Raw genomic sequence first — 110,901 nt, forward strand, 5'->3', positions numbered from 1 at the left:
CCTGATCCACCGCCCAGAAATAGCGGTCACACCACGGCAGATAGCCCTGCCATTTGCCGTCGCTCATGAAATCCGCGCGCGAGGATTTACACTCCACCACCCACATCTCGCCTTTGGGGCCCAGCGCCATGACATCCACCCGCAGGCCCCGCTCGGGCACAAACTCTTCGATCACGGCAAAGCCATGCCCCGCCAGATGGCGGGACACGCCGCGCGCCAACAACTGGCCGGGCATCATCTCAGACTTCGGATCGGGTATCAGGCGAGGGGCAACAGGCAATTCCATGCCCAAATTCTTGAACATTCCGTGAACAAATGCAACCCCGCCGCGCGCTGCCTTTCCTCTGGCGGCGATTTGCCTACTGTCGCCAAAGCATCGTTTTCATGACTCTCAAGGTTGCCCATGTCCCAAGACGCCCCTCAGACCCGATTGACCCGCGAAGAGGCCCGTGGTGTGCGTGCCGCCCGCGAACTGGAAGGGCACCTGACATGGCTCGACACCTTTTCCGGCACAGCCCTTGGCGTGCTTTCTGTCGCTTCTGGCATCTACACCTATCTAGGTGTCTCGTCGCTGCTGGATGAAAACGGCGCCATGTCGGTCTTTGCCGCCATCGCCTATTCCACCGCCGTCTCTGTCGGGATCTTCGTGTTCTGGTCCTACATGCTGCGCCTGTTTCCCGCCGTCCGCACCGCCCGCGCCCGCGCTGGCCTGCTGGCCACCATGGGGCTGGGCAGCCTCGCCATCGTCGCCATGTCATCCTGGCTGAACGCCGCAGCCCTTGCCGGATCTGCGGCGGTTGAACAGCATCTGGCCGAAACGGTGCAGGACTATCAGGCCGCGCTGGAACGCGCGCATGAGATCGCCCTGACCGCTCAAGCGTTGGAACGGGACGTCGCCCGCACCCGCCAAAGCTTTGAAGATTTGTCAGAGCTCGAAGCGCAGGGCGCGCTCTCCGGTCTGGCCGGGCGCGGAGCAGTCTTTCGCGTGTTGCGTCAAAAGTCCGCAGAACTAACCGCGCTGGAGGCGCAGATCGCCGCCCAGACGCCACTGGTCGACACCGCCTTTACTGAGGGCAATACCATCCTGTCACGGATGCGCGCACTGACGGTAGAACCCGGCAACGTCGAGGCGCGATCAGTCGAGTTCTCAGAGGCGGCCGTACGCTTGCAAGGGTTGATCACCCAGTTGCGGCAACTGTCGGTCGCGCCACTGGTCGAACGCGCCGCGCAGGATCTGGCCGCCTCTGTGGTGCTGCCGGAACTCGACAGTGCCACAGCGCAGGGCCGCGCCGATCAGTCCGCCACCATCACCTCGGTGCTGGAGGTGCTGGCGCAGCGGGCCGCGACGCTGGAAAGGGCCGCGCAGGCCGTGCAATCGTTGCAGACCCCCACGGACGTGACCTATGCGCCGCTGTCCGCCGCCGATGCGGTCATCCTGTATGCCGGGAATTTCATTCCCTCCTGGGCCGGAGCCATCGCCATCGACCTGTTGCCCATGGTGCTGGTCTTTATCCTTGCCATCACCCACGGTGCCATTCGAGAGGGCCGCGAGGGCGCAGGGGTTGAGGACACGCTGACACTGGCCGAACTGCGCGCTGCCGTCACCGCCCTGCGTGAGGTCGAGGCCGTTGCAGGCCCGCCGCCCGCGCGCCCCGAAGCGCCGCCCGCGCCCAGCGACGACGTGACCCCGCTCAAAGGGAAATCCGCATGACCGGGCCGGCGCGACAAAACCCCCGGCGCAAGGCCGGGATAGTTGGCCGTACGTCCACATCGGAGCCGCCACGATGAACCGCAGTGTGGCCCGCACCCTGTCGGCCGTGCTGATCTTTCAGGTCGGCATTGGCGTTCTGCTGGTCCTTGGCGACATGCGGCAGGGCACCCTGTCCCTGCCAACCTTCAAACCGGACGCCCCGCGCCTGTCCGAACCAGTCCGCCCCGGAGATCAGCGCCGCATCTTCAAACCGGGCCGTGACCGCCCCGCCGTTTCACCCGAACGCGACCCCGGTGAACTGCCCGAACGGCTGACATTGACCCTGAATGACGGGGTCTGGCGGCTGGAAGGGGCGATTGCCGAGGGCGACGCCGAACGCCTGATCCCACAGATCGACCGCGCCGATCCACCAATCACAACGCTGGTGCTGCAATCCTCTGGCGGGTCGGTCCGCGACGCCCTTGACCTTGGCCGCCACCTGCGCGCCTCCGGCATCGCCACAGAGGTTCTATCGGGAGAGTTCTGCTATTCCGCCTGCCCCTACCTCTTTGCCGGCGGCAAGACCCGCAGCGCCGCCGCCGCTGCCTCTATCGGGGTGCACCAGCACTATTTCGGCGAAAGCACTCTGCTGCCCGCTTTTGTCGCGGTCGAGGACATCCAGCGCGGTCAGGCAGAGGTCATGGGCTTTCTCGACGACATGGGCATTGACCCGCTGGTGATGCGCCACGCGCTCGTCACGCCGCCGGATGAAATCTACATCCTGCTGCCCGAAGAATTGACCCGCTACGGGTTCGTCACAGACGAATCCTAACAGCAAGGATCACACCCCGTCCGTCCCGCGCGAAGGTTCTCGCTTGACAGGATACCATTTGGCACCCCATAAAGAGATACCAAACGGTATCTCAAATCACCAACCACCTCCGGAGTCGCCATGCCACCAAACCTACAACCCACCTTCCGCGCCCTCGCGGACCCGACACGACGCGACATCCTGCGCCGCCTGTCGGCCCGCGAAATGACCCTCGCCGAAGTGACCGAACATTGTGACATGACCCGCGCGGCGGTCAAAAAGCATCTTGTCGTGCTCGAAGATGGCAACCTGATCCACATGCGGCGGCAGGGTCGGGAAACGATCTCCACTCTCAACGCTGCCGCGCTGAAACCCGTCACCGACTGGTTGAGCTATTTCGACGCCTTCTGGGACGACAAGCTGTCCGCGCTCACGCAAACCCTCACCGATGAAAAGGACGCCCTATGACCCTCACCATCCGCAAATCCGTCTTCCTGCCCGCAGACCAAACCACCGTATGGGATCACCTGACGCGCGCCGACCTGCTGGGCAAATGGTTTCACCCCGCCTCGTCGGATCTGGTCGAAGGGCAACCCTACACCTTGCTGTCGCAAAAGGACGGCGACCGCATGTGCTGGGGCACGGTGGAAAAACTCTCGCCCAAGGATCACATGCGATGGTCGTTTACCGTCGGCCCGCTGAACGGGACCATGACCACCGTCGACTGGCACCTGACCACGGCCCCCGGCGGCACACAGCTGTCGCTGGAACATTCCGGCCTGCCCGAAGACGCGGAGGGCTATGGTCTTGTGCTTGCGCTGGACAAAGGTTGGCACGGATTTCTTGGCAATCTGCACGAAATCGAAACGATGGCCTTGTCATGACCCCTGCCGCGCCTTACCTCAGGCGCTGGCGGGTTCTGCCCTTCTCGTACACGGGTACATTCCGGTGGCCTTAAGCAAATCCGAGGGAGCTGGCTCTGGCGGGATCGTGGTCTCGTTACCTGGCGCCCACCTGTATATACAGGTCCTCGGGAATGCACTACCCACACGGTTGGCGCGGTTCCCGCCGCACACCCCACATAGCGTACAATCAGGTTTAGAATCCTGATAATCAGGCTGACCAAGACCGGAAGCGGGCTGGAGGGCGGGCCGCTGAGCCGCAGGCTCAGTCGGGGCGTCCGGAGGCCCGCTTTACACGCTCAGCGGTGGCCCAGAACCCGCAACGATCGCGCCTTAGGTGCTTTTGCCGCGACACGCACCCGCGCAGGCACTTGCGGAATAGCGCGCTGACGTTTGCCACCCGAGGTGTCGTCGTCCTCTGCCATGCGCATGATCGAAATGGCGAACTGCACCCCGGCGAACACCACACCGTTGAAGAACACCAGCATGATCACGGCCACCACCGCGACATCACTGGTTGAGATCAGGTGCCACAGGTTGGCGACGTTGAACCACAACAACGCGCCGACAAAGAGCGCTGAAAGGCCAAAACCTGTCAGGACCTGAAGGATGTAAAGACGGATGAGTTTGGGCATGGGCGGCTCCTTCGCATTCCATGAATAGAATACAAATGGAGGACATTGGCAATCGCGCAAGAGGTCACATGCCCGCCGCCGCCTCCAGAACCTGCGCGTTTCGACGCAGGTCGCCCTATTGGCCCCGCCTCGCCGAAATGCCGATCAGCCGGGCATCTGTCGTCGCAACCCCCTGCCGCACCAGAGCATCAAAATGCCTCGGGCTTGGCCTCGCGTGCCATGTGGTCCAGTACCGCGTTCACAAAACGCGCTTCTTTACCGTCCGGGAAAAAGGCCGACGCCACGTCCAGATATTCGACGATCACCACCTTAGGCGGCGTCTCAAATGCCAGCATCTCTGCCCCGGCCACGCGAAACAGCGCGCGCAGTGTCGGGTCGATCCGCGCTATGGGCCATTTCGCCACCAGCGCCCGGTCGGTCATCTGGTCGATCTTGACCTGCCAGTTCACCGCCTGCTCCAAGAGCTTGGCAAAGAATTCAACGTCGCCGTCGATCATCTCAGTGCCGTCGTCGATCTCGGCCCCAAAGCGGAACTCCAGAAACTCGCGCCGCACCTTGTCGATGCCCACGTCGGATTGTTCCATCTGGAACAGCGCCTGCACGGCATAAAACCGCGAGGCGCTCTTCATCTTGCGTTTCTGGTTGCCCGATAGCTGGGTCATGCGATGTCGGGGCCCTTGCTGCTGCCTGCGATCTGGATCTCTTCGCGGGCGGGGACGAATCCCACACCCTTGCGAGAGCCGCCCCACTTACGGGTCAGCGCCAGCAGATGCAAGGCCGCCGCCGCCGCGCCGCCGCCCTTGTTTTGACCGGCCGCCTCGGCCCGCACGCGGGCTTGTTCATAATTCTCGACCGTCAGGATTCCATTGCCAATGCACAGCCCCTGAAGGCCTAGCAGTGTCAGCGCCCGAGAACTGTCGTTGCAAACCGTGTCATAATGCGTCGTCTCGCCCCGGATCACGCAGCCCAGCGCCACATAGGCGTCAAAGTTCGACATACGCTCCGCGATGCCGATGGCGGTGGGCACCTCCAGCGCGCCGGGCACCTCGACGGTTTCATGCAAGCCGCCGCAGGCCTCGATCTCGGCTGCGGCACCTGCCACCAACTGGTCGGCGATATCTTTGTAGTAGGGCGCGACGACGATCAGAACCTTGACCGGCTTGTCAAACTCCGCGCGATCCAGCACATGATGCGTCTCACTCGATGCCATCAGCCCAACTCCGAGACTTTGCGCGTTCCGACGATTTCAAGGCCGTAGGCGTCCAGTCCCACAACCTTGGGCGTGGGGGAATTGGTCAACAGCACCAGCTTGGACAATCCGAGCGAGGACAGGATCTGTGCCCCCAGACCGTATTGCCGCAATGTCTTGGGCGACACACCTTCGGCGGCGTCCAGCTTCATCGAGGTGTCGCGCAGCAGCACGACCACGCCGCGCCCTTCGTCTGCAACCGCCTGCATCGCGTGCTGAAACTCATGCGCCCGCCCCTTTGGCCCGGTGCCGACAATGTCCAGCATCGGGTCCATGGCGTGCATCCGCACCAACACCGGATCGGAGGTGCCAAGGTCGCCTTTGGTCAGAACGATGTGTTCGTCGCCATGTGTTTCGTCGGTGTAGATGCGCATCCGCCACTCACCGCCGAACTCCGACGTGATGGTCTCTTCGGTGCGGATCTTGACCAGATTGTCGTTGCGCCGCCGGTACGAAATCAGGTCAGAAATTGTGCCGATCTTCAGCCCGTGACGCTGTGCAAAGGCCACCATTTCCGGCAACCGCGCCATGGTGCCGTCCTCGTTCATGATCTCGCAGATCACACCCGCCGCGTTCAGCCCAGCCAACCGCGCCACATCGACCGCCGCCTCTGTATGGCCGGCACGCACCAGCACGCCGCCCTTGCGGGCGCGCAGCGGGAACACATGGCCCGGTGTGGCAATATCCGCCGCCCCCTTGGAGGCATCGATGGCCACCGCGATGGTCCGCGCCCGGTCAGCGGCGGAAATGCCCGTCGTCACCCCCTCACGCGCCTCGATCGAGGTGGTAAAGGCCGTTTCGTGCCGGGACGAGTTGTTGGTCGACATCAGCGGCAGACCCAGTTCCTCGATTCGGTCCGAGGTCATCGCAAGGCAGATCAACCCGCGCCCGTACAGCGCCATGAAGTTGACCGCATCCGGCGTCGCCCATTGGGCGGGGATCACCAGATCGCCTTCGTTTTCACGGTCTTCGTGATCGACCAGAATGAACATGCGCCCGTTGCGCGCGTCCTCAATGATCTCTTCGACAGAAGAAATCGCATCGGACCAGACCTGTTCAACCGGTCCCGGAGTTTCAAAATCGGGCATGGGGCCTCTCTTTTGCCAGTCAGGTGCGGGATACTTGAGCGTTCCGCCAAAGACCAGAGGCAAGCGTACCCTACGCTGCACGGCGACCATGCAAAAAAACACAGGCGGTCGCATCCATGTTCTGCCCTTCGCCGTCCAGGACAGCCCACTCAGCGGCCCTTGGCGGATTTCAGGCGAACAGGATCTCAGTCAAAAATATCGTCCAGCAGATCGAACGCCTCATCGAAAAAGCGGTGCGCCAGACCCTTGCTCTTTTTCTTGCGCGGCTTCTGCCCGACCTTGCGGTCCGCTGTTTGGGCCGGTCTGGCTTTCTTGCGCGTGGCCTTGGTGTCCGCCTTAAAATCCGGGCGACCGGGGCGGGCCGCCTCGGCCTTCAGGTGTTTCATGTTGTGCAGTGGCGCCCCACAGGATGCACAGGACAATTCATGCCGGACGTCGCCGCGCAGAACGAGCGCGGCACGCGTGCCGCAATAACAACAAGTCGCAATCTTGGTCGTGGCCATAGGGCCGATCTAGGCACGCGCCGCGTAAAGCGCAACCGCCGCCGCGTTCGACACATTCAGCGACCCAAAAGCTCCGGCGAAATCGATCCGGACCAACGCGTCCACCGTTTCCTTGGTCTTGGGTCGCAGTCCCGGCCCCTCGGCCCCGAAAACCAGCGCCAGAGGGGCGTCGCGCCGTCCCTCAAGCGCTGCTTCGATGGTTTGCTCTGCCTCACCGTCAAGGCCCAGAACAAGATACCCCATGTCGCGCAGCGTCTGGATCGTCTCAGCCAGATTGCGCTCTCGCAGGTAGGGCTGGCGCTCCAACGCCCCGCTGGCGGTCTTGGCCAGTGCACCGGTTTCGGGGGCCGCGTGGTGGCGCGTACCGATCACCGCTTGCGCGCCGAACACCTCCGCCGAGCGCAGAATCGCGCCCACATTGTGTGGGTCCGTCACCCGGTCCAGCAGGACCAGCCGCAAGGCCCCCTGCCCGGCAAAGGCCACGTCTTCGAGCCGCCCCCAATCCAGCGGCTTAACCTCCAGCGCGGCCCCTTGGTGGACCGAATTGGGGTCCAGCGGCGCATCAAACCGGCGCGGATCCTGAATTTCGGGGGTCATGCCAGAGACCGCAACCGCCTCTGTCAGCTTTTCCGCCGCATTGGGCGTCAGGATCAGCCGCAGCCTGTCCCGGCGCGGATTCATCAGCGCGTCGCGGACCGCGTGCAGCCCGAACAGCCAGACGGTCTCATTGGCCGAGGCCTTGCGCGCCTGTTCCTTTTCGACCACCCATTTCGGTTTCTTTGCCATCGCCGATGCCCCTGCTTTCTGAGGACACAGGGTTTGCACCCTGCGCCGTGCTTTGCCAAGGGAATTTCCTGTTGACGCGGTTTTTGGGCGCATGTAGTCAGCCCCTCACACCGGGTACGCCCGGTGTCCGGTGGGCGACAGGCCGCAAGGTGTGGCAGGGGACTGTAACTCCCTCGAGGCGACTCACGCCTGGTTCGATTCCAGGGTCGCCCACCATTTCATATCTTCGACAATACGCGTTTCTGTGGATCAGGCTTTGGCCCGATCTGCCGATTCAGACCGGGCCGATTGGTTGGGCCGATTGACTGGCCCCTCAATCAGAATCACATACCTTGTTTTGCGGGATCATCCCCGAAGAGCGCGCGCCAGCGCGGCCACCGCAAACAGCACCGCCGCCGCGCAGACAACACTTGGCCCCGCCGGGGTGTCAAAGGTCCACGCCGCCCACAGCCCGCCCAGCGCCGACACAACACCTACCGCCGCCGTGCCCGCCAGCATGCCTTCGGGTGTTGTCGACAGGGGCCGCGCTGCTGCCGCCGGGATGATCAGCAATGCGCCGATCAACAGCGCACCGACCACCTTCAGCGCCACGGCTACCACCAGCGCCAGCGCCAGCATCAGCACCACACGCTCACGCTCTGGATTCAGGCCAGAGGCGGCAGCCAGATCGGGCGACACGGTCGCGGTCAACAGCGCCTGCCACCGCCAGCCGATCAATGCCGCAACCAGCGCCCCGCCGCCCCAGATCACCGCCAGATCGCTGCGGCTGACCGCAAGAATATCGCCGAACAGATAGGCCTCCAGGTTCAGGCGCGGACCGGGCAGCAGGCTGGCCGCGACAAGGCCCATCGCAAGTGCCGCATGGGCCACAACCCCCAGAACCATATCCGCGCCATAGCCTCGCCCCGACAACTGCGCGACGCCAAAAGCGACCAGCAGGGACACAATCAGCGTTCCGGCAAAGATCGGCACCGACAAGGCCAGCGCCAAGGCAACCCCAAGGATCGCTGCGTGTGAGGTCGCGTCGCCGAAATAGGCCATCCGCCGCCAGACAACGAAGACGCCCAAAGGGGCCGCCGCCAACGCCACCCCCACCGCCGCCAGTGCGGCGCGCACCAGAAAATCATCCAGCATCGCAGTTCTCTCCGGCGGCATGATCGTGAGTATGATCATGGGCGTGATCGTGATCGTGATGGTGGCTGTGTTCGTGGCGGTACAGTGCCAGTGCGCCCTTGGTGCCAGACCCGAACAGCGCGCGGTATTCCTCGGCCTGCGCGACCACCTCGGGGTGGCCTTCGCAGCAAACATGACCGTTCAGGCAAATCACCCGGTCAGAGGCGCTCATGACAACATGCAGCTCATGGCTGACCATCAGCACGGCACAGCCCAACCGGTCGCGCAGATCCTCGATCCGCAGGTAGAACTGTGCCTGCGCCGGTTGGTCCAGCCCGGTCGTTGGCTCATCCAGAATCAGGATCTGCGGCGTATTCAGCAACGCCCGCGCCAGCAAGACCCGTTGAAACTGCCCCCCAGATAGGGCCGACATCTGCCGTCCCGCAAGATCACCGGCCCCCGCCTCGTCCAGCGCCGTGGCGCGCGCCTCGGCGCTGTTGCGGTGCGGCAGGTCTAGAAAGCGGCTGACGGTGATTGGCAGGGTGGCGTCCATCCGCAACCCCTGCGGCACATATCCCAGCCGCAGCCCCCGCTGCCGCACCACGCTGCCGCGTGACGGTTTCAACGCCCCGACCAGTGCGCGCAACAGCGTCGACTTGCCCGATCCGTTGGGGCCAACCACGGTTACGATCTCTCCGGGCGCGATGCTGAAATCCACATCGCGCAAGACCTCACGCGGGCCTTGTCTCACGGCCAGCCCACGCGCCTCGACCAATGCGCTCATCTTGGGGTGTCCACACAGGCCGGGCACAGGCCCTCTGCTTCGATCGCGACCCGTTCAACCTGAAACCCCAGTTCTCCGGCCGCAGCACGCAGCACGTCAGAGGCGCGCCGTCCCGGCGTTTCGGCCACCGCAGAACAGTTGCGGCAAATCAGGAAACAGGGCGCGTGACGCTCTCCGGGTGCGGCGCAGGCAATAAAGGCGTTCAACCGTTCGATCCGATGGGCAAACCCATGCGCCACAAGGAAATCCAGCGCCCGGTAGGCCACGGGCGGCTGCGAACCGCGTCCCTCGTCGCGCAGCACGTCCAACACCTCATAGGCCCCCATCGCCCGATGCTGTGCCAGCAGAATCTCGAGCACGCGCCGCCGCACCGGCGTCAACTGCAGCCGCTGCTCATCACAAGTCTCTTCGACCGCCTGCAACGCCGTGGCGATACAGTGGCCGTGGTCGTGATGCTCAAACCCTTTGGCGTCCATGGTGCGTCTCTCCTGCAGATTTGGGGTTGATATGGTATAACATTCAGCCGTACAAGTCCGCATCGTTATGATATAACATACAAAGGTCTCCCCATGTTCCGCTCTCTCCTGCTTTCCGTCGGTCTTGCCTGCCCCGCCCTCCTATCAGCAGAGGTGCCAAGGGTCATCACGGACATCGGCCCGGTCGAAAGCCTGACAGCGATGGTCATGGGCGATCTGGGTACTCCCGACCGTTTGTTAGAGGCGGGCGCGTCGCCGCATCACATGGCGCTGAAACCCAGTCAGGCGCGCGGACTGTCCGACGCGGATGTGGTGATCTGGATCGGGCCGGACCTGACGCCGCAACTGGCCGGACAGCTACAGACTTTGGCCAGCTCTGCCCTATCCCTGCCTTTGGCCGAACAGGCCGGAACTCATCTGCTGCCAGCGCGCGACACCGGTCTCTTTCCGCATGACCACGCGGAAGATGACGATCACGAGGATCACGAAGATGATCACGACCATGATGACCATGATCACGACGACCATGCAGAAGACCATCACGACGATCACCATGATGACCACGACCATGATGACCACGCGCACGGCCTGCACGATCCGCATGTCTGGCTCTCACCCGAAAACGCAACCCACTGGCTGACCGACATCGCCGAAGCGCTGGCCGAAACAGACCCGGACAATGCTGAGACCTACCGCGCAAACGCCCGCACCGGGGCCGACACCATCGCAGAGGCAGCGGCAGAAGCACGCGCCACGCTTGCCCCCCTCAACGGACGCCCGCTGGCCGTGGCCCATGACGCCTATCAGTATTTCGAACACGATTTCGGCCTGACCGTACTTGGCGCGATCTCGGACGCCGAGGCAAACACCCCCGGACCGGCCCGCCTGGCGGCGCTGCGCGACGGGCTGGCCACCGACAAACCCGCCTGCCTGCTGATCGAGCCCGGCACAGACACGCGTCTGCTGGAAACCATCGAAAGCAGCGGTATCCCGACCGCGACTCTGGACCCGATGGGCACCGATCTGCCGCAGGGCGCGGCGCTGTATCCCGCGCTCATCCGCACCTACGCCCAACGCATCGCAACCTGCGCCGGCAACTAAGCACTGCAACTAAGCACTGCGCGCGGGGTCAAACCGCCCCGCGCCGCCCCTCGAATGCCTTGACCGTGATCCCCGCCGCCTCTAACCCCGCGCGCACCGCGCGGGCCATGGGCAGCGCCGTCGCCCCGTCGCCATGCAGGCAGATCGTGTCGATGGCCGCCGGGATCGGCGCGCCGTCTTCGGGCAGGATCGCCCCCGCCTGCACCATCTTGACGATACGTGGCGCAGCGGTCTCAGGATCATGCAGCACCGCCCCCGGCAACCGCCGATCCACCAAAGTCGCATCGGCGTTATAGGCCCGGTCGGCAAAAATCTCTCCGGCCCAGAGACACCCCAACCGCTCAACCACCCGCTGCTGAGCCGTGGCGGCCAGCACCATGACGATGATCTCGGGCGCGACCTCCAACGCCGCGCCATAGCAGGCCTCGGCCAGCGCCTCATCCTCGGAGGTCATGTTGGACAGCGCGCCGTGCAGCTTCAGGTGCCGCACCTGCGCGCCCCCGGCCCGCGCCATGCCCAGCGCCGCGCCCAACTGGTACTGCACCATATGGCGCAGGCTCTTCTCCGGCAGATGCATCCGCCGACGCCCGAACCCTTGCAGATCGGCAAAGCCGGGATGCGCGCCGATGCCCACGCCCCGCGCCTGCGCCGTGGCCATCGTATCGGCCATTACGTCCCAGTCGCCCGCATGGAAGCCGCAGGCCACATTGGCCGAACTCACAACCTCCAGCAAATCCGCATCCTGCCCCATCACCCACGGGCCAAAGCTTTCGCCCATGTCGGCATTCAGATCGACAGATGTCATGACAGCTCCTCTCCGGCGGTGACGCCGCTGATCAGGGAATAGGACAACAGGTCCGGCATCTGGGCCGGATCGCGGATCAGGGGGCGCACCGTGCCCGGCAATGCCTCCAGCCTCCGGCGATAGCCTGCCTCAGCCTCCAGCGCCTCATCCCGCGTCACGAAACGAAACCGCAATTCCGCCCCCGGCGCGGCCTGCGCCACGCGCGGCAGGTCGGCGGGAATGACCGTGCCGATCCGGGGATAGCCGCCGGTGGTCTGGCATTCGTACATCAGGATATAAGGCGCGCCATCGCCGGGGATCTGGATGTCGCCTGGCGTGATCACCTCGGACACGATGGACTGGCCAGAGGTCAGGCCATAGCCCTCCTCCGGTGGCAGAATGCGAATTCCCATCCGGTTGCCCCGGCTGTCACGGCGAAACACCTCCTGCGTGAACCGAGCGCGCATCTCTTCGGGGAACATCGTGGTTTGCAGACTGGGCAAAACGCGCAATTCGCCGCCATCAAACCGCGCCACCGGGTCCAAGACCTGACCCACCGTGCGGCCGCCATCCTGTGCCAAGGGCAACACATCGCCCGCCTGCAAAACCGCGCCCAGACCCGCGCTCAGATGCGCCGACCGCGCGCCCAGCGCCTCGGACAGGTCAAACCCGCCGCCAACCGTCAGATAGCCATAGACACCTGCCTGTGCGCCGCCAATGTCCAGCACCGCGCCTGCGGGCATCTGGTGGCTGGCGTTCCAGACCAGCGGCGCGCCGTCCAGCGTCGCCCGCATCGGCGCGCCACTTAGCGCAATCCGGCACGGCACATCCGCCCGAAACCGCCCGCCAAACCCCGCCAGTTCCAGCGCCGTCCCGACAGGTTGCCGCAACAGCGCCGCCCCCTCGGCCAGCGCGATCCGGTCCGCAGCCCCACCGCGAGACAGGCCCAACGCCAGATAGCCGGGCCGCCCCATGTCCTGCACCGTGACCCCCGGTCCGGCCTGCAAAACCTCAAGGCCGCTCATGCCAAAGGCTCCGTCACGATCCCGCCCTTGGGGTCCGCCGCCAGACGGTCCCAAGCCCCCGCCTCGACCGCGTCAAGAAACACCTCATCACCGGGGCGCAGCAAGAATGGCACTTCGCTTCCGGGCCGGAACAGGGGGGCTGCGGTACGTCCCACCTGTCGCCACCCGGTTGGCGCGGACACAGAAAACAGCACGAACTGTCGGATCGCGACGACCAGCGCCCCCTCGGGCACCCGCGGCGTCAATCCTGCCTGACGCGGAATGTCCCATGCCTCGGGCAGCGTCCCCAAATAGGGCTGACCGGGCGCAAAGCCGATGGCGTTCACCCGCACCCGCGCGCCCGACAGCGCCGCAATCGCCGCATCGGCGTCCATCCCCGCCGCCTGCGCAGCCTCCGCCAGTTGCGGGCCAAAATCCCCGCCGTAGACGGTCGGAATACGCAACAGCCGACGCCCCTCAGGCAGCGGTGCAGCATACCAGTCCTCTGCCGACAACCGCTCTGTCAGCAGCGCGGTCAGCCGGTCCAACGAGAGATGCAACGGATCAAACCGCAGATAGGTCGACACCAAAGAGGTCGAGCATTCCTCGACCCCCTCCGGCACATCCCGCTCGACCGCCGCCCGAAACGCCAAGGCCGCGCGGTTGGCAGGCTCTGACAGCGCCTCGCCAAAGCGGACGATCACCCCGTCGAGGCCAATCGGCTCGATCCTTGGGCAACCGGCAAGAATGTCATCGGGCATGGGTCTCTCCTGCGCCCCAGCCCATCACGGCCAGGGCGCAATGTCCAATCCCCAAAAACCTCAGCCCAGAATTTCGCGCATGGCCGTCAAAAAAGCGCGCACCTCGTCAAGACTGTTGTAATGCGCCAGCGACACACGGACACAATCGGCCTGCCCCAGCGGCGTCAGGATGTTGCCCGAATAGTGATCGGCCTTGCGCATATGCGTGAGAATGCCACGCGCGTTCAGCGCCGTCACCAGATCGGCAGAGCCGTGGCCGTCCGCCCAAAAGCCAACCAGCCCCTCACGCGCCGGGTTGTCCGCACCGCCGACAATGGCCACGCCCGGCAGATCGGCCAGGCCCGTCAAGTTGCCGGTTCCATGCACCATCGCGTCACACAGCGCTGCCTCATGGGCATGAATCGCCGTGCGTGCAGCACTCAGCCGTCCGGCGCGATCCTCGGCATCAGACACCTGCCCGCCCAGCCAGTCAAAGTAGGACACCACATCGGAGAACGTCGCATACGCGCCGGTATCGCGAGTCCCCAGTTCCCAATTGCCCGCAGGTCCGCCAACCAGCGAATCATGCGCCAGCGCCGTCAGCCGGTCCGAGGCCCAGGCAATGCCATAGCCGTGCCGCGAGAACATCTTGTAAGGCGAGACGACATAGCCATCGACACCCGTCGCGGCCACATCGATATGTCCGTGACAGGCGTGCTGGATGCCGTCCACGATGATGAAACACTCGGGCGCAACCGCGCGGATCGCCGCCACGATGCCCTCCAGATCCATGCCCATCCCCGTCACCGGAGAGGTATGCAGCACCGTCGCCACCGCCGTCTGCGGCGTCACATGCGCGGCATAGGCCTCTGGCGTGACCTGCCCCAGCGCGTCGTCATGCGGGATCAGCACATGTTCACGCCCCGCCTGCGCCGCCCAACGCGCCATCGCACTGCGCGACGCGGGATGTTCCACGGTCGAGCCCAGCGCCTCACCCGGTCCGGCCCCAAGGCACGCATCGCGGATCAACCGGAACAACAGCTCCGTGCCGCTTTCGCCCACGACCACAGCGCCACCCTTGGCCCCCAGAAACAGGCGCGCATCCTCCCGCGCCTTGTCGATCACATCGACCAGCGCCTTGGACGCCACGTTGTCGCGCCCCTGATTGTCCGGGATCGCGGCAAACCGTGCAGAGGTCTCAACGACCTTGTTCAAGGTCAGCGCGCCACCGGCGTTTTCAAAGAAAACGCGCTTGCCTGTAAAGGGGCAGTCCTCGACATGGGCAAAACGCCCGCGAATTTCACCCAAAAGTGCGTCATCAAACATCAGTGCGGTTTCCTGTCTTCTTCGACCACGGCGCGCGCGGCCTCTTCCATATCATCGGGATCATTTGAGGGGATGGCATAGCCACCGCCCAGCCACTTCGCCAGATCCACATCGGCGCAGCGTTTAGAACAAAAAGGCCGGTAGTCCGGGTCACTGACACGGGCGCAAATCGGACAGCTCATATCACCTCCGTCAGGGCCACGCGGTCTCGCTTGCGCTGCAACTCCAGCAGGCCCAGCGTGGTCCACCCGGCCACAACCGTCTCAATAGTCTCTGTCTTGATCGCCGCCTTGATGACGGCTTCGACCTGACGGCGGTCTTTTTTCACCATCGGCGCGGGATCAACCACAATCTGACCGCCCAAGCCGCGCAGCCGCAACTGCCGGGGCAGATCGCGCAACGCGGCAATATTCGCCTTCAACCCCGCCGCGGGCGAGGTATCGCCGCCGGTGTTCACATCCACCGCCACCAGAGCAGAGGTCCGCTCGATCATCATGCTGCCACCCGTGGGCAGCGCAACCTTCGGCTGGCGCAGCGCCTCGACCAACTCGCCGATCTCATGCCGGGCAAAGCTGCCCTCGGCGTCGTCCACCTCTGCCGGCTGCACCCATTCCCGCCACGCCAGCGCATGGGGGCCATCGCCCTCGACCAGCATTTCGGCCTCACCCTCGACATCCGCCATCACCGCCTTGGACAGGTCCAGCATGGCAAGAATGTCATCCATCACCGCATCCGCTGCATCGGGATGCGCCGAGGACCGCAGGATCAGACCAGCGCCCTCTGGCAGGCCCGCCTCTGCCAGCGTCTCGTGGGCGATTTCCAGCAGCGCATCGCGCACATCGTCGTCCCGGATCTGGCGCGAGACATTGATGCCCGGCGCGCCCGGCGTGACAATGGCATAGCGCGACTTGAACAACAGGCGCGCCGTCACCGGAATCGCCTTGCCCGGCTCCGCATAGCCCGTCACCTGCACCAGCAGCCGATCACCGGGGCTAAGGCCCTTGACCTGACGCAGAAACGCAGGCCCGTCCGGCGTGCGCAGGAACAGCCCGCCCTGCCCCTTCATGGGCCGCTCGACGATGCCGCGATAAATGGACCCCGGACGCGGCAGGTCACTGTCAATCAACAGATCCTCCAGCCGTCCGTCGACCAACAGCGCCGCCGCCTCGCGGGGGCCCCACTGGTCCAATGCAATTGTTCTGCCCTTCATGACGCCGGTTTGTAGAGCGGATATCCCGCCGCTTGAAGCAGATTCGCCGTCTCTGCCAACGGCAAACCCACAACAGCGGTGAAAGACCCGTTGATCCACGGAATGAACGCGCCGGCAGGCCCCTGAATGGCATAGCCACCGGCCTTGTCGCGCCAGTCTTCGCTGGCCAGATAGGCGTTCAGTTCCTCGTTGGACAGCATCTTCATCTTGACCTGCGTGACCACGTCCCGCTCCCAGATCTGATCGCCGCGCCGCACCGCCACCGCCGTCACGACCCGGTGCCGCCGCCCCGACAGCAGTGTCAGAAACTGCGCCGCTTCCTTTTCATCCGCAGGTTTGCCCAGAATGCGACGGCCCAGCGCCACGGTCGTATCCGCCGACAGCACGATCTCATCCGCGTCAGAGGGAATCGCCTGCGCCTTTTCACGCGCCAACCGCACGCAATAGGGGCGCGGCAGCTCACCCTTTTTGGGGTCTTCGTCGATGTCGGGCGAGCGGATATCGTCGGCGGTCACCCCCAGCTGCGCCAGCAATTCGCGGCGGCGTGGGCTACCAGAGCCAAGGATCAGTTTGGGACGGTCGGTCATGGCGGCGTGCCTTATAGCGAAACTCTGGCACGCGCCCTATCGCGCCCGGCGTCCGGACGCAAATTGTCTTGGCCGCGCGGCATCGCGCGCGTCCGGTCCGCAGCGGGCGCCAGATCGCGTCCGCCGCTGGAACGGCTTACTTAAAGCGGTAGTTGATGCGCCCCTTGGTCAGATCGTAGGGGGTCATCTCAACTTGTACCTTGTCGCCTGCGAGGACACGGATGCGGTTCTTGCGCATCTTTCCTGCCGTATGTGCGATGATCTCATGGCCGTTTTCTAGCTCGACCCGGAACGTCGCGTTCGGCAGGAGTTCCTTCACGACACCGGGAAATTCGAGCGTATCTTCCTTGGCCATGGTCTCTCCTGAATCGAAAACCGCGCTCTCGGCGCGGCGGGCGCAATATGAGCCTGTCGCGCGGGGTTTTCAAGTCACAAACTAGCGCAGGACTGTTACATCCACCGCGTCATCGCGTCCCAACTGGTCATTCCAGTGGGCTTTGTTCAGGGTGACACCCTCCTGCCGGACATGTGCGATGGCGTCAAGATCGACCTCGGCATAGGTCCAGCCCGGCACGTTCAACGCGCCCTCTGCCAGAATACCCGTGGCCGGAAATCCCACATCCGGCGGCCCAAACACGGCCCCCCGCCCGACGCTTTCGTCGATCGACTGGCTCCAGTCCGCGGTGCCCACAACAGAGGACATGATGGCCACGCATTGCGCCTCCAGCGCGCGGGCCTGCGCGCCAATCCTGACCCGCGAATGCCCTGACAAGGCCTCAGTGACCGATGGCACCAACAGAATATCTACGTCGCGCAACGCACGGCCCAACAAGGGAAATTCACTGTCGTAGCAGATCAGGATACCGATCTTGCCCAGCGCGGTTTCGAACAGCCGCAGAGGGCCACCGGAGGCAATATTCCACTCCTCCCGCTCGAACCGGGTCATGATCTGCTTGTCCTGCACGCCCATCCCCCCGGTCGGCGTGAACAACCGCGCGCGATTGACAGGCCGCGCCGCCACCGATGGGTCGATAACGGGCGCCGAAGCGGCAAGGATATGCACGCCGAACCGCCCCGCCAGATCCGAATGCAGCGCATCCACCGCCGGGATTCGCGCGGCCACCGCATGTATCGACGCCTCAAGATCCAGCGCCACATCGCGCCCGTCCAGCGTCGCCAGTTCCATCGCGCCATACTCTGGAAACACCAAAAGCTGCGCGCCCGACCCGGCCGCCTCGCTCACCCATTGCTTCAGCTTGGCGACATAAGCATCCCAATCCGCAAGAAAATCCGCCGGGTAAGACGCTGTTGCGACTTTCATCTCAAATCCCTCTCAAAGTGGCCGCATCCAGACCTGCAACGGCTTGGCGGTTTCTGCAACCTCACCAATGTCCTTCCACCGAAACGTCGCCACCGCCCCGGCCAAAGGCGCATAGCCCCGCTTGCGCCAGAACGGATCCAGCGGCGCATACCCCTCGGGCCGCAGCGGATGATCCACAGGCCGCACCACCCCGCAAAACGCACAGTACCGCCGGTTCAACGCCCGCCCATGCGCCTCTCGCAGATCAAAAAAGCGATGCCCGATCCCGCGCCCCCGGTATTCCGGCAACAGCACCGACTCGGCACAATAAAACACATCGCCCAGATCATACCCCGTGCCCGCAAAGGCTCCGGCAAAGTCATCAGCATGGTCCTCCATGGGCGTGCCCGTGGCCGCCCCAACCAACCGAGACCCGTCAAACGCCCCAACAAGAACCGCCCCCGGACTGTCCCGGTAGGTCTGCAAGTACCCGCGCTCATAGTCCAGATCCCCATCATACAGATAGGGAAAGGCGCGAAACACCGCGATTCGCAGCCGCGCCACGTCCTCCAGCGCCGCCTCCAGCGCGCGCCCGGTCAGCACCTTGACCCGCATCAGGACACCTGCTGCAACCAGTCCGCAAGGTTGTAGTACGTCACAACGCGGGTGATCTTGCCGCCCTCGACCGAGAAAAACGACCCCGCCGGCAGGCGGTACGTCTGCCCCTGCGCCTCGGGCAGCCCCTCATCGGTCGCCAGATAAGTGCCGTTGACGATATACTCTGCCGCCGCCCGCGCCCCGCCCTCTGCCTCAAAGATCACCATATCGGTCAGCTCTTCGCGGTAGCACCGGCTCATATGGTCACAAAACGCCGCGAACTTATCCTTGCCGACCCGCACCTGCCCCTCGTTGACGTGATGCGCCACATCATCGGACAGACAGGCCAACATCCCCGCCGTGTCCCCGGCGTTGAAGGCCGCAAAATACCCCGCCACCACGTCTTTCGCCGTTGCCATCCACACACCCCCTGTTTCTTCTCTGTAAAAATACCCAAGACTCCGACCTGCCTCAGGCCGTGTCCCATGCCCCGGTCAACCGCGACACCAGCTGGTCGCGCGTCTGCCGAAAGGCGTTCAGCTTTTGCTCACGCGTCTCGCCGATCCCCGTCGGGTCCATCACCGGCCAGTATTCCACCGTCAGATGGTAAAACCGCGTCAGATCCAGCGCCCGCCGCTGCGAGGCCGTCGACAGCGTGACGATCAGGTCAAAGCCGGACAGCATCTCGCCCATCTGCTCCATCTCCTCAAAGCTGCGCGAGCGGTGGCGTTCCAGCTCCACCTCGATCTCGCGACAGGCGGCGATGGCAAAGCCGTTGATTTCCAGATCGTTCATCACGCCGACGGACTGCACATAGGTCTCAGTGCCGTACAGCTTTTTCATGATCCCTTCGGCCATCGGCGACCGAACTGCATTGTGATCGCAGGCGAACAGCACCGACTGCGGCAACTCCGGCATCTCAGCCCCCGAAATGCAGCACGCAGACCAGGGTGAACAGCCGCCGCGCGGTATCGTCGTCGACCTCCACCTTGCCCTCCAGCCGCTCTTGCAGAATGCGCGCACCCTCATTGTGAATGCCGCGCCGCGCCATGTCGATGGTCTCGATCTGGCTGGGCGGCAGCGTTTTCACTGCGTCGAAATAGCTTTTGCAGATTTGAAAGTAGTCTTTGACCACCTGCCGAAACGGCGACAGCGACAGATGGAATTCCGCTGCCTTTTCATGGCTTTCCGCCGACACGTCAAAGACCAGCCGTTTGTCCCGGATCGACAGGCCAACATGGTACGGCCCCTGCGGCACCGGCCTGTCCTCCCGCGCGGGCAGGACAAAGGAGTTTTCCTCCATCAGATCGAACATCGCCACGCGACGCTCTTGTTCAATCTCCGGCGTTGGCGGCGGCAGATTGGCGTCGTCCAGTTCGATATGTGCGATGCGGGTCATGGGAGGGCATCCTGAAAGCTCAAATTCGGCTTAGCGCGGCCTGCGCGCGGGGGCAATGCTACGAACTGGCGATAGACATCACCGCCCCCAAGGTTTGCAACAAAGACGCAATAGCCGCCTTAGCCCTCTGCTCCGGGTAGCAGGTCCGACACCCGCTCTGGCGGACGGCACAGGCGCACGCCTTTGGGTGAGCAGACAATCGGCCGCTCCACCAGTTCCGGATGCGCCACCATCGCGTCAAGGATCGCGTCAGGCGATACCCCCGCATCGGTCAGCCCCAATTCCTTGGCCGCACCGCGCGCAGTGCGCAGCGCCTCGGAGGGCTCCAGCCCCGCGACCGCGAACAGCGCCTGCAACTGCGGCTTGGTCCAGCCGGTGGTCAGATAGGGCACCACAACCGGATCGACACCCGCTGCGCGGATCAGGTCCAGCGTCTCGCGCGACTTGGAACACTTGGGATTGTGAAAAATGACAACGGCCATGGCCCCCTCCTAACGGTTGAGCTTGTCCAGACGCGCGGTAACGCTCAACCCGTGCGCCTCTAGGCTTTCCGACCGCGCCAGCACCTCGGCCGCCGGGCCAATGGCGCGCAGCGCCTCGGGCGTCATCCGCGCCATCGTAGTGCGCTTGACGAAATCCATCACGCTCAGGCCGGACGAGAACCGGGCTGACCGTGCCGTGGGCAAGACGTGGTTCGGCCCGCCGACATAGTCGCCGATGGCCTCGGGCGTCCACTGGCCAAGAAAGATCGCCCCGGCGTGGACGCATTTGTCCGCCAGCGCCTCGGGTTCGGCCACACACAGCTCAAGGTGTTCCGGCGCAATCCGGTTCGACAGGCGCGCCGCCTCGTCCAGATCGGCCACGGTGATCACCGCGCCATAGTCACGCCATGACGCACCGGCGATGGCCCGTCGCTCCAGCGTTTGCAGGCGCTTGTCCACCGCCTCGGCCACCGCGCGGCCAAATTCGGCATCCGTGGTGATCAGCAGCGATTGCGCGCTTTCGTCGTGCTCCGCTTGGCTCATCAGGTCCAGCGCGATCCAGTCGGGATCGTTTTCACCGTCCGCAATGACCAAGATCTCTGACGGGCCGGCGATCATGTCGATGCCGACTTTGCCAAACACCCGCCGTTTCGCAGCGGCGACAAAGGCATTGCCCGGTCCGGTGATCTTGTCCACCGGCGGAATGCTCTGTGTTCCATAGGCCAGCGCCGCAATCGCCTGCGCGCCGCCGATGCGGTAAATCTCATCCACCCCGGCAATCCGCGCCGCCAATAGCACCGCCGGGTTCACCACCCCGTCCGGCGTCGGCACGCAGATGGCCAGCCGTTCGACCCCGGCCACCTTGGCAGGGATCGCATTCATCAGCACGGATGAGGGGTAGGACGCTAATCCGCCCGGCACATAAAGGCCCGCCGCCGAGACCGCCGACCAGCGCCAGCCCAGTGTCGCGCCCTCCGGGTCGGTCCAGCTTTGATCCTGCGGCATCTGGCGGACGTGATAGGCGCGGATGCGTTCGGCGGCGGTTTCCAGCGCCTGCCGCTCCGGGTCCGCCACCTGTCCGCAATAGTGTTCGATCTCGGCCTCAGAGAACCGCAGCCCCGCCGCGTCCAGTTCCAGCCGGTCGAATTTCGCCGTCAGCTCCAACACCGCCACGTCGCCGCGTGCGCGCACATCGGCGATGATGTCTGCCACGACGGCATCAACGTCCGGGCTGTCCTCACGTTTGGCCCCCAACAGCGCCTGAAAGGCGGCCTCAAAACCGTCCTGACGGCTGTCCAGAAATACGGGCATCGGCCCCTCCAAGAGTTCCCGGTCACATCGACGGCGTCTGCGCAAACCTTAACAGTAGGTAAAACCGTCTCTGTAACCCATTGATTTCAGGTGGGCGGGGATCTGTCCACGCGTGGACAGCCTGTGCGGCCTTCCGCTCAGGCCCCATGATCCGGCAGCTTGCGCGAGGGGGCCACATAGGGCCGCGTCACGTCCCGCAGCGACACCTCCAGCGCCTCCACCTTCGCCTGCATGGCCCCGTCCCCGGCCAGCGTCAGAACCACCGCCCCGTCCGCATCCTCGCCCGGTTCAAAACTGATCGCCAGCACCTGAAGGATCATGTCCTTGTCCGATCTGTCGACCCCCTGGCTCGCCACGCCCAAAACGTTGTCGATCACCAAAAGCGATTGCACCCGCTCCACCGGACGGCCCCGTTTCTTCGCGGCCTCCACATCCTCCCAACGGATGCGGTTCAACAACAGACCCAGCCGCCGCTTCGACGCCTGCCAACGAATCTCCGTCACCGGCAGGACCGCGTCCTGCACGAGGCTGGAGATCACCTGCAAATCCTCGACGTCCAAAGCACCCAGATTCAATGGCCGCTCACCACCATCCTCGAAACGCGCGTCCTCGGTCATATGCCCTTGATCCGTTCGATTTTGGCGCCCAGCGCCGACAGCTTGTCCTCGACGTTCTCATAGCCGCGATCCAGATGGTAGACCCGGTTCACCACCGTCTCACCCTCGGCCGCCAAACCGGCAAGGATCAGCGACACGCTGGCGCGCAGGTCCGTCGCCATCACGGGCGCACCTTTCAACCGCTCCACCCCAGACACCTTGGCGGTGCCGCCATGCACGTCGATCCGCGCGCCCATCCGGATCAGTTCGGGCGCATGCATGAAGCGGTTCTCAAAGATCTTTTCCTCCAGCAACGACTCGCCCTCGGCGGTGCACAGCAACGCCATCATCTGTGCCTGCAAATCCGTCGGAAAGCCCGGGAACGGCTCTGTCGTCACATCCACGGCGCGCACCCGGTCAGTCCTGCGCCGCACCTTTAGCCCGGCAGGCGTTTCTTCGACGTCGATACCGGCGGCATCCAGCTTTTCACAAAAGGCCGATACCAGATCGATCCGCCCGCCAAGGCAGGTCACCTCACCGCCGCAAATCGCCGGGACCAGCATGTAGGTCCCCAGTTCGATCCGGTCAGTCACAACCGCGTGCGTCGCCCCGCCCAGTCGGTCAACGCCCTGAATCGTGATGGTCGAGGTGCCCTCGCCGTCGATCTGCGCGCCCATCTGGCGCAGGCACTGCGCCAGATCGACGATCTCCGGCTCGCGGGCCGCATTCTTCAGCACTGTGGTGCCCTTGGCCAGCGTCGCCGCCATCAGCGCGTTTTCCGTGGCCCCCACCGACACAAACGGGAAATCGACCACACCGCCGCGCAACCCGCCCGCAGGCGCCTTGGCGTGCACATAGCCGTCGCGCAAGTCCAGTTCCGCGCCCATCGCCTCCAACGCCTTGAGGTGCAGATCGACCGGGCGCGCGCCAATCGCGCAGCCCCCCGGCAACGAGACCTCGGCATAGCCAAACCGCGCCAGCAGCGGTCCCAGCACAAGGATCGAGGCGCGCATCTTGCGCACAATGTCATATTCGGCGCGCTGCGTGGTCAACCCGTGCGACGACATCGCCAGCACCTTGCCATTCGCCAATGTCGAGACCTCGGCCCCGAGCGACTGCAGCAGCAACGTCATGGTGCGAATGTCCGAGAGGCGCGGCGCGTTTGTCAGCGTCAAAGGCTCTTCGCTGAGCAGGGTCGCTGGCATCAGCGTCAGGCAGGCATTCTTGGCCCCCGCGATGGGAATATCCCCGTTCAGCGGGCCATTCCCGGTCACAACAATCGAATCCATACCTGTCCTAGTCCTCGTTCGGCGGCGTGCTCTTGTCCTGAGACGTGGCGTCCGCCGGTGTCTTTCGGGCCCGGGCCTGCGCCTTGCGGCGCGCAAGATTGGCTTTCAGCGCCGCTTTCAGCCGCGCTTCCTTGTCGTCAGTCCCGCCCTGCCCGCGTTGTGTGCCCTGCCGCTTCATGGCGCGGGTGTACCGCAGCCGGGAAACCGGGTCCAGCCCGGGACACAGCCCACGATACGGAACCGGCTCGACATCGGTTGATTTTTCCAATCGACCTCTTGCGTGGTCCGAAAATTGGGTCTAAGAGGCCCGCCACACGCTGCTGTCGTCCAACGGCAAAGCCCCTCCTGATTGCGGGTCGGTCCTGCGGGCAAAGGCAGATGTATCCCAAGGGCTGTTCCAGAGCCCGCCTGCACCGGGGTAACGCCCGCGCTAGCGATCTGGAAAACAAGATGCTGTGGTAGCTCAGTGGTAGAGCACACCCTTGGTAAGGGTGAGGTCGAGAGTTCAATCCTCTCTCACAGCACCATCTTCTCCCCGACTGATCTGCCGAACGCCTGCATTCTGCGGGTTTTCATATCACGCTCTTTATGGCGCAGATCCGATGCGGCGTTATGTGGTCTGAGACTTTGGGCCCGCCGGAGCACATCGGGCGCACCAAGCGGCTTATCCGATCGCAATGGATCAAGACTGACTTTCAAGAGATTGATGCAAAACCGTTTTTGTAGATTTCCTTAAAACCTCAGAAAGATGCGGATATTGCGTCAAACATGCGGTTCCGGCGGTTGATTGCGGGCGATGCTTCATCCACAACCGGTTCGCACGCCAAGCTATTTGGTAGCAAACAACAAATCGTAACGATCCCCAGATCGCTCTGATCTTTCGGACCAGATCAGGGGCCCCGTGCTGTCCGGCGCAGGACGGCAGAGCCGGGTCGACCTTCGACTTTCTGGGGATAGATTAGAAAAAGACAACTAATCAGGTTAAAACCGCCGCTCTATCGCGTACTAAGTGCGATAAAGATAACACAGAAACCACTCTATCGGAAAAATACGACATTGCCGACCACCTGAGACCTGCAGGCTACGCCCTTCAACCACGCGGATATTTCCGGTCGGCCCCGGAAACTTCGCAGTGGCCCACGATCAATGCTGCCAACGCCCGTTCTTGCGGTTCCTGCCGCACGCCGGGGGCTTGCCAACGCCCTGCCGCAGGGCCTATCCGACAGTCCGGGGCTCCGGGCCCGCGCCTTTTGGAACGGATCGCCGTGCTTCTCTACCGTGTGCTCCTCAGCCTCTTCGCCGCCTACACGCTGGCCCGCACTGCGGCGCGGGACGGGCCAGGTGCCGCGCGCCGTCGCCTGTCGCCCGGCCCCGCCCCGGAGGGGCGTTTTGTCTGGCTGCACGGGGCCTCAAACGGCGAGCTGACTTCCGTCCGGCCGCTTCTGGAACGGCTGACCGCCCTGCGCCCGGATCTGCGCTGGCTGGTCACTGCCAATACACACACCGGCGTCGCCCTTGCAGACAGCTGGGCGTTGCCCGGTGTCGAGGCGCGTCTTGCGCCGTTGGACCTGCGACGTCCGACCGCGCGCCTGATGCGCGATTGGCGGGTTAGCGCCCATATTTCGCTGGAGTCTGAACTTTGGCCCAACCGCTTTGTGACTTGCCCGGGTCCGGTCCTGCTATTGGGCGCGCGGATGACAGAAGGCACAGCACGCACTTGGGGCCGCTTTCCGCGACTCGCACGGTCGGTGCTGTCCCGGGTCAGCTTTGCATCTGCGCAGGACAGCGGGTCTGCGGAGCGGCTGGTCGCGCTGGGTCTGCCGCCCTCGGCGCGCGGGCCGGTCACCGATCTCAAAGCGTTTTTCACAGCGTCACCACAACCCGACGATCCCCTGCTTGACGCAGCCTTTCCCAAGACGCGGACATGGCTTGCCGCCTCCACTCATGATGGCGACGACAGTGTCGTTCTGTCAGCCCACGCCCTTTGCCTGAAACAAACCCCGGATCTGCGCCTGATCATCGCGCCGCGCCACGCGCGCCGGGCCGAGTCAATTGCCGCTGAGGCCGAGGAGATGGGTCTTACCACCGCCCGGCGCAGCCTGAGCGAGGATCCCGGCACCGCACAGGTCTATATCGCTGACACCATGGGAGAGATGCCGCTTTGGTACGCCCGTACGGGGCGTGTGTTCATTGGCGGTACACTGAGCGACCGGGGCGGGCACACGCCCTATGAACCCGCCGCCTATGGTGCTGCCCTCTTGCACGGACCCGACACCCGCAACTTTGCCGCCGCCTTCACGCGCCTTGCGGCGGCGCAGGCAAGCGTCGAAATCCACGATGGCAAGGGGCTGGCGTTGGCCCTGATGTCTCTCGATGCGCCCGACGCGCAAGAAAACGCGGGCTATAGGGCGACAGCCGCGCTGCAGCAGGAAGCCAGCCTCGACAGCCTTGCCACAGCCCTGCTCAACCACCTGCCCCATCCCTGACGACGCTTGAACACCCGGCAGTTTCCCTTATCTTTCCAGTACCTGACAACCGGAGCCGGGACGTGATCCAGTACAGCCTCAAATGCGCAGAAGGGCATCAGTTCGACAGCTGGTTCCAGTCGGCGTCTGCCTACGACAAGTTGCGGGCCACAGGGCACGTCGCCTGCGCCGTTTGTGGGTCCGACAAGGTGGAAAAGGCGTTGATGGCTCCACGAGTCGGGCATGGAGAACAACCAGAGGCCAAGACCCTCACCGCCCCTAAATCACCCGCTGAACAGGCGTTGGCCGCCTTCAAGGCGCATGTCGAGGCAAATTCCGACTATGTCGGGGGACGCTTTGCGCAAGAAGCGCGGGCCATGCACGCAGGCGACGCACCCGAACGCCCGATCTGGGGAGAGGCGAAGCGGGAGGAGGCCAAGGCCCTGATTGACGATGGAATCAAGGTCGCCCCCTTGCCGTTCACGCCAACCCGCAAGAGCAACTGACACCACACACGTTCGAAAGGCCCTCCATGCAAGTCCTGATTACGGGGGCCAACCGGGGAATCGGCGCCGCCCTTGATAATGCCTTTGCCGCGCGCGGCGTGTCTGTTCTGGGCACAGCCCGCAATGACCCGAAATACCTGCCGCTGGAGGTCACCGACCCTGCGTCTCACAGTGCGCTTGCGCATCGGCTGGACGGACAGACCATCGACACGCTGGTTTGCAACGCCGGAGTTTATCCCGACAAAGGACAAACCTTGGATAACGGCTATCCGGCCGAGATGTGGGCGCACGGCTTTGCGGTAAATGTTTCCGGGGTCTTTCTGACGGTGCAGGCGCTGTTGCCCAATCTACTCCTGTCTGACAAACCCCGCATCGCCATCATTTCCTCGCAGATGGCGTCTCATGCTCGCGCGCCGGGCGGCAGTTACATCTACCGCGCCTCCAAGGCGGCAGTCCTGAATCTGGGGCGCAATCTGGCCACCGATCTAAAGCCGCGTGGCATAGCCGTCGGCATCTATCACCCCGGCTGGGTGCGGACAGACATGGGCAGCAGTTCAGCAGACATCAGCGTCGAGGAAGCGGCGCAGGGACTGAAGGCCCGCTTCGACGAACTGTCGCTGGACAAGACCGGCTGCTTCGAAACTTGGGACGGTCGTGCCCATCCCTTCTGACCCAATCGCAAAGCCGGATGAATTCCCGGCTGCTCTTGCGCGCGCGTGGAATCGCCATTGCGGGCAATCCATCGCCGCGCTTTTTACCGAAGACGCGGATTTCGTGAACGTTTCCGGTCTTTGGTGGCAGGGCCGTGAGGCCATTGCCAAGCCGCACGACAAACTCTTGCAGGCGGCGGCCTATGGCCAGACCACCCTGACGCCTGACAGGACCCGAACGCGATATCTGACCGAGTGTATGGCGCAAATCATGTGCCAGTTTACGCTGTCCGGGCGAATGCACATGGACGGGTCCCCCAGAGAAATCCAACTGTGGATGGTTACGGCGCTGTTGCAACGCCAAAAGGCGAAAGAATGGCTGGCGCTCAATGCCCAGTTCACGGGTATCACCGCCGGAAGTGAGGCCCTGATCGCCATGGGAAAGATCACGCGCCCTGACCATATCACTCCTCGCGATCTCTAGGAGTTCCTACGCGCGCGCAGCATCACCGACACACCGCTTGGCCTTCGGCCAAAGCGCCCTTGCACGCGTCTTAAACGCAGCGTAAACGCCCTCCGATCAAAAGGGGACCGTTCGATGCCCGTGCTCGTGATGAAATTCGGCGGCACCTCTGTCGCCACGCTGGACCGTATTCGCCGCGCCGCCAAGCGCGTGGGCGTCGAAGTGGCCAAGGGATATGACGTCATTGTCATCGTCTCTGCCATGTCGGGTGAGACCAACAAACTCGTCGGCTATGTCGAGGAAACCTCGCCGTTGTTCGATGCGCGTGAGTACGATGCGGTGGTATCGTCGGGCGAGAACGTGACCGCCGGTCTGATGGCGTTGACCTTGCAGGAAATGGACGTGCCCGCGCGCAGCTGGCAGGGCTGGCAGGTGCCGGTCATGACCACCGGTGCGCACGCCAATGCCCGGATTGAGGATATCCCGACCGACAATATCTCTGCCAAGTTCGGCGAAGGCATGAAAGTGGCCGTGGTCGCAGGGTTTCAGGGCATTTCCCCCGAGGGCCGCATCACCACGCTGGGCCGGGGCGGATCGGACACCACTGCCGTGGCCTTTGCCGCCGCCTTTGGCGCGGTGCGCTGTGATATCTACACCGATGTTGACGGTGTCTATACCACCGACCCGCGCATCTGCGAAAAAGCGCGCAAGCTGGACAAGATCGCCTTTGAAGAGATGCTGGAAATGGCCAGCCTTGGGGCCAAGGTCCTGCAAACTCGCTCTGTCGAGCTGGCGATGCGCTTTAAGGTGCCGCTGCGGGTACTGTCGAGCTTCGAGGAAATGGATGACACGGCGGGAACGCTGGTCTGCGACGAGGATGAGATCATGGAAAGCAATGTTGTGGCCGGTGTGGCCCATTCCCGCGACGAAGCCAAGATGACGCTGGTCTCGGTCGCTGACCGGCCGGGCATCGCCGCCGCGATCTTTACGCCGCTGGCAGAGGCTGGGGTGAATGTCGACATGATCGTGCAAAACATCTCGGAAGAGGGTCGTACCGACATGACCTTTTCCTGCCCCACAAATCAGGTGGCGCGCGCCGAAAAGGCGATGGAAGAGGCCAAGACCAAGGGCGAGATCAACTTTCACGGTATCGTCGCCGACACCAATGTGGCCAAGGTTTCGGTCGTGGGCATCGGCATGCGCAGCCACACAGGTGTGGCGGCCAAGATGTTCAAGGTACTGTCCAACGACGGCATCAACATCAAGGTGATCACCACCTCCGAGATCAAGATTTCGGTACTGATCGAACGCAAGTACATGGAACTTGCCGTTCAGGCCCTGCACGATGCGTTTGAATTGGACAAAAGCGCCTGAGAGCAGACCGACTATGCCGAAGCGCGCGTCGCCGCCAGTCATGAAGGCTGGCGGCCGTGTCGGCGACCTTTTCCGGTCTGATCCGACACATGACACCCTGTCTTTAGCTGCCTCTGTTTGCATCAACCCGCTTGTGACACCCGCATAGCGGGAAAATTCATCCCACCATGTCGAAAAGCGGTTTCCCTTGTGCGCCCGAATGCTCTATTCCTGCGGGTCGCATCCACTAGGGACGCGCGGGGGGCAAACCCATGCCGACAAACACCGAATCCGAAAGCCGCAAGCTGCTTGGCCGCTTGCGCGACACGATGGCAGAAGAGGCCGCCGGTCAGGAGCGGCTGGACAAGATCACCCATCTGACCGCAGATTCGATGGGCACAGAGGTCTGTTCGATCTACCTGTTCCGCGATCCTGAAACGTTGGAGCTTTGCGCCACGCAGGGTCTGAAAGCCGAAGCCGTCCACCAGACCCGCATGAAGCTGGGTGAAGGTCTCGTCGGTCGCGTTGCGCGCACCGGCAAGACGATCAACAGTGCCGATGCCCCGAAAGAGCGCGGCTTTCGCTACATGCCCGAAACCGGCGAAGAGATCTATTCCAGCTTTCTCGGCGTGCCGATCCAGCGACTTGGCTCCAAGCTGGGGGTGCTGGTGGTTCAATCGAAACAGCTCCGCCAGTTCACCTCCGATGAGGTTTACGCGCTGGAAGTCGTCGCCATGGTGCTGGCGGAAATGTCCGAACTTGGGGCCTTTGTCGGTGAGGGCGCGGCGCTCAAGGCGCGGCATACCCAGTCGATGCTGTTTCGTGGTGGCACCGGGCAAGAGGGCAGCGCCATGGGTCATGCCTGGCTGCACGAACCGCGCGTCGTGGTCACCAATTTGGTCTCGGATGATCCGGACACCGAACTCAAACGTCTGCATGAGGCTGTCGATCAGTTACGCGTGTCCGTAGATGAGATGCTGGCCGGCGCGGGTGGCAATAGTGAAGCGGGTGAAGGTGAACACACACAGGTGCTGGAAGCGTACCGCATGTTCGCCAATTCCAAGGGCTGGATGCGGCGCATGGAAGAGGACATCGCCCGTGGCCTGTCGGCCGAGGCGGCCGTGGAAAAAGAACAAAGCACGGCTCGCGCCCGCATGGCGCAGGTCAACGACGCCTACCTGCGCGAACGGTTGCACGACCTTGACGATCTATCGAACCGCCTGCTGCGCATCCTCACCGGGCAAGGCCGCCAAACCGGCGCCGAACTGCCCGAAAACCCGATCCTGATCGCCCGCAACATCGGCCCCGCCGAACTGCTGGAATACAACCGCAAGCTCAAGGGCGTGGTGCTTGAAGAGGGGTCCGTGGGCAGCCATGCCGTCATTGTGGCCCGCGCGCTGGCGATTCCGCTGGTCATCCACGCCGAACGCATCACCAACGAGGCGCTGAACGGCGACCAGATCCTTGTTGACGGCGATCAAGGGGTCGTCCACTTGCGCCCCGATGAGACAGTGGTCAGCGCCTTCCGCGACAAGATGGAAATGCAGGCCAAGGCGCAGGAGCGCTATGGCTCTATCCGCGACACCCCCTGCGTCAGCGCTGATGGCGTGCCGATAAGCCTGATGATGAACGCCGGTCTGATGGCCGATCTGCCCTCACTGGAGGATTCCGGTGCGGAAGGTGTCGGCCTGTTCCGCACCGAATTGCAGTTCCTGATCCGCAACCAGATGCCAAGGCGGACGGAACTCGCGGACCTGTATACCCGCGTGCTGGACGCCGCCAAAGGCAAGCGCGTGATCTTTCGCACCCTCGACATCGGGTCCGACAAGGTCCTGCCCTACATGAAGACTCTGGATGAGCCGAACCCTGCATTGGGATGGCGTGCGATCCGGGTGGCGCTGGATCGCCCCGGCGTCATGCGGATGCAGTTGCAAGCACTGGTGCGTGCTGCAAATGGCCGTCCGCTGACAATCATGTTCCCCTTTATTGCCCAGTATGAGGAATACGCCCGTGCCCGTGAGGAAGTAGACAAGGTTCTGGCTCGTGAGCGTAAACTGGGTCATGCAGTGCCGGAACAGCTGGAGGTCGGCACCATGCTGGAGACTCCCAGCCTTGCCTATGCCTCGAAGCGGTTTTTTGAAGAAGTAGAATTTCTGTCGATTGGCGGCAACGATCTCAAGCAGTTCTTCTTTGCCGCCGACCGCGAAAACGAACTGGTCCGCCGCCGCTATGATACGCTCAACGTCTCTTTCCTGAGCTTCATCGGCGACATCGTGGCGCGCTGCGAAAGCACCAACACCCCGCTAAGTTTCTGCGGCGAGGATGCCGGTCGCCCGATCGAGGCCCTGTGCCTTGCCGCCATCGGCCTTCGGTCGTTGTCGATGCGCCCTGCCTCTGTCGGCCCGGTCAAAAGCCTGCTGATGCGTTACTCGCTGAAAGAAGTGCGCGACGTGATCGAAGAGGCAAAGCTGCGCGGCGAACAATCTGTCCGGCAATCGGTCATGGATTACCTGCGCGACAACGCGTGATCGGACCGCTGGCAACCGCGCTAGCGCCCCGGCAACCGGGCACCGCCTGTGGCGCAGGCCACCGTGTTTCCCGCGCAGCCCCCAAAATGACCCGGTCCGAGCGGCCAGTGTCAAAAAGATCGCATGGCCCCCTGCGGGCGTTGGGCGAAAGGGATATTACTTTGGCGAAAGCCGACCGTGCTAGCCATGAAAAAACCCGGTCGCAGCCTTCGGCAAGCGACCGGGTTCAGGACTGTCTACACACATTCGCCCCTACCATTCTGGCCAGAGCGCCGCCCGTGCATTCTGCGCGAACAGATCCCCTGCCCCGATGCTGCTGGCCGGATCCAAATACGGACCGACACTCTCGTGGGGCGGGTGGTTTGCAACGAGGCTTTCCGCCTCGATGCGACTCAGATAGCACGGTTAAGCTTAATTCAGCGTTAACCGCGCCTTGGCCATTTCCTTTTTCAGCTCGGCCACCAGCACCTCGCGCGGGATGCCGGTTCGGCGTGACAGGGCCAGCAGCCCGAAATGCACCTGCGCCATCTGCTGATAATAGCTGGTATAGGCATAGTTGGTCGCAGCCCCCGCCACCGCACCCAGCACCGGCACAGTTTGAGTGGCCAACTTTTGCCCCATGGCGATCGACAGTTTTGGCGCGATCCGGGCAATCAGGCTGTAGATCGTCGATCCGGTCACAGCCACCCGTGCGGCCAAGAAACCCATTTCGGCGTCATCGTCCTCATCCATCGGTCCTGCGGCGGCAAAGACGCTCAGGCATTCGCGGGCGATCTCTGGCGTCGACGGATCAAAACCGTGGTCCGCCGCAACGCCTTGAATAGAGCGCAACAGCACAGTCACTGTGACCGGCAGTTCCGCCAGCGCCGAGGGCAATCCGCCCGATCCCCCCGCTGCACCCATTGCGGTAGCCACGGCCGTGTTGAGCCAGTGTTTCTGGTCCGGCACCACCCCACGCGACCGTTGCGCCGCGTGGAGCGCCGCCGTCAACGCGCGCCGCGTCGCCTCTTCCAGCCGGTCCTTGGCTGCATCCGGCAGCCGTTCCAACAGATTGCCAGCATGGCCGCCGATCAGCGACAACACCTGCATTCCCAGCGAGTCCGCCTCGCGATAGCGTTTGGCCAAAGCGGCGATTTCAGATTGATGCTGAACAACTGGCAATTTTGTATCGGACACGCGAAAACCCTCCCTGATCCAATCAAAGATGGGTTCCAAGTCCTGCGCGATCAAGCTGCGCGCGTCACCTCACCCGTCACACCATCCCATGCACCAAGATACAATGGCAGCCCCAGAATGCGGTCTGGGTTGGTAGGCGGCGGCATCTCGACCCCCTCAAGCCGCTCGAATCCAAAGCGTCCGTAATAAGGCGCATCGCCAACCAGCAGGATGCGTGCATGGCCCTGCTCGGCCGCGCGCGCAGTGGTGTCGCGGATCAGCGCCGCGCCCAATCCCTCGCCCTGTGCAATGGGATGCACCGCCACCGGACCCAGTAACAAGACGTCATGCGGCCCCACCCGCACCGGCCAATAGCGGATCGCTCCGCCCAGCGTGCCCGCCTCATCCCGCGCCAACCGGCACAGCGCGGCGACCGGGGCCACATCGTCGCGCAGACGGTACGACGACAGCGCGGACCGACCCGGCGCAAAGGCCAGATCGAACAGCGCTTCGACCTCCCACCAGTCGGATGGCGTTTCCTGTGCAAGTGTGAACACCGCGTCTGTGCCTCCAACCCCCGTGCGTTTCAGCGCAAACCCGCGTATCACGCGGAAAACGCCCGCGCAAACAGGAGATTGCACCTTGTTCTATCGCCCCGAAGACGGCCATGGCCTGCCCCACAACCCATTTAACGCCATCGTGACCCCGCGCCCCATCGGCTGGATCTCGACCCGGGGCAGCGACGGGCACGACAATCTGGCCCCCTACAGCTTTTTCAACGCGGTCGCCTATTTCCCGCCACAGGTGATGTTCTCCTCAACCAGCGCCAAGCCGGATCGGGGCGACACCAAGGACAGCGTCAGCCAGATCCGCGAGACCAGCGTCTTTTGCGTCAACATCGTGGAATACGCGATGAAAGACGTGATGAACCAGACGTCCGGCGCGTGGGACCGCGGCGTCGATGAATTTGAACTCGCCGGGATCGAAAAGGCCCAGTGCGACACTATCAACTGCGCCCGCGTGGCCGGCGCCCCCGCCAACCTGGAATGTAAGCTGACGCAGATCGTGCAACTGCCCGGCGAGGCGAATTTCGCCGTCTTCGGTGAGGTCACAGGCGTGCACATGCGCGACGATTGTCTGGTGGACGGTATCTTCGACGTGCTGCGTTTTAACCCGCTCAGCCGCATGGGCTATCGCGACTACACCGTTGTACGGGAAAAGTTCAGCCTGAACCGGCCCGGGGAATAAAGCTGTGCACATCCCTGAACGGATGACGGGCGGGCAAGGTCAAGAATGTGACCGCTCGCCCTCGCCCCTTGGGGAGCTCGGCCTGCTTCTGCATATCTCCCATACGTTTTGCCATGGTCCTTCCCTCTCGAAAACGACCGCCTGATGTGGTATCGCGCAGGCACACCAATGGAGGCACCGATGGACCAGCACCTTTGAACCCCTGACATTTCCCAGCGTTCAAAGGAGGCATCATGCCCGTCCCTTCCGTCCTGCCCGGGGCCGACACGGCCTATCCCATCACTCTGCCTGACGGCAGCCCACATCGCGGCACGGTCAATCTAAAAAACGTCATCAACCATCCGCGGTTCGAGGTCGGCGATTTCACTTATGCCTCGGACTTTGACCCACCCGACGATTGGGCGGGTCGTTTGGCGCCCTACCTGTTTCCCTTCAGTCAAGAGAAACTGACGATTGGCAAATACGGCCAGATCGCTAACGGAGTCCGCTTTATCGGCAGTTCCGCCAACCACGCAACCGACGGGATCAGCACGTTTCCCTTTGCGGTCTTTGACCCGGAAACCATGATGGGTTTTCAGCCGGACACCCGCGACACGACCGTCGGCCACGATGTCTGGATCGGCTACGGAGCGTTGATCCTGCCGGGTGCAACGATCGGCAACGGTGTGATTGTCGGCGCAGGATCGGTCGTGCGTGGCACTGTCCCCGACTACGCCATCGTCACCGGGAATCCGGCACAGATTGTCAGACTGCGTTTTACGCCGGACGAAATCGCCCTGCTAAACGCGCTGCGCTGGTGGGACTGGCCCCCCGAGAACGTCTCCGCCGCCCGTCCGGCGCTGGAGGCGGGCGACGTTGCTGCATTAGCCAATTTTGCGCCGACGTAAACGTATAATAAAATGAAAAGGGCGTCCCGCAGGGCGCCCTTTTCACTTCCCATACGGGATCGACCACATGGGCGCGCGTCAGTGCCCGCCCAAGATCCCTGTCCGCACATTGTAATCGACCGCGATCTCATAATCGGGGTCATCGTCACTATCGACCATCAGATGCCCCGCCTTTGTCAGCAACCTGTGACAGTCACGGCTCAGATGGCGCAGCTTGATCCGTTTGCCTGCGGCCTCATACTTCCCGGCGAGGGCCTCGATGGCCTGCAAGGCCGATTGGTCGACCACCCGACTTTCTTTGAAATCAACGATCACGGTTTCGGGGTCATTCTCGATATCGAACAGCTCTCCAAACCCTTCGGAAGAGCCAAAGAACAACGGGCCGCGAATCTCATAAACTTTTGCGCCAAGGTCGGTTTCCGACTCGCGCGTGTGGGCGTCAATCCGGCGCGCGTTGTTCCACGCATAGGCCAGAGCAGAGACGATCACCCCCACTACAACGGCAACGGCAAGGTCTTCCATCACCGTGACAACCGTCACCAACAGGATGACAAAGGCATCCATCAGCGGCACTTTTGTCAGGATGGTCAGAGAGTTCCACGCGAACGTCCCGATCACCACCATGAACATCACCCCGACCAATGCCGCCAGAGGAATGAGTTCGATCAACGGCGAGGCAAAGAGGATGAAGATCAGCAGGAACAGCGCCGCCGCGATACCCGCAACCCGCGTCCGCGCGCCCGATTTCACGTTGATCATCGACTGACCGATCATCGCGCACCCGCCCATACCGCCGAAAAACCCGGTCAACACATTGGCAGCGCCCTGCGCCATGCACTCTTGGCTGGCACCGCCACGCTTGCCCGTCATCTCGCCGACAAGGTTCAGCGTCAGCAGCGATTCAATCAACCCGATGGCTGCAAGGATCACCGCATAAGGCAGGATGATTTCAAGCGTTTCCAAATTCAAAGGGATAGCCGGCAAATGGAAGGACGGCAGCCCACCCTGGATCGAAGCAAGGTCACCAACGCGCGGCACCTCCAGCCCAAAGCCGATCACCAGCGCGGCGACGACAAAGATACCGACCAAGGGTGCTGGCACCACCTTGCTGATCTTGGGCATCACCCAGATGATAGCCATAGTCAGCGCGGTTAGGCCCAGCATCAGGTACAGGGGCATGCCCGACAGCCATTCGCCGCCGCCAACGCCGTGTCCGGTATTTTCCATTGATCCCGGCACTTTGAACTGGCCCAACTGGGCAAGAAAGATCACGATCGCCAGCCCGTTGACAAAGCCCAGCATGACCGGATGCGGCACCAGCCGGATGAACTTGCCCCATTGCAGCGCGCCCGCGATCAATTGCAGGATGCCCATCAGGACGACTGTGGCAAACAGGTATTCAACGCCGTGTTGCGCGACCAGCGCCACCATGACCACGGCCAGCGCACCCGTCGCACCAGAGATCATGCCCGGACGACCGCCGATCAGCGCCGTCACCAGACCGACAAGAAACGCCGCATACAATCCGACCAGCGGATGAACCCCCGCCACAAAGGCAAAGGCCACGGCCTCGGGCACCAGCGCTAGGGCCACAGTCAAACCTGCTAGCAGTTCGATCCGCCAACGCGCAGGCGTCAGCTTCTCGTCCGGCATCAACGACAGGTCAGGCATGGCAAGGCGATTGGCGAATGTCGCCAAAATGGCTTTTCTCATCGGGGCAGTCCTCATGTTCGCGCAAACGGCCCATACTGCAACGCAGCACGAAAGGCCACCCACAGGGCGATCCGGTTCGCAAGCCCGCCCTTTAGCGCGCTTCGCGGCCAAGTTCACGGTATTTCTGCGTACACCGTCGCGCCCCTCGCCACTCTGGCAAAGCCGGATAACCGCCCGGAACAACGGCACAGACACCACGCGTCTTTGCCAATCGCAGGACAAAATTGGCGATCAAGGCCCTTCGCGTCTTGCTCCGGCCTTGCCCGATCATCAATAACTGGTGCCCAAGGGCCACCTTTGCGAGGCCGCAGGACAGAAGGACATCAGCCATGACAGAGACCATGATCGCCGTGATCGGCGGGTCCGGCATCTACGACATCGAGGGGCTGGAAGGGGCCGAATGGCGTACAGTGGACAGCCCATGGGGCACCCCCTCCGACGAGATCCTGACCGGATCGCTGGACGGGGTAAAAATGGCCTTTTTGCCGCGCCACGGGCGCGGCCATGTGCATAGCCCAACCACCGTGCCCTACCGCGCCAATATCGACGCGCTGAAACGCATCGGCGTCACCGATGTCATCTCTGTCTCAGCCTGCGGGTCGTTCCGCGAAGAGATGGCACCGGGCGATTTTGTCGTGGTCGATCAGTTCATCGACCGCACGTTTGGCCGTGAGAAGTCCTTTTTCGGCACAGGCTGTGTGGCTCACGTCTCAGTCGCGCATCCGACCTGCCCCCGCCTTGGCGATGCCTGCTACACGGCCGCACAGGATGCCGGGATCACCGTACACCGGGGCGGCACCTATCTGGCCATGGAAGGCCCGCAGTTTTCGACCATGGCAGAATCCAAGATGTACCGCGACGTTTGGGGCTGCGACGTGATCGGCATGACCAACATGCCAGAGGCCAAGCTCGCCCGCGAGGCAGAGCTTTGCTATGCCTCCATCGCCATGGTCACCGACTACGACAGCTGGCACCCCGATCACGGCGCCGTGGACATCACCGACATCATCAAGACGCTGACCGGCAACGCTGACAAGGGCCGCGAGATGGTTCGCCGCCTGCCCGCTCTTTTGGGGGCAGACCGAGCCCCCTGTCCGCATGGCTGCGACCGTGCGCTTGAATATGCCCTGCTGACAGCTCCGGAGAAACGCGACCCTGACCTATTGGCCAGGCTGGACGCGGTGGCGGGCCGGATGTTGGGCGGCAACTGAGCGTTTCATCCCATGCTGCGTGCGCTTTTCCTTGGTTTAATGATGGGTTCGCTGCCCTACGCTGTGGCAAGCGCCGAAGACTATGTCGAGACCGAAGGCCTGCTCAGCGATGAGGATTTCTATCGCCTTGTCGCTTGCGCCGCCCCGCCCGGCACAGCGTGCCGCAAGACGTTGGTGCGCTGGCCGGTCGATCGCCCGTTGCGCGTGCAGTTGACGCAGGTTGATCCCGCCTTTCTGGGAGGCAAGCAGAACCGCGCGCGCGCCGCCCTTGTGCGGGCGATCAAGTTCATAAACAGGGCGGACACGGCGATCACCCTGCGGCAGGTCGACACCGACGCCAAGGCGGACATTCGCATCTATCTGATCGACACCGACGGCGACGCCCCCATACAGGGCACCGGCATCGAAGGAATTGATGGCGCCACGGTCACAGGCGCGCGCGTTATCGTCTGGTCGCGCAGCGGCTCCGGTGAGATCCAGCGAGCAAAGATCATCTTTGGCACCCGCCTGCACATCCGCCACTACGAATCTGCCATGATCGAGGAATTGACCCAGGCGCTTGGCCTGTTGACCGACATTCGGAACCCTGATTACCTCGGACGGTCTATCTTTTCGCAGGACGACAACGATTCCAAGGATCTGGGCCCACAAGACCTGATGGCCCTGCGACGCCACTATCCGCCACAGGAGTAAGACATGGACCTGAACCTATGGCTGGCGTTTGTCGCCGCATCAACCGCACTGTTGTTGATCCCCGGCCCCACCGTCCTACTGGTCCTGTCGTACGCCCTGAGCAAGGGCCGATCAGTGGCGGTCGCCTCTGCCGCCGGTGTCGCAAGCGGCGATTTCATCGCCATGAGCCTGTCTCTTGCGGGCTTGGGCGCATTGGTCGCCGCCTCGGCCACGCTGTTCACGATCCTGAAATGGGTGGGCGCCGCCTATTTGATCTGGCTAGGTGTCAAATTGATCCGCTCCGCGCCCAGCAAGGGACTAAGCCTGCCCGCGACAGAGGTCACGGCGCGCGGGGTCTTTGCACACAATCTTGCGGTGACCGTCCTCAACCCCAAAAGCATCGCCTTTTTCATTGCCTTCGTGCCGCAGTTTGTTGCGACCGATGCGCCGCTCCTGCCGCAGTTTGCCATTCTGGTGACAACCTTCGTCACCCTCGCCACGCTCAACGCGCTGGCCTATGCGCTGGCTGCTGACCGGCTGCGACAGATGATTTCGCGTCCCTCTGTCCTGACCGGCCTGACCCGCGCGGGCGGTGCCACCCTGATCGGCATGGGGGTGCTGACCGCTACGCTGCGCCGCGCCTGATCGGCCCGACGCGCCGCGCCCACTGCTGCGGACACCGTTCCGCCACTACCGCCTGAAGCCTTGCCAACGCGCCCCGTCCCGCGCTACCGCAAAACCCGCGTTTGTCTGAGGAGTGCCCATGCCGCGCAAGACCGAAATCAAGGACTACATCCGGACCATTGTCGACTTCCCGCACGAGGGGATCATGTTCCGCGATGTTACCACGCTGTTCGCTGACCCGCGCGGGTTCCGCATGGCGATCGACCAATTGCTGCATCCCTACGCGGGCGTGCGCTTTGACAAGGTCGTGGGGCTGGAAGCGCGCGGCTTTATCTTGGGCGGCGCGGTGGCGCACCAATTGTCCGCTGGTTTTGTGCCAATCCGCAAGAAAGGCAAACTGCCGGGTGCCGTGATCTCTGAAGAGTACCAGCTAGAGTATGGTGAGGCCGTTGTGGAAATCCACGATGACGCCATAGAGGCGGGCGAAAAGGTGCTGCTGGTCGACGATCTACTGGCCACGGGCGGCACGGCAGAGGCCGGGATCAAGCTGGTCGAACGGCTGGGGGGGCAGATCATAGGATGTGCCTTTGTCATCGATCTGCCCGAGCTGGGGGGCCGCAAGCGGCTGGAGGCCATGGATATGGACGTCCACGCCCTCTGCGCTTTTGAGGGTCTCTGACGGCGCGCACCGCCCCTCCATGTATAGCAAAAGGCCCGACATCATCAGATGCTGGCCCTTTTCATTGCAGGCTGATTTCCTGCGCCACATCGACAACAGCGCCAAACCGGAGGACGGCGCGCATCGCGCGCAAGGTCGACATAAACTGTGCGCGCCGTCTGGCGCGCACTTTGGGATCACAAGTGGTTCAGCGGTGATCGGCCAGATTGACGGCAACCGGACCGGGTTTCTCCTCCCCGGAATTGGCGTCAATGAACTCTAGCACCAGCGGTCGAATGTTGTTGCGCCAGCTTTTGCCCGCAAAGATACCGTAGTGTCCGGCACCCGGCTCCAGATGGCTGGCCTTTTTCTCATCCGGCAGGCCGGTGCACAGATCCAACGCCGCAACACATTGGCCCGGGGCCGAAATGTCATCTTTGGCGCCCTCAACAGTCTTTACCGCAACCTTCGTTATCGCCCCGATGTCCACCTTGTGGCCATCGACAACGAATTCGTTCTTGGCGATTTCGCCATTTTTGAAAATCCGCTCCACCGTTGACAGGTAAAATTCGGCGGGCATGTCCATCACGGCAAGGTATTCATCGTAGAATCGGTTGTGCGCGTCGTGATCCGAGGCTTCGCCTCTTGCGACGCGACCGATCTGGTCCTGAAACGCGGTGGAGTGACGCTCGGCGTTCATCGACATGAACGACGCCAGTTGCAACAGGCCCGGATAGACCATCCGGCCCACCCCCTTGCAGCTGAAGCCGACGCGCTGAATCATCGTCTCTTCCAGCTGGCCCATGGTGACGCGGCGGCCAAAGTCGGTCACGTCTGTCGGCGTCGCGTCCGGGTCGATCGGCCCACCGATCAGGGTCAAGGTACGCGGCTGCGCGTCGGGGTCCAGTTCCGCCAGATAGGCGGTCGCCGCCAGCGTCAAGGGTGCCGGTTGGCACACGGCGATCACATGCGTGTCCGGCCCCAGATGGCGCATGAAGTCCATCAGGTAGAGGGTATAATCCTCAATATCGAACTTGCCGCAGCTGACCGGAATGTCGCGCGCGTTGTGCCAGTCGGTGACGTAGACTTCGCAATTTACGATGAGCGACTTGACGGTTGAGCGCAAAAGCGTGGCATAGTGGCCTGACATAGGAGCCACCAGCAAGATCTTGCGTGGCTGCTCGGCCCGACCGGAGACGTTGAAATGTATAAGGTTGCCAAAGGGTTTTTCCACCACTGTGGCGATGTCGACAAGATGATCCTTGCCGTCTTCGCAGGTGAAGGTGTGGATACCCCAGTCAGGCTTGACCACCATGCGTTCAAAGGTCCGTTCGGTCACGGCCCCCCAAGCTGCCATCCAGGTCAACGCCGGATTTGGAATGGCCGAGAACATGGGGTAGGATGCAAGGGTGCGCGCGGTCGCGCCCATCCAGGCATTTGTGTTGCGGATGCTTTCCATCAGGTCGTAGGTGGCCATATAGCGCACGACGGCTGCTCCTTTTCGTTTCGCGGGGTCAGCGGGGATCCGCACACCCAAGCCCGAGCCAATTCGTCGCTTTGCCCCCCGAAACCCACGACGGTAGTTTCTGCAACTGCGAAGGATAGGGGGATTTAGTTCCAATGACAATCAACGAGGTTGCCGCAGGCGAAAGCCGTGCGCGGCTGGAGGAGAACCTTGATCGAGTGGAAGAGCTGAGCAAGCGACTCGTTTCCGCTCTGACCCGCCGCCATCCAACGCCACAGGCGCTGAGCGGGCCCGACAGCGCACTGTATGCCAAGGCCGCGCAGGCCTATGCACAGGAATGGGTCAACAATCCCGCCAAACTGATCGAACAACAGGTCAGCTTTTGGGGCAAGACCGTCACCACCTTTGTCGAGGCGCAGCAACAACTGGCCCGCGGCAAGTTGGAAGCGCCAGAAGATCCGGGGCCCAGCGACAAACGCTTCAAGAACCCGCTCTGGGACAGTCACCCCTACTTCAACTACGTCAAGCAACAGTATCTCATCAACGCCGATGCCATCCATCAGGCCGTCGACACGATCGAGGATATGGACGAAAAGGAAAAGCGTCGACTGCGGTATTTCAGCCAGCAGATCGTTGACATGTTCGCGCCGACAAACTTTCTGGCCACCAACCCCGATGCGCTGATGAAAGCGGTCGAGACCGAGGGCGAAAGCCTTGTGCGCGGGCTGGAAAACCTTGTCGCCGACCTAGAGGCCAACAACGGTGAACTGGTTGTGCGTCTGGCCGATGAGAGCGCCTTTGAGATTGGCGAGAACATCGCCACGGCCCAAGGCGAAGTGATCTATCGCAACCGCATGATGGAAGTGATCCAGTATAACCCCACCACCGAGCAGGTTCAGGAAACACCGGTGGTGTTGTTCCCTCCCTGGATCAACAAGTTTTACATTCTCGACCTCAAACCCCAGAACAGCATGATCCGCTGGGTTGTCGATCAGGGGTACACTCTTTTTGTTGTCAGCTGGATCAACCCCGACGCCAAGTATCGCGATGTCGGGTTGGAGGCCTATGTCGAAGAGGGGTTCCTGAAGGCGATCGAGATTGCCAAAGATGTTTGCGACGTCCCCAAGGTGAATGCCGTTGGCTACTGCATCGCCGGTACGACGCTGTGCCTGACGTTGTCTTTGATGAAAAAGCGCGGCGACAAATCCGTGCGGTCCGCCACTTTCTTCACCGCCCTCACCGACTTCAGCGATCAGGGTGAATTCACGCCGTTTCTGCAAGATGATTTTGCCGACGGGATCGAAGAAGAGATCAATCAAGAAGGTCTCTTGCCATCCTTCATCATGGCGCGCACCTTTTCGTTTCTGCGCTCCAACGACCTGATCTATGGACCTGCGATCAGGTCCTACATGATGGGTGAAACGCCACCTGCCTTTGACCTGCTGTACTGGAATGGTGACGGCGCCAACCTGCCCGGTCTGATGTTCACCCAGTATCTGCGCGGTCTGTGCCAGCGCAATGAATTTGCCAAAGGCACGTTCGAGATGTTCGGAGAAAAACTGAGCGTCAAAGATGTGGATGTTCCGGTGATGTCCATCGCGGCAGAGTCCGACCACATCGCCGCTGCGCGTGACGTATACCGGGGTGTGCAGCTGATGGGGTCGCGTTCCAAGCAGTTTGTCATGGGGCAGTCAGGACACATCGCCGGCATCGTCAACCCGCCGTCCAAGGGCAAGTACGGACATTTTGTCCACGACGACATGAGCCTGGATTTCGATGCCTGGAAGAAGGCCGCCGATTTTCAAGAAGGGTCATGGTGGCCGCACTGGGAAGACTGGTTGAAGAAGCGATCCGGCAAGAAAGTACCCGCCCGCATTCCGGGTGATTCGGCCTATGAACCGCTCTGCCCTGCCCCCGGCACCTATGTAAAGATCAAGGCAGCAAAACAAATTCAATAGCTTGCAGGCCACATGCTGCGACGCAGAATTTCACTTGAAATGCTGCGCCGCAGCATGCATATTCATGTCAGCTGCTAACGCCGGGGCGGGCCCGGATGAGCAAGAGACAAGGATTGATCACAATGGCACAGACCCAGGACTTCACAGCGATGATGAAAGACATGATGGGCGCATTCCCCGTCGACACGAAAGCCATGGAAGGCGCGTTCAAGACCACCGCAACCATGAACGAAAAGCTGTCCGCCGTCGCACTGGAAGCTGCCGAAAAGTCGACCGAACTGTCGGCAAACTGGACCAAAGGCACTCTGTCCAAGCTGGCAGACATGTCCAAAGCCAAATCCGAGCCGGCTGATTACGCCAAGGCCGTGACCGATTTTGCATCGGCTCAGGCCGAAGTTGCCGCCGAGAACATGGCCTCGTTCGCCGAGATCGCCAAGAAGGTCCAGATGGACACCGTCGAGCTGCTGATGGCTGCTGGCAAGGACTTCTCCGAAGATGCCTCCGCCGCCGTGAAAAAAGCCACCGATGAGATGACCGCGACCGCCAAGAAGGCAACCGCCACGGCCAAGTAATTTCGGTTTCGACCGAAACGGAAATTGCGCCCTCTCCTCCCAATCGAGGCGCAATGTCCTGGGGCAGGATCTTCGGATCCTGCCCCTTTTTGTTGGCTTGTGCCCATGCGTGGACCAACGGAAATCCGACGGAAATTCTGTTGACTCTTTGACGCACCGCCGAGGTTTCTCTTGAAATGCTGCACTGCAGCATACATGTATTCCTCAGTACAAAACGCCGCCCCGGCATCACAGAGACAAGGACCTGACAAATGACCAAGAACGATGATTTCGCCGCCATGATGAAAGACATGATGGGTGCATTCCCGATGGACACCAAAGCCATGGATGATGCGTTCAAAACAACCGCAACGCTGAGCGAAAAGCTGTCCAGCGTCGCGCTGGACGCTGCCAAGAAGTCGACCGAACTGTCGGCAAACTGGACCAAGGACACGCTGGCCAAGATGGCCGACATGTCCAAAGCCAAGGCAGAGCCTGCCGACTACGCCAAGGCGCTGTCCGACTTTGCAACCGCTCAGGCCGAGATCGCGTCCGCTAACGCGACCACCTTTGCCGAGATCGCCAAAAAGGTTCAGGCCGACACCGTCGAACTGCTGATGGCCGCTGGCAAAGATTACTCGCAGGACGCGTCCGCTGCCGTCAAGAAAGCGACAGGCGACGTGACAGCGACCGCCAAGAAGGCGACCTCGGCCGCCAAATAATCCGTCCACGGATTAAACGACAGTTGCGCTCTCTCCTCCCGAACAGGGCGCAATGAAACGGGGCAGGATCTTCGGATCCTGCCCCGTTTTCGTATTCAACCTGCGACTTTGCCGAACGGTTTCGACAGCCTACTGGCAGCCTCCGGTCACATAACGTCCCACCGCCTCATACAACTCATATGAGACCAGACCATCGAGCGGCCCTGCATAGCCACCCGCGTTGCGGAAATATTCTTGCCAAGTGTATGGGTCCAACCGAACAGCCGTCATAAGGTCTGCCACGATCTCTGTATCGGGCACAGACTGCCCACATCGGACGTAGGCGCGACTCCACAAACCCCAGGTCACGTCGTCCACAGAGGCCTCCGGGTGCGCGATCACGCGAGAGCAGCCAACCGCACGTTCCTGCAAGTCAGATGCATTGCCACATACGTCGCGCACATGATCCAGATCCCAGGGGTCCATCCCCGCCCCACCGTGGCCAGCGTCGGCCGCTCCGCCATAGTTGGTGGCCCAGGACGTGATCTGATCGCCGCAAAAGCCCAGATCAACTGCAAACACCAATCCCTCTTGATCGGAGTATCTGAGGTTGGTCCAGATAAGATCCCCGTACAGTTGATGATTGCGGCCCGCGTGATCGGGATAGACGCCATAGTCGCAGCGACGCCAGTTGCCGCTGGGGTCAGGATCCCATCCGATCCAATATCCGCTGAACGGAGTCTGCCCCCGGATGATTGGGTTGTTCGGATCCAACATCACATAGACGGCGTCCGGATCGACATAGAGCGACACGCGCAAAGACCTGATATCGAGGCGCGCATATGCGGTTCCTGTCTGATCAACGACATCTCCGACAATCTCGACATCGCCAAGGTAGGTGCCGTCTGCGTCATAAAGAGGGTCAACCCCGTCGGCTGTGGCAGGGCTGGCACAGACCAGCACCACCGCGATCGCGGCGTTTCGTAAAAAGCGCATCATGGGTTTCCTATCAACTAGAGCGTTTGAAATGACCTCTTCGCCGGGCTCGCCATTGCTGACGAGCCCCGGACAAGTCAGTTGCTTTAAGATGCGCGTGCTACTCGTCGCGCAGCTCGGCGCTTTCTGGGCAGTCATTGCCACTGTCGTAAGTCGGCAGGATGATGACGTAGGCATAGTCGCCTGAGCCACTGCCATCCGGGTTGGGGATGGCATAGGACATCCCCCATTGGGTCTCTGGCAGTCCCCTGCTGCCGCCGTCGGCGCCGGTAAACGCGCCCGAAGAGTTGTACCAGCAGGTCAGCGGACCTGCGGAGGCGGCAGAGGCACACAGGCTACAAACAAGCGCAATAACAATTGAACGCATCAGATATCCTTTCAAACTGTCAGTTCTGAAAAAACAGAGCAGGCAGACAACCGATGACAGATCAGTTGACCCGCCAACCAGTTTCCCGCCCCAACGTCAGCGCGCAACGATATTGTGTGAATGGTGATGCGTTTTTGCGATAATACAATCTATGCGATGCCACCATAGATTGGAGTCCACCTGTGCGCGCGCTACGATCCTGATCGTCGACTACAGCGGACGGTGTCTTCTTGATATCGGGATCAGCGCGCTGCGCTCCCTATCCGCGTATTATTGTGTCCCGAACCCGGCTGGGTTCGGGACACAAATGTCTCAGACGATGGTCGCCTGCGTCGCGGCGTGCAGTTCGTCTTCGGTCACGCCATCGGCGGTCTCGACGATCTTCAGGCCGCCCTCAACCACGTCCAGCACGCCAAGGTTGGTGATGATCCGGTCCACCACGCCAGTGCCGGTCAGCGGCAGGGTGCAGGCTTTGAGCACCTTGCTGTCGCCGTGCTTGTTGGTGTGATCCATGACCACGATGACCTTGCCGACACCGGCAACCAGATCCATCGCACCGCCCATGCCTTTGACCAGCTTGCCGGGGATCATCCAGTTCGCTAGATCGCCGTTTTCGGCCACTTCCATCGCGCCAAGGATCGCCGCCGCGATCTTGCCGCCGCGGATCATGCCAAACGACATGGCGCTGTCAAAATAGGACGTGCGCGCCAGTTCTGTGATCGTCTGTTTACCCGCATTGATCAGGTCGGGGTCTTCATCGCCTTCGAACGGAAACGGCCCCATGCCCAACATGCCGTTTTCCGACTGCAGGGTGATGTCCTTGTCACCGACATAGTTGGCCACCAGCGTCGGAATCCCGATGCCAAGGTTCACATACATGCCGTCTTCGAGTTCTTGTGCGGCACGCGCCGCCATCTGGTTCCGATCCCAGGGCATTATGCTTCCTCCCGCTTGCGCACGGTCCGCTGTTCGATCCGTTTTTCGTGATCCCCCTGAATGATCCGGTGAACATAGATCCCCGGCAGGTGGATGTGGTCGGGATCAAGTGAGCCGCGCTCGACGATCTCTTCGACTTCGACGACGCAGACCTTGCCGCACATGGCCGCCGGCGGGTTGAAGTTGCGGGCTGTCTTGCGGAACACAAGGTTGCCGGTGTCGTCGGCCTTCCAGGCTTTGACGATGGCGAGATCGGCAAAGATGCCTTCTTCGAGGATGTAATCCTCCCCGTTGAAGGTTTTGACTTCCTTGCCTTCGGCGATTTGAGTGCCAACGCCGGTCTTGGTATAAAAGCCCGGGATGCCGCACCCTGCAGCGCGCATCCGCTCGGCCAGCGTGCCCTGCGGGTTGAACTCCAGCTCCAGTTCCCCTGACAGGTACTGGCGCATAAATTCGGCGTTCTCACCAACATAAGAAGACATCATCTTCTTGACCTGCTTCGTCTCAAGCAGCTTGCCCAGGCCGAAACTGTCGACCCCGGCGTTGTTCGACGCGACGGTCAGGTCCTTGACGCCGCTTTCGACCAGCGCGTCGATCAGCAATTCCGGAATGCCGCAAAGGCCAAAGCCGCCCGAAGCGATGAGCATGCCGTCAAACAGCACCCCATCCAATGCCTCGGCGGCCGTGCCGTAGACCTTTTTCATAGAAAACTCCCCTATTTTCTGGATCAGGGGAGTTTTCGCCGCCCCGCAGCGAGATGTCAACGGACCTCCGGAATGAGAGCGCTCACATCAGATCAATCGCACCTGCGTGCCAATCGGCGTGATCTCGAACAATTCGGCGATCTTTTCATTGTACAGCCCGATGCACCCGTCCGAAGACGGACGACCGATCTTGCGCGTGTCATGAGTGCCGTGGATCAGATAGGCGGGCCAATCGAAATACAGCGCGTGGGTGCCCAGCGGATTGTCCGGTGCGCCGCCTTCGACGGGCCGCCAATCGGGGAACCGCTCCATTTGCGAGGCGGTCGGCGTCCACGATGGGCCCACCTTCTTGCGCACGATCTTGGTATAACCGCGTTTGGTCAACTCATCCGTCTTGGGCACAGATGTCGGATAGACGCGATAATCGCTGCCATCGGCGTTCCAGTAGTGCAACGCGCGGCTAGTGGTGTCGCAGACGATACAGCCCACGCCCAATTCATCAAAATGGTCCTGCCAGTCCTGACTAGCGAAGCTGGACACATTCCGGCGGGCGCCGGCCAATTCGGGACGTTCTTGCGCACGCACTTGCGCCGGAACGATCAGCGCCGCTGCCCCCGCAATCAGCAGGTCGCGCCTGGAAAATCTTCCTGTCATGATGCCCTCTTTGCCTGTTTCAGGCGAAAGATACATATTGCTGCGGCGCGGCACCAATCACATGTTATTTACAGGATGTGTTCGGAAAGTCAGTCCGCGTCACCCCCGGCCTTTTTCGGCGCGGCCTTCTTGGCCGCCGGTTTCTTGGCAGGCGCCTTCTTGGCTGGTGCTTTTTTGGCGGCAGGCTTCTTCGTGGCTTTGGCGGCCGGCTTCTTCTTGCCGCCCTTCGAGGCCTTTTCGTTGACCAACGCCACCGCCGCTTCTACCGTCAAGTCCTTTGGGTCCACATCCTTGGGCAGGGTCGCATTGACCTTTTCCCATTTGACGTAAGCACCATAGCGGCCTTCCATCACGGACATCTTGCCGCCATCGGGGTGGTCGCCCATTTCGCGCAGCGCCTTGGCGGCCTGACGTCCACGTCCCGGATTGGCGCGCTTATGCGCCAACAGCTCGACCGCGTGGTTCATGCCGATTTCGAAAACCTCCTGAAACTCCTTGAGGTTGACGTAGACAGGTTTTTCCTCATCCGGCATCTGATGCATGATATAGGGGCCAAATCGCCCAAGGTTGGCGCTGACCACGCCGCCGTCCGGGTGCATCCCGACCTCACGCGGCATGGTTAGCAGCGTCAGCGCCTTTTCCAGCGTCATATCCGCCGGATCCCAGCCGGGCAGATAGCTGCCCTTGGCCTTGGGCAGCGACGCGCGTGGCGGTTTCTTGTTCTCGGGCGTGGCTTCGCCGCGCTGGACATAGGGGCCAAAGCGTCCGGCCTTGAGCCAGATCTCATCGCCCGCATCCTCGCCCAACACCTTCTCTTCGCCATCGGCGCCCTCACCCGCAATCGGGCGGGTGTAGGTGCATTCAGGGTAGTTGCCGCAGCCGACAAAGCCGCCGGTGCGCGATGTCTTGAGGTGCAGTTGCCCCTGTCCGCATTTCGGACAGATACGCGGATCGCTGCCATCCTCACGCGGCGGGTACAGTTGCGGGGCCAGCGCCTCATCCAACACGTCCAACACTTCGGAGATGCGCAGATCAGAGGTTTCAGCAATCGCGGCGCTGAAATCGCGCCAGAATTTGGCCAACAGTTCCTTGTAGTCGCTGTCACCTGCGCTGACCTGATCCAGCTCATTTTCCAGCGCAGCCGTGAAATCATATTCCACATAGCGCTTGAAGAAGTTCAGCAGAAAGATCGTCACGATCCGGCCCTTGTCCTCGGGGAACAGACGGTTCTGTTCCTTGCGAACGTACTCGCGGTCCTGAATCGTGGTGATGACGCTGGCATAGGTCGAGGGGCGTCCTATGCCCAACTCTTCCATCTTTTTAACCAGCGTCGCCTCTGTGTAGCGTGGCGGCGGGTTGGTAAAGCTTTGCGTCGCCAGTGTTGCGCCGTCGCCGGACATTACGGCGGGCAGACCGCGCTCCGCGCCCTTTTCCATCGCCTTGGCGTGGTCGGATTTGAGGCTACCAACTGCGAATTTGGCGGGTTCACTTTGCATGATCTGCGGCAAACGCTTGTCGTCGTCTTCCGCCGGCTCATCACGACCTTCTTCGTAGACCTTGAGAAAGCCATCAAACAGGACCACCTGCCCGGTTGCGCGCAGGCCGACCTGACCGTCGTCGCTTCCAATCTCGACCGTGGTGCGTTCCAGCCGCGCGCCTTCCATCTGGGCCGCCAGCGTGCGTTTCCAGATCAGATCATACAGTTTACGCTGATCCGGTTCCGCCAGCCGCAGCGCCTCGGCGTCTTTGGCCATGTCAGTGGGGCGGATACACTCGTGCGCTTCCTGCGCGTTCTTGGCCTTGTTCTTGTAGATGCGCGGGCTGCCCGGCACATATTCCTTGCCAAAGCGATCCTGAATCGCAGCGCGGCATTCCTGCACCGCCTCCGGCGCCATGTCGATGCCGTCGGTCCGCATATAGGTGATGTGCCCGGCCTCATACAGACGCTGCGCGGTGTTCATCGTCGCCTTGGCGCCCATGCCGAACTTGCGGCTGGCCTCTTGCTGCAAAGTCGAGGTCATGAAGGGCGCGGAGGGGTTGCGTGAGGCGGGCTTTGCCTCAACGCTCATCACCTTTAGCGCACGTTTCTCGATTGCGCTGACCGCCATTTCGGCTTCGGTCACATTGGCAATGTCGTAGCGGTCCAGCTTTTTGCCAGCAAGGTTGACCAGCCGCGCCTCGAATTCCTGCCCGCGCGGCGTGGTCAGTGCAGCACGCACCTGCCAGTATTCGCGGGCATTGAACGCCTCGATCTCTTGCTCGCGCTCAACGATCAGACGCAGGCAGACCGACTGCACCCGTCCTGCCGACCGTGCGCCCGGCAGCTTGCGCCACAGAACCGGCGACAGGTTAAAGCCCACAAGATAGTCCAGCGCCCGCCGGGCCAGATAGGCCTCGACCAGCGGCGCGTCGATGTCTCGGGGGTTCTTCATCGCCTCGGTCACGGCGGCCTTGGTGATGGCGTTGAAGGTGACACGCTCCACCTTGGTGGTTTTCTTGATCGACCGGCGTTTGGTCAGCGCCTCCTTGAGATGCCAGCTGATCGCCTCCCCCTCGCGGTCGGGGTCAGTTGCCAGGATCAGTTCGTCATCGGTTTTGAGCGCTTCGGCGATGGCGGCAACGTGTTTACGCGAATCGTTGGCGATCTCCCACTTCATGGCGAAATCGTGCTCTGTATCGACCGATCCGTCCTTTGGAGGCAGGTCGCGGACATGCCCGTAAGACGCCAGAACCGTGTAATCGGACCCCAGATACTTGTTGATTGTCTTGGCCTTGGCCGGGGATTCGACGACAACGACGGGCATGGGGCTCTGCTTCCTCGCGAATAAATTCTATGGCCTGCTAGGGGCCTTGTCTGGTGCCGCGTATGGCGGCGCAACATGTGGGGTGCAAGGCCGATTTGTCAATCGACGGGTATGGGGCGCACCTGATCATGCTTCTCTACGGACGACTTCTACGCTTAGTATCAGGACATTCCGAGGAGGATTGCCATGTTCCGATTAGCCATGACGCTGGCTGCTGCCACCCTGACCATTGCGCCGTTTTCCGCCGCAGCGTGGGAGACGCCGCAGCGCGGGTCCGACCTGCGGACTCACCTGATGGATGCAATGCGGCCCCACGCCGAGTGGATCCTTGGCGCGCCGGTGTCCTTTGATGTGTCCGTCCTGCGGGTCGATGGCGACGTGGCTTTTGCTAGCCTGCATCCGATGCGGCCCGGCGGGCGCGAGATCACTGCCGGCGACATCCCGCAACGCCCTGGCTGGGACAATCCATTCGACTGGGGCGGTACCAATATACAGGCGCTTTACCAGCGATCCGGCAACACATGGGTTGCGGTGCATCATGCGACGGGCGCCACCGATGTCTGGTGGGCGGATCCCCAGTTCTGCCCGACATGGGGCACGGTGATCCCCGAGGTCTGCTGACCCTGGTTAGTTGCGCGGCACAAGTGATAACAACCCTCCGGGCTGGCGCTTGATCTGCCCGTCAAGTTCCAGATCGGTCAAGGCGGGCGACACCTTTCCGGCGGATGCGCCCAGATCCCGGATCAGTTGATCCTCGGCCAGGGGTGACGGCCCCAGCCGTTCAAGGATGCTCTGGTGCAAGGCAGCCGTTTCACGCAGCTTGCCCTTGGCTGAGGATTTAACCTGCCTTGCAGGGGGAGAAACGGATGGCACGGGGTCCGGCTCGGAGAGGTCAAATTGTGCCTGTTGAACCGCCGTCGAGGTGGCCTCAGCCGGGGGCAGCGCCTCAAGGATGTCTTCGACGTTGCGGATCAATCGCGCGCCGTCGCGGATCAGGAGATTGCACCCGCTGGCGCGCGCATCCATCGGATGGCCGGGCACGGCCAGCACCTCACGTCCCTGATCCAGCGCGGTGCGCGCAGTGATCAATGAGCCAGACTTGGCCGCGGCCTCAACAACCACGACCCCCCGCGACAGGCCGGAAACGATACGGTTGCGGGTAGGAAAGTGGCGTGCGACAGGCTGCATTCCGATGGGCTGCTCGCTGACACGGGCGCCGCCGTTGGCGGCTATGTCCTCGGCCAGTTTGGTGTTCTCCGAGGGGTAGAGCACGTCCACCCCGCCCGCCATGACTGCGATTGTTCCGGTCGGCAGCGCGCCCAAATGTGCGACCGTATCGATGCCGCGCGCCAATCCCGAGACAACCACATGGCCAGCAGCCCCTAGCCCTTCGGCCAGACGGCGGCCCATGCGTGTTCCCAGTGACGATGCGCTGCGTGCACCTACCAGCGCCACCTTGGCGCGGCGCAAGACGGTGCGATCCCCAACACCCCAGAGGATCGGGGGCGCATCAGAAATCTCTGCAAGCTCCTCCGGGTAATCAGACTCTCCACGGCAGACCATCCAAGCGCCAATACGTTGACCGGCGGCCAATTCCGCCTCAACCACACCCAGAGGACAGGATTCATAGCGGTCAACGCCAGCGGCCCGTGCGACACCGGGCAGCGCATCAAGCGCAGCCTCGGCACTGCCGTGTTCGGCGAGCAATCGCCAGAAGGTCGTCGGCCCGACGCGGCGCGAGCGCAAGAGACGGAGCCAAGCCACACGATGATCTTCCGTGGTGGGTGGGAGTGGGGGGTGAGTGGAAGAGTGAGTTTCGTCGCGCATCCTGACCCCGTCGTCTTGCTTAACGAGTCATAGCGGCAGGCTGGTTAACGGCAGGTAAATCGCGGCTCGAAATCCATGACTGCAAGGTCCAACCCACCGAATTATCCGAAAAACAGGTGAAAAGGCTGGCGCCTTGCAAAAACCGCCACACTACCCGCCGTCAAATCGCCGGTATGCACCGGCCTCAACCTGAGCGCCGAGTCGCCTCCGAAAGATTGTCGGGCTTTGATGGCGAACGCATATACGCCGCGCCAAAACCCTGAAACGGCCCAACCGGACCGTCAGGCCTGCGCGCCGCCCACGGTCAGGCCGCCGATCATGACCGTGGGCTGGCCTACACCAACCGGCACCCACTGGCCTTGCTTGCCGCAGTTTCCCATACCCGGATCAAGAGCCATATCGTTACCCAGTGCCCGGATTTGATTGAGCGCAGTCGCGCCGTCGCCGATCAGCGTGGCGCCCTTTACCGGCGCGCCAACCTTGCCGTCCTTGACCCGGTAGGCTTCTGTACAGCTGAATACGAACTTGCCGTTGGTAATGTCCACCTGACCGCCACCAAAGCCCACGGCCCAGATCCCGTCCTTGAGATCCGCGACAATATCCGCCGAATCGGCATCGCCGCCCAGCATGTAGGTATTAGTCATGCGCGGCATCGGAATATGGGCAAAGCTTTGTCTCCGTCCATTTCCCGTGGGCTGAACGCCCATCAAGCGAGCGTTCTGGCGGTCCTGCATATATCCCACCAACACGCCGTCCTCGATCAATACGTTCTTGCCAGAGGGCGTGCCCTCATCGTCGATAGTGATCGAACCGCGACGGTCGGGAATCGTGCCGTCATCCAGAACCGTGACACCTTTGGCCGCAACCCGCTGCCCCATCAGACCGGCAAAGGCCGAAGATCCCTTGCGGTTGAAATCGCCCTCTAGCCCGTGGCCGATCGCCTCGTGCAGCAGAATACCGGGCCAGCCGGGGCCAAGCACTATGTCCATGGCCCCTGCCGGGGCCGGTTCTGCCGTCAGATTCACCAGCGCGATGCGCAGCGCTTCGCGGGCCTTAGACTGCCAGTCCTGCGGGGCCAGCAATCCTTCGAGAGAGACCCTTCCGCCACCACCCGCAGTCCCGGACTCGCGGCGACCGTTGTGTTCGACGATGACTGAGACATTGACCCGGGTCATGGGGCGCGTGTCGCTGACCAGCGTGCCGTCGGCCCGCAGGATCGAAACCTCCTGCAAGGACGCCGCGATGGTTGCCGTAACTTGCACAACGCGCGGGTCCAGATCACGGGTATAGGCGTCGATCTCGCGCAGCACCTCCAGCTTGACCGGGAAACTGGCGCCGTCGATGGGGTCAGAATCGGTATAGAGCGTGCGGTTGGTGCCCGCCGGAGGCGGCGACATGACCCCGCCGCCGTCACCGATCGCCAGGCGCGCCGTATCCACCGCACGTTTCAGCGCATTCGCGCTGATTTCGGTCGCATGGGCATAGCCTGCCACCTCGCCTCGCACCGCACGCAGGCCGAATCCCTCGGACGAATCATAGCTGGCAGTTTTGACCCGCCCGTCGTCCAGCACCAATGATTCCGAGCGGGACCGTTCCAGAAACAGCTCGCCGTCCTCGGCACCGTTCAGTGCCGTACGCACCAGTTTGGTGGTATCCTCAAGGTCCAGATGGGTCTCGAACGGGCGAAAGGCAGAGGGGGTCATGTGCGTCTCCGGCTTGATCTGGATCAAAAAAGCGGCGGTTTGCCGCAAGGGCCGAGCTTTCCCGGCATACCGGAATATGATTTTAAGCAGGGCAGAACGCAATGGGAGGTGCGTGGACCATTCGGGTCCGCCGCCGTGGCCCTCCCGTGGACCACACTCGCAACCGATCAGGGTGAGACATGCAACGCAAATCGATGCTTCTGGGCCTTTTGAGTGCCTTCCTTGCTGCGCCGGCACTGGCGCAAGACCTTCCTGTGCTGGGCAAACCGCACGCCGGCGGAATGGGCTTTCAGCCCGCCGCGACCGAACTGGCCGCCGATCTTCAATGGCTGGACGGCATGGTGCTGGTGATCATCACCATCATCACCCTCTTCGTGACTGGTCTGCTGGCCTACGCCGCCGTCCGCTTCAACCGAAAGGCCAACCCAGTCCCCAAGGCCTTTACCCACAACTCGCCGCTTGAAGTGGCGTGGACCATTGGCCCGATTGTCATTCTGGTCTTTATCGGTGCCTTTTCGCTGCCGGTGCTGTTCAAGCAGCAGGAAATCCCTGAGGGCGACATCACTATCAAGGTGACCGGCTATCAGTGGTACTGGGGCTATGAATATGTCGGCACCGATCTGGCCTATGACGCCTACATGATCGGTTCCCCCGCCACTGGCGGTGACAACCGCATGTCCGCCGGGGTCGAAGAACAACTGGTCGATGCCGGTTATGACAAGAGCGACTTTTTGCTGGCCACCGATACCGCCATCGTCCTGCCCGTTGGCAAGACCATCGTGATGCAGGTCACCGGCGCGGACGTGATCCACTCCTGGACCATCCCGGCCTTTGGCGTGAAACAGGACGCCGTGCCCGGCCGTCTGGCAGAACTGTGGTTCACACCGCAAAAAGAAGGCGTGTACTATGGCCAGTGTTCGGAGCTGTGCGGCATCGCCCACGCCTACATGCCAATCACGGTCAAGGTTGTCAGCGAAGAAGCCTATGAGGCATGGCTGGCCGCGTCGATCGACGAAGGTGGCTACATCGACGTTCGGGCGGTACTGACCAACTGATTGCGGCGGGAGTTTCCCGCCCTACATCCAGAGCCATAAGGTGCGCCGCCTCGGCGCATCTTTTGCCAAGGAACCCATGATGAGCGACGCAAGCCTGCATTCCGACGCCTATGAGAACGAGGCCCAGTTCGGCGATTACTTCGCCCTGCTAAAGCCGCGCGTCATGACGCTGGTGGTGTTCACGGCCTTCGTGGGCCTGCTGGCGGCACCTGTCGCGGTGCATCCCTTTGTGGGCTTTTGCGCCGTTCTGTTCATCGCCGTCGGCGGCGGAGCCTCGGGCGCGCTGAATATGTGGTACGATTCGGACATCGACGCGGTGATGAAACGCACCGCCAAGCGCCCGATCCCCGCTGGCAAAGTCACCCGGGAAGAGGCACTGGCCATCGGGCTGACTCTGTCAGCCTTTGCCGTCATCTTTCTTGGTCTGGCGACCAACTGGGTTGCGGCGGGCCTGCTGGCCTTTACCATCTTCTTTTATGTCGTGATCTACACGATGTGGCTGAAACGTCTGACACCACAGAACATCGTGATCGGCGGCGCCGCCGGGGCCTTTCCCCCGATGATCGGCTGGGCCGCTGCAACGGGCGACATCTCCACCGCTTCGGTATTGATGTTCTGCCTGACCTTCCTTTGGACGCCGCCGCATTTCTGGGCGCTCGCCCTGTTTGTCCGTATGGACTATGACAACGCCACCGTGCCGATGCTGACCGTGACCCACGGTCGCCGCGCCACACGCCGCCATATCCTTGTCTACACCGTGCTATTGGCGGTCTTTGCTATCGGCCTTGGCTTTACTCAGGTGGGTGGGCCGGTCTATTTGGCGACGGCGCTCGTGTTGAATGCGCTGTTCCTGAAAGGGGCCGTGCAGATTGCCCGCCGTGACGAGGACGCAGCCGAGGCGGACAGCTACAAGACGGAAAGGAAGTTCTTCAAACTTTCGCTGCTCTACCTCTTCGCCCACTTCGGTGCGATACTGGTGGATGCAGGTCTTGATCGCGCGGGGGTTTGGGGATGAGCCTGAGCAAACAGCATGAACTGCACAAGCGCCGTCAGGGTCGCAACACCGGCGTCGGTCTGGTTCTCGCGGCTTTTGTCGTGATCATACTGGGATTGACCTATGTGAAGATCACGCAGGGCGGGCTTCAGATGCAGCCTGAACAGGGGGTGTCCGATGGCGGTTGACGGAAAACAGAAAACCCTTCTCCAAACGGTTGGCGTCGTGGTTCTCATGGGCGGCTTGGCCTGGGCCTCGGTGCCGTTTTACGACTGGTTCTGCAGGGTGACAGGCTTTGGCGGTACACCCAACGTGGCCACCGCTGCTGGCGACATTCTGGATCAGACGATCAAGGTCCGCTTTGACGCCTCCAAGGAACGCGGGATGCCGTGGGAGTTCAAACCCGTCGAACGGGAGATGACCATCCGCATCGGCGAACAAGGTCTGGCCTTTTATGAGGCGTATAACCCCACCAGCCGCCCGATCGCCGGGCAGGCCAGCTATAACGTGACCCCATACGAGGCGGGTGCCTTCTTTTCCAAGATCGACTGTTTCTGCTTCGAAGAGCAGGTGCTGATGCCCGGCGAACGGGTCATGATGCCGGTCAGCTTTTTCGTCGACCCGGGCATCGTGTCTGACCGCGACGCCAAACACACCGGCCACATTACGCTAAGCTATACTTTCTACGAGATCGACCTGCCCGAAGAGACGCAGGCCGCTCTTGACGCCAAAAGAGACGCAGACGCGTCCGTCAACTAACGCCAAACGAGGGAACGAACTGACATGGCGCATGCAAAGAACCACGACTACCACATTCTAAACCCCTCCATCTGGCCGCTTCTCGGCGCGGTCTTTGGCTTTGCCATGCTGTTCGGCGCAGTGGCCTGGATGTCTGGGGAAATGACAATCCTGTTCGAGGCGATCACGCTGAGCGGGCCTTGGCTGTTCCTGATCGGCTTTGTCGGCGTGCTGTACGTCATGTTCGGCTGGTGGTCTGAGACCGTCGTCGAAAACAAGGTTGGCGATCACACGCCTGTTGTGCTGATCGGCCTGCGCTACGGCTTTATCCTGTTCATCATGTCCGAGGTGATGTTCTTTTTCGCCTGGTTCTGGTCGTTTTTCAAACACGCCATGTACCCGATGGACCCCGATGGCAATTCGCCCGCCGTTGACGGTGTGTGGCCGCCTGCCGGGATCGAAACATTCGACCCGTGGCACCTGCCGCTGATCAACACGCTGATCCTGCTTTGCTCGGGTGCTGCCGCCACATGGGCGCACCACGCCCTAGTGCACGAGGACAACCGCAAGGACGTCAAGAACGGCCTGATCATCGCCATCCTGCTGGGCATGATCTTTACTGTGTTCCAGGCGTACGAGTACAGCCACGCGGCCTTTGGGTTCTCCGGCAACATCTATGGCGCCAACTTCTTCATGGCGACCGGGTTCCACGGCTTTCACGTTGTGGTCGGCACGATCTTTTTGTTCATCTGCCTGATGCGCATTCTGCGAGGCCACTTTACCGCCGACAACCATCTCGGGTTTGAGGCCGCCGCTTGGTACTGGCACTTTGTTGACGTGGTCTGGCTGTTCCTGTTCTGCGCCGTCTACATCTGGGGCGGCTAAGGACCGGCAGGCTGCAAACCATTCCTGTGTCCTAGGACAAGGATGGGTCTTGCACCCACGGCCTCACACGATAAACCAAGGCGCGCCCACATGGGCGCGCCTTTTCGTTTCGGAGCCCGCCTCTTGAACCGCTACATCGCCCCCCTTGTTCTTGGCCTGACCGGCATTGCCATCCTGCTGTGGCTGGGCACTTGGCAAATCCAGCGGTTGGCGTGGAAACAGGACATCCTGTCCGAGATCGAAACCACCATTGCGGATGCCCCCCAGCCCCTGCCCCGGCTTATCGACCCCGACGCGCAACGCTATCAGCCTGTCGAACTGACAGGAGAGATGGATGGCGATACCCTTGCGGTTCTAGTGTCTGTGAAACATCGCGGCGCGGGCTGGCGATTGATCTCGGCCTTCCATACCGACGACGGGCGGCGCATCCTGCTGGATCGCGGCTATGTTCCGGTCGACCAGAAAGACCTGCCGCTCTATGCAGGCCCCGCCACGATCCGGGGCAATCTGCACTGGACGGATGATCGCAATTCCTCCACCCCCGCCAACGATCCCGCCAAGAACATCTGGTACGCCCGCGACATCGGCCCGATGGCCGAAGCGCTGGACACTGAACCCCTGCTGGTCATCGTTCGTGACATGTCTCCCGCCGACTCCGGCGTGACGCCGTTGCCCGTCGACACCGACGGCATCCCGAATGATCACTTGCAATATGCCATCACGTGGTTTTCGCTCGCCGCGGTCTGGCTCATCATGACTGGCGTCTGGATGCGGCGTCTCAAGACAGGCAAGGAGTCCTGACATGCGTTACATTTCGACCCGGGGGCAGGCCCCCGCGCTGACATTCGAAGAGGCCATGCTGTCCGGTCTGGCCCGCGACGGTGGACTGTATGTCCCCGAAACCATCCCGCAGATGAGCGCCGATGACATCCGCGCCCTGCACGGTCTTAGCTATGAGGAAACCGCCTTTCGCGTGATGCGCCCCTTTGTGGGCGATGGGTTCACCGATGAGGTTTTTGCCGATCTGATCGCCAAGGCCTACGCCGGGTTCGAACACAACGCCCGCGCGCCAATGGTACAAATCGCGCCGGGGCATTTCCTGCTGGAACTGTTCCACGGCCCCACGCTGGCCTTCAAGGACTTCGCCATGCAGCTGATCGGCCAGCTGTTCCAAGAGGCGTTGGAACGACGTGGAGAGCGTGTGACCATCGTCGGCGCGACCTCTGGTGACACCGGCTCTGCTGCCATTGAGGCGTTCAAAGGGCTCGACAATGTCGACGTCTTTATCCTCTACCCGCATGGTCGCGTGTCAGAAGTGCAGCGCCGCCAAATGACCACGCCGGCCGAGGCCAATGTCCATGCGCTGGCGATGGATGGCCATTTCGACGATTGCCAAGCCCGCCTCAAAGACATGTTCAACCACTTTGAATTCCGCGACACGGTGCGGCTGGCGGGTGTGAACAGCATCAACTGGGCGCGCGTTCTGGCGCAGGTGGTCTACTACTTCTCCTCCGCTGTCAGCCTTGGCGCGCCGGACCGCAAGGTCAGCTTTACGGTGCCCACCGGCAACTTTGGCGATATCTTTGCAGGCTACATCGCCAAGCGTATGGGCCTGCCCATCGACCGGCTGGTGGTCGCCACAAACCAGAACGACATCCTGCACCGCTGTCTGTCGTCAGGTGAATATGCCACATCAGAGGTGCATCCCTCAATCAGCCCCTCGATGGACATTCAGGTCAGTAGCAACTTTGAGCGCGCGCTGTTCGACGCCTATGGCCGCGACGGCAATGCCGTGGCGCAGTTGATGGATGAACTCAAAACCGGTGGCTTTAACGTCAGCCAGGGTGCGCTGCAAACGCTACGCGAACATTTCGACTCTGGCCGGGTGTCCGAGGAACAGACGCTGGAAACCATCCGCAGCGCCAATGCCACGATGGGCGAACTGCTTTGTCCGCATTCCGCCATCGGCGTGCGCGTGGGTGAGGACATGCGCGACCCGGCAACGCCGATGATCACGCTGGCCACCGCCCATCCGGCCAAGTTCCCTGATGCGGTTGAAAAGGCCAGCGGCATTCGCCCCCCTCTTCCAAATCGCATGGCGGACCTTTATGAGCGTTCGGAACGAGTAACCCGGGTCGAAAACGACCTCACCGCCCTAGAGACCCTCATTCAGGAGCGTATTGCCAAGTGACCGTCAAACTCGCCACCCTCTCCAACGGATTGCGTATTGTGACCGAAAACATGCCGGGCCTTCAATCGGCGGCTGTTGGTCTCTGGGTCACGGCAGGCGGACGCCATGAGCGGGTCGAGCAGAACGGCATTGCACACTTTCTTGAGCATATGGCCTTTAAAGGGACCAAGCGGCGCAGCGCATTGCAGATCGCCGAGGCGATCGAGGATGTGGGCGGCTATATCAACGCCTATACCTCGCGTGAGGTGACGGCCTATTACGCCCGCGTTCTGAACGCGGACGTCGGTCTGGCGGTGGACGTGATCGCCGACATCCTGCGCAACCCGGTCTTCGACCCCGCAGAGATCGAGGTCGAGCGTCATGTGATCCTCCAGGAAATCGGTCAGGCGCATGACACGCCCGACGATGTGATCTTTGACTGGCTGCAGGAAAAGGCCTACCCGGATCAGCCCATCGGGCGCACCATTCTGGGCGAAACCGCACGCGTTGAGGCGTTCAACCGCGACGACCTCGCGGCTTTCGTCAATGAACACTACGGCCCGGACCAGATGATCCTGTCTGCCGCCGGCGGCGTCGATCACGACGCGCTGGTGAAACAGGCCGAAGATCTGTTTGGCGACATGATCCCGCGCAGCGCGCTGAGTGCCGACGCAGCCCGTTTTCACGGCGGCGAGGCGCGGCGCACCAAGGATCTGGAACAGGCACATCTGGCGCTGGCGTTTGAGGCCCCCGGCTATCGCGATCCGGCTTTCTATGCTGCGCAGATTTATTCTGTTGCTTTGGGTGGCGGCATGTCCTCGCGCCTGTTTCAGGAAATCCGCGAGAAACGCGGCCTCTGCTACACGATCTTTGCCCAAAACGGGGCCTATGCCGACACCGGCATGACCACGATCTACGCAGGCACCTCTGGCGCGGAAATGCCCGAACTCATCAACCTGACCATAGATGAGATGAAGCGCGCCACTGAGGACATGAGCGACGCCGAGGTTGAGCGCGCCCGCGCCCAGATGAAGGCAGGCCTGCTGATGGGTCTCGAAAGCCCCTCGTCCCGCGCCGAACGCAGCGCCCGCATGATCCAGATCTGGGGCGAAGTACCGGAAATCGAAAAGACCGTCGCCAAAATTGACGCGGTCAGCCGAGCTGACGTGCTGCGCTTTGCCGAAGAACAGGCCGCTCAGGCCGCCGCTGCGTTGGCACTGTATGGCCCGGTGGACAAGGCCCCTACCCTTGCGGACGTGCAGGCGCGCCGGGCGGCATGATGCTGGCGTTCCGGCGCAAGGTACGGCTAGAGACAGAGCGGCTGACCCTGCGCCCGCCGATCCACTCTGACTATACGCCCTGGTCGCTTCTGCGCCGCGAAAGCCAGGAGTTCCTGACCCCGTGGGAGCCGTCCTGGGCCCCGGATCACCTGACGCGCAAAGCCTTTACCAACCGCGTCTACTGGGCGTCACGGTCTATCGGCTCTGGCACCGCTCTGCCGATGTTTGTGATCCGCCGCGACGATCAGGCCTTGATGGGCGCGATCACGCTGGACAATATCCGTCGTGGCCCGGCGCAGGCGGGAACGCTGGGCTATTGGGTTGGCGAACGTTACACGCGGCAAGGTTACATGTCCGAGACCATCGCCGCCATGGTCCACTATGCCTTTGAACACATGGGGCTGAGCCGGCTTGAGGCCGCCTGTCTTCCCGAAAACGTCGCCTCACGCGGGTTGCTGGAACAGTCGGGTTTCAAATACGAAGGCGTCGCACAAAGCTATTTGCAGATCAACGGGCGCTGGCGGACCCATGTTCTGTACGCTGCGCTCCGGATTGACAGACGCGGACGCACCGACATCGGCTGATCCGTGCCGCGTGCATGATTTACCGGCAGCCGCTCTGCCCCTTCTCCGATCCACGCAGTTATGCATTTGGCAAATCGCGTCCGCGCGTTACCCTCCCGGCATTCATAGTGCCAGCCGTAGGAGTGTCCGATGATCCGCCTCGCCGCCGCCATGCTCTGCCTTCTTGCCAGCGCCCTCAACGCGCAGGAACAGCGCCGCCCCAGCCACTGCATCGCCATCGCCGACGCAGCACCCGGAATGAAATACCTGCACAAGGCCAGTTGGACAGATCCAATCCCCGACTACAGCGTGCGCATCCACTACATTGCCCACGCGTCCTTTATGATCCAGACCCGCGGCGGGCTGGAGGCGGTGACCGATTTCAACGGCTTCATTGGCAACACGCGGCTGATTCCCGACGTCGTGACCATGAACCACGCCCACAGCACCCACTGGACCAATGCATTGGACCCGGCGATTCCGCATGTGCTGCGCGGCTGGGGGGAGGAGTTTGGCAGTGGGATCGACCATCACCTCGATCTGGGCGAAATGCTGATCCGCAACGTCTCGACCGACATCCGCTCGGCCTATGGTGGCGATGAGCCAAACGGCAACTCGATCTTCATCTTCGAGGTCGAAGGCCTGTGCATCGCACATCTGGGCCATCTCCATCATGAACCCACCTCGCGGCAATACGCAGCCCTTGGGCGCGCGGACATCCTGATGGTGCCGGTGGACGGTGGGATGACAATTCCGCTTGCAACGGTGGAAAGGATCGTGGACCGGCTGAAAAGCTCAGTCGTGATCCCGATGCACTGGTTTTCGGGCTATGCGCTGGAACAGTTCCTCACCAGCGTCGACGACACCTTTGCCATCGACAAGCGCGATGGTGCCGCGCTGGAAATCTCTTTGCGCGATCTACCTTCGCGGCCCACGGTTATTGTCTTGCAACCCGCCTACCTAAGAGACCCGGACTGACGACCCACGCGCTTCTTTGCATTTCTTTTTGATGCAAATTCTCCGGGGCGTGTGTGGGTCTGGCCCCTCACGTCCGGCCATGCCACAAACGCATCCAACTTTGCCCGGAGACCTCCATGCCACTCGCCCCCGCCGATGACGCCTTTGCCAACCGATTGGGAAAGATCCTGCCCGCCGAGACGCTGCGCCCGGCAGAGCCGCGCTTCCTCGAAGAACCGCGTGGACGCTGGACCAGTACCGCAACTTGGGTCGCCCTGCCACGCGACGTCGATGAGGTCGCGGCAATCGTGACCTCCTGCGCCACCGAGCGGGTCGGCCTCGTCCCCTTTGGCGGCGGCACCGGCCTTGTGGGCGGGCAGTTACACCCCGATGGCCCGGCGCCTCTGGTGATTTCGCTGGAACGGATGTCCGCAATCCGCGCCGTCCATCCACAAGAAAGCGTCGCCGTGGTCGAGGCAGGGGCGATTTTGGCCGACGTGCAACGCGCCGCTGAAGAGGCCGACCGGCTTTTCCCTCTGTCGCTGGCCTCCGAAGGATCGGCGCAGATCGGCGGGCTGCTCGGCACCAACGCGGGCGGCGTCAACACGCTACGCTATGGCAATGCACGCGATCTGGTGCTGGGATTGGAGGCGGTCCTGCCCGACGGATCGATCTGGCACGGCCTGAAACGTCTGCGCAAGGACAACACCGGCTACGACCTGCGTCACCTGCTGATCGGCGCCGAAGGCACTCTGGGGATCATCACGGCCGCCAGCCTGAAACTCGTCCCGCGTCCCACCAACATCGGGACGGCGCTGATGACCGTGCCCTCCCCCGAGGCGGCGCTGGCGTTGTTGGCCTTGGCACGTGGACAACTGGGCGAGACGATAAGTGCGTTTGAGTTGCTGAACCGTACCGGGTTTGACTTTCTAGCCGAAACATTGCCCGACCTGCGCCAGCCTTGGAACACCGCGCCGGACTGGTCAGTGTTGATCGAGATCGGGCAAAGTGCGGGCTCTGACCCTGCCTCAGCCTTGGAAGACGTCTTTGCCGAGGCCTTTGAGGCCGGTCTGGTTTCGGACGGGATCGTCGCGCAGTCGGTTGGGCAGTCCCAAGATCTCTGGACCCTGCGCGAACACATCCCCGAGGCAAACCGGCGTATTGGGGCGGTGTCGAGCCATGACATTTCCGTCCCGCTGGGCTTGATTCCCGATTTCATCACCCGCGCCGGGGCCGCGCTTGCGGCCTTGGGCGACTGGCGGATCAACTGCTTCGGTCATGTGGGGGACGGCAACCTGCACTATAATGTCTTTCCTGCGGCGGGGCGCACCCCCGAGGATCACATCAATCAGCGCGACGCGATCAAGGCCTGCGTACACGACCTTGTGCATGAGCTTGGCGGGTCGATCAGCGCCGAACACGGCATCGGTCGGCTCAAGGTCGACGATCTGGAACGCTACGGCGACCCGGCCAAACTGGCAGCGATGCGGGCGATCAAGGCAGCGCTGGACCCCAAGGGTATCATGAACCCCGGCGCGGTCTTGCGGGCCTGAGTTAGGGCGAGGTCCCGGAACACGTCCGGGACGGTCGCGTTCTACGGCGACATCACCCGAAAGACGCAACCGTCAGAGATCAATTCCGGCGGTGTTATGCACAGGCCCCGCGCCACGCTGAAGGCGGCCAGCACCTTGGGAACATAGTCGCGGGTCTCGGCATAGGGCGGGACGCCGCTGTGCTTTCCTATAGAGTTCTCTCCGGCGTTGTACCCTGCCAGCACCAAGATCGGATCGCCATCGAACTTTTCCATCAGAAAATCGAGGAACGCGACACCGCCCCGGATGTTCTGCGTCGCGTCATATGCGTCCTTGACGCCGAAACGCTCTGCCGTGGCGGGCATCAACTGCATCAGCCCCTGTGCGCCTGCCTTGCTTTTTGCACGCGACTCTCCGGCTGATTCGACGGCAATCACCGCAAGCGCCAGCGCGGGCGACACCCGCGTCCCAACAGTCTCTCTCAGCAGATCGACACCATGCGCCTGCGCGATCTCCTGCAACCCCTGCAGGCGTGGCGCACCAACGCTTTGCCCCTCTGGGCCTTTGGTCAATGTGGCCAGCGCTGGCGACAGTCGGCCCGGCCCGGTCGACGTGACTTCGGGCGAGACCGTGTTCCAGAACCATGCATAACTGCCCAGCGGGACAGCGGGCGCACCGGCAATGACACCTGTCACCACGCCGGTCTGCGGCGCGGGGGTGGGCGCGGGCGCGGATGGCAACGGCGGAGCAACCGCAGGATTCGCGCGCGGCGCAATCTGTACGGTGATCCGCTTCTTGGTTCCGGATTCGGGCGGTTTGACCCGTTTGAAGGTGAAATCCTTGAATGCCGGGGGAGGACTGGCTGCCTCCTGCGCCTGTACACCCGACGCACAGATCAAATTGGCCGCAATTGCGGCGCTCAATAGCGTTCTGACGACCATGGGCCTGCTCGATCCCTGTTTTTCGGTCCTTGTTATTCTCATTCTCGCACAATCCGACTGAATTATCTATCAGTGTTGCGCTTTGGAAAACCATAACGGGCATTAGCAGGGGTCTCCAGGCCGCACCTTTGCCGGCCGGTCCACCTCGGAATAATTTTTCTTATTACAAAGCAGTCGCTTAACGAATTATCAGTCAAAAAAGTGCGACGCTCCAAAATCAAACCATTCGAGCCACACTCTCGCCCCAAACCACCGGCAATTTACAGTCATACCGACGACGGACAGGGCAAGTTGAGAGAGGCCCGCGACGATCCCGAGACGGTGAATGTGAAAAAGCACAGATCTACGGAGAGAGAACAATGATCAACTTCATCAAGAACTTCCGCAAGGACGAAGACGGCGCAGTTACGGTTGACTGGGTCGTCCTGACCGCAGCCGTTGTGGGTCTGGCCGTGGCCGCCTACTCGACCATCGAAACCAACTCGCAGGCGCTGATCGACGCAGCCGCTGCTCGTGTGGCTCTCGAAAACGACTTCTAAGTCGGCGGCGGCGTAACCGCCGCGCACCACAAGGCGCGCCCCTCAGGCGGCGCGCCACCTACCCAAACCCGCGACCACAACGGTCGCTTTACATAGCGACCGACAGGTCGAACCGGAGAAAACCACATGATCAACTTCATCAAAAACTTCCGCAAAGACGAAGACGGCGCAGTTACAGTTGACTGGGTCGTCCTGACCGCAGCCGTCGTGGGCCTGGCCGTGGCCGCCTACTCGACCATCGAAACCAACTCGCAGGCCCTGATCGACGCAGCCGCTGCTCGTGTGGCTCTCGAAAACGACTTCTAAGTCTTCTGATCGCGTGACGATCAGCTGAAGACCAGGCGCGTGCTGCGGTGCGCGCCTTTTTCACACCCGCATGTCTCGACGTGCGGCCCCCAGCCCCGGAGTTACACCATGCGCGTTCTGCTCAGTGCCTTTCTAAAAAAGGAAGATGGTGCCGTGACCGTGGATTGGGTCGTTCTGACTGCGGCCATCGTGGGTCTCTGCATCGCTGCCTATACCGCTGCGGAAACCGCCACGCTTGGCCTGCGCGACGGCGTGTCCGCCGAACTGGTGCGCCAGAACGATTTCTGACCCCTGCTGCCACGCAACCTTTGGGCGGCCCGGTATTCGGGCCGCCTATCGCTGTGCAACGGCCGCTTGGCGGGACAGGGGCAGGTCGCCAAAGCGCCCTGCCCCTGTCCCGTTCTTGCCGCAATTGGGGGGCAGTCTGATCCAAAGCCGGTCCGCCGGACAATGCAGTGACATTCCAAGTGAGGTAACCCATGCGACTCGTATTCGGACTTGTGCTCATCGCCGGCCTCGCCCTGGCGGGCTTTGCCGTCTACATGGCGCAGAATTACATCGGTGCATATGAAAGTGCGCTGGCGCAGGAACGCGCCAAATCCGGCACCTCTGTGCCCGTCAAAGAGGTCTACGTCACAACTCGCGCCATTAGCTACGGCGAGGAGATCACCAAAGAGGATGTGGTCCTGACACCCTGGCCGAAACAGGCCCTGCCAGAAACGTTCTTCGACGCGGAAAACCCGTTCTTCGTAGTCGGAGAGGGCGCGCGCCTTGCCATGCGGCCAATCGAAAAGGCCGAAGTCCTGATGGCCGTCAAGGTTTCAGAGCCCGGCGGCGATGCCGGTCTGACCTCACGTTTGGCGCGCGGACAGCGTGCCTTTGCCATCAAGGTCGATGTGGCCTCAGGCGTGTCCGGCTTTTTGCGCCCGGGTGACCGGGTTGACGTCTACTGGACAGGCCGCCTGCCGGGAGAAATCGGCGAACGGTCCTCTGGCGAAGTGACCAAACTGATCCAAACGGGTATCAATCTGATCGCCATCGACCAGACATCCGACACCGAATACAACACCGCCACCATCGCGCGCACCGTGACTGTCGCGGCCAGCCCGCAGCAGGTTGCCGCGCTGGCACAGGCCCAATCGACCGGAAAACTGTCTCTGTCGCTGATGTCCCAGCTGGACGATACAGTCGCCGAGGCCATTGAGGTCGATCAGCTATCCTTGCTGGGCATCACGACTGAAGAACGGGTTGAAAAAGCGATATCCAAGACCTGCACCACCCGGGTGCGCCGCGGCGCCGACGTGGTCGAGATCCCGATCCCCTGCACCAACTGAACGCCGTTTCAGTGGGCGAATTCAACCGCTTGCCTCACACAGGCCCCTGCTATCGCGGGGGCCTTTTGTGTGTGCCAAAAACCAGTCTGTTGCGGGTTATCCACATAAGTGCCCGCCCTGAACCCATTGATTCTTGCATAAAAACAAGAATTGCCGCATGTTTGGGAAAAGGCAGGCGCTAGACCTGCGACCGAGGCGTGATCGAGAGGCAGGTCACATGAAAATTGACAGATTCCTTAAGGCGGCTCTACTGGGCCTGTCGTTGACGGCTGCGCCGTTTGCGGGTGAGGTGCAGGCAGACACGCTGCGCATCCTGCGCAACGGTTCGCAACCGGTGTTGAATGTTCCGATGAACCGGGCGCTGGTCGTCGAAAGCGACCTGCCCTTTGCAGAGCTTTCCATCGCCAATCCCGCCATCGCCGACATTTCGTCGCTGAACGACCGAAACATCTATGTTCTGGGCAAATCGCCGGGGACAACGACGCTGACCATTCTGGATGCGGCGGGTGAGTTGATCACCAACGTCGATATCCGGGTCTCGCCCGATGTGTCCGAGTTCAAGGAACGTCTGCGGCAAATCCTGCCGCAGGAAAAAATCGAAGTGCGCACTGCAAACGACGGCATTGTCCTGTCGGGCACTGTCACCTCAACCGGGCGCATGCAGCGAGCGCTGGATCTTGCCGAACGGTACGCTCCTGAGCGTGTCTCGAACCTGATGTCAGTCGGTGGTGTTCAGCAGGTCATGCTGAAGGTCCGCTTTGCCGAAATGGAACGCACGGCGGCCAAGATGCTGCGCACCTCTCTGGCCACGGGCGGATCGGTTCTGAACGGCGATCTGGGACTTGAACTGGGCACCGGAAACGCCGCCTCGCTGGCCGATGTGGACGCGGTGGCCAACAAGCTGGCACCCAAAGGCATCGACGTCGAGGGCGCAGTGCTGTTCGGCTTCAACGCTGGCGGTCTCGAAGTGGGCATCATGCTCGAATCGCTGGAACGCAAAGGCGTTGTCCGCACACTGGCGGAACCGAACCTAACCGCCCTTTCGGGCCAAGAAGCGAAATTCCTGGCGGGTGGCGAGTACCCGATCCCGGTCAGCCAGCAAAACAACACGATCACCATCGAATACAAACCCTTTGGTGTTGAGCTGAACTTTATTCCTCGGGTGATCGACGGCGATCTGATCAATCTTGAACTTGAAGCAGCGGTTTCGTCCATCGACACCGGCAACGCCATTGTTCTGTCGGACATTTCCGTCAACGCCTTCAAGCGACGCGAGACCTCGACCACGGTGGAACTGCGCGATGGCGAGAGTTTTGCCATTGCCGGTCTGTTGATGGATGACTTCACAGACAGCAATTCCCAGCTTCCTTGGCTGGGCGATGTGCCGGTTCTGGGCGCGCTGTTCCGCAGTGCTGAATTTGAACGCTCACAATCCGAACTGGTGATCATCGTGACACCGCATCTGGTGACCCCGACGCGGGGCGAATACTTTGCCCTGCCCACCGACCGCGTTGTCCCACCGACCGAACGTGACCTGTTCCTGCGCGGCAAAGTGGCCGGCAAACCCGGCGGCAACATTCCGAAAACCGGGGCGGCGGGCGAAGTGGCCAAACAGGACTTCACCGGGTCTTATGGATATGTGATGGACTGATGCAGAGGCGCAAAATGACCAGGTTTCCGATAACCGCCGCCCTCGCAATGGGCCTTGTGATCGCCGGGTGCAGCAAGACACCGGAAGGGTTCGACCGTCCTGCGGGCGCGCTGATCGACACGGGCCATTTTGGCAATGCGACGATGAACAACCACCAGCTGATGACCGGCGAAAAGCAAATCATCTACGATATGTCGCAGCGGTTTGCCTCTGAGGTCATGACAACGGTCAACTTTGCCTTCAACAGCGCCGAGCTTGACCACGGCGCACGCGATACCCTGCGCGAACAGGCACAGTGGATTCGCCAATTCCCCGAGATTCGCTTTCGCGTCTACGGTCACACCGACAAGGTTGGCGGCGATGCGTTCAACAAGCGGCTGGGATTGCGCCGGGCGCATGCGGTTGTGAACTATCTTGCCAGCCAGGGCATCAGCAAGTCGCGGCTGGAGGCGGTTGTTTCATACGGTGAAACCCAACCCCTGATCGTGACAGAGGGGCGCGAGCGGCGCAACCGGCGCACGGTGACAGAGGTTTCAGGCTTTGTCGCGCGTCACCCGACGGTGATGGACGGCAAATATGCCGAAGTCATTTACCGCGAATATATCCGCAGCGCGGAACCTGTATCCGGTTTGACCGGACTTCAGGGACAGGATCTGGCTGTCACCCAGTAAGACGGCCAAGCAGACGACACCGCGACAAGGGGCCATTTGGCCCCTTTTTGCTGTCCGGTTAGCGCCGCGTGCACCTGCCGTTTTTTCGGCCAACGGCCAAGGACGGATAGGGTTTTTGCGCAGCCCGCAGCAACACACCTATAAATTGTTCGCGATTTTCGGTTGACCGCCAGGCGGGCGCGATGGCCCCGCAAGACCCCGCTTCGGTCCTCGTTCACCGCACAATTTCGGTTTTTTGGCCCAAATGTTGCCTCGTTTGTGGGGGAATGTCCCCTTGGAGAACCAGTGCGTGCCGCGACCCGAGTCGCGCACCGCGGGACCGGGGGACACCGCTGCGCCACGTCCACCCGATCCGGCAAACTTAGAGGACGACAGGCATGACGAACGCGACATCACAGCAAATGGAGCCAGCGCCGATCGTGGCCTGCACGATCAGCCGCGATGTCCAGAACTTCGACCTGCTGATCGACGACATGGAGGCCCTCCTGGGCGAAGGCTGGGGCGACCTTGGCTTTGACGAGGCCGCTGCGTTTCTGCGCCAGCCCGATGCCCAGTCGCTAGAGTTTGTCGCCATGGCGATCGACGCCATAGACGAACCTGACCTGCCCATGCTGACCAATGTGATCCGCGCGGCCAAGGAAAACGGCGTCAAGGTGATCCTGATCGCAGAGGACGTCACCCCCGCCTCGCTGCATCATCTGTTGCGTGACGGAGCGGATGAATTTGTGCCCTACCCCCTGCCCGAGGGCGAACTTGCGGGGGCGCTGGAGCGTCTGCGCCAACCTGCTCCTGCGGCTGCACCCGCCGCGCCTGCGCCCGGTGCCGGGTCCGAAGCGGTCAAACTTTCGGGCGGCGGCGACGGTGTTCTGATTGGCATACACGGATTGGCGGGCGGTGTCGGGGCGACCACGCTGGCGGTCAACCTCGCCTATGAACTGGCCGTCGGCGGCAAAGACAAACAGCCCAAAGTGTGCTTGATCGACCTTGGTCTGCAATTCGGATCGGTCGCCACCTATCTTGACCTGCCGCGCCGCGAGGCGGTCTTTGAAACCTTGTCCGACATCGAATCGATGGACGGTGACGCCTTTGCCCAGGCGCTGGTCAGCTTTGAAGACAAGATGCAGGTGTTTACCGCGCCCACCGATATCCTTCCGCTGGACATCATCGGCCCACCTGAAATCAAGAAACTACTGAACATAACGCGAGAGCATTTCGACTATGTCATTGTCGACATGCCGTCGACGTTAGTCCAGTGGACCGAAACCGTCCTAACGGAATCCCAGCTGTATTTTGCGCTGATCGAACTCGACATGCGGTCGGCGCAAAACACGCTGCGCCTGAAACGCGCACTGCAATCCGAAGAACTGCCGTTCGAAAAGATCCGGTTTGCACTCAACCGCGCACCGAAGTTCACCGATCTGCAAGGCAAGAGCCGAGTCAAACGCCTGGCCGACAGTCTGGCCATCGCGCTGGATGTGCAGCTGCCGGACGGCGGTCGCACCGTGATGCAGGCCTGCGACCATGGCATGCCGCTGGCCACCCATGCCGCCAAGAACCCGCTCCGCCGCGAGATCGTCAAGCTTGCACAACAGCTTAATGCCATCGGCGCCAGTGATGCCGAGGCCGCCTGATAACGAGGACCGTGATGTTTTCGCGCTATAAAAAACCTGCCGCGCCAGACGCGACACCTGTCAAACCTGCAGCCCCCGCCCCGACCCCAGCGGCGACCGCCGCCAAACCCGCCGCGTCACGACGCAAGGTGGCACCCACGGTCGCCGCTCAGGCCGGGCCAGTCGACAAAGAGAAAAAGCGCAAGGAGCGGTTGGGCGAAATCAAGCTGGAGTTGCACCGCGCCCTGCTGGAAAATCTCAATCTTGCTGCGCTGGACAAGGCATCCGAGGGCGATCTGCGCGAGGAAATCAGCTCAATCGCGCAGGAAACGCTGCAGGACAAAGGCGTGGTGCTGAACCGCGATGAGCGGCGCGCCATGATGGCCGACCTCTACGATGAGGTGAAGGGACTTGGCCCCCTCGAACCACTGCTCAAGGATGAGAATATCTCGGATATTCTGGTCAACGGTCCGCACCAGATCTTTATCGAACAAAACGGCAAACTGACACTGTCGGATGTGACGTTCAAAGATGAACGCCACCTGATGCGGATCATCGACAAGATCGTCTCTGCCGTCGGTCGCCGCGTCGATGAATCAAACCCCTATGTCGACGCCCGTCTGCAGGACGGATCACGTTTCAACGCCATGGTGCCACCCGTGGCCATCGACGGCAGCCTTGTGTCCATTCGTAAGTTCAAGAAGGACAAGCTGGGCATCGACGATCTGGTGAACTTCGGCGCCTTTACAGAGGAAATGGCCGTCTATCTTCAGGCCGCCGTGGCGACCCGTTTGAACATCATCGTCTCCGGCGGTACGGGTTCGGGCAAGACCACCACGCTCAACGCGCTGTCGTCCTTCATCGACGATGCCGAACGCATCCTGACCATCGAGGACACCGCCGAACTTCAGCTACAACAGTCCCATGTGGGCCGGATGGAAAGCCGCCCGCCCAACGTCGAGGGCAAAGGCGCCGTCACCCCGCGCGACTGCCTGAAGAACGCCCTGCGGATGCGTCCCGACCGGATCATCGTCGGCGAGACGCGCGGCGAGGAAGTCATCGACATGTTGCAGGCCATGAACACCGGCCACGACGGGTCCATGACCACGATCCACGCCAACAGCGCCCGCGACGGTGTCGCGCGTCTGGAAAACATGATCGCCATGGCGGGCATCGAAATGCCGCTCAAGGCGATGCGCAGCCAGATTTCCTCGGCTGTGAACCTGATCGTGCAGGCCAGCCGCCTGCAGGACGGCTCTCGCCGGATGACCTCAATCACCGAGATCACCGGCATGGAGGGCGACGTAATTTCCATGCAAGAATTGTTCCGCTTTCAGCGCGTCGGCCTGACCCCCGACAACAAGATCCTTGGCCATTTCACCGCCACCGGCGTGCGCAGCGCCTATGCGGAGCGCTTCCGCATGTGGGGCTATGACGTGCCCGCCTCGATCTACGAACCCTTCAGACCGGAGTAAGGCAGATGCTCAGCGCAGAACCGATCATTTACGGGGGGATCTTTCTCGGGGTCCTGATCCTGGTCAACGGCGTCTATCTTGTCGCCTTCGGCAAGTCGATCAGCCTGACCAGCCGGGTCAACCGCCGCCTTGAGATGCTCGACAAAGGCGAACGCCGCGAGGACGTTCTGGCCAAACTCCGCAAGGAGATGGACCAGCACATGCAAAGCCGCTCGCTGCCCATCTATTCGATGCTGGCAAGTCAGGCGCAAAAAGCGGCGCTCGCCTTCACGCCTCAACAGTTGATCATGGTGATGGCGGCGGCCTCGGTCTTCGCCTTCGTCGGTCTCAGCGTCGGCACAGAGGCGGGCGTGGCCGTGCGCGCGGTCATGTCGGTCTTCATGGGGGTCGGCGGCGTCTATTTCTGGGTCAACCACCGCGCCAAGAAACGCCTTGGCATGATCGAGGAACAACTGCCCGACGCCGTGGAACTGATGGTCCGCTCCCTGCGCGTCGGCCATCCGTTCTCATCGGCCATTTCCATCGTCGCCAAAGAGTTGAAAGACCCACTGGCCACCGAATTTGGCATCATCGCGGACGAATCCACCTATGGTCGCGATGTTGGTGAGGCGCTCAAACACATGGCCGAACGGTTGGACATGCAGGATTTGCGCTTTCTGGCCGTTGCCGTGGCGATCCAGCAGCAGGCCGGCGGCAACCTTGCCGAAATCCTCGAAGGCCTGTCCAAGGTGATCCGCGCCCGGTTCCGTCTGTTCCGCCGGGTCAAGGCCATCACCGCCGAGGCGCAATGGTCGGGCAAGTTCCTGTCGGGTTTCCCGATCGGCGCACTGATCTTCATCCAAGTCGCCAAGCCCGACTACTACGACGAGGTGCTGGATCACCCCTGGTTTATTCCTGCCTGCTTTATCGTGGGCATCATGCTGGTCGCGAACATGCTTGTCATGCGCTGGCTGGTGAACATCAAGGTCTGAGGGACGCTGCCAATGTTCGATAGTCTCAATACTGCGATCACCGATCTGTTGGGCCCTGCCGGGCCGCTGATCGTCGTCGCCGGGCTGGCCGCGCTGCTGATCGTCGCCACCATCCCGATGTTCCTGAACGCCAAGCCTGATCCGCTCGACAAGCTGAAAGAAAGCGGTCAGCGGAGGATCGACGCCGAAACGCGCGCCGTCCTGCGCGAAAAGAGCAAAAACGACAAGCTCAACAAATATGCCCAGTTCCTGGAACCGCAGGACGCCAAGGAACTGTCAGAGATCCGCACAAAGCTGATGCAGGCAGGCTATCGCTCCAAGGACGCGGTGCAGATCTACTACTTCTTGCAATTCGCACTGGGGATTGCCCTGCTCTGCGCTGGCGTCTTTTATTATCTGATGTTCGTCGATCCTGAAACGGCGACAATGCAGAACAAGATCATGTACATCCTCGGCCCAGGTGCTTTTGGCTACATGGGCCCCAAGTACTGGGTCAACAAGCGGGTCAAGAAACGTCAGGAACAGATCCAGCAGGGGTTTCCCGACAGTCTCGACATGATGCTGGTTTGCGTCGAGGCCGGGCAATCGATGGATCAATCCATCGTGCGCGTGGCCAAGGAACTGCGGACCTCGTTTCCCGATCTCGCCGACGAATACGAAATCATCAGCCACGAAATGAAGGCGGGCAAGGACCGGGGACAGGTTCTCAACGACATGTCTGATCGCTGCGGCCTGCCAGATATTTCGTCCTTTGTGACCGTGTTGAACCAGGCGACGTCCTTCGGCACCTCGATTTCCGACGCTTTGCGCGTCTACTCTGACGAAATGCGTGACAAAAGAGTCATGCGCGCCGAAGAAGCGGCCAACAAACTGCCGACAAAGATGACGCTGGTCACTATGATGCTGACAGTGCCGCCGCTGTTGATCATCCTCGTGGGCCCGTCCGCGGTTGGCATCACGCAAATGGGTTCGCTTGCCGTGGGTCAATGACCGAATGAAACAGGCTCTTTGGGCCATACTGATCCTGACGCAACTGGCCGCCTGCACCGCAGGCGGCCCGTCTGCGGTTGGGCCGGACCCGGACGCCTCGCCCTATGCGCCCGGCCTCGATCCGCGCGGCGACGCGGTCGACGGGCTGACGGTCGGCCACCGGTTGATGGCTGCCGGGCAATTCGAACTGGCGCTAGAGGCTTTTACCCGCGCCGCAGCGGAACAGGGTCTGAACGGAGAGGTTCTGATGGCGCTGGGGTCCGCAAATCTCGGGCTGGGACGGCTGCATCAATCCGAACCGATGTTGCGCCGCGCCGTCAAGGCAGAGCCGGACTGGGCCGAGGCGTGGAACAATCTGGGCATTGTGCTGATCGAAAAGGGTGAGACGGCAGAGGCGACAGAGGTATTCCGCCGCGCCTATGCGCTGGACAATGGCCAAAGTGACTCAATTCGCGACAATCTGCGCTTGGCGCTCGCAAAATTGGATAATTCCGTTTATGGTCCGGAAGTAGAGCAAGAATACAAGATCGTTCGCCGCGGGCACGGAGATTATCTTATCCGTAACACCGGCAGTTGACGATTACCCGCCTCGTAACATCGGGGCAAAAAAACAACCGCCAAAAAAGGCGGGACAGAGGCAGAGCAGCACAAGGACGCAGGCAAAATGCGCCATCCTATTCTCGTTTCCATTTGCGCGGCCGGCGTGGTCGCGCTTTCGGCCTGTGAAAAAGACATCAACAGCGCCGAAATGGACCGCAAGTTCCAGGGCGTGAACGTCGTCGACGAAAGCGATCTGAACGAGGTCATGCTGACCGTGGGCGACCCGAATGAGGCGGTCGCCTATTTCCAGCGCACCGCGTCCGAAAACCCCGACCGAATTGACGTCCTGCGCGGTCTGGCAATCTCTTTGGTGCGCGCCAAGCGCGTTCAAGAGGGCAAAGTGGCCTGGGCCAAGGTGGTCGCCCACGAGGACAGCAACGATGGGGACAAGGTCCAACTGGCCGATACACTGATCCGCGCCGGGGACTGGGAACAGGCCGAAAAGGTGCTCGACGCCATTCCGCCGACGTTCGAAACCTTCAAACGCTACCGGCTGGAGGCGATGATCGCCGACGGCAACGAAGAGTGGAAAAAGGCTGACAGTTTCTATGAGGTGGCGGTTGGCCTGACGACCAAACCCGCCTCTGTGCTGAACAACTGGGGCTACTCCAAACTGGCGCGCGGCGACCTGCCCGCCGCCGAAAAGCTGTTTGTCGAGGCGATCCGCCACGATGAAAAGCTGTTCACCGCCAAGAACAATCTGGTGATGGCGCGCGGCGCGCAGGGCAAATACGAACTGCCCGTGATTCCGATGACGCAGGTTGAACGCGCCGAACTGCTGCACACCCTTGGTCTGGCCGCCATCAAGAGCGGTGACGTCAAGACCGGCAAGGCGCTGTTGCGCGAGGCGCTGGAAACGCATCCCCAACACTTTGACGCCGCCGCTCGCGCGCTGGCCGCCCTCGAAGAGGCTTGATCCGGTGTCGCTGAGCGTCTTTGCGGCTGCGTGGTTCCTGCCGTTCGTCCTGCCGATCTGCGTCTACATCTGCTATACCGACATGAAGGGAATGCGCATTCCCAACCATGCGGTTGTGGCGCTGTTTGTCGTCTATCTCATTGTCGGCGCCATTGTGCTGCCGCTGGATGCCTATCTGTGGCGCTACCTGCATCTGGTGGTTGTTCTGGTGGCGGGGATTGCGCTGAACGCAGGCGGTGCCATGGGGGCCGGCGACGCCAAATTCGCCGCCGCTGCTGCGCCGTTTATCCACCTTGCCGATCTGCGCTTTCTCATGGCGCTGTTTGCCGCCAACCTGCTGGCGGCTTTCGTCTCGCACCGGCTGGCCAAACGGACGCCACTGCGTCAACTGGCGCCGGACTGGCACAGCTGGGAGGCGGGCTCCAGATTCCCGATGGGGCTGGCCCTTGGCGGGACGCTGGCGATCTACCTTGGGCTGGGGCTGTTCTACGGCCAATCCACCCCCACCCCCTGACCTTCTGCCAAGGCGGCATCGCGCGCCTTGGCCACCCGCAGGACCATCGGTCCGCGTGTTTCCTCACCTCTGCCGCCCTGCCGCCACAATCCCGCAGCAGTGTTGGCGCAACGCAGTTGAGGGCAGATCCGACATGAACATGGAGACCGGCGCCGTCATGGCCCCGCCGCTACCCAAGCGCATCGAAGAGATGCAGCTTCCGCTGGTGATGATGCGCGACATCATCCTGAAAACGATGTTCCGCAAGAACACCAACGTGGTGACCGATCTGGCCCGGACAGTCTGCCTGCCCGTGCCAGTCACCCAAGAACTGATCGACATGTGCCGCGGACAGGGTCTGATGGAGGCCATGGGCACCATGGGCCCCTCCGGCGAGGTGTCGTCAGAGATGCCCTATCAGCTGACCGATACCGGTAAGGCGCGGGCGCTGGATGCGCTGGCACAGTCAGAATACTTTGGCCCGATGCCCGTCCCGCTGGCTGTCTACGCCGAACAGGTCAAACGGCAGTCGATCCGCAATATCCAGATCACCCGCGACCAGTTGACAGGGGCCATGGGCCATCTTGTGCTTCCCGATGATCTGATCTCGAACCTTGGCCCTGCGGTGTCCTCGGGGCGGTCGATCCTGATGTATGGACCACCGGGCAACGGCAAATCCTCCATCTCGAACGGGATTCGCGACGCGATGGGCGACCGGATCTATGTCCCGCGCGCCATCGAATATTCCGGTCAGGTCATCACCGTCTACGACCCGATCGTGCATTCTCAGGCTGAAGGCGACGATGAGAACCCCAATGCGCTGCGCCGCACCGCCCGGTTCGACCGCCGCTATGTGCTGTGCCAGCGGCCCACGGTCATCACTGGGGGGGAGTTGTCGCTGAACATGCTCGACCTCGTCTACAACCCCACCGCGCGCACCTATCAGGCGCCGCTACAGCTAAAATCCACCGGCGGCATCTTTATCGTCGACGACCTTGGCCGTCAGGCCGAACCGCCGCAAAAACTGGTCAACCGCTGGATCGTGCCGTTGGAGGAATCCAAGGACATCCTCGCCCTGCAATCGGGTGAAAAGTTCGAGGTCCCCTTCGACACGCTGGTCATCTTCTCGACCAACTTCCACCCGAACGAGATTTTCGACCAGGCCGCGCTGCGCCGGATCTTTTTCAAGATCAAGATCGACGGACCGCACCAGCAGGACTTCCTCAAGATCTTCAGCCTCGTGGCGCGCAAGAAAAAGATGCAACTGGATGAGGCCAGCCTCGTCCACCTGCTGCGCAACAAGTATCCGACGATCAAAAACATCTACGCCAACTATCAGCCGATTTTCCTCATCGACCAGATGATTGCCGTCTGCGACTTTGAGGGCATCCCCTACAAGATGACGCCAGAGCTGATCGACCGCGCTTGGGACAACATGTTCGTCAAGGATGAGCATATCGTGAAATAACGGACGGGCGCGCGAAACCGCGCCCGCCCCCCCCTGCCAGACAGGGGCTGTGCGGCTTGCTCTGCGCCTATTGCGTCGCAATCAGCCCAATCACATAGTGACAACCACTGTAAATCACTCAGATGTCGACTTTGATTGATTTGTTCGGTTTCGATATGCGCCGATCTCAAATACACCTCCGCATAGGTGGTCTTTTTCGGAGAATGCCATGCGTGCAGTTGTTTTCCTTGGTCTTGCGCTCTCTGTCATAGCCAGTTCTGCGGTCGCAGAGGATATCCGGTGGAAGCCGGAAACCCTTAGGCCCGGTGATTATACCAGCATCAAGCAAAGCCAAGGCGGACTGATTCACCACGTTTTCCGGGGGAAATCGGGGCGCTTTTACATTCTGGATAGCTACCGCGGTGCCGCGCCTTCGGGAAAACCGGTCTTCTCCACCTACCTCGATAAGGACGGCAATCAGGTGCGCTGGGTCCGCAAGGACGGCTTTGAGCTTAAATTCATCCCCCATGATTGCACGCGTACGCTTGGGCGGTGCCAATATACTCAGGTCGGCTCCGACAAAAAGAAGGAAACCCGACTTCGGATAACAACGGCCACAGGGACCGGTTTCAAGTTCGATGAATACAAAGCAAGCGGACAGCGTCTATTTGGCGGTAAGATGGAATTGGACGCGCGCGGCAATGCTGGCAGCGGCTTGATTGCTGGCAATCAAGGCAAGCAAAGGTTTCGCCTTGTCGGACAAGCGTATCAATAGCCGCGCATACCATCGCAGACAGTCTGTCACCCTGTAAATTTCCAAAACACACGCCCCCACAACAACAACGCCCTCGCATCTATCTTTGCGAGGGCGTTAAGCTTTGATACAGCCGCTGCGCCATTGCTTTTTAACAGGCGCATGCGGCCCGCGCGCCGCGCCCTACCCGTCAGTCCAACCCCATGAACCCGGCGATTTCATCCAGCATGTGCAGATGAACCGCTTTGCGATCCGTCCCCTCGGGGTCGGTACAGATCGGGTCGTCCTGCTCATCTTCCAGCATTTCGGCAGCTTTGGGTTTGCACTCGGGCAACGCGGTGAAATGGATCGCCGGGGCAATCTCGGCATAAAGGGCCTGCGGCAGGCGCGCGGCGAACCCGCTGCCCTTTGACCCCATGTCCGATGCCGCCAGCCGATGCGCCTTGCCAAGGTTGATCAGCAGAGTCGGCAGATCCAGCGCCGCCACGCTTTCCTTGGTCGCAACATAGGTAAAGGCCGGGTCGATCGCCATCGCCCCCGTCACCCGCACATCCCGCATGTCGGCGGAAAACCCCGCGGGCAGATTACCGAAATCGACACCCCCCTTGTCGAAAAAGGCGCAATCGGCGCGGTTGGCCCCGTCCTGACAATAGGGCGCATAAGCCCCGGCATCGAACCGCAGCCCCGCAAGGCCAAGCGCCGTCGCCCCGCCCAGCGAAAAGCCCAGCGAATAGATCCGATCAGGGTCCACCGCCCCGGCAAACTCTGGCTCGGCCAGAAACTGGTCCAGCGCGGCGCTCAGATCCTGCGCCCGCGCGTCCAACCGCACAGAGCGGCGCGGGGAACTGTCGCCGCTGGTGCTGCCCGGATGGTTTACCGCCAGCACGATAGCCCCCCGCTCTGCCAGTCCGGCCATCAGCCACGCCATGCCGTCCATACTACCACCAGAACCATGCGAGAACAGCACCAGGGGATGCGTTCCTTTGGCAAACCGCGGCCCCATGTAGACGCGCATCCCGTCAAAGATCGGGTTGTCGCCGATGACGGTCATGTAAGTGCGATTGTCGGCCGGATAGTAAAAACTGGCATCCAGCGGGCGGGCACGGTGCGCGGACTGGACATCCATCCGGTCAAAGCCGGGTAGCATGGGTTGCGCCTGGGCAAGGCCGCCAAGAACGATTAGCGCGGGGGTCAACAGGTGTTTCATCGGGTCTCTCCGGGGTTGGGTTGCAATGTCGCCAACTTGCAGAATCCACCTGCCGCACACGTCCTGAATCCGGTTTTCGGACATACGGAACGGGTTTAAGGACGTCCTCACATTCGCCTGACCCGCCCGGTGCCCGACATGATTGCCCTACCGCTGCCGCTGATCTTTGCCCTGCTGATCCTGTTCCTGCTGGTGCATGCGCTGCGCCACGGCGACACCGGGCGTGAGGTGACCGCCCTGCTGGCGCTCTGCGCCTGGCAGAGCTTTGCCATCTCGATGGTCCACTACTATGGCCTGCGATGGCTGATGCCTGCTTTGCCGCTGGTGGCCTGTGCCTTGCCGCCGGTGGCGTGGTTTGCCTTTCGCGCGGCGCTGTTCGAACGCGTGACACTGGAACGGGCCGCGCCCCATGCGCTGGCCCCCGCCTTTGGCCTGTTTTGCCTGATCGCGGCGCCCGCGGCGCTGGACCTGACTGTCCCTGCGCTGTTCGTGGGCTACGGCGCGGCCATCCTCTGGGCGTTGCGCCCGGCCAACCCGCTGCCGCGTGCCCGGCTGGACGCGGGCCCCTGGCCCGCCCGCATCTGGCAGGCGCTGGCGGTGGCGCTGCTGCTGTCGGCTGTGGGCGATCTGATCATTGCCGTGGCCTTTCTGACCGGTCGGCCAGAGCTTCGCGGGCTGGTAGTCAGCCTTGTGTCCTCCGTCTCACTGGTGATGGTCGCTGTGTTGGCCCTGACCCGCGACGGCATGTCTTTGCCCGAGACCGACACCCCATTGCCCACATCGCCAGAGACCCAGGCCGGGGACCGCGCCGAAAACGCCAGCGATTCCGAATTGCTGACGCGACTAGACGGGTTGATGCAGAATGAACGCCTGTTTCTGGAACCCGACCTGACATTGGCCCGCATCGCGCGACGGCTGCGTGTCCCGGCCAAGCAACTGTCCGCCGCGATCAACCGGCAGACCGGCGAAAACGTGTCACGGCACGTCAACAGCTATAGGATTCGCCATGCCTGCGCCCTGCTCAAGGACGGAATGCCCGTCACAGAGGCGATTTACGCCTGTGGGTTCAACACCAAGTCCAATTTCAACCGTGAGTTCCTGCGCGTGACCGGTCGGTCGCCCTCGGCATGGCGGGACATGCCCGCTGACGCGATGTAACGCCCGCTCTCCCAAGACCTGCGCATTTGCCTGTGTGTTTTGACGAAATACGCCTTGACGCCAGCCCGCGCCTTTCGTATCCGACCACCCACTGAATGGCGCGGTAGCTCAGTTGGTTAGAGCGAACGACTCATAATCGTTAGGTCGGGGGTTCGAGTCCCCCCCACGCCACCAGTCATCCCCCCACGAAATGCAAAAGAACAAGACGCGGCCAAAGCCACGCTATTGTCCCCTTTTGCATGCGCCACGAAAAAGGGAGGCGTCGCCGCCTCCCTCAATTCGTTCGGTAATGCTGTGCCGCGTTCAGGCGGACAGATCCATGCCGTCCACTTCGGCCCAGATGTCGCCCCAGACTGCCTTGGCCTTGCCGCGATGCTTGACCTCTTTGGCAGCTTCCAGATTGTCCATCATGCCCTCGCCCTTGACGACCACAAGGCCGACCATGCCGATGGCGTAATGCGGCTGGCACTGGTAGCCGTAAAAGCCGGGTTTGTCGAAGGTGACTTCGATCTCTTCGTTGATCTTGCCTCTGAACTCGGCAGCGCCGTCTGGCGCCATGCCATCGGACGACTGGGCGTTGTGGCCCTTGTCGGTCGCCAGAAACTTGACCGTATCGCCCGGTTCGATCGTGATGATGCGCGGGAGAAAGATCTGGCGCAGCTTGCGATCCTCGGGGTGCTTGTTCAGCATTTGAATGTCATGCGTGGTGGCCGCCAGCACGCGAGCCGGCAGGCTCAGGGCCAGCGACGCAGTCGCGGCTGCCGAAAGCAGAGCGGTGCGGCGGGTGATGAATTGTGTCACGATTTCCTCCATCGGGTTTGCTGTCCGGCAGGAACCTAGGCCGGGGCGCGATGGCGCCAAGGTGCGGCATTTGACGGCGGCTTGTCCAGCGTGGCACAGGCCTGCAAACGCCATCTGCCCTTGTCATTTAGTCGCGGTTTAGCGCTAACTCTCTGGGAGCGGTCCCTTTGTCGCAGCTTGCGCCCAGAGGTGCCGGATCAGGCTCTGCGAAAAACCCGCAGCAGCACGAGCAGGGCGATCAGCGCAGCAATTGCCAGGATCACGCCCGGGGAAAACAACCAGCCCCGCGCGCCCAGCGTCAAAGGCTCCCCCGGAACCAGATGCAGGCGTTGCACCGTCCCGGCATGTCTCGGTCCGTACTCGCGCAACGTCACCGCCAGACTCTCGCCCGGGGCCTCAGGCAGGGTGAGCTGCAGCGACGCTTGCGCGTTCGGCGGATAGGCAACAAAGCCCGCATACAGATACAGATCGTCCAGCGTGGGCGGGGTTGCGGGTTGTGCCACGCCGCAGACAGATATCGCGGTCAGCCCGTCGATCGGCGTCTCGAACGGCAGGCGCTGCTCGTTGAGATGTACCATGAGTGAGGTCGCTTCAAACTCGGCGGCCGCCCGGCCGATCCGCACATCGACCCCCGCCAAAAGATGGTCGCCGATGTCCCAGGTGCCGCCGCCGAAGTCCGCAAAGTTCACCGCGCCGCCCGTCCCGGTCAGCAACGCCGGGTCCAGCCCGAACCGGGTGATGGCCGTGCGTGCCGGCATGCCAAGGAAAATCTCAATCCCGCGCGTTCCGCGATCCACGATCAGTTCGATCTGCTCTGTCGCGCCCGCAGACTGGCCAACACCGCAACAGGCCGCAGTCGCAAAGACCGCCGCACGCAACAGGTTCATGCAGGTGTGCGCCAGTCCGATCACAACGGTCCCTCCCCGGACGTGCCCAGCGTTCTAGCCGGCTTTTCCTCCAAAACAAGCCGCGACAGCGCCGCGCCCTGCACCAAAAACCCCGCGCGCCACCCGACTTGTCAGTCGTATCCCGTCATTTCCAGATAGCCGCGCCCCGAATGACTGCCATCGATGCGTACCGGCCCCTCCCAATAGGGGATCGACAGGCCCATCCACGCGCCGTGATTCACCGCCTCTACCGTCACCTCGACCCCCTTGTCGGGCAGGGACACCGCCCAGCGCACCGGGATCTGTCGCCCGGCGACCTCGGCCACCTCCAGCGGCGCGGCCGCAAAGGCGCCGTCGCCATAGGCCTGCGTGGCGCCGTCCGGGCCAATCCATGTGGCCGAGCTATAGCTGCTGCCATCGGTCTGCCGCAGCAAAAACCCCATCAGCTTTGCCCCATCGTCCAGCGACAGCGAAAACCAGTCCCAGCCCGATTGCGTCTCGGACAGCGGTTGTGACGACCATTCGCGATCCAGCCAAGCCGTGCCAGAGACCGCCACCGGCCCCTTTGGCAACTGCAGCGTTCCTTCGATGCGGTAGAACGGCTGCGAATAGTAGTAACTGGCTTGCCCTTCGGCGGATTTCACAGAGAACCCGCCGTCGCCGTGAAACACCAAAGGCCCCTCCGCCTCTAGCCGCATGTCATAGCGGAACGCGGGCCCGCTAGCGCTCAGGTCTAACGCGTTCAACGTCCCCCCGGCCATCCGCCAGTCGTCGATCCACGCCTCAAACGGTGCCGCCGTCACCCCTGCCTGCCCGATCCCGCCCCGCGCGAACCGCTCCGCCACATGATGCGCGTCAGGGGTTGTGACCGCCGCATGGGCAAACCAGACTTGGGGAGAGGACCAGCCCGCCGCCTCACCGGGGGCCAACGCCGACCGGAACAGCGTCCACTGTAACCCATAGTCGGTGCCGTCCGTCGCCGTCAGGTTGGCGGTCAGATACCACCACTCGATCCGGTAATCCGGGTGCGGTCCGTGGTCGGCGGGAAAGTCGAAAACGGGGTCGGGACGCGGCACAGCAAAGCCCTCGGCATCCGTGCCCAACCCGGCAAACCCCTGCGCCAGTGCGCCTTGCGCCCATAGCAGCAGGACCAACACTGCCCTAACGCTCATTGGCAAACACCCCCAGCAATTGCGACACCGGCGTGCGCGCCATCCGCAGCGCGGGCCACAGCGCCGCCAGCCCCGCCGCCGCCAGCGTGAACAGCCCCAGCCGCGCGTAATCCAGCGGGAACAAGTACATCGGCAACCGCCAGCCAAACGCCTCGACATTGACCACGGCCAGCAGCACCCACGCCAACGCCAGCCCCAAGGGCAGCGCCAGCACCGCCGTCAGCGCCGCCAGCACCAGCGCGCGCAGCAGGTCGACCCCCGCCAGCGTCCCGCGCGTCAGCCCCATCGCCCAGACTGGCGCAAGCTGCGGCAGACGGATCGCGGACAACGTCAGCAGACTCATCAGGATGGCAAAACCCGCCACCCCCAGCGTCAGCACATTCAACGCCGCCGTCACCGTGAACGTCCGCTCAAACACGCCCAAGGAGAACGCCTTGACCGCCGCCTGATCCACCACGTTGCTGGCTGGCACGTCAAATTCATCCCCCAGATCCGCGCGCAGATCCTCTGTCACGGCTCCCAGAACGCCGAATTGCCGGGGGCGTTCCTCTGGGAACAGCGCAACAAACCGCGCCTCTGACAGGATCGCCTGCCCGATCGGATTGCCATAATCGCCGTAGACCCCGACCAGCGGCAGGCGCAGCCCGCCGCCAACATCCAACACATCGCCCAGCCACATCCCGGCCCGCCGCACCAACTGCTCATTGGCGATGACCGCCTCACCCGCCGCGACCTTGTCCCACGCGTCCGGCAATGCATCCACAAAAGCCCAGTTGCCGACATAGGCGGGCCCCACGCGCGCGCCCATCAGATCCGACGGCACCCCTGCCAGCCGCGTATCCACCGACAGCAACGGCAGCACGTCATGGCCGCGCGCGGTCAGATACACCTCGATCGCGGGCATCTGATCCCCGTCGACACCGCGCACATAGGCATCCGCAAACAGCCGCTGATCAAGGAAATCGACAAAGGTCAGCCGAAAGCTCGACACCATGGTCGACACCCCCACATTCGCCGCCATCGCCAGCAGCAAGGCCATCAGCGCAAGGCTCAACCCCGGCAATTGCTGCCGCGTATCGGCCCAGAACCAGCCCGAAATCACCCCGCGTGCCCGCCTCTGTCCCAGCGCAAGCACCACACCCAGCAACAAAGGCAACGCCAGCGCCGCGCCAACCATCAGGCAACCGAGCAGGACAAAACTGGCCAGCAGGCCCAGATCCAGCGCTCCGATCAGCGCCGCCAGCGCCAACAGAACCACCGCCAGACCGCCCTGCACCTGCCGCCCGCGCCCCGCCACCATCGCCCATGCACGGGGCCGTGCGCTGGCCAGTATCGGCATCCGCGCGATCTTCCACAGCGCCCCCGCCCCGGCCAGACCCGCGCCAAGCACCGCAATCCCCAATCCCGACAGCCACCACACTGGGCGCAGTTGCAGCCCGCCCGCCACCTGCGCGCCGTACAGCCCCTCCAGCGTTGCGGCCACATCCGGCAGCAGCAGGGCGGCCACGATATAGCCCAACACCACGCCAATCATTCCGGCCACCAGCGACAGCGCCAACAGCTCTGCCGCCATCAGTGCCATCAGCCGCCGCAACGGCACGCCCAGCGTGCGCAGCGTCCGCACCATGCCGCGCCGTTGTTCGAACACCAGACCGATGGTGCCATGCACGATGAAGATACCGACGGCAAAACTCAGCAGCCCAAAAGCGGTCAGGTTCAGGTGAAAACTATCCGTCAACTGCCCCACGTCGCTGGAGCTTTGCGCCGCAATGCGCATCAGCCCCGGCGCAATATCATCCAGCGGCGGCACGCCAACCGGCTGCCCCGGTGCCACGATCAGACGACTCAACCGGTCGGGCCGCTCCAGCAATCGTTGCGCCACACCCACATCCGTCAGCACCGTATCCGGTGCCACCGATGTATCCACCACCACCTCTTGCGGCAGGTCCGCCAAGCGCCCCGCCGTCGCCGCATCGGCGAACAGCACGCCGACCGTCAGAAAGGCGTTCAGATCAATGTCCCGCGTCCCAGCCACCGGGCTGAGCGCGCCGGGCGTTGTCAGCGGGTCCAGACCGATCACCCGCACCGCGCCACCGTCCAGCCGCAAACGCCGCTCCACCACCGGTGACACCTGCCATCCGGCGCGGCGCAGCGCGATATAGGTGTCCTGCGCAAACCCCTCACCGGCCTTGGGAAGCAACTGGTCAAACCGCCCCTCGCCCAGCGTCGCCGCCGCCGCATCATAGCTGGCCCGCGCCTCGGCGTTGATCGCCTGCACGCCAGACCACAGCGCCGTGGCCAGAGCCAGACCTGCAAGAAAGGTGAACAACTGCAACGGATTGCGCCGCCAATGCGACCATAGCGCCTGCAAACAGGCCCGCGTCATGCCAACCGCCCGGCGCGCAGGTGCAACTGCCGGTCCATCCGCGCGGCCACGCCGGGCGAATGCGTGACAACCATCAGCGCCGCCCCGGTATCGGCCACCAGTGACAGCATCTCGTCCAGCACATCCGCCGCCGTCGCTTCATCCAGATTGCCGGTCGGTTCATCCGCCAAAATCAGCCGGGGCCGCACCGCCAGCGCCCGCGCGATGGCGACCCGCTGTTGCTGACCGCCCGACAGTTGCTCGGGGTATTTGCGCGCGTGCGGGCCAAGGCCCAAAACCTCGATCAGATGCGCAACCCCTGCCGGGTCTTCACGCCCTGCAAGCCGCGCCTGAAAGCGGATGTTTTCCGTCACATCCAGCGATGGGATCAGGTTGAACTGTTGAAAAATCACGCCAACCTCAGACCGGCGCAGCGCAGCCCGCCCGCCCTCGTCCAAGGCCGCGATGTCACGCCCATCAAACAGGATCTCACCACTGTCCGCCGTGTCCAGCGCGCCAACGATATGCATCAAGGTGCTCTTGCCCGACCCGGATTCGCCCTGCAATGACAGCGTCTGACCAAGGTCCAGCGCCATATCCACACCCGCCAGAACCGGCACCGGCCCATCCGCCCCGGCAAAGCTTTTGGTCACGTTCCTGACGTCGAGTAGCATTCCTCATCCTCCGTCGGGCATAGCTAGGTCTGCAATTCAGTTAGCAAACCTGCCCGCCCGGCAACAGATGGCCCGATCAAGACCCGCAACATATCAACCATCCTGCCCGCATATGCCGCACAGGAGTCGATCTGTGCTTTGTCAAAAGAAACGGCCCCGGCCTTTTGGACCGGGGCCGCGTCATTCAGATCAGCAAGGGCTCAGCCCGGCAGGACCTCACCCACCGCCTGCGCCACCTTGCCTGCGATCTCATCCGCCTCGGCGCGGGTCAGGCAGAAGGGCGGCGCAAAGCCAAGGATGTCGCCCTGCGGCATCGCCCGCGCAATCACACCCTTGGACAGCAGCGCCGCAGAGATGCGCGGCCCCACCTTGTCGCCCACGTCAAAGTAAGTGCGCGAGTCCCGGTCAGCGACAAATTCCACCGCCGCCATTAGCCCCTCGCCACGCACTTCGCCGACATTGGCATGATCGCCCAGCGCATCGCGCAGCGCACCTTGCAGATAGGCACCCACGTCCCCGGCGTTCTGGATCAGGTTCAGATCGTCCAGCAGCTTGAGGTTGGCCACCCCCGCCGCCGCCCCGATGGGATGCGCCGAATAGGTCCAGCCGTGTCCCATGGGGCCGTTCTCATCCGTGCCCTGCTCCAGCACCTTCCACATGCGGTCGCCGACGATGGACCCGGACAAAGGCGCATAGGCCGAGGTCAGACCCTTGGCGATGGTGATCAGATCCGGCGTCATACCATAGTGATCGGACCCGAACATGCTGCCCAGACGGCCAAAACCAGTGACGACCTCATCCGCAACCAACAGGATGTCATGCTTGCGCAGCACCTCCTGAATGGCGGCCCAATAGCCCGGCGGCGGCGGCACGATGCCCCCGGTGCCCAGCACCGGCTCGCCGATAAAGGCCGCGATGGTGTCCGCGCCCTCGCGCGCAATCAGCGCCTCCAATTCGGCCACACAATGCGCGGTAAACTGCTCCGGCGTCTGGTCCAGATTATCGCGGCGATAGTAATACGGCGCCTCGGTGTGGACCACCTGCGCCAGCGGCAGATCGAACTTCTTGTGAAACAGCTCCAGCCCGGTCAACGAGCCTGTCACCAAACCGGACCCGTGATACCCCCGCCAGCGAGAGATGATCTTTTTCTTCTCGGGCCGCCCAAGGATGTTGTTGTAATACCAGATCAGCTTGACGTTGGTCTCATTCGCGTCCGACCCGGACTGGCCGAAATAGACCTTGGACATGCCCGCAGGCGCACGGTCGAGGATCATCTTGGACAGGGTGATCGACGCTTCTGTCCCGTGGCCCACATAGGCGTGGTAATAGGCCAGTTCCCGCGCCTGTTCGGCAATCGCCTCGGCGATCTCTTGGCGTCCATAGCCCACGTTCACGCAATACAGCCCGGCAAAGGCATCCAACAGCCGGGTGCCGTCGCGGTCGGTGATGTGACAGCCCTCGCCGGTCTTGATCACACGGGTCGGCGTTTCGCCGCGCGCGTGCTGCGCCAGATGGGTCGAGGGGTGAAAGAAATTCTCGCGGTCCCATTCCGCCAGTTGGTCATTGGTCTTCATCCATGGCTCCTGTGTCGCGGCAGCGCGCCGCTGTTGTCTGGAAAGGAAGCCCCGGGTCACGCGCGGATCGGGTGCCAGAGGCTCCTCGCACCCCGGCAGCAGCGCGCAATGCCTTTATTGCAGGGGGTACGCCCTGCCTAACGGATTCCCGACGCCGCGACCAGTGGTCAAGGCAACGACAAAGCGTCGTTTTCCGCCGTTTGCCTGCCGGGAATCTCTCTGCACGAAAATCTTGCGCCGCGTAAAAGCTCAACCTGTTCCACTCCGAAATCTCTTGAAGTCCCCGCCCCCCCGCACCTAGGGCTGGTGGGATGAACACACAGGCACCAAACCCATGACCGCACCGCATCTCCCGTTTACGATGGCCGAATATGACCGCCGGTTGGCCTTGGTAGAGGCGCGGATGCAGACCCTCGGGCTGGACGCGCTTTATGTGCAGGACCCGTCGAACATGGCGTGGCTGACCGGCTATGACGGCTGGTCGTTTTACGTCCATCAGGGCGTGATCGTCATCCCCGGTGAGCCGCCGCTATGGTGGGGCCGCGCGATGGACGCCAATGGCGCGCTGCGCACCGTCTGGATGGAACCGGAGCGCGTGCTGGGCTACGCCGACGACTTTGTCCAATCGACAGAGGTGCATCCGATGCAGGACCTCGCTGCCCACCTGCGTGCACGCGGCGTCGGCACGGGCCGCATCGGCGTCGAGATGGACAATTACTACTATTCCGCCCGCGCGCACCAAACCCTGATGACCGAACTGCCCGACGCCACCTTCCACGACGCTACGGCGCTGGTGAACTGGCTGCGCGCCGTCAAATCCGGTGAGGAAATCACCTTTATGCGCCGCGCCGCGCGGATCTCGGAAAAGATGGTCGATGGCATTCTGGATCGGGTCGAACCGGGCCTGCCCAAGAACGAACTGGTGGCCGAAATCCTTGGCGACGCAGTACGCGGCGCGGATGGCCACTGGGGCGATTATGCCGCCATCGTGCCACTGCTGCCCTCGGGCGTCGACGCCTCTGCCCCGCACCTCACATGGGACGGCCGCCCGTTTGAGACCGGAGAGGCGACATTCTTCGAACTCGCTGGCTGCTACCGCCGCTATCACACGCCGTTTTGCCGGACCGTCTTTCTAGGCAAACCGCCGCAATACCTGCTCGACGCGGAAAAGGCACTGGTCGAGGGGCTAGAGGACGGATTGCAGGCCGCCCGCGCGGGCAACACGGCTGGCGACGTGGCCCGCGCGCTCTACGCGGCGCTGGCCAAGGGCGGCATCCAGCGCACCGGGCGCTGCGGCTATTCCATCGGCCTCAGCTATCCGCCCGACTGGGGCGAACGCACCATGTCGATCCGCACCAGTGACGAAACCGTGCTGCAACCCGGCATGTGTTTCCACTTCATGCCCGGCCTCTGGATGGATGACTGGGGGCTGGAAATTACCGAATCCATCCTGATCCGCGACACCGGGCCCGCCGAATGCCTCTGCGACCGGCCCCGCAAGATGTTCGTAAAGGACTGATATGGAACTGCTCTACCGGACCGAGGGCCTGCTGGGCGAGCTGATCGGGTTTCCCACCGTCTCGGCGGACGGCAACCTTGACCTGATCGGCTGGGCGTCGAACTACCTCAAGGGGCTGGGCGCGGTCTGTGACGTCTCGCTGGACGAATCCGGGACCAAGGCCAACCTTTTTGCCAGTTTCGGGCCAGAGGGCGACGGCGGATTGGTGCTGTCGGGCCATTCCGACGTGGTGCCCGTCGCCGATCAGGAGTGGTCCTCTGATCCCTTCGTCATGGAGGATCGTGAGGGGCGTCTGTACGGACGCGGGGCCTGTGACATGAAGGGCTTCATTGCCTGCGTGCTGGCAATTGCACCGCAGATCGCGCAATGGCCGCTGAAACGTCCCGTCCACATCGTCCTGACCTACGACGAAGAAGTCGGCTGTTTCGGCGCCCGCGCCCTGGTTGAGGAACTGCGCGCCCGCGAATTACGCCCCGCCACCGCCATCCTGGGGGAGCCGACAATGATGCGCGTCATCGATGGACATAAGGGCTGTTTCGAATACACCACCCGGATCACCGGCTGCGCGGGCCACGGCTCTACCCCGGATCACGGCGTGAACGCCGCCGTCTGTGCCACACGCTATGCCGGAAGGCTGATGGAGCTGGAACAGGATCTGCGCCGCCGCGCGCCCGTGGACAGCCCGTTTACCCCGCCGTGGACCACGCTCAACATTGGCCGTATCCAGTCGGGCCACGCGCACAACGTCATCCCCGACCATGCCGAGATCGACTGGGAAATGCGCCCGGTGCAACAGTCTGACGCCGACCATGTGCTGACCGAAATCGACCGCTACGCCGCCACCCTGCTGCCCGGAATGCGCGCCGTCCATCCCGAGGCGACCATCACCCGCGAGGTGATCGGAGAGGTCGCAGGCCTGCACCCGGTCCCGCACAACGCCATCGCCGAAATCGTGTCGGAACTGACCGGCGCCAACGGCGCGGATGTGGTGGCCTTCGGCACAGAGGCGGGGCTGTTCCAGTCGCTGGGCATGGATTGCGTGGTCTGCGGACCCGGCTCTATCGAGCAGGCTCACAAACCCGACGAATACGTCAGCCGCGACCAGCTTGCTGCCTGTCTGGAAATGCTCAAGGGTCTGGAACGGCACCTGACGTGAACGGCTTGACCGCCGGTTTCCCGATTTTCGGAACGGCTTAACAACGTTTAACACCCGCTTCAGGACCGCACCGGCCCCTGCGTGACAGGATCAATCCAACGATCCAGTCAAACGCAGGAGCACATCATGGCCTTTCTTCAGATCCAGACCCGCCCGACAACAACCGCCCCTTTCACCTTTTCCGGACTGATCTGCGCCATCCTGACCCGCCAATCCAACCGCCATACCAACCGCCCACACAAATCGCCCGAACAGATCCTCGCCGCCCAGACACGCCGCGCCGAGGCTCGCGCCGCCGTCGACCGCCTGCTGCGCTAAGGTGGAAAGCCGTTGCCCTCCAGCGCGGCGGCAATCGCCTCGATGTAGGCGGAATTGTCCTGTGGCCGGTTCTTGCGAAAATTGGAAATCGTCGTGTCCGGTGCCTTGCGGCGCAGGATCTCTGCCATCCGGGCCGACTCTTCTTTGCGGCCCAGCGCCCAGTAGATCCCCATCAAACCCAGATGAATGGTCGCAAACTCGGGGTATTCGCTCAACGCCTGTTCGTACTGCGCCGCCGCCTCGTCAATCTTGCCCATCTGGAACAACGCATTGCCGATGCCCGCCGTAATGACCCCGATATCCGGATGCAGCGGGCTGATCCGGCGGGCCCGGCGCAGTTCCGCAATCGCCGCCTCGTTTTCGCTGAGATAGTTGTGAACCCAACCCAGCAGCATCGCCACCGTGGCTGAATTGGGGTTCAGCACCTTGGCCCGCTGCAACGCCGTCAACCCGCGCCGCGTCTCGCCGCCCACATAGGCGATGTAATGCCCGCAATAGGCCAGCGCCAGCGGGTCTTCAGGGTTGGCGTCCAGCACCTCGTGCGCCAGCGGCAGCGCGGCCCGCGCCTGCTCAAACGTCCACCAGCGCGTCGCCACCGCCCCGGTATGGGCGTAACAAATCAGTGCCTTGGCCTGCAAATACTCCGGATCCAGCGCCAGCGCCTGCCGCAGCAGGTCCAGCCCTTCGATCAAGCTGTCCAGCGTATTCTGCCGGTAGACCAGCGGCGCGGCGCGCAGGCACAGATCATAGGCGGCAAGGCTGTCGGTCGGCTTGGCCTGTGCCCGCGCGGCCTCGGCCCAGATCAGCCGCGGTTGCAGCGCGGCGGCGACATGTTCCGCCACCCGGTCTTGCAACTCGAATATCTCGCTGGCCAACCCGTCAAAGCGGTCCCGCCACAGCGTATGCCCGGTTTCCGCCTCGACCAATTGAGTAAAGATGCGCATCTGGTCGCCCGCCTGCTGGATGCTGCCCTCCAGCACATAGCGCACGCCCAGTTCCCGCCCGACCTCTGACAGGTCGATACTGCGCCCCTTGTAGTTGAAACTCGACGTGCTGGAGATCACGAAAAAGCCCGACACCCGTGACAGCGCCATGATGACCTCGTTCACGATGCCATCGACAAGGTAGTCGCGGTCCTCCGATCCGGTCAGATTGGCAAAGGGCAGCACCGCCAGCGACGGAATGTCCGGCACCGGCAGTGTCTTGACCGGCTCGGGGGTGGCTTCGTCGGTTCCGCTGTCCGGAACGATGTAGCGGTATCCGATCCCCGGCACCGTCTTGATCGTTTCACGGCCCAGCGCCTTGCGCAGCCCGGCGATCTGCACGGTCAGGTTGCTTTCCTCGACCATCAGCCCCGCCCAGACCGCATCCAGCAGTTCGGCCTTGGACACCACCCTTTCGGCGTGTTCGACCAGATACGCCAGAACGTCAAAGGCCCGCGCGCCCAGCGTGATCTCCTCTCCGTCCAACAGGACGACCCGCTGATCGTGCAGAATGCTCAGTGTCACCGGATCAACCACCTTTGTCCGGGTCTGTCCCGGCTGGAGTTCCGGATGACTATGGGTCAACACCGGCCTGTCTCGCAAGTCCGCGCCGAGCCCCTTTTGTGACGGCAAAAGTTAAGAGTCCGTAAAAACGTCCTTGTAACCCCTTGATCTGGCATTCCCCCTAACCTGTCCACGCGTGGACACCCCCCTCGACAACACCCTGTCCCGGCCCCATCATGACTGCCAGACTCGCGGGAGGAGCCCACATGAAAACCATCGTCGCCCACGGCGCGCATGACCTCAGGATCGAAGAGAAAGACATGCCCACGCCCGGCCCCGGTCAGGTCCTGATCCGGCTCGAATCCGGGGGCATCTGCGGCTCTGACCTGCATTATTATCATCAAGGCGGCTTCGGCCCGGTTCGCCTGAAAGAGCCGATGATCCTCGGCCACGAAGTCGCGGGCAAGATCGAAACGCTAGGCCCAAACGTCACCTCGCTGGCCCTCGGCCAACGCGTCGCCGTCTCCCCCTCGCGCCCCTGCCATGCCTGCCGCTTTTGCCACGCAGGCCAACCCAATCACTGCCTCAACATGCGCTTTTACGGCTCCGCCATGCCCTTCCCCCATATTCAGGGTGCCTTTCGCGAATATCTCGTCGCCGACGTGGCCCAATGCGCCCCCGCCGATGACCTAACCGCCGGTGAGGCCGCGATGGCAGAACCCCTCGCGGTTGTCCTCCACGCCGCCAAACGGGCGGGCGATCTGCTGGGCAAACGGGTGCTGGTGACAGGCTGCGGCCCCATCGGCGCGCTGGCCGTGCTGGTCGCCCGCGCCGCAGGCGCGGCAGAGATCGTGGCGACAGACCTGACCGATTTCACGCTGAAGATGGCCACACAGGTCGGCGCGGACCGCGTGGTCAACATGGGCACAACCCCCGACGGATTGTCCGCCTATACCGCCGACAAAGGCCAGATCGACGTGTTGTTCGAATGCTCGGGCGCGGCACCAGCCTTGATCGCGGCGATCCCCGCGATGCGCCCCGGCGGGATCATCATGCAACTGGGTCTGGGCGGCGACATGACCCTGCCGGTGCAGGCGCTCACCGCCAAGGAATTGCAACTGCGCGGGTCGTTCCGCTTTCACGAAGAGTTCTTTACCGCCGTGGATCTGATGCGGTCGGGGCGGATCGACGTGAAACCGCTGATCACTCATGAGGTAGGTCTGGATCAGGCCGAAGACGGATTCAAACTGGCCTCTGATCGAACCCAGGCAATGAAGGCCCAAATCCGGTTTTCATGACAAGTGAAGGTCCCGGGGCAAGCCCGGGACGGGCATCCTGACTACAGCTTCAGCTTTTTGAACACAGCTTCGGGGATGTTGCGGATGATCGCCATGACCAGCCACCAGATACGGCGCACGTAGATCACGTTGCGCCCCTTCTGCACGGCCTTCAGCACCGCCGCGCCCACCTCTGACGGCTCGGCGGTCAGTTTCTCGGGCAGGTCCAGTCCTTCGGTCATGGCGGTGTTCACAAAGCCCGGCAGCACCGTGACCACATGCACGCCCTTTTTCGCCAGCCGGTTGCGCAACCCCGACAGAAAGGCGATGAACCCCGCCTTGGCGGAGCCGTAGACATAGTTCGTGGCCCGCCCCCGATCCCCGGCGACAGAGCTGACCCCGACAAGCGTGCCCGATCCGCGCGCCTCAAACCGATTGGCCAGCAGGGCAAGGATACCAGCGGGCCCCTCGTAGTTGGTGCGCATGACGAGGGCGGCCTGCGCCAGATCCTGCTCGTTCTCTGCCTGCTCCCCCATATAGCCGACAACGCTGACGGCGACCTCGGGCAGGTTGGGCAATCCGCCAAGGAAGCCATCGAACCCATCGCGGTCCAGCACGTCGAAGTCATGCAGCGTGACCTCTACCCCGTGACGAAGGGCAAGGTCGGTCCGCGCTGTTTCCAGCCCCGCAGACCCGCGCGCGGCAAGCTGGATCGGGTGACCCGCAGCGGCAAAGGCATGGGCAATGGCCAGCCCCATGTCCGAACGGGCACCAAGGATGAGGACGGGGAGTGCGGTCAAAGCGATAGCCTTTCGGATTGGGCAGAGGCGAAGTGATCCTTGAGGCCGCGCGCCTCGCGCAGCGCCTCAAATTCATCGGCGCGGCTGTCGGCCTCGCGCAGGGTATCGGGGCGCATCCGGCTGTCCTTGGCCAGATAGAACCGTCCTCCATGGGTGACGGCGATGGCATCCAGCAGGTCCAGCAGGGGCAGCGTATGCGGCTTCATCGGGAAATCGAGCGCCAGCGTATACCCCTCCATCGGGAAGGAAAACGCGCTGTCCTGCGGGCCAAAGCGTTTCAGGACGGCCAAAAAAGAGCCTGCCCCGGCCTCGGCAATCGCCTCCAGCAACTCCGTCAGTCCGGCGCGGGCGGTGTCCAGCGGCAGGACACATTGGAACTGGGCAAAACCCCGGCGGCCATAGATGCGGTTCCATTTCAAAACGGCGTCCAGCGGGTAGAAATAGGTATCCCAATCCACCAGCGCCTTGGTCGGTTTCCATGCGCCGACACGGTAGTACAGCTCGTTGAAGGCGCGCACCGACCAACGGTTCAGCGCGAAACCGGGAAAATCGAACGGGACCGAAAGCGCGCCCTTGTGTCCGGCATCCAGCGGCGTCCGAGCTTTCTTGGCGTCCAGATCGGCGCGCTTTGCATGGTCCCCCAACATCACCAAAGAGCGGCCAAGATGCGCGCCCCGGCTCATGCAGTCGATCCAGGCCACCGAATAGGGCACATGCGCGTGCTGCTCAAAGAGGTCCATCGCGGTCCCTAGGTCCGGCGCGGGCAATGTTGTCTGGTTGATCCAGGCCGTTTCGACCGGACGCAGGCGGATGGCGGTGCGGACAATCACCCCGGTCAGCCCCATGCCGCCCAACGTGTGGCGGAACAGATCGGCGTCGTCGTCGCGTGAGATCCGGCGGATCTGCCCGTCCGGTCCCATCAGGTCAATCCAGTCGACACAGGTCCCAAAACTGCCGTCGACATGGTGGTTCTTGCCGTGCACATCCGCGGCAATCGCCCCGCCCAGCGTGACAAATTTTGTGCCCGGCGTGACCATCGGAAACCAGCCGCGCGGCAAGAAGGCGTCGATCACATCCCCCAACAGCACACCGGCCTCAGCCACCAGCACGCCGGTTTCAGCGTCAAACGACAGCATGTGGTCAAAGTGGCGCATATCCAGCGTGGTATGCGTGCCCACAGCACTGTCACCATAGGACCGCCCATTGCCGCGCGCGATGACAGGCTCATCGCCGGTCACCATGGCCTGCAACGCCGCGACATCGCGCGGTGCGCGCAGCTGTGTTTCGACAACGGGAAAGCGGCCCCATCCGGTCAGTTTCATGGCGTGGCTCCTAGACGCGCGTTCGTAAAGACAAACCGCCGGTCCAGATTGTACTTGATGACGTAACCGACCATGAGGCCAATCACCGCGCCCGTCTCTCGCATGGCATCGGTGTGCCAGATCAGCCAAAAGGCGGTCTCGGTTCCCCAGAAGATCGCCGTCGTGACGATGCCCATGACGGTGTACAGCGTGAACTTGCGCCCATGCGCACGCAACCCGGTGGCGTCATCGAAAAAGATCCACCGCTTGTCGAGGACGTATTTCACCACCAAACCGGCCAATGTGCCAGTACCTACGGCCAGCGCGAAAACGATGCCACTGTCACCGCCCAACAGAACGAGGCGTTGCACGCCCAGATTTGCCAAGGTCGCCAGAACGGCAAACCCGGCGTAGCGCAGGATCAGGGCCTGTCGTGACATGTTACATTGTCCCCGCCATGGCGAACCCCAGGCTAAGCACCATGCAAATCTGACTGGTCCGGTCACGGGCCGCATAGACAAGCGGGTCGTCGTGCATGTGGCCCCGGTGCGCCGTCATGACGGTCCGGGTGATCCAGTACAACAGCACCGGACCGATGCCCCACAGCATGATCGGCGCCTTGTACAGCACGATGACATCCGGCGAGTCGAGATAAAGCACCAGCACCAGGATCGAGACATATCCGGCGGCAATGGCAATCATGGTGATGATCGGCAGATCGCCCACGTTGTAGCCGCGACCGCGCGCACGCAGCGTGCCTCGGCGGGCGCTGTCGACCAGTTCGGCCTGTCGTTTGACCGCCGCCAGCGACAGGAAGAAAAAGATGGCAAAGGCCAGCATCCAGACCGACAGCGGGATGCCGGTCGCCACGGCGCCTGCGACGATGCGCATGGTATACAGCCCCGCCAAAACGCAGATGTCGATCACCATCTTGCGTTTCAGGTGCAGTGAATAGGCTGTTGTCAGGACAAAGTAGCCGCAGACCACGGCAAAAAACGACAAGCCCACAGATAGTGATACTATGGCCCCCAACAGAAACAGCGCCGCCGCCATGATCATCCCGTGTGACAGCGGTACCGCACCAGAAGCAAAGGGGCGCTTTCGTTTGCGCGGGTGGGCCCGATCCGCGTTCAGGTCGGTCATGTCGTTGACCACATAGACGCTGGAGGCAATCAGGCTGTAGGCGATAAAGGCCGCAACCGCGAACGCCAGCGTCGCCGCATTGAACTGATGCCCCGCCAACATAGGCAGAAAGACAAGGATGTTCTTGAGCCACTGATGCGGGCGCAACGCCTTGACGTAAGGCCGTATACTCTGCGGCACGGTGGTCAGATGTTCGACCTCTGTCGAGACGGCCTCTGCCGCGACGCGCAGGCGGGCGGAGGCGTTGACGGTGACGGCCTTTGCGGCCTGCTGCCAGACCGGCAGGTCTGCGGCGCTGTCGCCCATGTAGACATACCCGCCCGCCCCGAAACGCCCGGTCAGAAAGTCGGCCTTGGTCTGCCCCTTAAGGTTACGGTTGCCGTCAGAGCCATGGACCTCGTCAAACACCTTGAGGTGATCGGCAATCACTTCTGCCAGCGATTGGTCCGAGGCGGTGACAAGGGCTGTGCGGCCACCTTTGGCGCGCCACGCCTCTATATAGCCCAACACCTGCTGGTCAAACGGCAGGGTCGCGGGTTCCAGACGCGCGGTTTCGGCGAGCCGCTGCTTGAGCGCCGCCCGCCCATGACCCAGCGTCCGGACAGCCGTCAACGCCACGGTCCAGTCTCGTCCAAACGCGGTCCAAAAACTTTCGTACAGCATGTCGCTGCGCAACAGAGTGCCGTCAAGATCGACAACAAGGATCGGCAAGTCTTGGGCATGATACGGGACGTCCCCTGCCCGGTCGGACTCTTCGTCCGGACCGCCTGCTGTCTCTTGCGTTAACATACTGCTGCCTGCTCAGGTGTCTGTTTTGCCGACAGTCTAAAAGAGCGGGTCTGTGCCGTCGAGGTAGGAATGCGGCGCTCTTGAGATGTGTCCGACGCGCCACAGACCCGCGCGGGTCAAGCCCTGCCCCCTATCGTTTGCATCCAGTCCAGCGATGCCTCTGTCGCCCCCTGTGGAATATACTCGGCGCCTATCGGGTGCGGCCAGCCCATTCGGTCGATGGCCTCAAATACCTCGGAGTAGGCGATTTCCCCGTGATCCGGCGCCCCCCGGTCCGGAACGGCAGCAAACTGGATATGGCCGATGATCGGCCAGAGATCGGTTGATCGCGTCAGCAGATCGCCTTCGGTCCGCGCCACATGGTAGCAATCGAACATCAACGCTGCGTTGGGCGCGCCCAACGTGGTCAGGATGTCCTGCGCCTGCCCGGTGTCGCGCAGGAAATACCCCGGCGCATCGTAGCGGTTCAACGGCTCTATCAGAACGGTGCGATCAGTTTGGGCGCAGGCATAGGCCAGCGTTTCCAGAAACGCCTCATGCGCCGCCGGACCTTGCGCCACCCCCGCCATGACATGTATCGCCCGCGCATCTGTCGCCTCGGCATAGGCGATGGCCTCATCGACAGAGGCCCGCGCGCGCGTCCCCTCCCCGGGCAGCGCGGATAGCCCAAACTCCCCCTCTCGTCCGCAGCTGGTGTTCACCCCCAGCATCGGCAGCCCTGTGTCGGACAACGCGGCCTGCACGTCAGCCACAGGGACCTCGTACGGCCAATGGCATTCGACCGCGTCAAATCCGGCGCGCGCTGCTGCGCGGATCGCATCTGGCAACGGAAGTTCTTGCCACAAGAACCCAAGATTGGCCGAAAAACGGGGCATCGTCACCTCCTATCACGCGCCGCAAACTCAGACGCCCGCCGGCATATAGTCATGGCATGCGCCCAATGAACAGCCGCCCGCACTGCATCGGCGCGATCGCCTTGACGTCACATGCACGCGCGCCCCAAACTCCGCCTGATGAGGACGGAGTGGCGTCACCGAAAAATCGGCGGCGTGGGGGAGACAAACATGATCAGCCAAGAGCTTAACGACCAATTGACCCGCGTGAACCCGGGTCAGCCGGCAGGGGAGGTGCTGCGCTGTTATTGGCAGCCCGCCGCTCTCAGCGACGAACTTGCCGGACCACGCCCCGTGGTGCCCGTCACTCTGCTTGGCGAACAACTGGTCCTGTTCCGCGACAACGACGGTGCGCTGGGGTTGATCGGGCGGCATTGCCCGCATCGGGGCGCAGACCTGTGTTACGGTCGGCGTGAGGACAACGGGCTGCGCTGTCCGTTTCACGGTTGGCACTTTGACCGCACCGGCCAATGCATCGAACAACCGGGCGAACCCGAAGGCAGCCGGATGCACGAACAGATCCGCACCGCCGCCTATCCGGTGGTCGAAAAGAATGGCATCATCTTTGCCTATCTCGGCCCAGGCGATCCGCCACCCTTTCCGAATTTCGACTGTTTTCGCGCACCCGGCACCCATGTCTTTGCCTTCAAGGGGCTGTGGGAGTGTAACTGGCTACAGGCAATGGAGGTCGGGATCGACCCGGCGCACGCCTCTTTCCTGCATCGCTTCCTACAGGACGAAGACCCCAAGGACAGCTATGGAAAGCAATTCCGCGACAGTGCTGCCGACACCAATATCCCGATGACAAAGCTGCTGCGCGATTATCCCCGCCCTGAGATCCGCGTGGATGAGACGGATTTTGGCCTCAAGCTGACCGCCCTGCGCGCCATGGAAAACGGGTTGACCCATGTCCGGGTGACCAACCAGATCTTTCCGCAGGCGATCTGCATTCCGATGAGCCGCGAAATGACGATCACCCAGTGGCATGTGCCGATCGATGACGAGACGTGTTACTGGTATTCGATGTTCACCAGCTTCACCCAGCCGGTGAACAAGGAACTGATGCGCGAACAACGCCTGAAAGAGCATCGCCTGCCAGATTACGCCCCACTAAAGAACAAGCGCAACGACTATGGCTATGACCCCGCCGAACAAGCGCGCGAGACCTATACCGGTATGGGGCTGGACATCAACGTCCATGACCAATGGGCGGTCGAAAGCATGGGGCGCATTCAGGATCGGACGCAGGAACATCTGGGCAAGACCGATGTCGGCATTATTCGTTATCGCCGGATGCTACGCGCCGCCATCGCAGCCTTGGAGGACGGTGATGAGGCGTCATTGCCGATGCGCGGCGCAGCGGACGTGGCGGCCCTCGCCGGGCCGCTGTCTAACGACGCCATTGCCGACAGCGCCGACTGGGAGGCCGCGAGCCTGCGCGCCGACGCCGAGCGCCGCGCCGCCTGCCCTTGGGACGCCAAGCTCTGATGCGGGCGCAGATTGCGGCGGGGCGGCTGGCCTGTGACGGCTTGATTGACCCATCGGCGGCGGTCGACGTGCTGGACCGCGTTGAGGCTGAGGGGATTGAGACGGTGCGCATGGTCTTTGCCGATGCGCATGGCATCCTGCGCGGCAAGACATTGACGCGGCGCGCTTTGGTCGGGGCGTTTTCCTCAGGGCTGCGCGCTCCGTCGACCTTGTTGCTGAAGGACATCTCACACCGCACCGTGTTTCCGATCTGGTCAGACACGGGCGATGCCCCGATGACCGGCGCCAGCGACGTGCTGCTTGTGCCGCGTCCAGAGACGTTTGCACCTCTGCCGCACGCGCCGCATTCCGCGATGATGCTGTGCCGCGTGCTACACCCTGACGGGGCGGCGATTCCCTTTGACACCCCCACAATCCTGCAAACTGCCGTGGACCGGCTGAGGGCCCGCGGCCTACGGGCGGTCATGGGGCTTGAGGTAGAGTTCCAGGTTTTTGAGCTGGTTGATGCGGCCCGCGAACATGTGGATGCAACAATGCCGCCGCGCCCGCCACGGACGCGCGGTGTCAACCAAGGATGGCAATATCTGACAGAGACCCGGTATGACGCCGCCGAACCTTTGCTCGACAAGGTGCGACGCGGGGCCGAATCCATAGGACTGCCGGTGCTCAGCGTCGAAATAGAGATGGGACCAAGTCAGTTCGAATTCACCTTCGAGGCCGCCGATCCCATCACGACGGCAGACCGCGCTGTGCTATTTCGGACGTTGGTCAAGGAGATTTGTGCACGCGACGGGTATCTTGCCTCCTTCATGGCCAAACCCCGGCTGGAAAATGCCGTAGCCAATGGCTGGCACATCCATCAAAGCGTGACGGATCTGGAGGGGCGCAACCTTTTTGCGCCCGAGAAAACTGACGCGCTGACAGGAACCGCGTCTGCATGGATTGGCGGCTTGTTGGCCCACGCGCAGGCCTCTTGCATTGCCACGACGCCCACAGTGAACGGGTACAAACGATTTACGCCCTTCCAACTGGCACCTTCCCGCGTGGGGTGGGGGCGGGATAACCGCGGCGCGATGCTGCGCGCGCTGGTGGTGTTTGGTGACGTCGCCAGCCGGGTCGAAAACCGGGTCGCCGACAGCACGGCCAATCCGTATCTCGCGCTGGCATTCCAGATCTTGTCCGGGCTTGACGGGATCACATCCGGGCGTCAAGCGCCACTGCCGTTGGTCAATCCTTATGACGAAACCGCAGGTGCATTGCCCCAAACGCTAGGGGCCGCAATCGAGGCATTTGCGACGTCCTCCATGTACCGGACTGCGCTTGGCACCGAGACGCAGGATTACCTGATCCGGTTGAAACAGGCTGAATGGGACCGCTATCTGGCCACAGTGTCCGAATGGGAGCAAGCGGAGTATTTCACCGCATTTTAGTGCTGAATTCCCATTACGGGATCAGCGAAACTTCATTGGTTCATCACCATCAAACAGATACGAAAAATTCAAATTTTCGGCGTCGGAAAAACTTCGCGCCGCGAGGGTATCGACAATTCGTTTGTCTATCGTATCAACAAAACGTCCAAATTCCATCTCATCCCGGATCACCTTGGCGACATCCTGCGCAATCTGAACTCTTTGTTGCGCCAGCAATTCTCCGATCCAGGGTCGGGATGTTTCGGCGAATATCTTGGCAGAGGCAATCATCAACTCGCGCGAGATATGCGCAGAAGTTGGTGACGCGTGATCAGGCGGCGTTTTGAAGTTGGCGGACGCCGTCGCGGAACTCAACCCCGCTGATGACCTCCGGGAGGCGATTCCGCCCGTCGAGTTTTCGCCATTTCGTCTGAGCAGACATCATCAGCCGGAAAGCCATGGCGAGCCCAGTCTTGCGGCTGAGGCAGCCCTTGGTGCGTTTCGTCCTGTGTCTGACGGTGGCGAACGTGCTCTCGATCGGATTTGACGTCCGGATGTGTTTCCAGTGTTCGGCCGGGTAGTCGTAGAAGGTCAGTAGTGCATCCCGATCCTTGACCAACTTGGCGACTGCCTTGTCCCATTTCACGCCGTAGGCATCGACGAAGAAGTCGAAGGCGGCCGACGCCGCGGCTCGGGTTTCGGCCTGCCAGATGTCGTGCAGGTGCGCCTTGGCCTTGGCTTGCACCGATTTCGGCAGCGCGTTGAGCACGTTCATGGTTTTGTGGAGCCAGCACCGCTGCTCCTGTGTCGAGGGGAAGACCTCGCGCAGTGCCGCCCAGAACCCCAGGGCGCCGTCGCCTATGGCGAGCTTGGGATCCTGCTTCAGTCCGCGGCGTTTGAGATCGAGCAGAACCTCGCGCCAACTCTGAGTGCTTTCGCGGAAGCCGTCGGTCATGGCCAGCAGCTCCTTGCGGCCGTATTCATCCGCACCCACGATCACCAAAACGCATTGTTTTTCCTCGGCCCTTCGCGGCTTGAAATAGACGCCGTCGGCCCAGATGTAGAGAAACCGCCGGGTGCCGAGGTCACGCTTTTCCCAGGCCTCGTACTCGGACCACCAGTCCGCTTTCAGCCGCGTGATCGTAGTGGCCGAGAGGCCCTTGGCGTGTGGCCCCAGCAGGGCGGCAAGCGCCTCACTGAAATCGCCGGTGGACACGCCCTTCAGGTAAAGCCAGGGCAGCAGCTCTTCGACCGACTTTGCCTTGCGCAGATACCGCGGCAGGATGCTGGGCGTGAACGCGATCTTGTCCGTGCCCGGCTTGCGGTCCCGCACACGCGGCACCGTCACGGCAACAGGCCCGACACCGGTCAAAATCTCACGCTCGGGCAGGTGCCCATGACGAACCAGTCTTGCGCGACCATCCTCAAGCTTGTGATCGGCAAAGGCGCCAAGCAGCGTGGACAGTTCCGCCTCAATCGCCTGCTCGATCAGCTTGCGCGCGCCGTCCCGGATGAGGTCGGTCAGCGGGTCCGGCGAAATCCCGGATGGATCAGATAGCTGGGTGATGGTATTCTCTTGCATGTGGCATATCCCTTTCTCGGTTGAGAATTGACGGCGCTTCGACACCGCCATGATATGTCGCCCCTCAGGGCATCACCAACTTTCGCGCATATCTCACTCGCGCAGTTTGTCGATACTCAGCGCATCCTTGTCGAGACAATCCAGAGAGTCCTTCTTCATCGACGCCACGGCGACATCCGTGCGCATCTCTGACGAGATCATGACAATCGCCGCGCCAAAGTTCATCGGGTGGTTCTGAACTATCCGCTGGGCGTGCAACCCGTTGCCATGCGGTAGCAGGTAATCGATAAAAACCACGTCATAGGCGCGTTCGTCCAACGCACTTTCAAACTCCGGAATATCCACGGCAGTCCATGACCTTACCGGCAACCCGGTCTTCTGGCAGTCGCGTATGATCCTGCTTTGGTCAAAACGGCTGTCGTCCAAGATCAGGATGTCAAACCCGTTGGTGCGTTCGTAAGCGGTCGAAGCCTCGTGATAGCGCGCCTTCTCCTCAGGCAAATCACCTAGGGCCGTCGGGCCAGCCGTCGGGCCGCTCGGTGTTTGGTGCATCGCTAGGCCGTGTTGCCAAAAGGGATTCACAGTGTGGCCCTGACGTGATTCAAGCTGGTATCTGCTATGGAGACCAGCTTGGCACGAGACCTGATGGCGGACGGCGAATGGGCGTTCTTTGAGCATTTCATCCTTGCTGCACGTGCCCCGAACGGACGTAAGCCAACCAATCATCGCATTGTTCTGGATGGGATTTTCTGGATCGCCCGGACCGGATCGCCGTGGCGGGACCTGCCGGAAGAATTCGGCAAATGGCCGAGCGTCTACAGGCAATTCCGACGTTGGACACTTTCAGGCCTGTGGGAGGACATTCTTGAGGGCCTGAACCATTGTGGAGCGGTGCCGGACGCCCTCCAAATGGTCGACAGCACCGTAATCCGCGCTCACCATTAGGCAGCGGGCGCTGAAGGGGGACTCCGCGACCGGGTTTTGGCCGCTCAAGAGGTGGGTTCACGACCAAAATCCACCTCCGCGTCCACGCGGCAGGACTGCCAATGAGGTCTGAAATAACACCGGGTCAAACATCCGATTATCTTGGCTTTGACATGGTCATGGCGGACAACCTGCCTGAGCCGGCGGCTCTTCTGGCGGATCGCGGCTATGACGCTGATCGCATTCGCAAAACTATGGAAAAGCGCAATATCCTGCCTCAGATCCCCATGCGGAAATCGCGCAGAATGCGGGTCGGAGTGGATCACTCGCTCTACCAGCTTCGCAACATGGTTGAACGGTGCTTCAATAAGATGAAGAACGCCCGCCGTGTCGCAACCCGTTGCGACAAAACCGCCGAGAGGTTCCTCGGCATCATCGACATAACGTCAATCCGGCTTTGGGTGCGTCATTTGTCAACATGACCTAGGCTTCCGGTCCATTGGACCGCGATGGCCGTCTGGAGAGGTACACAAGGGCGAATGCCATGCACCTCTTTGGGTCCAGGCCAAGAGCTTTCCGCTTACGCGATCGCATGCTTTTTGAATGGTTGATTGCAAACCCCAACGCTACTCGGGGCGCACTCGCACCGGAATCGGCTCTCTTGGCCTCGATCAACGTCAGGCTGATCTCTCGGTCACGGGCACCTTTAAAGTGAAGAAAGTTTGGTGAGAGTCCCGGCGATAGCAGAGCGAGACGGGTCACGAGATCATAACCCAAGGCGGCAAAATCGTCGGGGGAGGGGGTGGCGCCATCACGCAAGGGGAAAGTTACCTCCTGCTGGGGGGCGCAACTGAGCCAGCAAGTCGCCGCTGATCAAGACATTTTCCGGGGTCCACCGCCCCACTCGTTGGGAAAAAGAAATCGCATGACGGGCATCCGCCAGACCGGCACACTGAAACAGCCGAAAGGCGAACCCGCAGGGAGGCTATCGGATCGACCTCGGGGCGATCCGTACAAATGGAGACAATCTTGAGTATACGAATTGCCATCATCGGTGCAGGGTTGATGGGCGCGGACCATGCGAGGATCGTGGCCAAAGACATGCCCGGCGCGACACTGCAGGTCGTCTGCGATATGGACGCAGCCAGAGCAAAATCCGTGGCAGACGCCTGCGGTGCCAAAGACACGGAAAGTGATCCAGAGGGCGTCATCGCCCGCGCGGACGTAGACGCGGTGATCGTCGCCTCCCCAGATTTCACCCATGCCCCGCTGTCGCGGGCCTGTATCGCGGCGGGCAAACGCGTGCTGTGCGAAAAGCCATTGTCCCAAAGTTCTGCCGAATGTCTGGAGGTGATGCAGGCTGAACAGGCCGCTGGTGTGCGGCATGTGATGCTGGGCTTCATGCGGCGCTATGACCAGTCATATGTCGAGATGCGCGCCGCCCTCGCCAGCGGCGATCTGGGGCGCGCCTTGATGATGCACAACTTTCACCGCAACGTTGAAACACCCGCCGCGAATTTTACCGGGGCGATGGCGATCACCAATTCAGCCCCGCATGAATTTGACGTCGTTCGGCATGTTCTGGGCACCGAACTCACCTCGATCACTGCGCATCAGCCCCGGCGCTCTGACGACCGTGTCGCCCCTGTGGTGATGGTTTTGGACACGGCCGACGGCCAGCTTGTGACAATTGAGATCAACAACAACGCAGCCTATGGCTACGATGTCCGCGCCGAGCTTGTTGGAGAAGCGGGAAGCATCACGATGAACAACGTCGCCTACACCCGGACAGATATTCGTCTGGCGTCGTCCACGCGCTACGACGGCGATTGGCGAGGGCGGTATCATGAGGCCTATGTCCGTCAAAACCGTAGCTTTGCCGCCTTTGTCGAAACCGATGTTTTCCCTGAAATCGCTTCGGACTGTTGGGACGGCTATTGCGCCTCACTCATCGCAGAGGCAGGGGTAAAAGCGCTGAAGTCGGGCATGAAGCAGCCCATCGAAATGATCAACCAGCCGCTGTTCTACGCAACCGCCAAAGGAACCCTGGCGTAAAACCATACACCTTTAAGATATCGGCGCCTTACACAGGCTCCAAAGGACCGCCCGAGCAGCCTCGACCCGGCAGTCGCATCAGGCGCTACCGCTGCAACTGCCGGATCAAGCCTAGCGCTCTGTTCAGGTGAAGGTCCATAGCCTTGTCGGCGTCATCCGGTTTGCGGGCCGCAATCGCGTCCACGATTTTGCGATGTTCCTCGATCGACCTTTGCAGGTTGGCATCCCCGGTTTCAGAGGCTGACCCCGGCAGGGCCACGCGCATGCGCGGGATCAGCAACGGGCCCAGATGGTCAAGAAGATCCGACAGATAGGCATTGCCGCTGGCCGCCGCGATAGCATGGTGGAACCGAAAATCCGCCTGCGCCGCGCCCTGCCCTTCTGTCGCCGCTGCCTCATAGTCAGCCATGGCCTTGCGTATTTGTCCGAGTTGAGCCGCGGAATGGCGTTCAGCGGCAAGGGCGGCGGCAACTGTTTCCAGTCCCAAACGCATCTCCAGAATGGCCTGCACGTCTTCCAGCCTGTCCGCGGTGGGGATCTCGAACTGGCGTGACGGTTGCGGACCAGCTGTAACCACCAATGTCCCATCCGGACCCTGTTCAAGGTGCCCGGCAGCCGACAGGCTCTCCAGCGCAAGATCGACCACGGATCCGGATGTCACGAAATCCGCTGCCAACACGTCGCGCTTACCCGGCGAGGTTCCCGGGGCCAGTGTCCCGTCGGTGATACGCGCCAAGATGCTATGCTCGATCTGTTCGGCAATCTTGTGCATCCAAAGCGCGCGGCGGGTCATCGGTTGCACCATCTTCAGCCTCCCTTGACTGAACGTTCGTACCGGATTGACGCCAACAGCGACAGGCCGATCAAGCAGGCCCCGACAAGGCCGGTGATGACCTCCGGGATATGGACAAGCGCCTGTGTGAACATCACCAGCGACAACACAAGTACGGAGTAAAACGCCCCGTGTTCAAGGTAACGGAACTGGGCAAGCGTCTTGCGTTCGACCAGCATCAGAGTCATGGCGCGGACGTAAAACGCACCTATGCCAAGCCCGATGGCGATCAGGAACAGGTTCTGTGTCAGGGCAAAAGCGCCAATGACCCCATCAAAGGAAAAGCTGGCGTCCAGCACTTCGAGATACAAAAACGCCCCCAGCCCACCAGAGGCGGCGGCGGTGCGGGCATCCTCTGCGGAATCGAGGATATGGCCGACCAACTCGACTGCGAGGAAAGTCAGCAATCCGCAGACCGAAGCAAACAGGAACTCTGCGCCCTTGTGGCCCGGCAAGGCCAGCGAAAAGCCCAGCGCAATAGCCAGAACAAGCGCCACTTCCAGACCCCGGATCGCTGCCCAGTCCCGCAGGCGGCTCTCGACGGCGCGCAGCCAGTCCACGTCTTTGTCCTGATCAATGAAATAGTTCAGAGCCACCATCATCAGAAAGGTGCCGCCAAAAGCCGAGATCGACAGATGTGCCTCGTCCATGATGTGGGCGTATTCCTGTGGTTCACGCGCCGCCAGAAAAACAGCCTCTATCGGGCCCATCCGACCGGCGATGGCGACCACCGCCAGCGGAAAGACGATGCGCATCCCGAACACCGCAATCAGAATGCCCCATGTCAGGAAACGGCGCTGCCAGACCGGCGTCATGTCCTTGAGTTTGTTGGCATTCACAATGGCATTGTCGAAGCTGAGCGAGATTTCCAGAACCGCCAGAATTGCGCCGATCATGAAAAAGGACAGCGCCCCGCTTGCAGTGCCCGTCGTGCGCCAACCCAGCCAACCTGCAAGAACCAACCCGGCAAGCGTCAGCCCCACCGGCCAGCGGAAATAGGACATCAAGGGCGTCATGAAGCGCGTCCCGACCGTCCAAACACAGGCGTCACCAGAGGGTTGCCGGCATAATGCGCCGCCAGATTGTCGACCACCGTTTGCGCCATGGCATCGCGCGTCTCGACCGTTCCGCTGGCGTGATGCGGGTACAGGGTCACATTGGGCAGGCCCGTCAGTGCCGGATCGGGGTTGGGTTCATTCATATAAACGTCCAGCCCTGCACTGCCCAGACGGCCATCAGACAAGGCGGCGATCAAGGCGGCTTCGTCCACGACGCTGCCTCTGGCGACATTGATCAGCGTGCCCGTGGGGCCAAGCGCGTTCAGCACGGAGGCGTTGATCATTCCTTCGGTCTCTGGACCGCCGGGAACGACAACGATCAGGATGTCCGACCAAGCCGCCAGTGCAGTCGCGTTTTCGAAATACTGATAGGCCACAGGTTTGACGCTGCGCGCGGTATAGCCCAGCTCGACCTTTAGCGGCTCCAGCCGATCTGCGATGGCTTGCCCGATGGTACCTAAGCCGAGGATACCGGCCTTTTTACCCTTGATCGACGACAGCAAAGGGAACATGCCGTCGCGCCCCCAGTCACCCGTTTTGACATACGCATGGGCCGGCACCAACTGTCGGCGACAGGCCAGCGTCAATAGCAGCGCGACATCGGCCACATCGTCACAAAGCGCGTCGGAACTGTTTGTAAGGGCAATCCCCCGGTCACGCAGGGCCGCATCGTCAATGCTTTCGAAACCGGCAGAGGAACAGGCGACAATCTCAAGGTTTGGCAAATGCTCCAGATCGGCGCGGGTCAGGGCGGCATGCCCGTTGGTCACGACCCCGGTGCAGCGCGGTCCGTGTTCCTGCAAAAACGCCGCGCGGTCGTCCGCCTGATCCAGCCGGTGCAGAGTATAGGCGGCCTCCAACTGGGCCATGGCCTTGTCGCGCGGGGGGACGAAAATCATCACGTCAGGTCTGCTCATCACGATGCCTCTTGCATTGCCAGCCGCACACGGCGGCGTTCCGCCTGAACAGCCGGATCGGGGTGCAACGACGCGGCCATCAGGTTTCGGGTGTATTCCATTCGCGGCGCGTCAAAGATCTGCGCCACTGGCCCTTGTTCAACAATTCGCCCGCCCTGCATGACAACCACCCGATGCGCAAAATCCCGCACCAAAGGCAGATCATGGGCGATAAACAGATAGCTAAGGCCAAGCGCGTCCTGCAAACCGGTCAGCAGGTCGATCACCTGCGCCTGAATGGACACGTCCAGCGCCGAAACCGCCTCGTCGCAGACGATCAGCTTTGGCTCCAGCGCCAGCGCCCGGGCGATTGCAATGCGCTGTCGCTGACCGCCGGAAAACTGGTGCGGATAGCGGTGCATATGCCCCGCCTCAAGGCCGACTTGATCCAACAGATCGCGCACGCGGTCCTTCCACTGCGCTTTTGGCAGGATCTCGGGGTGGATGGCAAACCCCTCGGACACGATGTCATAGACCGTCATCCTCGGGTTCAACGATTGCGTAGGATCCTGAAACACCATCTGGATGTCGCGGCGCAGCGCGAACAGCTCTTTCGGCGGCATGGTCACCAGATCGCGTCCCTGCCACAGCGCCTCACCCGAGGTCGCGTCCTCTAGCCGCAACAGCGTCTTGGCCAGGGTC

At 62.2% G+C, this 110,901-nt stretch carries 116 protein-coding genes, 3 tRNA genes and 1 pseudogene (2 of these 120 running past the window's edge); 59 read left to right on the forward strand and 61 right to left on the reverse strand.

The features are described 5' to 3' along the window. Positions 1 to 286: the 5' portion of an MmcB family DNA repair protein gene (locus tag ANTHELSMS3_RS21405; RefSeq protein ID WP_254694806.1), read on the reverse strand. Its footprint begins 200 nt before the window's first position; the window shows 286 of its 486 coding nt (coding positions 1-286); the start codon lies at positions 284 to 286; its stop codon lies off the left edge, out of view. A gap of 117 nt (positions 287 to 403) precedes the next feature. On the opposite strand from ANTHELSMS3_RS21405, the gene ANTHELSMS3_RS21410 reads away from it, so the two are divergent. From ANTHELSMS3_RS21410 to ANTHELSMS3_RS21425, 4 genes are all read left to right on the forward strand, one after another. Then, entirely contained in the window at positions 404 to 1,711 is a 1,308-nt protein-coding gene (locus ANTHELSMS3_RS21410) for a hypothetical protein (protein ID WP_094036645.1), read from the forward strand. 73 nt (positions 1,712 to 1,784) lie between these two features. Then, on the forward strand, positions 1,785 to 2,522 hold the full coding sequence (locus ANTHELSMS3_RS21415; RefSeq protein WP_094036646.1) for a hypothetical protein: 738 nt from the start codon (positions 1,785 to 1,787) through the stop codon (positions 2,520 to 2,522). A 120-nt stretch (positions 2,523 to 2,642) separates the two neighbouring features. Further along, positions 2,643 to 2,969, forward strand: coding sequence for an ArsR/SmtB family transcription factor (locus ANTHELSMS3_RS21420; protein ID WP_094036647.1), 327 nt, complete (start codon positions 2,643 to 2,645; stop codon positions 2,967 to 2,969). After that, positions 2,966 to 3,385: an SRPBCC family protein gene (locus ANTHELSMS3_RS21425; RefSeq protein ID WP_094036648.1), complete on the forward strand. Its 420-nt coding sequence runs from the start codon at positions 2,966 to 2,968 to the stop codon at positions 3,383 to 3,385. Before ANTHELSMS3_RS21420 ends, ANTHELSMS3_RS21425 begins: the two co-directional genes overlap by 4 nt. A gap of 317 nt (positions 3,386 to 3,702) precedes the next feature. Here the strand turns inward: ANTHELSMS3_RS21425 and ANTHELSMS3_RS21430 are convergent, their stop codons facing one another. The 6 genes from ANTHELSMS3_RS21430 to rlmB all read right to left on the reverse strand — a co-directional run bounded on the left by ANTHELSMS3_RS21430 (position 3,703) and on the right by rlmB (position 7,664). After that, positions 3,703 to 4,038, reverse strand: coding sequence for a hypothetical protein (locus tag ANTHELSMS3_RS21430; protein WP_094036649.1), 336 nt, complete (start codon positions 4,036 to 4,038; stop codon positions 3,703 to 3,705). Between the two features lie 188 nt (positions 4,039 to 4,226). Then, a complete protein-coding gene (gene nusB, locus ANTHELSMS3_RS21435; protein WP_094036650.1) occupies positions 4,227 to 4,700 on the reverse strand; it encodes a transcription antitermination factor NusB in 474 nt (157 codons plus the stop codon). After that, on the reverse strand, positions 4,697 to 5,248 hold the full coding sequence (locus tag ANTHELSMS3_RS21440; RefSeq protein ID WP_094036651.1) for a 6,7-dimethyl-8-ribityllumazine synthase: 552 nt from the start codon (positions 5,246 to 5,248) through the stop codon (positions 4,697 to 4,699). The genes nusB and ANTHELSMS3_RS21440 overlap by 4 nt, the downstream gene beginning before the upstream one ends. Then, positions 5,248 to 6,375: a 3,4-dihydroxy-2-butanone-4-phosphate synthase gene (gene ribB, locus ANTHELSMS3_RS21445; RefSeq protein WP_094036652.1), complete on the reverse strand. Its 1,128-nt coding sequence runs from the start codon at positions 6,373 to 6,375 to the stop codon at positions 5,248 to 5,250. Before ribB ends, ANTHELSMS3_RS21440 begins: the two co-directional genes overlap by 1 nt. Positions 6,376 to 6,560: 185 nt before the next feature. Further along, complete coding sequence (locus ANTHELSMS3_RS26115; protein WP_254694807.1) at positions 6,561 to 6,761, reverse strand: hypothetical protein; 201 nt, start codon at positions 6,759 to 6,761, stop codon at positions 6,561 to 6,563. A gap of 126 nt (positions 6,762 to 6,887) precedes the next feature. Further along, entirely contained in the window at positions 6,888 to 7,664 is a 777-nt protein-coding gene (gene rlmB / locus ANTHELSMS3_RS21455; protein WP_094036654.1) for a 23S rRNA (guanosine(2251)-2'-O)-methyltransferase RlmB, read from the reverse strand. Between the two features lie 132 nt (positions 7,665 to 7,796). On the opposite strand from rlmB, the gene ANTHELSMS3_RS25670 reads away from it, so the two are divergent. After that, positions 7,797 to 7,880, forward strand: a tRNA-Tyr gene (locus ANTHELSMS3_RS25670). Between the two features lie 129 nt (positions 7,881 to 8,009). On the opposite strand, the gene ANTHELSMS3_RS21460 is transcribed toward ANTHELSMS3_RS25670, so the two are convergent. The 3 genes from ANTHELSMS3_RS21460 to ANTHELSMS3_RS21470 are packed head-to-tail and all read right to left on the reverse strand — an operon-like array spanning position 8,010 to position 10,037. Next, positions 8,010 to 8,798 carry a metal ABC transporter permease gene (locus tag ANTHELSMS3_RS21460; RefSeq protein WP_094036655.1) on the reverse strand — a complete coding sequence of 263 codons (789 nt, stop codon included), beginning with the start codon at positions 8,796 to 8,798 and terminating at the stop codon, positions 8,010 to 8,012. Further along, on the reverse strand, positions 8,788 to 9,561 hold the full coding sequence (locus ANTHELSMS3_RS21465; RefSeq protein ID WP_094036656.1) for a metal ABC transporter ATP-binding protein: 774 nt from the start codon (positions 9,559 to 9,561) through the stop codon (positions 8,788 to 8,790). Before ANTHELSMS3_RS21465 ends, ANTHELSMS3_RS21460 begins: the two co-directional genes overlap by 11 nt. Next, positions 9,558 to 10,037, reverse strand: coding sequence for a Fur family transcriptional regulator (locus ANTHELSMS3_RS21470; RefSeq protein ID WP_094036657.1), 480 nt, complete (start codon positions 10,035 to 10,037; stop codon positions 9,558 to 9,560). The genes ANTHELSMS3_RS21465 and ANTHELSMS3_RS21470 overlap by 4 nt, the downstream gene beginning before the upstream one ends. A gap of 93 nt (positions 10,038 to 10,130) precedes the next feature. Here ANTHELSMS3_RS21470 and ANTHELSMS3_RS21475 point away from each other — a divergent pair, with 93 nt between their 5' ends. Next, positions 10,131 to 11,138: a zinc ABC transporter substrate-binding protein gene (locus ANTHELSMS3_RS21475; RefSeq protein WP_094036658.1), complete on the forward strand. Its 1,008-nt coding sequence runs from the start codon at positions 10,131 to 10,133 to the stop codon at positions 11,136 to 11,138. A 28-nt stretch (positions 11,139 to 11,166) separates the two neighbouring features. On the opposite strand, the gene ANTHELSMS3_RS21480 is transcribed toward ANTHELSMS3_RS21475, so the two are convergent. The 18 genes from ANTHELSMS3_RS21480 to ANTHELSMS3_RS21565 all read right to left on the reverse strand — a co-directional run bounded on the left by ANTHELSMS3_RS21480 (position 11,167) and on the right by ANTHELSMS3_RS21565 (position 24,031). After that, on the reverse strand, positions 11,167 to 11,943 hold the full coding sequence (locus ANTHELSMS3_RS21480) for a LamB/YcsF family protein (RefSeq protein WP_094036659.1): 777 nt from the start codon (positions 11,941 to 11,943) through the stop codon (positions 11,167 to 11,169). Further along, positions 11,940 to 12,947, reverse strand: a complete 1,008-nt coding sequence (locus ANTHELSMS3_RS21485; RefSeq protein WP_094036660.1) for a biotin-dependent carboxyltransferase family protein — start codon at positions 12,945 to 12,947, stop codon at positions 11,940 to 11,942. The genes ANTHELSMS3_RS21480 and ANTHELSMS3_RS21485 overlap by 4 nt, the downstream gene beginning before the upstream one ends. Continuing rightward, complete coding sequence (locus ANTHELSMS3_RS21490) at positions 12,944 to 13,687, reverse strand: 5-oxoprolinase subunit B family protein (protein ID WP_094036661.1); 744 nt, start codon at positions 13,685 to 13,687, stop codon at positions 12,944 to 12,946. The genes ANTHELSMS3_RS21485 and ANTHELSMS3_RS21490 overlap by 4 nt, the downstream gene beginning before the upstream one ends. 60 nt (positions 13,688 to 13,747) lie before the next feature. Beyond that, the gene (locus ANTHELSMS3_RS21495; protein ID WP_094036662.1) at positions 13,748 to 14,992 is read right to left on the reverse strand and encodes an aminotransferase class V-fold PLP-dependent enzyme; all 1,245 of its coding nucleotides are present in this window, start codon (positions 14,990 to 14,992) and stop codon (positions 13,748 to 13,750) included. After that, complete coding sequence (locus ANTHELSMS3_RS21500; RefSeq protein ID WP_094036663.1) at positions 14,992 to 15,174, reverse strand: DNA gyrase inhibitor YacG; 183 nt, start codon at positions 15,172 to 15,174, stop codon at positions 14,992 to 14,994. The genes ANTHELSMS3_RS21495 and ANTHELSMS3_RS21500 overlap by 1 nt, the downstream gene beginning before the upstream one ends. Next, on the reverse strand, positions 15,171 to 16,202 hold the full coding sequence (locus tag ANTHELSMS3_RS21505) for a ribonuclease E/G (protein ID WP_094036664.1): 1,032 nt from the start codon (positions 16,200 to 16,202) through the stop codon (positions 15,171 to 15,173). The genes ANTHELSMS3_RS21500 and ANTHELSMS3_RS21505 overlap by 4 nt, the downstream gene beginning before the upstream one ends. Continuing rightward, a complete protein-coding gene (locus tag ANTHELSMS3_RS21510; RefSeq protein WP_094036665.1) occupies positions 16,199 to 16,789 on the reverse strand; it encodes a Maf family protein in 591 nt (196 codons plus the stop codon). Before ANTHELSMS3_RS21510 ends, ANTHELSMS3_RS21505 begins: the two co-directional genes overlap by 4 nt. Before the next feature lie 136 nt (positions 16,790 to 16,925). After that, entirely contained in the window at positions 16,926 to 17,144 is a 219-nt protein-coding gene (gene infA / locus ANTHELSMS3_RS21515) for a translation initiation factor IF-1 (protein WP_005978431.1), read from the reverse strand. A gap of 81 nt (positions 17,145 to 17,225) precedes the next feature. Next, complete coding sequence (locus tag ANTHELSMS3_RS21520; protein WP_094036666.1) at positions 17,226 to 18,110, reverse strand: carbon-nitrogen hydrolase family protein; 885 nt, start codon at positions 18,108 to 18,110, stop codon at positions 17,226 to 17,228. Between the two features lie 12 nt (positions 18,111 to 18,122). Continuing rightward, entirely contained in the window at positions 18,123 to 18,704 is a 582-nt protein-coding gene (locus ANTHELSMS3_RS21525; protein ID WP_094036667.1) for a GNAT family N-acetyltransferase, read from the reverse strand. Beyond that, positions 18,704 to 19,105, reverse strand: coding sequence for a ketosteroid isomerase-related protein (locus ANTHELSMS3_RS21530; protein ID WP_094036668.1), 402 nt, complete (start codon positions 19,103 to 19,105; stop codon positions 18,704 to 18,706). Before ANTHELSMS3_RS21530 ends, ANTHELSMS3_RS21525 begins: the two co-directional genes overlap by 1 nt. 52 nt (positions 19,106 to 19,157) lie before the next feature. Beyond that, positions 19,158 to 19,604 carry an arsenate-mycothiol transferase ArsC gene (locus ANTHELSMS3_RS21535; RefSeq protein ID WP_094036669.1) on the reverse strand — a complete coding sequence of 149 codons (447 nt, stop codon included), beginning with the start codon at positions 19,602 to 19,604 and terminating at the stop codon, positions 19,158 to 19,160. A 1-nt stretch (position 19,605) separates the two neighbouring features. Beyond that, entirely contained in the window at positions 19,606 to 20,085 is a 480-nt protein-coding gene (locus ANTHELSMS3_RS21540; protein ID WP_094036670.1) for a UPF0262 family protein, read from the reverse strand. Between the two features lie 119 nt (positions 20,086 to 20,204). Continuing rightward, positions 20,205 to 20,567 (reverse strand): arsenate reductase (glutaredoxin), encoded by a 363-nt coding sequence (gene arsC / locus ANTHELSMS3_RS21545; protein ID WP_094036671.1) that lies wholly within the window; start codon positions 20,565 to 20,567, stop codon positions 20,205 to 20,207. Between the two features lie 9 nt (positions 20,568 to 20,576). Further along, complete coding sequence (gene hisD, locus ANTHELSMS3_RS21550; RefSeq protein ID WP_094036672.1) at positions 20,577 to 21,878, reverse strand: histidinol dehydrogenase; 1,302 nt, start codon at positions 21,876 to 21,878, stop codon at positions 20,577 to 20,579. A 137-nt stretch (positions 21,879 to 22,015) separates the two neighbouring features. Next, on the reverse strand, positions 22,016 to 22,495 hold the full coding sequence (locus ANTHELSMS3_RS21555; protein ID WP_094036673.1) for a DUF2948 family protein: 480 nt from the start codon (positions 22,493 to 22,495) through the stop codon (positions 22,016 to 22,018). Continuing rightward, positions 22,492 to 23,763 (reverse strand): UDP-N-acetylglucosamine 1-carboxyvinyltransferase, encoded by a 1,272-nt coding sequence (gene murA, locus ANTHELSMS3_RS21560; RefSeq protein WP_094036674.1) that lies wholly within the window; start codon positions 23,761 to 23,763, stop codon positions 22,492 to 22,494. The genes ANTHELSMS3_RS21555 and murA overlap by 4 nt, the downstream gene beginning before the upstream one ends. A 7-nt stretch (positions 23,764 to 23,770) precedes the next feature. Further along, positions 23,771 to 24,031: a hypothetical protein gene (locus ANTHELSMS3_RS21565; RefSeq protein ID WP_094036675.1), complete on the reverse strand. Its 261-nt coding sequence runs from the start codon at positions 24,029 to 24,031 to the stop codon at positions 23,771 to 23,773. A 184-nt stretch (positions 24,032 to 24,215) separates the two neighbouring features. On the opposite strand from ANTHELSMS3_RS21565, the gene ANTHELSMS3_RS21570 reads away from it, so the two are divergent. The 7 genes from ANTHELSMS3_RS21570 to ptsP all read left to right on the forward strand — a co-directional run bounded on the left by ANTHELSMS3_RS21570 (position 24,216) and on the right by ptsP (position 31,728). Then, positions 24,216 to 24,290: transfer RNA gene (locus tag ANTHELSMS3_RS21570), tRNA-Thr, on the forward strand. Between the two features lie 738 nt (positions 24,291 to 25,028). After that, positions 25,029 to 26,249, forward strand: coding sequence for a 3-deoxy-D-manno-octulosonic acid transferase (locus tag ANTHELSMS3_RS21575; RefSeq protein ID WP_094036676.1), 1,221 nt, complete (start codon positions 25,029 to 25,031; stop codon positions 26,247 to 26,249). A 62-nt stretch (positions 26,250 to 26,311) separates the two neighbouring features. Then, positions 26,312 to 26,734, forward strand: a complete 423-nt coding sequence (locus ANTHELSMS3_RS21580) for a DUF1178 family protein (RefSeq protein ID WP_094036677.1) — start codon at positions 26,312 to 26,314, stop codon at positions 26,732 to 26,734. Positions 26,735 to 26,760: 26 nt separating this feature from the next. Next, on the forward strand, positions 26,761 to 27,405 hold the full coding sequence (locus ANTHELSMS3_RS21585; RefSeq protein WP_094036678.1) for an SDR family NAD(P)-dependent oxidoreductase: 645 nt from the start codon (positions 26,761 to 26,763) through the stop codon (positions 27,403 to 27,405). Further along, positions 27,389 to 27,868: an SgcJ/EcaC family oxidoreductase gene (locus tag ANTHELSMS3_RS21590; protein WP_094036679.1), complete on the forward strand. Its 480-nt coding sequence runs from the start codon at positions 27,389 to 27,391 to the stop codon at positions 27,866 to 27,868. Before ANTHELSMS3_RS21585 ends, ANTHELSMS3_RS21590 begins: the two co-directional genes overlap by 17 nt. Before the next feature lie 114 nt (positions 27,869 to 27,982). Continuing rightward, entirely contained in the window at positions 27,983 to 29,221 is a 1,239-nt protein-coding gene (locus ANTHELSMS3_RS21595) for an aspartate kinase (RefSeq protein ID WP_094036680.1), read from the forward strand. Positions 29,222 to 29,472: 251 nt separating this feature from the next. Beyond that, positions 29,473 to 31,728, forward strand: coding sequence for a phosphoenolpyruvate--protein phosphotransferase (ptsP, locus tag ANTHELSMS3_RS21600; protein WP_094036681.1), 2,256 nt, complete (start codon positions 29,473 to 29,475; stop codon positions 31,726 to 31,728). A gap of 411 nt (positions 31,729 to 32,139) precedes the next feature. On the opposite strand, the gene ANTHELSMS3_RS21605 is transcribed toward ptsP, so the two are convergent. Both ANTHELSMS3_RS21605 and ANTHELSMS3_RS21610 read right to left on the reverse strand, forming a co-directional pair. Then, positions 32,140 to 32,904, reverse strand: a complete 765-nt coding sequence (locus ANTHELSMS3_RS21605; RefSeq protein WP_254694808.1) for an EcsC family protein — start codon at positions 32,902 to 32,904, stop codon at positions 32,140 to 32,142. A 50-nt stretch (positions 32,905 to 32,954) separates the two neighbouring features. After that, the gene (locus tag ANTHELSMS3_RS21610) at positions 32,955 to 33,440 is read right to left on the reverse strand and encodes a GNAT family N-acetyltransferase (protein ID WP_094037290.1); all 486 of its coding nucleotides are present in this window, start codon (positions 33,438 to 33,440) and stop codon (positions 32,955 to 32,957) included. An 85-nt stretch (positions 33,441 to 33,525) separates the two neighbouring features. On the opposite strand from ANTHELSMS3_RS21610, the gene ANTHELSMS3_RS21615 reads away from it, so the two are divergent. Together ANTHELSMS3_RS21615 and ANTHELSMS3_RS21620 are read left to right on the forward strand one after the other, a co-directional pair. Further along, positions 33,526 to 34,131, forward strand: a complete 606-nt coding sequence (locus ANTHELSMS3_RS21615) for a flavin reductase family protein (protein WP_094036682.1) — start codon at positions 33,526 to 33,528, stop codon at positions 34,129 to 34,131. Between the two features lie 233 nt (positions 34,132 to 34,364). Next, on the forward strand, positions 34,365 to 35,018 hold the full coding sequence (locus tag ANTHELSMS3_RS21620; protein ID WP_094036683.1) for a CatB-related O-acetyltransferase: 654 nt from the start codon (positions 34,365 to 34,367) through the stop codon (positions 35,016 to 35,018). Between the two features lie 78 nt (positions 35,019 to 35,096). Here ANTHELSMS3_RS21620 and ANTHELSMS3_RS21625 read toward each other — a convergent pair whose 3' ends face one another. Beyond that, a complete protein-coding gene (locus ANTHELSMS3_RS21625; RefSeq protein ID WP_094036684.1) occupies positions 35,097 to 36,731 on the reverse strand; it encodes a SulP family inorganic anion transporter in 1,635 nt (544 codons plus the stop codon). A gap of 329 nt (positions 36,732 to 37,060) precedes the next feature. On the opposite strand from ANTHELSMS3_RS21625, the gene ANTHELSMS3_RS21635 reads away from it, so the two are divergent. The 4 genes from ANTHELSMS3_RS21635 (at position 37,061) to ANTHELSMS3_RS21650 (ending at position 39,917) form a co-directional block, all read left to right on the forward strand. After that, positions 37,061 to 37,942, forward strand: a complete 882-nt coding sequence (locus ANTHELSMS3_RS21635; RefSeq protein ID WP_094036686.1) for an S-methyl-5'-thioadenosine phosphorylase — start codon at positions 37,061 to 37,063, stop codon at positions 37,940 to 37,942. 12 nt (positions 37,943 to 37,954) lie between these two features. Beyond that, positions 37,955 to 38,635, forward strand: coding sequence for a DUF2927 domain-containing protein (locus tag ANTHELSMS3_RS21640; protein WP_094036687.1), 681 nt, complete (start codon positions 37,955 to 37,957; stop codon positions 38,633 to 38,635). A 3-nt stretch (positions 38,636 to 38,638) separates the two neighbouring features. Then, on the forward strand, positions 38,639 to 39,259 hold the full coding sequence (locus ANTHELSMS3_RS21645) for a LysE family translocator (protein ID WP_094036688.1): 621 nt from the start codon (positions 38,639 to 38,641) through the stop codon (positions 39,257 to 39,259). A gap of 118 nt (positions 39,260 to 39,377) precedes the next feature. Next, entirely contained in the window at positions 39,378 to 39,917 is a 540-nt protein-coding gene (locus tag ANTHELSMS3_RS21650) for an adenine phosphoribosyltransferase (RefSeq protein WP_094036689.1), read from the forward strand. Between the two features lie 187 nt (positions 39,918 to 40,104). Here the strand turns inward: ANTHELSMS3_RS21650 and phaZ are convergent, their stop codons facing one another. Further along, on the reverse strand, positions 40,105 to 41,382 hold the full coding sequence (gene phaZ / locus ANTHELSMS3_RS21655) for a polyhydroxyalkanoate depolymerase (protein WP_094036690.1): 1,278 nt from the start codon (positions 41,380 to 41,382) through the stop codon (positions 40,105 to 40,107). 134 nt (positions 41,383 to 41,516) lie between these two features. Between phaZ and ANTHELSMS3_RS21660 the strand changes: the two genes are divergently transcribed. The 3 genes from ANTHELSMS3_RS21660 to ANTHELSMS3_RS21670 all read left to right on the forward strand — a co-directional run bounded on the left by ANTHELSMS3_RS21660 (position 41,517) and on the right by ANTHELSMS3_RS21670 (position 44,592). Then, the gene (locus ANTHELSMS3_RS21660) at positions 41,517 to 43,319 is read left to right on the forward strand and encodes a PHA/PHB synthase family protein (protein WP_094036691.1); all 1,803 of its coding nucleotides are present in this window, start codon (positions 41,517 to 41,519) and stop codon (positions 43,317 to 43,319) included. A 122-nt stretch (positions 43,320 to 43,441) separates the two neighbouring features. Continuing rightward, positions 43,442 to 43,891 (forward strand): phasin, PhaP, encoded by a 450-nt coding sequence (locus ANTHELSMS3_RS21665; protein WP_094037291.1) that lies wholly within the window; start codon positions 43,442 to 43,444, stop codon positions 43,889 to 43,891. A 251-nt stretch (positions 43,892 to 44,142) separates the two neighbouring features. Further along, positions 44,143 to 44,592 (forward strand): phasin, PhaP, encoded by a 450-nt coding sequence (locus ANTHELSMS3_RS21670; RefSeq protein WP_094036692.1) that lies wholly within the window; start codon positions 44,143 to 44,145, stop codon positions 44,590 to 44,592. Between the two features lie 129 nt (positions 44,593 to 44,721). Here ANTHELSMS3_RS21670 and ANTHELSMS3_RS21675 read toward each other — a convergent pair whose 3' ends face one another. From ANTHELSMS3_RS21675 to topA, 6 genes are all read right to left on the reverse strand, one after another. After that, positions 44,722 to 45,567, reverse strand: a complete 846-nt coding sequence (locus ANTHELSMS3_RS21675; RefSeq protein WP_157733603.1) for a hypothetical protein — start codon at positions 45,565 to 45,567, stop codon at positions 44,722 to 44,724. 100 nt (positions 45,568 to 45,667) lie between these two features. Continuing rightward, positions 45,668 to 45,934, reverse strand: coding sequence for a hypothetical protein (locus ANTHELSMS3_RS21680; RefSeq protein WP_094036694.1), 267 nt, complete (start codon positions 45,932 to 45,934; stop codon positions 45,668 to 45,670). Positions 45,935 to 46,246: 312 nt separating this feature from the next. Continuing rightward, entirely contained in the window at positions 46,247 to 46,870 is a 624-nt protein-coding gene (locus ANTHELSMS3_RS21685) for a 3-oxoacid CoA-transferase subunit B (protein ID WP_094036695.1), read from the reverse strand. Then, the gene (locus ANTHELSMS3_RS21690) at positions 46,870 to 47,574 is read right to left on the reverse strand and encodes a CoA transferase subunit A (protein ID WP_094036696.1); all 705 of its coding nucleotides are present in this window, start codon (positions 47,572 to 47,574) and stop codon (positions 46,870 to 46,872) included. Before ANTHELSMS3_RS21690 ends, ANTHELSMS3_RS21685 begins: the two co-directional genes overlap by 1 nt. Positions 47,575 to 47,661: 87 nt before the next feature. Next, positions 47,662 to 48,228, reverse strand: coding sequence for a L,D-transpeptidase (locus tag ANTHELSMS3_RS21695; RefSeq protein WP_094037292.1), 567 nt, complete (start codon positions 48,226 to 48,228; stop codon positions 47,662 to 47,664). 89 nt (positions 48,229 to 48,317) lie between these two features. Continuing rightward, a complete protein-coding gene (topA, locus tag ANTHELSMS3_RS21700; protein WP_094036697.1) occupies positions 48,318 to 51,032 on the reverse strand; it encodes a type I DNA topoisomerase in 2,715 nt (904 codons plus the stop codon). A 186-nt stretch (positions 51,033 to 51,218) separates the two neighbouring features. Between topA and ANTHELSMS3_RS21705 the strand changes: the two genes are divergently transcribed. Further along, positions 51,219 to 51,653, forward strand: a complete 435-nt coding sequence (locus tag ANTHELSMS3_RS21705; protein WP_157733604.1) for a hypothetical protein — start codon at positions 51,219 to 51,221, stop codon at positions 51,651 to 51,653. A 6-nt stretch (positions 51,654 to 51,659) separates the two neighbouring features. Here the strand turns inward: ANTHELSMS3_RS21705 and dprA are convergent, their stop codons facing one another. After that, positions 51,660 to 52,859, reverse strand: a complete 1,200-nt coding sequence (gene dprA, locus ANTHELSMS3_RS21710) for a DNA-processing protein DprA (protein WP_094036699.1) — start codon at positions 52,857 to 52,859, stop codon at positions 51,660 to 51,662. Positions 52,860 to 53,140: 281 nt separating this feature from the next. Continuing rightward, on the reverse strand, positions 53,141 to 54,562 hold the full coding sequence (tldD, locus tag ANTHELSMS3_RS21715) for a metalloprotease TldD (protein ID WP_094037293.1): 1,422 nt from the start codon (positions 54,560 to 54,562) through the stop codon (positions 53,141 to 53,143). A 179-nt stretch (positions 54,563 to 54,741) separates the two neighbouring features. Between tldD and coxB the strand changes: the two genes are divergently transcribed. The 11 genes from coxB to ANTHELSMS3_RS21770 all read left to right on the forward strand — a co-directional run bounded on the left by coxB (position 54,742) and on the right by ANTHELSMS3_RS21770 (position 64,757). Beyond that, positions 54,742 to 55,617, forward strand: a complete 876-nt coding sequence (coxB, locus tag ANTHELSMS3_RS21720) for a cytochrome c oxidase subunit II (protein WP_094036700.1) — start codon at positions 54,742 to 54,744, stop codon at positions 55,615 to 55,617. 79 nt (positions 55,618 to 55,696) lie between these two features. Further along, the gene (cyoE, locus tag ANTHELSMS3_RS21725; protein WP_094037294.1) at positions 55,697 to 56,632 is read left to right on the forward strand and encodes a heme o synthase; all 936 of its coding nucleotides are present in this window, start codon (positions 55,697 to 55,699) and stop codon (positions 56,630 to 56,632) included. After that, positions 56,629 to 56,799, forward strand: a complete 171-nt coding sequence (locus ANTHELSMS3_RS21730; RefSeq protein WP_094036701.1) for a cytochrome C oxidase assembly protein — start codon at positions 56,629 to 56,631, stop codon at positions 56,797 to 56,799. The genes cyoE and ANTHELSMS3_RS21730 overlap by 4 nt, the downstream gene beginning before the upstream one ends. Continuing rightward, on the forward strand, positions 56,789 to 57,370 hold the full coding sequence (locus ANTHELSMS3_RS21735) for a cytochrome c oxidase assembly protein (protein WP_094036702.1): 582 nt from the start codon (positions 56,789 to 56,791) through the stop codon (positions 57,368 to 57,370). Before ANTHELSMS3_RS21730 ends, ANTHELSMS3_RS21735 begins: the two co-directional genes overlap by 11 nt. 24 nt (positions 57,371 to 57,394) lie before the next feature. Next, positions 57,395 to 58,234: a cytochrome c oxidase subunit 3 gene (locus ANTHELSMS3_RS21740; RefSeq protein WP_094036703.1), complete on the forward strand. Its 840-nt coding sequence runs from the start codon at positions 57,395 to 57,397 to the stop codon at positions 58,232 to 58,234. Between the two features lie 123 nt (positions 58,235 to 58,357). Next, positions 58,358 to 59,035 carry an SURF1 family protein gene (locus ANTHELSMS3_RS21745; protein ID WP_094036704.1) on the forward strand — a complete coding sequence of 226 codons (678 nt, stop codon included), beginning with the start codon at positions 58,358 to 58,360 and terminating at the stop codon, positions 59,033 to 59,035. A 1-nt stretch (position 59,036) separates the two neighbouring features. Further along, a complete protein-coding gene (gene thrC / locus ANTHELSMS3_RS21750) occupies positions 59,037 to 60,425 on the forward strand; it encodes a threonine synthase (protein ID WP_094036705.1) in 1,389 nt (462 codons plus the stop codon). Then, complete coding sequence (locus ANTHELSMS3_RS21755) at positions 60,422 to 61,684, forward strand: M16 family metallopeptidase (protein ID WP_094036706.1); 1,263 nt, start codon at positions 60,422 to 60,424, stop codon at positions 61,682 to 61,684. The genes thrC and ANTHELSMS3_RS21755 overlap by 4 nt, the downstream gene beginning before the upstream one ends. Next, positions 61,684 to 62,268, forward strand: a complete 585-nt coding sequence (locus tag ANTHELSMS3_RS21760) for a GNAT family N-acetyltransferase (RefSeq protein ID WP_094037295.1) — start codon at positions 61,684 to 61,686, stop codon at positions 62,266 to 62,268. The genes ANTHELSMS3_RS21755 and ANTHELSMS3_RS21760 overlap by 1 nt, the downstream gene beginning before the upstream one ends. Before the next feature lie 129 nt (positions 62,269 to 62,397). Beyond that, positions 62,398 to 63,225, forward strand: a complete 828-nt coding sequence (locus ANTHELSMS3_RS21765; RefSeq protein WP_094036707.1) for an MBL fold metallo-hydrolase — start codon at positions 62,398 to 62,400, stop codon at positions 63,223 to 63,225. A gap of 116 nt (positions 63,226 to 63,341) precedes the next feature. Next, entirely contained in the window at positions 63,342 to 64,757 is a 1,416-nt protein-coding gene (locus tag ANTHELSMS3_RS21770) for an FAD-binding oxidoreductase (protein WP_094036708.1), read from the forward strand. 41 nt (positions 64,758 to 64,798) lie between these two features. On the opposite strand, the gene ANTHELSMS3_RS21775 is transcribed toward ANTHELSMS3_RS21770, so the two are convergent. Further along, the gene (locus ANTHELSMS3_RS21775) at positions 64,799 to 65,677 is read right to left on the reverse strand and encodes a lytic transglycosylase domain-containing protein (RefSeq protein ID WP_094036709.1); all 879 of its coding nucleotides are present in this window, start codon (positions 65,675 to 65,677) and stop codon (positions 64,799 to 64,801) included. 359 nt (positions 65,678 to 66,036) lie between these two features. On the opposite strand from ANTHELSMS3_RS21775, the gene ANTHELSMS3_RS21780 reads away from it, so the two are divergent. The 15 genes from ANTHELSMS3_RS21780 (at position 66,037) to ANTHELSMS3_RS21850 (ending at position 79,455) form a co-directional block, all read left to right on the forward strand. After that, positions 66,037 to 66,216: a hypothetical protein gene (locus ANTHELSMS3_RS21780; RefSeq protein WP_094036710.1), complete on the forward strand. Its 180-nt coding sequence runs from the start codon at positions 66,037 to 66,039 to the stop codon at positions 66,214 to 66,216. Between the two features lie 126 nt (positions 66,217 to 66,342). Beyond that, positions 66,343 to 66,522 (forward strand): hypothetical protein, encoded by a 180-nt coding sequence (locus ANTHELSMS3_RS21785; RefSeq protein ID WP_094036710.1) that lies wholly within the window; start codon positions 66,343 to 66,345, stop codon positions 66,520 to 66,522. Between the two features lie 108 nt (positions 66,523 to 66,630). Beyond that, on the forward strand, positions 66,631 to 66,810 hold the full coding sequence (locus ANTHELSMS3_RS21790; protein WP_094036711.1) for a hypothetical protein: 180 nt from the start codon (positions 66,631 to 66,633) through the stop codon (positions 66,808 to 66,810). Between the two features lie 191 nt (positions 66,811 to 67,001). Then, a complete protein-coding gene (gene cpaB, locus ANTHELSMS3_RS21795; protein ID WP_094036712.1) occupies positions 67,002 to 67,856 on the forward strand; it encodes a Flp pilus assembly protein CpaB in 855 nt (284 codons plus the stop codon). 217 nt (positions 67,857 to 68,073) lie between these two features. Then, entirely contained in the window at positions 68,074 to 69,507 is a 1,434-nt protein-coding gene (locus tag ANTHELSMS3_RS21800) for a type II and III secretion system protein family protein (RefSeq protein WP_094036713.1), read from the forward strand. Positions 69,508 to 69,521: 14 nt separating this feature from the next. Then, entirely contained in the window at positions 69,522 to 70,178 is a 657-nt protein-coding gene (locus ANTHELSMS3_RS21805; RefSeq protein WP_439098660.1) for an OmpA family protein, read from the forward strand. A 377-nt stretch (positions 70,179 to 70,555) separates the two neighbouring features. Then, positions 70,556 to 71,809, forward strand: coding sequence for an AAA family ATPase (locus ANTHELSMS3_RS21810; RefSeq protein WP_094036715.1), 1,254 nt, complete (start codon positions 70,556 to 70,558; stop codon positions 71,807 to 71,809). Positions 71,810 to 71,823: 14 nt separating this feature from the next. Beyond that, on the forward strand, positions 71,824 to 73,263 hold the full coding sequence (locus ANTHELSMS3_RS21815; RefSeq protein ID WP_094036716.1) for a CpaF family protein: 1,440 nt from the start codon (positions 71,824 to 71,826) through the stop codon (positions 73,261 to 73,263). Positions 73,264 to 73,268: 5 nt separating this feature from the next. Beyond that, positions 73,269 to 74,234, forward strand: coding sequence for a type II secretion system F family protein (locus ANTHELSMS3_RS21820; protein WP_089278433.1), 966 nt, complete (start codon positions 73,269 to 73,271; stop codon positions 74,232 to 74,234). A 12-nt stretch (positions 74,235 to 74,246) separates the two neighbouring features. Continuing rightward, positions 74,247 to 75,224, forward strand: a complete 978-nt coding sequence (locus tag ANTHELSMS3_RS21825) for a type II secretion system F family protein (RefSeq protein ID WP_094036717.1) — start codon at positions 74,247 to 74,249, stop codon at positions 75,222 to 75,224. Positions 75,225 to 75,228: 4 nt separating this feature from the next. Next, positions 75,229 to 75,801 (forward strand): tetratricopeptide repeat protein, encoded by a 573-nt coding sequence (locus ANTHELSMS3_RS21830; protein ID WP_094036718.1) that lies wholly within the window; start codon positions 75,229 to 75,231, stop codon positions 75,799 to 75,801. A gap of 87 nt (positions 75,802 to 75,888) precedes the next feature. Next, positions 75,889 to 76,740: a tetratricopeptide repeat protein gene (locus ANTHELSMS3_RS21835; protein WP_094036719.1), complete on the forward strand. Its 852-nt coding sequence runs from the start codon at positions 75,889 to 75,891 to the stop codon at positions 76,738 to 76,740. Between the two features lie 4 nt (positions 76,741 to 76,744). Further along, a complete protein-coding gene (locus ANTHELSMS3_RS21840; RefSeq protein ID WP_094037296.1) occupies positions 76,745 to 77,254 on the forward strand; it encodes a prepilin peptidase in 510 nt (169 codons plus the stop codon). 133 nt (positions 77,255 to 77,387) lie between these two features. Then, a complete protein-coding gene (locus tag ANTHELSMS3_RS21845; RefSeq protein ID WP_094036720.1) occupies positions 77,388 to 78,701 on the forward strand; it encodes an ATPase in 1,314 nt (437 codons plus the stop codon). A gap of 208 nt (positions 78,702 to 78,909) precedes the next feature. Further along, positions 78,910 to 79,455, forward strand: a complete 546-nt coding sequence (locus ANTHELSMS3_RS21850) for a hypothetical protein (protein WP_094036721.1) — start codon at positions 78,910 to 78,912, stop codon at positions 79,453 to 79,455. A 169-nt stretch (positions 79,456 to 79,624) separates the two neighbouring features. Here ANTHELSMS3_RS21850 and ANTHELSMS3_RS21855 read toward each other — a convergent pair whose 3' ends face one another. Further along, entirely contained in the window at positions 79,625 to 80,641 is a 1,017-nt protein-coding gene (locus ANTHELSMS3_RS21855; protein WP_094036722.1) for an alpha/beta hydrolase family protein, read from the reverse strand. A 138-nt stretch (positions 80,642 to 80,779) separates the two neighbouring features. Here ANTHELSMS3_RS21855 and ANTHELSMS3_RS21860 point away from each other — a divergent pair, with 138 nt between their 5' ends. Beyond that, entirely contained in the window at positions 80,780 to 81,799 is a 1,020-nt protein-coding gene (locus ANTHELSMS3_RS21860; protein ID WP_094036723.1) for a helix-turn-helix domain-containing protein, read from the forward strand. A gap of 97 nt (positions 81,800 to 81,896) precedes the next feature. Further along, positions 81,897 to 81,973: transfer RNA gene (locus tag ANTHELSMS3_RS21865), tRNA-Met, on the forward strand. 129 nt (positions 81,974 to 82,102) lie between these two features. Here ANTHELSMS3_RS21865 and ANTHELSMS3_RS21870 read toward each other — a convergent pair. The 6 genes from ANTHELSMS3_RS21870 to ANTHELSMS3_RS21895 form a co-directional block, all read right to left on the reverse strand. Further along, the gene (locus tag ANTHELSMS3_RS21870; RefSeq protein WP_254694809.1) at positions 82,103 to 82,600 is read right to left on the reverse strand and encodes a pseudoazurin; all 498 of its coding nucleotides are present in this window, start codon (positions 82,598 to 82,600) and stop codon (positions 82,103 to 82,105) included. 197 nt (positions 82,601 to 82,797) lie between these two features. Beyond that, positions 82,798 to 83,511 carry a hypothetical protein gene (locus ANTHELSMS3_RS21875; protein ID WP_157733605.1) on the reverse strand — a complete coding sequence of 238 codons (714 nt, stop codon included), beginning with the start codon at positions 83,509 to 83,511 and terminating at the stop codon, positions 82,798 to 82,800. Positions 83,512 to 83,618: 107 nt separating this feature from the next. Then, positions 83,619 to 84,659, reverse strand: a complete 1,041-nt coding sequence (locus tag ANTHELSMS3_RS21880) for a lipocalin-like domain-containing protein (RefSeq protein WP_094036726.1) — start codon at positions 84,657 to 84,659, stop codon at positions 83,619 to 83,621. Next, on the reverse strand, positions 84,649 to 87,045 hold the full coding sequence (locus tag ANTHELSMS3_RS21885) for an FtsX-like permease family protein (protein ID WP_094036727.1): 2,397 nt from the start codon (positions 87,043 to 87,045) through the stop codon (positions 84,649 to 84,651). The genes ANTHELSMS3_RS21880 and ANTHELSMS3_RS21885 overlap by 11 nt, the downstream gene beginning before the upstream one ends. Further along, entirely contained in the window at positions 87,042 to 87,698 is a 657-nt protein-coding gene (locus ANTHELSMS3_RS21890; RefSeq protein ID WP_094036728.1) for an ABC transporter ATP-binding protein, read from the reverse strand. Before ANTHELSMS3_RS21890 ends, ANTHELSMS3_RS21885 begins: the two co-directional genes overlap by 4 nt. A gap of 200 nt (positions 87,699 to 87,898) precedes the next feature. Further along, entirely contained in the window at positions 87,899 to 89,272 is a 1,374-nt protein-coding gene (locus ANTHELSMS3_RS21895) for an aspartate aminotransferase family protein (protein WP_094036729.1), read from the reverse strand. A gap of 334 nt (positions 89,273 to 89,606) precedes the next feature. Here ANTHELSMS3_RS21895 and ANTHELSMS3_RS21900 point away from each other — a divergent pair, with 334 nt between their 5' ends. The 3 genes from ANTHELSMS3_RS21900 to ANTHELSMS3_RS21910 all read left to right on the forward strand — a co-directional run bounded on the left by ANTHELSMS3_RS21900 (position 89,607) and on the right by ANTHELSMS3_RS21910 (position 92,265). Further along, positions 89,607 to 90,791: a M24 family metallopeptidase gene (locus tag ANTHELSMS3_RS21900; RefSeq protein WP_094036730.1), complete on the forward strand. Its 1,185-nt coding sequence runs from the start codon at positions 89,607 to 89,609 to the stop codon at positions 90,789 to 90,791. A gap of 1 nt (position 90,792) precedes the next feature. Beyond that, entirely contained in the window at positions 90,793 to 91,947 is a 1,155-nt protein-coding gene (gene argE, locus ANTHELSMS3_RS21905; protein ID WP_198319853.1) for an acetylornithine deacetylase, read from the forward strand. A gap of 126 nt (positions 91,948 to 92,073) precedes the next feature. After that, the gene (locus tag ANTHELSMS3_RS21910) at positions 92,074 to 92,265 is read left to right on the forward strand and encodes a hypothetical protein (protein ID WP_094036731.1); all 192 of its coding nucleotides are present in this window, start codon (positions 92,074 to 92,076) and stop codon (positions 92,263 to 92,265) included. On the opposite strand, the gene ANTHELSMS3_RS21915 is transcribed toward ANTHELSMS3_RS21910, so the two are convergent. Next, positions 92,262 to 93,773, reverse strand: a complete 1,512-nt coding sequence (locus ANTHELSMS3_RS21915) for a winged helix-turn-helix domain-containing protein (protein ID WP_198319854.1) — start codon at positions 93,771 to 93,773, stop codon at positions 92,262 to 92,264. The genes ANTHELSMS3_RS21910 and ANTHELSMS3_RS21915 overlap by 4 nt on opposite strands. 245 nt (positions 93,774 to 94,018) lie before the next feature. On the opposite strand from ANTHELSMS3_RS21915, the gene ANTHELSMS3_RS21920 reads away from it, so the two are divergent. Continuing rightward, entirely contained in the window at positions 94,019 to 95,050 is a 1,032-nt protein-coding gene (locus tag ANTHELSMS3_RS21920) for an L-idonate 5-dehydrogenase (protein WP_094036733.1), read from the forward strand. A gap of 41 nt (positions 95,051 to 95,091) precedes the next feature. Here the strand turns inward: ANTHELSMS3_RS21920 and ANTHELSMS3_RS21925 are convergent, their stop codons facing one another. From ANTHELSMS3_RS21925 to ANTHELSMS3_RS21945, 5 genes are all read right to left on the reverse strand, one after another. After that, complete coding sequence (locus tag ANTHELSMS3_RS21925) at positions 95,092 to 95,829, reverse strand: SDR family oxidoreductase (RefSeq protein ID WP_094036734.1); 738 nt, start codon at positions 95,827 to 95,829, stop codon at positions 95,092 to 95,094. Next, positions 95,826 to 97,151 carry an FAD-binding oxidoreductase gene (locus tag ANTHELSMS3_RS21930; RefSeq protein ID WP_094036735.1) on the reverse strand — a complete coding sequence of 442 codons (1,326 nt, stop codon included), beginning with the start codon at positions 97,149 to 97,151 and terminating at the stop codon, positions 95,826 to 95,828. The genes ANTHELSMS3_RS21925 and ANTHELSMS3_RS21930 overlap by 4 nt, the downstream gene beginning before the upstream one ends. Continuing rightward, positions 97,148 to 97,570, reverse strand: a complete 423-nt coding sequence (locus tag ANTHELSMS3_RS21935) for a GtrA family protein (RefSeq protein ID WP_094036736.1) — start codon at positions 97,568 to 97,570, stop codon at positions 97,148 to 97,150. The genes ANTHELSMS3_RS21930 and ANTHELSMS3_RS21935 overlap by 4 nt, the downstream gene beginning before the upstream one ends. A 1-nt stretch (position 97,571) precedes the next feature. Beyond that, complete coding sequence (locus ANTHELSMS3_RS21940) at positions 97,572 to 99,062, reverse strand: UbiA family prenyltransferase (protein WP_094036737.1); 1,491 nt, start codon at positions 99,060 to 99,062, stop codon at positions 97,572 to 97,574. 116 nt (positions 99,063 to 99,178) lie between these two features. Continuing rightward, positions 99,179 to 99,937: a hydroxypyruvate isomerase family protein gene (locus ANTHELSMS3_RS21945; RefSeq protein ID WP_094036738.1), complete on the reverse strand. Its 759-nt coding sequence runs from the start codon at positions 99,935 to 99,937 to the stop codon at positions 99,179 to 99,181. Between the two features lie 189 nt (positions 99,938 to 100,126). Between ANTHELSMS3_RS21945 and ANTHELSMS3_RS21950 the strand changes: the two genes are divergently transcribed. After that, positions 100,127 to 101,443: an aromatic ring-hydroxylating dioxygenase subunit alpha gene (locus tag ANTHELSMS3_RS21950; protein ID WP_094037298.1), complete on the forward strand. Its 1,317-nt coding sequence runs from the start codon at positions 100,127 to 100,129 to the stop codon at positions 101,441 to 101,443. Beyond that, a complete protein-coding gene (locus ANTHELSMS3_RS21955) occupies positions 101,443 to 102,873 on the forward strand; it encodes a glutamine synthetase family protein (RefSeq protein WP_094036739.1) in 1,431 nt (476 codons plus the stop codon). The genes ANTHELSMS3_RS21950 and ANTHELSMS3_RS21955 overlap by 1 nt, the downstream gene beginning before the upstream one ends. 21 nt (positions 102,874 to 102,894) lie before the next feature. Here ANTHELSMS3_RS21955 and ANTHELSMS3_RS21960 read toward each other — a convergent pair whose 3' ends face one another. From ANTHELSMS3_RS21960 to ANTHELSMS3_RS25675, 3 genes are all read right to left on the reverse strand, one after another. Next, positions 102,895 to 103,227 carry a hypothetical protein gene (locus ANTHELSMS3_RS21960; protein ID WP_157733606.1) on the reverse strand — a complete coding sequence of 111 codons (333 nt, stop codon included), beginning with the start codon at positions 103,225 to 103,227 and terminating at the stop codon, positions 102,895 to 102,897. Continuing rightward, a complete protein-coding gene (locus ANTHELSMS3_RS21965; RefSeq protein WP_094033518.1) occupies positions 103,184 to 104,434 on the reverse strand; it encodes an IS256 family transposase in 1,251 nt (416 codons plus the stop codon). Before ANTHELSMS3_RS21965 ends, ANTHELSMS3_RS21960 begins: the two co-directional genes overlap by 44 nt. A 93-nt stretch (positions 104,435 to 104,527) precedes the next feature. Then, a complete protein-coding gene (locus ANTHELSMS3_RS25675) occupies positions 104,528 to 104,986 on the reverse strand; it encodes a response regulator (protein ID WP_157733607.1) in 459 nt (152 codons plus the stop codon). A gap of 66 nt (positions 104,987 to 105,052) precedes the next feature. On the opposite strand from ANTHELSMS3_RS25675, the pseudogene ANTHELSMS3_RS21975 reads away from it, so the two are divergent. Both ANTHELSMS3_RS21975 and ANTHELSMS3_RS21980 read left to right on the forward strand, forming a co-directional pair. Continuing rightward, positions 105,053 to 105,840 (forward strand): annotated as a pseudogene (locus ANTHELSMS3_RS21975) (IS5 family transposase). Between the two features lie 547 nt (positions 105,841 to 106,387). Beyond that, entirely contained in the window at positions 106,388 to 107,413 is a 1,026-nt protein-coding gene (locus ANTHELSMS3_RS21980) for a Gfo/Idh/MocA family oxidoreductase (RefSeq protein ID WP_094037299.1), read from the forward strand. Positions 107,414 to 107,498: 85 nt separating this feature from the next. Here ANTHELSMS3_RS21980 and ANTHELSMS3_RS21985 read toward each other — a convergent pair whose 3' ends face one another. The 4 genes in view from ANTHELSMS3_RS21985 to ANTHELSMS3_RS22000 are tightly spaced (at most 2 nt apart) and all read right to left on the reverse strand, a layout consistent with a single transcriptional unit that may run on beyond the window. Continuing rightward, on the reverse strand, positions 107,499 to 108,218 hold the full coding sequence (locus ANTHELSMS3_RS21985) for a FadR/GntR family transcriptional regulator (RefSeq protein WP_094036742.1): 720 nt from the start codon (positions 108,216 to 108,218) through the stop codon (positions 107,499 to 107,501). A 2-nt stretch (positions 108,219 to 108,220) separates the two neighbouring features. Beyond that, positions 108,221 to 109,261 (reverse strand): DUF475 domain-containing protein, encoded by a 1,041-nt coding sequence (locus tag ANTHELSMS3_RS21990; RefSeq protein WP_094036743.1) that lies wholly within the window; start codon positions 109,259 to 109,261, stop codon positions 108,221 to 108,223. Beyond that, a complete protein-coding gene (locus ANTHELSMS3_RS21995; protein ID WP_094036744.1) occupies positions 109,258 to 110,220 on the reverse strand; it encodes a 2-hydroxyacid dehydrogenase in 963 nt (320 codons plus the stop codon). The genes ANTHELSMS3_RS21990 and ANTHELSMS3_RS21995 overlap by 4 nt, the downstream gene beginning before the upstream one ends. After that, positions 110,220 to 110,901, reverse strand: partial view of an ABC transporter ATP-binding protein gene (locus tag ANTHELSMS3_RS22000; RefSeq protein WP_094036745.1) — the end only. 947 nt of this gene lie beyond the right edge of the window; only the last 682 of its 1,629 coding nucleotides appear in the window; its start codon lies beyond the right edge, outside the window — the gene reads right to left on this strand; its stop codon occupies positions 110,220 to 110,222. The genes ANTHELSMS3_RS21995 and ANTHELSMS3_RS22000 overlap by 1 nt, the downstream gene beginning before the upstream one ends.

Origin of the sequence: Antarctobacter heliothermus, from assembly GCF_002237555.1 — a bacterium.
In the GTDB taxonomy this organism is placed as follows: domain Bacteria; phylum Pseudomonadota; class Alphaproteobacteria; order Rhodobacterales; family Rhodobacteraceae; genus Antarctobacter; species Antarctobacter heliothermus_B.

Coding starts and splice junctions, on each gene's coding strand:
- ANTHELSMS3_RS21635 (WP_094036686.1), top strand. CDS start 37,061: ATGACAGAGACCATGATCGCCGTGATCGGCGGGTCCGGCATCTACGAC.
- ANTHELSMS3_RS21985 (WP_094036742.1), bottom strand. CDS start 108,218: ATGGTGCAACCGATGACCCGCCGCGCGCTTTGGATGCACAAGATTGCC.
- ANTHELSMS3_RS21940 (WP_094036737.1), bottom strand. CDS start 99,062: ATGTTAACGCAAGAGACAGCAGGCGGTCCGGACGAAGAGTCCGACCGG.
- ANTHELSMS3_RS21420 (WP_094036647.1), top strand. CDS start 2,643: ATGCCACCAAACCTACAACCCACCTTCCGCGCCCTCGCGGACCCGACA.
- ANTHELSMS3_RS21835 (WP_094036719.1), top strand. CDS start 75,889: ATGCGCCATCCTATTCTCGTTTCCATTTGCGCGGCCGGCGTGGTCGCG.
- ANTHELSMS3_RS21660 (WP_094036691.1), top strand. CDS start 41,517: ATGACAATCAACGAGGTTGCCGCAGGCGAAAGCCGTGCGCGGCTGGAG.
- ANTHELSMS3_RS21585 (WP_094036678.1), top strand. CDS start 26,761: ATGCAAGTCCTGATTACGGGGGCCAACCGGGGAATCGGCGCCGCCCTT.
- ANTHELSMS3_RS21785 (WP_094036710.1), top strand. CDS start 66,343: ATGATCAACTTCATCAAAAACTTCCGCAAAGACGAAGACGGCGCAGTT.
- ANTHELSMS3_RS21520 (WP_094036666.1), bottom strand. CDS start 18,110: ATGAAAGTCGCAACAGCGTCTTACCCGGCGGATTTTCTTGCGGATTGG.
- ANTHELSMS3_RS21460 (WP_094036655.1), bottom strand. CDS start 8,798: ATGCTGGATGATTTTCTGGTGCGCGCCGCACTGGCGGCGGTGGGGGTG.
- ANTHELSMS3_RS21530 (WP_094036668.1), bottom strand. CDS start 19,105: ATGGCAACGGCGAAAGACGTGGTGGCGGGGTATTTTGCGGCCTTCAAC.
- infA (WP_005978431.1), bottom strand. CDS start 17,144: ATGGCCAAGGAAGATACGCTCGAATTTCCCGGTGTCGTGAAGGAACTC.
- ANTHELSMS3_RS21930 (WP_094036735.1), bottom strand. CDS start 97,151: ATGAAACTGACCGGATGGGGCCGCTTTCCCGTTGTCGAAACACAGCTG.
- ANTHELSMS3_RS21440 (WP_094036651.1), bottom strand. CDS start 5,248: ATGGCATCGAGTGAGACGCATCATGTGCTGGATCGCGCGGAGTTTGAC.
- ANTHELSMS3_RS21860 (WP_094036723.1), top strand. CDS start 80,780: ATGATTGCCCTACCGCTGCCGCTGATCTTTGCCCTGCTGATCCTGTTC.
- ANTHELSMS3_RS21490 (WP_094036661.1), bottom strand. CDS start 13,687: ATGCCCGATGACATTCTTGCCGGTTGCCCAAGGATCGAGCCGATTGGC.
- ANTHELSMS3_RS21620 (WP_094036683.1), top strand. CDS start 34,365: ATGCCCGTCCCTTCCGTCCTGCCCGGGGCCGACACGGCCTATCCCATC.
- ANTHELSMS3_RS21995 (WP_094036744.1), bottom strand. CDS start 110,220: ATGAGCAGACCTGACGTGATGATTTTCGTCCCCCCGCGCGACAAGGCC.
- ANTHELSMS3_RS21770 (WP_094036708.1), top strand. CDS start 63,342: ATGCCACTCGCCCCCGCCGATGACGCCTTTGCCAACCGATTGGGAAAG.
- ANTHELSMS3_RS21470 (WP_094036657.1), bottom strand. CDS start 10,037: ATGGACGCCAAAGGGTTTGAGCATCACGACCACGGCCACTGTATCGCC.
- ANTHELSMS3_RS21685 (WP_094036695.1), bottom strand. CDS start 46,870: ATGCCCTGGGATCGGAACCAGATGGCGGCGCGTGCCGCACAAGAACTC.
- ANTHELSMS3_RS21475 (WP_094036658.1), top strand. CDS start 10,131: ATGTTCCGCTCTCTCCTGCTTTCCGTCGGTCTTGCCTGCCCCGCCCTC.
- ribB (WP_094036652.1), bottom strand. CDS start 6,375: ATGCCCGATTTTGAAACTCCGGGACCGGTTGAACAGGTCTGGTCCGAT.
- ANTHELSMS3_RS21765 (WP_094036707.1), top strand. CDS start 62,398: ATGATCCGCCTCGCCGCCGCCATGCTCTGCCTTCTTGCCAGCGCCCTC.
- ANTHELSMS3_RS25675 (WP_157733607.1), bottom strand. CDS start 104,986: ATGCACCAAACACCGAGCGGCCCGACGGCTGGCCCGACGGCCCTAGGT.
- ANTHELSMS3_RS21945 (WP_094036738.1), bottom strand. CDS start 99,937: ATGCCCCGTTTTTCGGCCAATCTTGGGTTCTTGTGGCAAGAACTTCCG.
- ANTHELSMS3_RS21595 (WP_094036680.1), top strand. CDS start 27,983: ATGCCCGTGCTCGTGATGAAATTCGGCGGCACCTCTGTCGCCACGCTG.
- ANTHELSMS3_RS21425 (WP_094036648.1), top strand. CDS start 2,966: ATGACCCTCACCATCCGCAAATCCGTCTTCCTGCCCGCAGACCAAACC.
- ANTHELSMS3_RS21850 (WP_094036721.1), top strand. CDS start 78,910: ATGCGTGCAGTTGTTTTCCTTGGTCTTGCGCTCTCTGTCATAGCCAGT.
- ANTHELSMS3_RS21820 (WP_089278433.1), top strand. CDS start 73,269: ATGCTCAGCGCAGAACCGATCATTTACGGGGGGATCTTTCTCGGGGTC.
- thrC (WP_094036705.1), top strand. CDS start 59,037: ATGCGTTACATTTCGACCCGGGGGCAGGCCCCCGCGCTGACATTCGAA.
- ANTHELSMS3_RS21410 (WP_094036645.1), top strand. CDS start 404: ATGTCCCAAGACGCCCCTCAGACCCGATTGACCCGCGAAGAGGCCCGT.
- argE (WP_198319853.1), top strand. CDS start 90,793: ATGGAACTGCTCTACCGGACCGAGGGCCTGCTGGGCGAGCTGATCGGG.
- ANTHELSMS3_RS21760 (WP_094037295.1), top strand. CDS start 61,684: ATGCTGGCGTTCCGGCGCAAGGTACGGCTAGAGACAGAGCGGCTGACC.
- ANTHELSMS3_RS21955 (WP_094036739.1), top strand. CDS start 101,443: ATGCGGGCGCAGATTGCGGCGGGGCGGCTGGCCTGTGACGGCTTGATT.
- ANTHELSMS3_RS21790 (WP_094036711.1), top strand. CDS start 66,631: ATGCGCGTTCTGCTCAGTGCCTTTCTAAAAAAGGAAGATGGTGCCGTG.
- ANTHELSMS3_RS21510 (WP_094036665.1), bottom strand. CDS start 16,789: ATGACCGACCGTCCCAAACTGATCCTTGGCTCTGGTAGCCCACGCCGC.
- topA (WP_094036697.1), bottom strand. CDS start 51,032: ATGCCCGTCGTTGTCGTCGAATCCCCGGCCAAGGCCAAGACAATCAAC.
- ANTHELSMS3_RS21825 (WP_094036717.1), top strand. CDS start 74,247: ATGTTCGATAGTCTCAATACTGCGATCACCGATCTGTTGGGCCCTGCC.
- ANTHELSMS3_RS21540 (WP_094036670.1), bottom strand. CDS start 20,085: ATGACCCGCATCGCACATATCGAACTGGACGACGCCAATCTGCCGCCG.
- ANTHELSMS3_RS21500 (WP_094036663.1), bottom strand. CDS start 15,174: ATGAGCTGTCCGATTTGCGCCCGTGTCAGTGACCCGGACTACCGGCCT.
- tldD (WP_094037293.1), bottom strand. CDS start 54,562: ATGACCCCCTCTGCCTTTCGCCCGTTCGAGACCCATCTGGACCTTGAG.
- ANTHELSMS3_RS21900 (WP_094036730.1), top strand. CDS start 89,607: ATGACCGCACCGCATCTCCCGTTTACGATGGCCGAATATGACCGCCGG.
- ANTHELSMS3_RS21485 (WP_094036660.1), bottom strand. CDS start 12,947: ATGAGCGGCCTTGAGGTTTTGCAGGCCGGACCGGGGGTCACGGTGCAG.
- ANTHELSMS3_RS21480 (WP_094036659.1), bottom strand. CDS start 11,943: ATGACATCTGTCGATCTGAATGCCGACATGGGCGAAAGCTTTGGCCCG.
- ANTHELSMS3_RS21675 (WP_157733603.1), bottom strand. CDS start 45,567: ATGCGCTTTTTACGAAACGCCGCGATCGCGGTGGTGCTGGTCTGTGCC.
- ANTHELSMS3_RS21800 (WP_094036713.1), top strand. CDS start 68,074: ATGAAAATTGACAGATTCCTTAAGGCGGCTCTACTGGGCCTGTCGTTG.
- ANTHELSMS3_RS21640 (WP_094036687.1), top strand. CDS start 37,955: ATGCTGCGTGCGCTTTTCCTTGGTTTAATGATGGGTTCGCTGCCCTAC.
- ANTHELSMS3_RS21890 (WP_094036728.1), bottom strand. CDS start 87,698: ATGCTACTCGACGTCAGGAACGTGACCAAAAGCTTTGCCGGGGCGGAT.
- ANTHELSMS3_RS21505 (WP_094036664.1), bottom strand. CDS start 16,202: ATGAAGGGCAGAACAATTGCATTGGACCAGTGGGGCCCCCGCGAGGCG.
- ANTHELSMS3_RS21965 (WP_094033518.1), bottom strand. CDS start 104,434: ATGCAAGAGAATACCATCACCCAGCTATCTGATCCATCCGGGATTTCG.
- ANTHELSMS3_RS21625 (WP_094036684.1), bottom strand. CDS start 36,731: ATGAGAAAAGCCATTTTGGCGACATTCGCCAATCGCCTTGCCATGCCT.
- ANTHELSMS3_RS21740 (WP_094036703.1), top strand. CDS start 57,395: ATGGCGCATGCAAAGAACCACGACTACCACATTCTAAACCCCTCCATC.
- ANTHELSMS3_RS26115 (WP_254694807.1), bottom strand. CDS start 6,761: ATGAAACACCTGAAGGCCGAGGCGGCCCGCCCCGGTCGCCCGGATTTT.
- ANTHELSMS3_RS21465 (WP_094036656.1), bottom strand. CDS start 9,561: ATGAGCGCATTGGTCGAGGCGCGTGGGCTGGCCGTGAGACAAGGCCCG.
- ANTHELSMS3_RS21695 (WP_094037292.1), bottom strand. CDS start 48,228: ATGACAGGAAGATTTTCCAGGCGCGACCTGCTGATTGCGGGGGCAGCG.
- ANTHELSMS3_RS21735 (WP_094036702.1), top strand. CDS start 56,789: ATGGCGGTTGACGGAAAACAGAAAACCCTTCTCCAAACGGTTGGCGTC.
- ANTHELSMS3_RS21810 (WP_094036715.1), top strand. CDS start 70,556: ATGACGAACGCGACATCACAGCAAATGGAGCCAGCGCCGATCGTGGCC.
- ANTHELSMS3_RS21555 (WP_094036673.1), bottom strand. CDS start 22,495: ATGACCGAGGACGCGCGTTTCGAGGATGGTGGTGAGCGGCCATTGAAT.
- ANTHELSMS3_RS21775 (WP_094036709.1), bottom strand. CDS start 65,677: ATGGTCGTCAGAACGCTATTGAGCGCCGCAATTGCGGCCAATTTGATC.
- ANTHELSMS3_RS21690 (WP_094036696.1), bottom strand. CDS start 47,574: ATGAAAAAGGTCTACGGCACGGCCGCCGAGGCATTGGATGGGGTGCTG.
- ANTHELSMS3_RS21935 (WP_094036736.1), bottom strand. CDS start 97,570: ATGTCACGACAGGCCCTGATCCTGCGCTACGCCGGGTTTGCCGTTCTG.
- ANTHELSMS3_RS21830 (WP_094036718.1), top strand. CDS start 75,229: ATGAAACAGGCTCTTTGGGCCATACTGATCCTGACGCAACTGGCCGCC.
- dprA (WP_094036699.1), bottom strand. CDS start 52,859: ATGCGCGACGAAACTCACTCTTCCACTCACCCCCCACTCCCACCCACC.
- ANTHELSMS3_RS21920 (WP_094036733.1), top strand. CDS start 94,019: ATGAAAACCATCGTCGCCCACGGCGCGCATGACCTCAGGATCGAAGAG.
- rlmB (WP_094036654.1), bottom strand. CDS start 7,664: ATGGCAAAGAAACCGAAATGGGTGGTCGAAAAGGAACAGGCGCGCAAG.
- ANTHELSMS3_RS21680 (WP_094036694.1), bottom strand. CDS start 45,934: ATGCGTTCAATTGTTATTGCGCTTGTTTGTAGCCTGTGTGCCTCTGCC.
- coxB (WP_094036700.1), top strand. CDS start 54,742: ATGCAACGCAAATCGATGCTTCTGGGCCTTTTGAGTGCCTTCCTTGCT.
- ANTHELSMS3_RS21525 (WP_094036667.1), bottom strand. CDS start 18,704: ATGCGGGTCAAGGTGCTGACCGGGCGCGCGCTGGAGGCGGCGCTGGAG.
- ANTHELSMS3_RS21805 (WP_439098660.1), top strand. CDS start 69,522: ATGACCAGGTTTCCGATAACCGCCGCCCTCGCAATGGGCCTTGTGATC.
- ANTHELSMS3_RS21730 (WP_094036701.1), top strand. CDS start 56,629: ATGAGCCTGAGCAAACAGCATGAACTGCACAAGCGCCGTCAGGGTCGC.
- murA (WP_094036674.1), bottom strand. CDS start 23,763: ATGGATTCGATTGTTGTGACCGGGAATGGCCCGCTGAACGGGGATATT.
- ANTHELSMS3_RS21780 (WP_094036710.1), top strand. CDS start 66,037: ATGATCAACTTCATCAAGAACTTCCGCAAGGACGAAGACGGCGCAGTT.
- nusB (WP_094036650.1), bottom strand. CDS start 4,700: ATGACCCAGCTATCGGGCAACCAGAAACGCAAGATGAAGAGCGCCTCG.
- ptsP (WP_094036681.1), top strand. CDS start 29,473: ATGCCGACAAACACCGAATCCGAAAGCCGCAAGCTGCTTGGCCGCTTG.
- ANTHELSMS3_RS21880 (WP_094036726.1), bottom strand. CDS start 84,659: ATGAGCGTTAGGGCAGTGTTGGTCCTGCTGCTATGGGCGCAAGGCGCA.
- ANTHELSMS3_RS21910 (WP_094036731.1), top strand. CDS start 92,074: ATGGCCTTTCTTCAGATCCAGACCCGCCCGACAACAACCGCCCCTTTC.
- cyoE (WP_094037294.1), top strand. CDS start 55,697: ATGAGCGACGCAAGCCTGCATTCCGACGCCTATGAGAACGAGGCCCAG.
- ANTHELSMS3_RS21815 (WP_094036716.1), top strand. CDS start 71,824: ATGTTTTCGCGCTATAAAAAACCTGCCGCGCCAGACGCGACACCTGTC.
- ANTHELSMS3_RS21645 (WP_094036688.1), top strand. CDS start 38,639: ATGGACCTGAACCTATGGCTGGCGTTTGTCGCCGCATCAACCGCACTG.
- ANTHELSMS3_RS21495 (WP_094036662.1), bottom strand. CDS start 14,992: ATGTTTGATGACGCACTTTTGGGTGAAATTCGCGGGCGTTTTGCCCAT.
- ANTHELSMS3_RS21845 (WP_094036720.1), top strand. CDS start 77,388: ATGAACATGGAGACCGGCGCCGTCATGGCCCCGCCGCTACCCAAGCGC.
- ANTHELSMS3_RS21855 (WP_094036722.1), bottom strand. CDS start 80,641: ATGAAACACCTGTTGACCCCCGCGCTAATCGTTCTTGGCGGCCTTGCC.
- ANTHELSMS3_RS21670 (WP_094036692.1), top strand. CDS start 44,143: ATGACCAAGAACGATGATTTCGCCGCCATGATGAAAGACATGATGGGT.
- arsC (WP_094036671.1), bottom strand. CDS start 20,567: ATGGCCGTTGTCATTTTTCACAATCCCAAGTGTTCCAAGTCGCGCGAG.
- ANTHELSMS3_RS21665 (WP_094037291.1), top strand. CDS start 43,442: ATGGCACAGACCCAGGACTTCACAGCGATGATGAAAGACATGATGGGC.
- ANTHELSMS3_RS21885 (WP_094036727.1), bottom strand. CDS start 87,045: ATGACGCGGGCCTGTTTGCAGGCGCTATGGTCGCATTGGCGGCGCAAT.
- ANTHELSMS3_RS21895 (WP_094036729.1), bottom strand. CDS start 89,272: ATGAAGACCAATGACCAACTGGCGGAATGGGACCGCGAGAATTTCTTT.
- ANTHELSMS3_RS21705 (WP_157733604.1), top strand. CDS start 51,219: ATGTTCCGATTAGCCATGACGCTGGCTGCTGCCACCCTGACCATTGCG.
- ANTHELSMS3_RS21990 (WP_094036743.1), bottom strand. CDS start 109,261: ATGACGCCCTTGATGTCCTATTTCCGCTGGCCGGTGGGGCTGACGCTT.
- ANTHELSMS3_RS21415 (WP_094036646.1), top strand. CDS start 1,785: ATGAACCGCAGTGTGGCCCGCACCCTGTCGGCCGTGCTGATCTTTCAG.
- ANTHELSMS3_RS21535 (WP_094036669.1), bottom strand. CDS start 19,604: ATGCCGGAGTTGCCGCAGTCGGTGCTGTTCGCCTGCGATCACAATGCA.
- cpaB (WP_094036712.1), top strand. CDS start 67,002: ATGCGACTCGTATTCGGACTTGTGCTCATCGCCGGCCTCGCCCTGGCG.
- hisD (WP_094036672.1), bottom strand. CDS start 21,878: ATGCCCGTATTTCTGGACAGCCGTCAGGACGGTTTTGAGGCCGCCTTT.
- ANTHELSMS3_RS21430 (WP_094036649.1), bottom strand. CDS start 4,038: ATGCCCAAACTCATCCGTCTTTACATCCTTCAGGTCCTGACAGGTTTT.
- ANTHELSMS3_RS21950 (WP_094037298.1), top strand. CDS start 100,127: ATGATCAGCCAAGAGCTTAACGACCAATTGACCCGCGTGAACCCGGGT.
- ANTHELSMS3_RS21650 (WP_094036689.1), top strand. CDS start 39,378: ATGCCGCGCAAGACCGAAATCAAGGACTACATCCGGACCATTGTCGAC.